At 66.3% G+C, this 108,084-nt stretch carries 117 protein-coding genes, 1 tRNA gene, 1 other RNA gene and 1 pseudogene (2 of these 120 cut by a window edge); 59 read left to right on the top strand and 61 right to left on the bottom strand.

From position 1 onward, the window contains the following. Positions 1-961 carry the 3' portion of a c-type cytochrome gene (locus tag NX773_RS12325; RefSeq protein ID WP_258856602.1) on the top strand. 317 nt of this gene lie to the left of the window's left edge, so only the last 961 of its 1,278 coding nucleotides appear in the window; its start codon lies off the left edge, out of view; it ends in the stop codon at positions 959-961. Here NX773_RS12325 and NX773_RS12320 read toward each other — a convergent pair whose 3' ends face one another. Both NX773_RS12320 and NX773_RS12315 read right to left on the bottom strand, forming a co-directional pair. Then, positions 962-2,083: a type IV pilus twitching motility protein PilT gene (locus NX773_RS12320; protein ID WP_258856601.1), complete on the bottom strand. Its 1,122-nt coding sequence runs from the start codon at positions 2,081-2,083 to the stop codon at positions 962-964. Between the two features lie 79 nt (positions 2,084-2,162). Next, entirely contained in the window at positions 2,163-2,627 is a 465-nt protein-coding gene (locus tag NX773_RS12315; RefSeq protein ID WP_258856739.1) for a DMT family transporter, read from the bottom strand. 139 nt (positions 2,628-2,766) lie between these two features. Here NX773_RS12315 and NX773_RS12310 point away from each other — a divergent pair, with 139 nt between their 5' ends. Next, the gene (locus NX773_RS12310; protein WP_258856600.1) at positions 2,767-3,441 is read left to right on the top strand and encodes a hypothetical protein; all 675 of its coding nucleotides are present in this window, start codon (positions 2,767-2,769) and stop codon (positions 3,439-3,441) included. Positions 3,442-3,568: 127 nt separating this feature from the next. Continuing rightward, a complete protein-coding gene (locus NX773_RS12305) occupies positions 3,569-4,324 on the top strand; it encodes a head GIN domain-containing protein (RefSeq protein ID WP_258856599.1) in 756 nt (251 codons plus the stop codon). Positions 4,325-4,376: 52 nt separating this feature from the next. Here NX773_RS12305 and NX773_RS12300 read toward each other — a convergent pair whose 3' ends face one another. Together NX773_RS12300 and NX773_RS12295 are read right to left on the bottom strand one after the other, a co-directional pair. Further along, positions 4,377-4,820, bottom strand: coding sequence for a copper chaperone PCu(A)C (locus NX773_RS12300; protein WP_258856598.1), 444 nt, complete (start codon positions 4,818-4,820; stop codon positions 4,377-4,379). 42 nt (positions 4,821-4,862) lie between these two features. Next, positions 4,863-5,405 carry a YaeQ family protein gene (locus NX773_RS12295; protein ID WP_258856597.1) on the bottom strand — a complete coding sequence of 181 codons (543 nt, stop codon included), beginning with the start codon at positions 5,403-5,405 and terminating at the stop codon, positions 4,863-4,865. A gap of 216 nt (positions 5,406-5,621) precedes the next feature. Between NX773_RS12295 and NX773_RS12290 the strand changes: the two genes are divergently transcribed. From NX773_RS12290 to NX773_RS12255, 8 genes are all read left to right on the top strand, one after another. After that, complete coding sequence (locus tag NX773_RS12290; RefSeq protein ID WP_258856596.1) at positions 5,622-6,047, top strand: phasin family protein; 426 nt, start codon at positions 5,622-5,624, stop codon at positions 6,045-6,047. A gap of 16 nt (positions 6,048-6,063) precedes the next feature. Then, a complete protein-coding gene (locus tag NX773_RS12285) occupies positions 6,064-6,615 on the top strand; it encodes a hemerythrin domain-containing protein (protein ID WP_258856595.1) in 552 nt (183 codons plus the stop codon). A gap of 99 nt (positions 6,616-6,714) precedes the next feature. After that, positions 6,715-7,071, top strand: coding sequence for a KGG domain-containing protein (locus tag NX773_RS12280; protein ID WP_258856594.1), 357 nt, complete (start codon positions 6,715-6,717; stop codon positions 7,069-7,071). Positions 7,072-7,197: 126 nt separating this feature from the next. Continuing rightward, positions 7,198-7,716, top strand: a complete 519-nt coding sequence (locus tag NX773_RS12275) for a YgjP-like metallopeptidase domain-containing protein (RefSeq protein ID WP_258856593.1) — start codon at positions 7,198-7,200, stop codon at positions 7,714-7,716. Between the two features lie 134 nt (positions 7,717-7,850). After that, on the top strand, positions 7,851-9,104 hold the full coding sequence (locus tag NX773_RS12270; RefSeq protein ID WP_258856592.1) for a hypothetical protein: 1,254 nt from the start codon (positions 7,851-7,853) through the stop codon (positions 9,102-9,104). 8 nt (positions 9,105-9,112) lie between these two features. Further along, a complete protein-coding gene (locus NX773_RS12265) occupies positions 9,113-9,541 on the top strand; it encodes a type 2 periplasmic-binding domain-containing protein (RefSeq protein ID WP_258856591.1) in 429 nt (142 codons plus the stop codon). A gap of 10 nt (positions 9,542-9,551) precedes the next feature. Continuing rightward, entirely contained in the window at positions 9,552-12,290 is a 2,739-nt protein-coding gene (locus tag NX773_RS12260) for a bifunctional diguanylate cyclase/phosphodiesterase (RefSeq protein ID WP_258856590.1), read from the top strand. Then, positions 12,287-13,387: a diguanylate cyclase gene (locus NX773_RS12255; RefSeq protein ID WP_258856589.1), complete on the top strand. Its 1,101-nt coding sequence runs from the start codon at positions 12,287-12,289 to the stop codon at positions 13,385-13,387. Before NX773_RS12260 ends, NX773_RS12255 begins: the two co-directional genes overlap by 4 nt. 44 nt (positions 13,388-13,431) lie before the next feature. Here the strand turns inward: NX773_RS12255 and NX773_RS12250 are convergent, their stop codons facing one another. From NX773_RS12250 to NX773_RS12220, 7 genes are all read right to left on the bottom strand, one after another. Next, positions 13,432-14,004: an LOG family protein gene (locus tag NX773_RS12250; protein ID WP_258856588.1), complete on the bottom strand. Its 573-nt coding sequence runs from the start codon at positions 14,002-14,004 to the stop codon at positions 13,432-13,434. Positions 14,005-14,018: 14 nt separating this feature from the next. After that, positions 14,019-14,711 (bottom strand): TetR/AcrR family transcriptional regulator, encoded by a 693-nt coding sequence (locus tag NX773_RS12245; RefSeq protein WP_258856587.1) that lies wholly within the window; start codon positions 14,709-14,711, stop codon positions 14,019-14,021. Between the two features lie 42 nt (positions 14,712-14,753). Then, a complete protein-coding gene (locus NX773_RS12240) occupies positions 14,754-15,518 on the bottom strand; it encodes a response regulator (RefSeq protein ID WP_258856586.1) in 765 nt (254 codons plus the stop codon). A 62-nt stretch (positions 15,519-15,580) separates the two neighbouring features. Then, the gene (locus NX773_RS12235; RefSeq protein ID WP_258856585.1) at positions 15,581-16,519 is read right to left on the bottom strand and encodes an esterase/lipase family protein; all 939 of its coding nucleotides are present in this window, start codon (positions 16,517-16,519) and stop codon (positions 15,581-15,583) included. A gap of 4 nt (positions 16,520-16,523) precedes the next feature. Then, positions 16,524-18,173: a GMC family oxidoreductase gene (locus tag NX773_RS12230; protein WP_258856584.1), complete on the bottom strand. Its 1,650-nt coding sequence runs from the start codon at positions 18,171-18,173 to the stop codon at positions 16,524-16,526. 7 nt (positions 18,174-18,180) lie between these two features. Next, complete coding sequence (locus NX773_RS12225; RefSeq protein ID WP_258856583.1) at positions 18,181-18,699, bottom strand: hypothetical protein; 519 nt, start codon at positions 18,697-18,699, stop codon at positions 18,181-18,183. A gap of 118 nt (positions 18,700-18,817) precedes the next feature. Then, positions 18,818-19,576 (bottom strand): RNA methyltransferase, encoded by a 759-nt coding sequence (locus NX773_RS12220; RefSeq protein WP_258856582.1) that lies wholly within the window; start codon positions 19,574-19,576, stop codon positions 18,818-18,820. Between the two features lie 174 nt (positions 19,577-19,750). Here NX773_RS12220 and NX773_RS12215 point away from each other — a divergent pair, with 174 nt between their 5' ends. Then, the gene (locus tag NX773_RS12215) at positions 19,751-20,530 is read left to right on the top strand and encodes an inositol monophosphatase family protein (RefSeq protein ID WP_258856738.1); all 780 of its coding nucleotides are present in this window, start codon (positions 19,751-19,753) and stop codon (positions 20,528-20,530) included. Positions 20,531-20,740: 210 nt separating this feature from the next. Next, entirely contained in the window at positions 20,741-22,192 is a 1,452-nt protein-coding gene (locus NX773_RS12210; RefSeq protein ID WP_258856581.1) for a DEAD/DEAH box helicase, read from the top strand. Positions 22,193-22,207: 15 nt separating this feature from the next. Here the strand turns inward: NX773_RS12210 and NX773_RS12205 are convergent, their stop codons facing one another. After that, positions 22,208-23,824: a methyl-accepting chemotaxis protein gene (locus tag NX773_RS12205; RefSeq protein ID WP_258856580.1), complete on the bottom strand. Its 1,617-nt coding sequence runs from the start codon at positions 23,822-23,824 to the stop codon at positions 22,208-22,210. 220 nt (positions 23,825-24,044) lie between these two features. Between NX773_RS12205 and NX773_RS12200 the strand changes: the two genes are divergently transcribed. The 7 genes from NX773_RS12200 (at position 24,045) to NX773_RS12170 (ending at position 29,135) form a co-directional block, all read left to right on the top strand. Further along, positions 24,045-24,473, top strand: coding sequence for a MarR family winged helix-turn-helix transcriptional regulator (locus tag NX773_RS12200; protein ID WP_258856579.1), 429 nt, complete (start codon positions 24,045-24,047; stop codon positions 24,471-24,473). A gap of 14 nt (positions 24,474-24,487) precedes the next feature. Further along, a complete protein-coding gene (locus NX773_RS12195) occupies positions 24,488-25,750 on the top strand; it encodes an MFS transporter (protein ID WP_258856578.1) in 1,263 nt (420 codons plus the stop codon). 73 nt (positions 25,751-25,823) lie between these two features. Next, positions 25,824-26,627 (top strand): 2-oxo-tetronate isomerase, encoded by an 804-nt coding sequence (otnI, locus tag NX773_RS12190; RefSeq protein WP_258856577.1) that lies wholly within the window; start codon positions 25,824-25,826, stop codon positions 26,625-26,627. A 54-nt stretch (positions 26,628-26,681) separates the two neighbouring features. After that, on the top strand, positions 26,682-27,047 hold the full coding sequence (locus NX773_RS12185) for a VOC family protein (protein WP_258856576.1): 366 nt from the start codon (positions 26,682-26,684) through the stop codon (positions 27,045-27,047). Between the two features lie 85 nt (positions 27,048-27,132). Next, the gene (locus NX773_RS12180; RefSeq protein WP_258822038.1) at positions 27,133-27,987 is read left to right on the top strand and encodes a hypothetical protein; all 855 of its coding nucleotides are present in this window, start codon (positions 27,133-27,135) and stop codon (positions 27,985-27,987) included. Between the two features lie 19 nt (positions 27,988-28,006). Beyond that, complete coding sequence (locus NX773_RS12175) at positions 28,007-28,537, top strand: hypothetical protein (protein WP_258856575.1); 531 nt, start codon at positions 28,007-28,009, stop codon at positions 28,535-28,537. A 238-nt stretch (positions 28,538-28,775) separates the two neighbouring features. Then, the gene (locus NX773_RS12170; RefSeq protein WP_258856574.1) at positions 28,776-29,135 is read left to right on the top strand and encodes a TraR/DksA family transcriptional regulator; all 360 of its coding nucleotides are present in this window, start codon (positions 28,776-28,778) and stop codon (positions 29,133-29,135) included. Here NX773_RS12170 and phbB read toward each other — a convergent pair. From phbB to NX773_RS12150, 4 genes are all read right to left on the bottom strand, one after another. Next, positions 29,132-29,875, bottom strand: coding sequence for an acetoacetyl-CoA reductase (gene phbB / locus NX773_RS12165; RefSeq protein ID WP_258856573.1), 744 nt, complete (start codon positions 29,873-29,875; stop codon positions 29,132-29,134). The two genes, NX773_RS12170 and phbB, sit on opposite strands and share 4 nt — an antisense overlap. A 124-nt stretch (positions 29,876-29,999) precedes the next feature. Next, positions 30,000-30,554 (bottom strand): hypothetical protein, encoded by a 555-nt coding sequence (locus tag NX773_RS12160; RefSeq protein WP_258856572.1) that lies wholly within the window; start codon positions 30,552-30,554, stop codon positions 30,000-30,002. Between the two features lie 80 nt (positions 30,555-30,634). Continuing rightward, positions 30,635-31,501, bottom strand: coding sequence for a M90 family metallopeptidase (locus NX773_RS12155; RefSeq protein WP_258856571.1), 867 nt, complete (start codon positions 31,499-31,501; stop codon positions 30,635-30,637). A gap of 210 nt (positions 31,502-31,711) precedes the next feature. Continuing rightward, positions 31,712-32,326 (bottom strand): winged helix-turn-helix domain-containing protein, encoded by a 615-nt coding sequence (locus tag NX773_RS12150; RefSeq protein WP_258822044.1) that lies wholly within the window; start codon positions 32,324-32,326, stop codon positions 31,712-31,714. Between the two features lie 256 nt (positions 32,327-32,582). Here NX773_RS12150 and NX773_RS12145 point away from each other — a divergent pair, with 256 nt between their 5' ends. The 3 genes from NX773_RS12145 (at position 32,583) to NX773_RS12135 (ending at position 36,139) form a co-directional block, all read left to right on the top strand. Then, positions 32,583-33,950: a MipA/OmpV family protein gene (locus tag NX773_RS12145; RefSeq protein WP_258856570.1), complete on the top strand. Its 1,368-nt coding sequence runs from the start codon at positions 32,583-32,585 to the stop codon at positions 33,948-33,950. 142 nt (positions 33,951-34,092) lie between these two features. Beyond that, on the top strand, positions 34,093-35,133 hold the full coding sequence (locus tag NX773_RS12140; protein ID WP_258856569.1) for an OmpA family protein: 1,041 nt from the start codon (positions 34,093-34,095) through the stop codon (positions 35,131-35,133). A gap of 91 nt (positions 35,134-35,224) precedes the next feature. Further along, positions 35,225-36,139, top strand: a complete 915-nt coding sequence (locus NX773_RS12135) for a YihY/virulence factor BrkB family protein (protein ID WP_258856568.1) — start codon at positions 35,225-35,227, stop codon at positions 36,137-36,139. Positions 36,140-36,268: 129 nt separating this feature from the next. Here the strand turns inward: NX773_RS12135 and NX773_RS12130 are convergent, their stop codons facing one another. From NX773_RS12130 to NX773_RS12120, 3 genes are all read right to left on the bottom strand, one after another. Further along, complete coding sequence (locus NX773_RS12130) at positions 36,269-37,504, bottom strand: AI-2E family transporter (protein WP_258856567.1); 1,236 nt, start codon at positions 37,502-37,504, stop codon at positions 36,269-36,271. Between the two features lie 46 nt (positions 37,505-37,550). Further along, positions 37,551-37,865, bottom strand: coding sequence for a BON domain-containing protein (locus NX773_RS12125; protein WP_258822049.1), 315 nt, complete (start codon positions 37,863-37,865; stop codon positions 37,551-37,553). A 126-nt stretch (positions 37,866-37,991) separates the two neighbouring features. Beyond that, positions 37,992-38,546, bottom strand: coding sequence for a hypothetical protein (locus NX773_RS12120; protein WP_258856566.1), 555 nt, complete (start codon positions 38,544-38,546; stop codon positions 37,992-37,994). 190 nt (positions 38,547-38,736) lie between these two features. On the opposite strand from NX773_RS12120, the gene NX773_RS12115 reads away from it, so the two are divergent. Genes NX773_RS12115 through NX773_RS12105 form a run of 3 tightly spaced genes read left to right on the top strand, consistent with a single transcriptional unit; the run spans position 38,737 to position 39,786 of the window. Continuing rightward, positions 38,737-39,204 carry an outer membrane lipoprotein gene (locus NX773_RS12115; RefSeq protein ID WP_258856565.1) on the top strand — a complete coding sequence of 156 codons (468 nt, stop codon included), beginning with the start codon at positions 38,737-38,739 and terminating at the stop codon, positions 39,202-39,204. Between the two features lie 30 nt (positions 39,205-39,234). Continuing rightward, positions 39,235-39,387, top strand: coding sequence for a DUF3309 family protein (locus NX773_RS12110; RefSeq protein WP_258822052.1), 153 nt, complete (start codon positions 39,235-39,237; stop codon positions 39,385-39,387). A 48-nt stretch (positions 39,388-39,435) separates the two neighbouring features. After that, positions 39,436-39,786, top strand: coding sequence for a hypothetical protein (locus tag NX773_RS12105; RefSeq protein WP_258856564.1), 351 nt, complete (start codon positions 39,436-39,438; stop codon positions 39,784-39,786). Positions 39,787-39,941: 155 nt separating this feature from the next. On the opposite strand, the gene NX773_RS12100 is transcribed toward NX773_RS12105, so the two are convergent. The 7 genes from NX773_RS12100 to NX773_RS12070 form a co-directional block, all read right to left on the bottom strand. After that, positions 39,942-41,090 (bottom strand): patatin-like phospholipase family protein, encoded by a 1,149-nt coding sequence (locus NX773_RS12100; protein ID WP_258856563.1) that lies wholly within the window; start codon positions 41,088-41,090, stop codon positions 39,942-39,944. Positions 41,091-41,194: 104 nt separating this feature from the next. Then, a complete protein-coding gene (locus NX773_RS12095) occupies positions 41,195-41,554 on the bottom strand; it encodes a hypothetical protein (RefSeq protein WP_258822055.1) in 360 nt (119 codons plus the stop codon). Between the two features lie 14 nt (positions 41,555-41,568). Next, on the bottom strand, positions 41,569-41,955 hold the full coding sequence (locus NX773_RS12090) for a phage holin family protein (RefSeq protein WP_258856562.1): 387 nt from the start codon (positions 41,953-41,955) through the stop codon (positions 41,569-41,571). Positions 41,956-41,973: 18 nt separating this feature from the next. Next, a complete protein-coding gene (locus tag NX773_RS12085) occupies positions 41,974-42,267 on the bottom strand; it encodes an ElaB/YgaM/YqjD family protein (RefSeq protein WP_258856737.1) in 294 nt (97 codons plus the stop codon). Positions 42,268-42,371: 104 nt separating this feature from the next. After that, positions 42,372-42,911 carry a ferritin-like domain-containing protein gene (locus NX773_RS12080; RefSeq protein ID WP_258856561.1) on the bottom strand — a complete coding sequence of 180 codons (540 nt, stop codon included), beginning with the start codon at positions 42,909-42,911 and terminating at the stop codon, positions 42,372-42,374. A 32-nt stretch (positions 42,912-42,943) separates the two neighbouring features. Further along, complete coding sequence (locus tag NX773_RS12075; RefSeq protein WP_258856560.1) at positions 42,944-43,873, bottom strand: OmpA family protein; 930 nt, start codon at positions 43,871-43,873, stop codon at positions 42,944-42,946. A 100-nt stretch (positions 43,874-43,973) separates the two neighbouring features. After that, positions 43,974-44,336, bottom strand: coding sequence for a DUF4398 domain-containing protein (locus tag NX773_RS12070; RefSeq protein WP_258856559.1), 363 nt, complete (start codon positions 44,334-44,336; stop codon positions 43,974-43,976). Between the two features lie 210 nt (positions 44,337-44,546). Between NX773_RS12070 and NX773_RS12065 the strand changes: the two genes are divergently transcribed. Together NX773_RS12065 and NX773_RS12060 are read left to right on the top strand one after the other, a co-directional pair. After that, positions 44,547-46,601, top strand: a complete 2,055-nt coding sequence (locus NX773_RS12065; RefSeq protein ID WP_258856558.1) for an AsmA family protein — start codon at positions 44,547-44,549, stop codon at positions 46,599-46,601. 161 nt (positions 46,602-46,762) lie between these two features. Next, positions 46,763-46,984, top strand: a complete 222-nt coding sequence (locus NX773_RS12060; protein ID WP_258856557.1) for a YMGG-like glycine zipper-containing protein — start codon at positions 46,763-46,765, stop codon at positions 46,982-46,984. A 135-nt stretch (positions 46,985-47,119) separates the two neighbouring features. On the opposite strand, the gene NX773_RS12055 is transcribed toward NX773_RS12060, so the two are convergent. After that, positions 47,120-47,854, bottom strand: coding sequence for a Crp/Fnr family transcriptional regulator (locus NX773_RS12055; RefSeq protein WP_258856556.1), 735 nt, complete (start codon positions 47,852-47,854; stop codon positions 47,120-47,122). Between the two features lie 210 nt (positions 47,855-48,064). On the opposite strand from NX773_RS12055, the gene NX773_RS12050 reads away from it, so the two are divergent. From NX773_RS12050 to NX773_RS12025, 6 genes are all read left to right on the top strand, one after another. After that, complete coding sequence (locus tag NX773_RS12050; protein ID WP_258856555.1) at positions 48,065-48,841, top strand: glycine zipper 2TM domain-containing protein; 777 nt, start codon at positions 48,065-48,067, stop codon at positions 48,839-48,841. A 164-nt stretch (positions 48,842-49,005) separates the two neighbouring features. Beyond that, positions 49,006-49,230 carry a hypothetical protein gene (locus NX773_RS12045; RefSeq protein WP_258856554.1) on the top strand — a complete coding sequence of 75 codons (225 nt, stop codon included), beginning with the start codon at positions 49,006-49,008 and terminating at the stop codon, positions 49,228-49,230. An 87-nt stretch (positions 49,231-49,317) separates the two neighbouring features. Then, complete coding sequence (locus NX773_RS12040) at positions 49,318-49,464, top strand: lmo0937 family membrane protein (protein WP_135187822.1); 147 nt, start codon at positions 49,318-49,320, stop codon at positions 49,462-49,464. Positions 49,465-49,559: 95 nt separating this feature from the next. Then, a complete protein-coding gene (locus NX773_RS12035) occupies positions 49,560-50,135 on the top strand; it encodes an NUDIX domain-containing protein (RefSeq protein WP_258856553.1) in 576 nt (191 codons plus the stop codon). 105 nt (positions 50,136-50,240) lie between these two features. Then, positions 50,241-50,702 (top strand): hypothetical protein, encoded by a 462-nt coding sequence (locus NX773_RS12030; protein WP_258856552.1) that lies wholly within the window; start codon positions 50,241-50,243, stop codon positions 50,700-50,702. A gap of 76 nt (positions 50,703-50,778) precedes the next feature. Next, on the top strand, positions 50,779-51,324 hold the full coding sequence (locus tag NX773_RS12025; RefSeq protein WP_258856551.1) for a DUF3617 domain-containing protein: 546 nt from the start codon (positions 50,779-50,781) through the stop codon (positions 51,322-51,324). Between the two features lie 115 nt (positions 51,325-51,439). On the opposite strand, the gene NX773_RS12020 is transcribed toward NX773_RS12025, so the two are convergent. After that, entirely contained in the window at positions 51,440-52,276 is an 837-nt protein-coding gene (locus tag NX773_RS12020; RefSeq protein WP_258856550.1) for a branched-chain amino acid aminotransferase, read from the bottom strand. A gap of 145 nt (positions 52,277-52,421) precedes the next feature. Here NX773_RS12020 and NX773_RS12015 point away from each other — a divergent pair, with 145 nt between their 5' ends. Next, the gene (locus tag NX773_RS12015; protein ID WP_258856549.1) at positions 52,422-54,512 is read left to right on the top strand and encodes a site-specific recombinase; all 2,091 of its coding nucleotides are present in this window, start codon (positions 52,422-52,424) and stop codon (positions 54,510-54,512) included. A 35-nt stretch (positions 54,513-54,547) separates the two neighbouring features. Further along, positions 54,548-55,897, top strand: a complete 1,350-nt coding sequence (cls, locus tag NX773_RS12010) for a cardiolipin synthase (RefSeq protein ID WP_258856548.1) — start codon at positions 54,548-54,550, stop codon at positions 55,895-55,897. Positions 55,898-55,943: 46 nt separating this feature from the next. On the opposite strand, the gene NX773_RS12005 is transcribed toward cls, so the two are convergent. Beyond that, positions 55,944-56,174, bottom strand: a complete 231-nt coding sequence (locus NX773_RS12005; RefSeq protein WP_258856547.1) for a hypothetical protein — start codon at positions 56,172-56,174, stop codon at positions 55,944-55,946. 391 nt (positions 56,175-56,565) lie between these two features. On the opposite strand from NX773_RS12005, the gene NX773_RS23615 reads away from it, so the two are divergent. Beyond that, the gene (locus NX773_RS23615; RefSeq protein ID WP_370662246.1) at positions 56,566-56,874 is read left to right on the top strand and encodes a PadR family transcriptional regulator; all 309 of its coding nucleotides are present in this window, start codon (positions 56,566-56,568) and stop codon (positions 56,872-56,874) included. Next, positions 56,874-57,230 carry a hypothetical protein gene (locus NX773_RS12000; RefSeq protein ID WP_258856546.1) on the top strand — a complete coding sequence of 119 codons (357 nt, stop codon included), beginning with the start codon at positions 56,874-56,876 and terminating at the stop codon, positions 57,228-57,230. Before NX773_RS23615 ends, NX773_RS12000 begins: the two co-directional genes overlap by 1 nt. 102 nt (positions 57,231-57,332) lie before the next feature. Here the strand turns inward: NX773_RS12000 and NX773_RS11995 are convergent, their stop codons facing one another. The 3 genes from NX773_RS11995 to NX773_RS11985 are packed head-to-tail and all read right to left on the bottom strand — an operon-like array spanning position 57,333 to position 59,683. Then, on the bottom strand, positions 57,333-58,169 hold the full coding sequence (locus NX773_RS11995) for a metallophosphoesterase family protein (RefSeq protein ID WP_258856545.1): 837 nt from the start codon (positions 58,167-58,169) through the stop codon (positions 57,333-57,335). Positions 58,170-58,178: 9 nt separating this feature from the next. Continuing rightward, positions 58,179-59,069, bottom strand: a complete 891-nt coding sequence (locus tag NX773_RS11990) for a diacylglycerol/lipid kinase family protein (protein WP_258856544.1) — start codon at positions 59,067-59,069, stop codon at positions 58,179-58,181. Continuing rightward, complete coding sequence (locus NX773_RS11985) at positions 59,066-59,683, bottom strand: phosphatase PAP2 family protein (RefSeq protein WP_258856543.1); 618 nt, start codon at positions 59,681-59,683, stop codon at positions 59,066-59,068. Before NX773_RS11985 ends, NX773_RS11990 begins: the two co-directional genes overlap by 4 nt. 237 nt (positions 59,684-59,920) lie before the next feature. Here NX773_RS11985 and NX773_RS11980 point away from each other — a divergent pair, with 237 nt between their 5' ends. From NX773_RS11980 to NX773_RS11970, 3 genes are all read left to right on the top strand, one after another. Next, positions 59,921-60,133 (top strand): hypothetical protein, encoded by a 213-nt coding sequence (locus NX773_RS11980; RefSeq protein WP_258822077.1) that lies wholly within the window; start codon positions 59,921-59,923, stop codon positions 60,131-60,133. Between the two features lie 87 nt (positions 60,134-60,220). Then, entirely contained in the window at positions 60,221-61,231 is a 1,011-nt protein-coding gene (locus NX773_RS11975; protein ID WP_258822078.1) for a sulfate ABC transporter substrate-binding protein, read from the top strand. Between the two features lie 118 nt (positions 61,232-61,349). Continuing rightward, positions 61,350-62,372, top strand: a complete 1,023-nt coding sequence (locus tag NX773_RS11970) for an SDR family oxidoreductase (protein ID WP_258856542.1) — start codon at positions 61,350-61,352, stop codon at positions 62,370-62,372. Here the strand turns inward: NX773_RS11970 and NX773_RS11965 are convergent. Both NX773_RS11965 and NX773_RS11960 read right to left on the bottom strand, forming a co-directional pair. Further along, positions 62,331-62,768: a hypothetical protein gene (locus NX773_RS11965; protein WP_258856541.1), complete on the bottom strand. Its 438-nt coding sequence runs from the start codon at positions 62,766-62,768 to the stop codon at positions 62,331-62,333. The genes NX773_RS11970 and NX773_RS11965 overlap by 42 nt on opposite strands. Before the next feature lie 146 nt (positions 62,769-62,914). Continuing rightward, a complete protein-coding gene (locus NX773_RS11960) occupies positions 62,915-63,847 on the bottom strand; it encodes a porin (RefSeq protein WP_258856540.1) in 933 nt (310 codons plus the stop codon). A gap of 245 nt (positions 63,848-64,092) precedes the next feature. Between NX773_RS11960 and NX773_RS11955 the strand changes: the two genes are divergently transcribed. After that, positions 64,093-64,269 (top strand): hypothetical protein, encoded by a 177-nt coding sequence (locus NX773_RS11955; RefSeq protein WP_258856539.1) that lies wholly within the window; start codon positions 64,093-64,095, stop codon positions 64,267-64,269. A gap of 65 nt (positions 64,270-64,334) precedes the next feature. On the opposite strand, the gene NX773_RS11950 is transcribed toward NX773_RS11955, so the two are convergent. Together NX773_RS11950 and NX773_RS11945 are read right to left on the bottom strand one after the other, a co-directional pair. After that, positions 64,335-65,030, bottom strand: coding sequence for a VIT1/CCC1 transporter family protein (locus tag NX773_RS11950; protein WP_258856538.1), 696 nt, complete (start codon positions 65,028-65,030; stop codon positions 64,335-64,337). A gap of 9 nt (positions 65,031-65,039) precedes the next feature. Next, positions 65,040-65,471 carry an EamA family transporter gene (locus tag NX773_RS11945; RefSeq protein WP_307728527.1) on the bottom strand — a complete coding sequence of 144 codons (432 nt, stop codon included), beginning with the start codon at positions 65,469-65,471 and terminating at the stop codon, positions 65,040-65,042. Between the two features lie 122 nt (positions 65,472-65,593). Here NX773_RS11945 and NX773_RS11940 point away from each other — a divergent pair, with 122 nt between their 5' ends. Next, positions 65,594-66,016, top strand: coding sequence for a CBS domain-containing protein (locus NX773_RS11940; protein WP_258856537.1), 423 nt, complete (start codon positions 65,594-65,596; stop codon positions 66,014-66,016). Between the two features lie 19 nt (positions 66,017-66,035). Here the strand turns inward: NX773_RS11940 and NX773_RS11935 are convergent, their stop codons facing one another. Then, positions 66,036-66,785 carry an SDR family NAD(P)-dependent oxidoreductase gene (locus NX773_RS11935; protein WP_258856536.1) on the bottom strand — a complete coding sequence of 250 codons (750 nt, stop codon included), beginning with the start codon at positions 66,783-66,785 and terminating at the stop codon, positions 66,036-66,038. 137 nt (positions 66,786-66,922) lie between these two features. After that, on the bottom strand, positions 66,923-67,849 hold the full coding sequence (locus tag NX773_RS11930; RefSeq protein WP_258856535.1) for a LysR family transcriptional regulator: 927 nt from the start codon (positions 67,847-67,849) through the stop codon (positions 66,923-66,925). A 162-nt stretch (positions 67,850-68,011) separates the two neighbouring features. Here NX773_RS11930 and NX773_RS11925 point away from each other — a divergent pair, with 162 nt between their 5' ends. Continuing rightward, entirely contained in the window at positions 68,012-69,124 is a 1,113-nt protein-coding gene (locus NX773_RS11925; protein WP_258856534.1) for an alkene reductase, read from the top strand. Between the two features lie 154 nt (positions 69,125-69,278). Here NX773_RS11925 and NX773_RS11920 read toward each other — a convergent pair whose 3' ends face one another. Both NX773_RS11920 and NX773_RS11915 read right to left on the bottom strand, forming a co-directional pair. Next, positions 69,279-69,665, bottom strand: a complete 387-nt coding sequence (locus NX773_RS11920) for a zinc ribbon domain-containing protein (protein ID WP_258856533.1) — start codon at positions 69,663-69,665, stop codon at positions 69,279-69,281. Between the two features lie 529 nt (positions 69,666-70,194). After that, a pseudogene (locus NX773_RS11915) lies at positions 70,195-70,302 on the bottom strand (tRNA (guanosine(46)-N7)-methyltransferase TrmB); the annotation flags it as partial. Positions 70,303-70,592: 290 nt separating this feature from the next. Here NX773_RS11915 and NX773_RS11910 point away from each other — a divergent pair. The 5 genes from NX773_RS11910 to NX773_RS11890 all read left to right on the top strand — a co-directional run bounded on the left by NX773_RS11910 (position 70,593) and on the right by NX773_RS11890 (position 73,805). Then, positions 70,593-71,087: an Hcp family type VI secretion system effector gene (locus tag NX773_RS11910; protein ID WP_258856532.1), complete on the top strand. Its 495-nt coding sequence runs from the start codon at positions 70,593-70,595 to the stop codon at positions 71,085-71,087. An 8-nt stretch (positions 71,088-71,095) separates the two neighbouring features. Next, positions 71,096-71,485 (top strand): CHAP domain-containing protein, encoded by a 390-nt coding sequence (locus tag NX773_RS11905; protein ID WP_258856531.1) that lies wholly within the window; start codon positions 71,096-71,098, stop codon positions 71,483-71,485. Then, positions 71,466-72,143, top strand: a complete 678-nt coding sequence (locus tag NX773_RS11900) for a hypothetical protein (RefSeq protein ID WP_258856530.1) — start codon at positions 71,466-71,468, stop codon at positions 72,141-72,143. Before NX773_RS11905 ends, NX773_RS11900 begins: the two co-directional genes overlap by 20 nt. Before the next feature lie 440 nt (positions 72,144-72,583). Continuing rightward, positions 72,584-73,279 (top strand): hypothetical protein, encoded by a 696-nt coding sequence (locus NX773_RS11895; protein WP_258856529.1) that lies wholly within the window; start codon positions 72,584-72,586, stop codon positions 73,277-73,279. Between the two features lie 76 nt (positions 73,280-73,355). Continuing rightward, a complete protein-coding gene (locus NX773_RS11890; protein WP_258856528.1) occupies positions 73,356-73,805 on the top strand; it encodes a hypothetical protein in 450 nt (149 codons plus the stop codon). Between the two features lie 266 nt (positions 73,806-74,071). Here the strand turns inward: NX773_RS11890 and NX773_RS11885 are convergent. The 5 genes from NX773_RS11885 to NX773_RS11865 all read right to left on the bottom strand — a co-directional run bounded on the left by NX773_RS11885 (position 74,072) and on the right by NX773_RS11865 (position 79,519). Beyond that, a tRNA-Ser gene (locus NX773_RS11885) sits at positions 74,072-74,161 on the bottom strand. Positions 74,162-74,233: 72 nt separating this feature from the next. Further along, positions 74,234-76,276, bottom strand: a complete 2,043-nt coding sequence (locus tag NX773_RS11880; RefSeq protein WP_258856527.1) for a putative bifunctional diguanylate cyclase/phosphodiesterase — start codon at positions 76,274-76,276, stop codon at positions 74,234-74,236. Further along, the gene (locus NX773_RS11875; protein WP_258856526.1) at positions 76,269-77,426 is read right to left on the bottom strand and encodes an HDOD domain-containing protein; all 1,158 of its coding nucleotides are present in this window, start codon (positions 77,424-77,426) and stop codon (positions 76,269-76,271) included. Before NX773_RS11875 ends, NX773_RS11880 begins: the two co-directional genes overlap by 8 nt. 107 nt (positions 77,427-77,533) lie before the next feature. Next, positions 77,534-78,157, bottom strand: coding sequence for a response regulator (locus NX773_RS11870; RefSeq protein WP_258856525.1), 624 nt, complete (start codon positions 78,155-78,157; stop codon positions 77,534-77,536). Positions 78,158-78,160: 3 nt separating this feature from the next. Next, positions 78,161-79,519, bottom strand: coding sequence for a cache domain-containing protein (locus tag NX773_RS11865; protein ID WP_258856524.1), 1,359 nt, complete (start codon positions 79,517-79,519; stop codon positions 78,161-78,163). 207 nt (positions 79,520-79,726) lie between these two features. On the opposite strand from NX773_RS11865, the gene NX773_RS11860 reads away from it, so the two are divergent. From NX773_RS11860 to NX773_RS11845, 4 genes are all read left to right on the top strand, one after another. After that, positions 79,727-81,796 carry a carbon starvation CstA family protein gene (locus tag NX773_RS11860; protein WP_258856523.1) on the top strand — a complete coding sequence of 690 codons (2,070 nt, stop codon included), beginning with the start codon at positions 79,727-79,729 and terminating at the stop codon, positions 81,794-81,796. Further along, complete coding sequence (locus NX773_RS11855) at positions 81,796-81,993, top strand: YbdD/YjiX family protein (RefSeq protein ID WP_258822106.1); 198 nt, start codon at positions 81,796-81,798, stop codon at positions 81,991-81,993. Before NX773_RS11860 ends, NX773_RS11855 begins: the two co-directional genes overlap by 1 nt. 299 nt (positions 81,994-82,292) lie before the next feature. Continuing rightward, complete coding sequence (locus NX773_RS11850; protein ID WP_258856521.1) at positions 82,293-85,115, top strand: hybrid sensor histidine kinase/response regulator; 2,823 nt, start codon at positions 82,293-82,295, stop codon at positions 85,113-85,115. Position 85,116: 1 nt separating this feature from the next. Then, entirely contained in the window at positions 85,117-87,210 is a 2,094-nt protein-coding gene (locus NX773_RS11845) for a putative bifunctional diguanylate cyclase/phosphodiesterase (RefSeq protein ID WP_258856520.1), read from the top strand. Between the two features lie 340 nt (positions 87,211-87,550). On the opposite strand, the gene NX773_RS11840 is transcribed toward NX773_RS11845, so the two are convergent. Continuing rightward, complete coding sequence (locus tag NX773_RS11840) at positions 87,551-89,938, bottom strand: penicillin acylase family protein (protein WP_258856519.1); 2,388 nt, start codon at positions 89,936-89,938, stop codon at positions 87,551-87,553. Positions 89,939-90,138: 200 nt separating this feature from the next. Here NX773_RS11840 and NX773_RS11835 point away from each other — a divergent pair, with 200 nt between their 5' ends. Further along, positions 90,139-90,408 carry a hypothetical protein gene (locus tag NX773_RS11835; RefSeq protein ID WP_258856518.1) on the top strand — a complete coding sequence of 90 codons (270 nt, stop codon included), beginning with the start codon at positions 90,139-90,141 and terminating at the stop codon, positions 90,406-90,408. Here the strand turns inward: NX773_RS11835 and NX773_RS11830 are convergent. The 11 genes from NX773_RS11830 to ubiD form a co-directional block, all read right to left on the bottom strand. Next, positions 90,347-91,117, bottom strand: a complete 771-nt coding sequence (locus NX773_RS11830) for a DUF2334 domain-containing protein (RefSeq protein ID WP_258856517.1) — start codon at positions 91,115-91,117, stop codon at positions 90,347-90,349. The genes NX773_RS11835 and NX773_RS11830 overlap by 62 nt on opposite strands. 16 nt (positions 91,118-91,133) lie before the next feature. Further along, entirely contained in the window at positions 91,134-92,276 is a 1,143-nt protein-coding gene (locus NX773_RS11825; protein ID WP_258856516.1) for a glycosyltransferase family 4 protein, read from the bottom strand. A gap of 107 nt (positions 92,277-92,383) precedes the next feature. Continuing rightward, positions 92,384-92,977 carry a recombination mediator RecR gene (recR, locus tag NX773_RS11820; protein ID WP_258856515.1) on the bottom strand — a complete coding sequence of 198 codons (594 nt, stop codon included), beginning with the start codon at positions 92,975-92,977 and terminating at the stop codon, positions 92,384-92,386. 4 nt (positions 92,978-92,981) lie between these two features. Further along, positions 92,982-93,272 carry a YciI family protein gene (locus tag NX773_RS11815; protein WP_258856514.1) on the bottom strand — a complete coding sequence of 97 codons (291 nt, stop codon included), beginning with the start codon at positions 93,270-93,272 and terminating at the stop codon, positions 92,982-92,984. 2 nt (positions 93,273-93,274) lie between these two features. Next, on the bottom strand, positions 93,275-93,601 hold the full coding sequence (locus NX773_RS11810) for a YbaB/EbfC family nucleoid-associated protein (RefSeq protein ID WP_258822114.1): 327 nt from the start codon (positions 93,599-93,601) through the stop codon (positions 93,275-93,277). Between the two features lie 56 nt (positions 93,602-93,657). Continuing rightward, positions 93,658-95,835, bottom strand: coding sequence for a DNA polymerase III subunit gamma/tau (locus NX773_RS11805; RefSeq protein WP_258856513.1), 2,178 nt, complete (start codon positions 95,833-95,835; stop codon positions 93,658-93,660). Positions 95,836-95,994: 159 nt separating this feature from the next. After that, on the bottom strand, positions 95,995-96,159 hold the full coding sequence (locus tag NX773_RS11800; RefSeq protein WP_258856512.1) for a hypothetical protein: 165 nt from the start codon (positions 96,157-96,159) through the stop codon (positions 95,995-95,997). Next, the gene (locus NX773_RS11795; protein ID WP_258856511.1) at positions 96,156-97,274 is read right to left on the bottom strand and encodes a YeeE/YedE family protein; all 1,119 of its coding nucleotides are present in this window, start codon (positions 97,272-97,274) and stop codon (positions 96,156-96,158) included. The genes NX773_RS11800 and NX773_RS11795 overlap by 4 nt, the downstream gene beginning before the upstream one ends. 8 nt (positions 97,275-97,282) lie before the next feature. Then, the gene (locus NX773_RS11790) at positions 97,283-98,251 is read right to left on the bottom strand and encodes a sulfurtransferase (RefSeq protein WP_258856510.1); all 969 of its coding nucleotides are present in this window, start codon (positions 98,249-98,251) and stop codon (positions 97,283-97,285) included. A gap of 117 nt (positions 98,252-98,368) precedes the next feature. Then, an RNA gene (gene ffs, locus NX773_RS11785) (signal recognition particle sRNA small type) lies at positions 98,369-98,467 on the bottom strand. 188 nt (positions 98,468-98,655) lie between these two features. Continuing rightward, positions 98,656-100,140 carry a 4-hydroxy-3-polyprenylbenzoate decarboxylase gene (ubiD, locus tag NX773_RS11780; protein ID WP_258856509.1) on the bottom strand — a complete coding sequence of 495 codons (1,485 nt, stop codon included), beginning with the start codon at positions 100,138-100,140 and terminating at the stop codon, positions 98,656-98,658. A gap of 473 nt (positions 100,141-100,613) precedes the next feature. On the opposite strand from ubiD, the gene NX773_RS11775 reads away from it, so the two are divergent. The 3 genes from NX773_RS11775 to NX773_RS11765 all read left to right on the top strand — a co-directional run bounded on the left by NX773_RS11775 (position 100,614) and on the right by NX773_RS11765 (position 102,527). Beyond that, positions 100,614-101,501 (top strand): transglycosylase SLT domain-containing protein, encoded by an 888-nt coding sequence (locus NX773_RS11775; protein ID WP_258856508.1) that lies wholly within the window; start codon positions 100,614-100,616, stop codon positions 101,499-101,501. Between the two features lie 117 nt (positions 101,502-101,618). Next, positions 101,619-102,122 carry a helix-turn-helix transcriptional regulator gene (locus NX773_RS11770; RefSeq protein ID WP_258856507.1) on the top strand — a complete coding sequence of 168 codons (504 nt, stop codon included), beginning with the start codon at positions 101,619-101,621 and terminating at the stop codon, positions 102,120-102,122. Beyond that, on the top strand, positions 102,123-102,527 hold the full coding sequence (locus NX773_RS11765; RefSeq protein WP_258856506.1) for a VOC family protein: 405 nt from the start codon (positions 102,123-102,125) through the stop codon (positions 102,525-102,527). It begins immediately after the preceding gene. A gap of 135 nt (positions 102,528-102,662) precedes the next feature. On the opposite strand, the gene NX773_RS11760 is transcribed toward NX773_RS11765, so the two are convergent. Beyond that, positions 102,663-103,865 (bottom strand): MFS transporter, encoded by a 1,203-nt coding sequence (locus tag NX773_RS11760; RefSeq protein ID WP_258856505.1) that lies wholly within the window; start codon positions 103,863-103,865, stop codon positions 102,663-102,665. Positions 103,866-103,963: 98 nt separating this feature from the next. Here NX773_RS11760 and NX773_RS11755 point away from each other — a divergent pair, with 98 nt between their 5' ends. Then, complete coding sequence (locus tag NX773_RS11755; RefSeq protein ID WP_258856504.1) at positions 103,964-104,854, top strand: LysR family transcriptional regulator; 891 nt, start codon at positions 103,964-103,966, stop codon at positions 104,852-104,854. A 57-nt stretch (positions 104,855-104,911) separates the two neighbouring features. Here the strand turns inward: NX773_RS11755 and nusB are convergent, their stop codons facing one another. From nusB to ribBA, 3 genes are read right to left on the bottom strand one after another with little or no spacing between them, the layout of a single operon-like run. Next, a complete protein-coding gene (gene nusB / locus NX773_RS11750) occupies positions 104,912-105,382 on the bottom strand; it encodes a transcription antitermination factor NusB (protein WP_258856503.1) in 471 nt (156 codons plus the stop codon). 17 nt (positions 105,383-105,399) lie between these two features. Continuing rightward, the gene (ribH, locus tag NX773_RS11745) at positions 105,400-105,879 is read right to left on the bottom strand and encodes a 6,7-dimethyl-8-ribityllumazine synthase (protein WP_258822125.1); all 480 of its coding nucleotides are present in this window, start codon (positions 105,877-105,879) and stop codon (positions 105,400-105,402) included. Between the two features lie 46 nt (positions 105,880-105,925). Continuing rightward, a complete protein-coding gene (ribBA, locus tag NX773_RS11740) occupies positions 105,926-107,041 on the bottom strand; it encodes a bifunctional 3,4-dihydroxy-2-butanone-4-phosphate synthase/GTP cyclohydrolase II (protein ID WP_258856502.1) in 1,116 nt (371 codons plus the stop codon). 341 nt (positions 107,042-107,382) lie between these two features. On the opposite strand from ribBA, the gene NX773_RS11735 reads away from it, so the two are divergent. Next, positions 107,383-108,084 carry the 5' portion of a two-component system response regulator gene (locus tag NX773_RS11735; RefSeq protein WP_258856501.1) on the top strand. 1,980 nt of this gene lie beyond the right edge of the window, so 702 of the gene's 2,682 nt are visible here — the first part of the coding sequence; the start codon lies at positions 107,383-107,385; the stop codon falls past the right edge of the window.

The raw sequence follows: 108,084 nt of genomic DNA, 5'->3' as shown, positions 1-108,084 counted from the left end.
CCTGCACAACGGCACCTCGAAGGACGGCCGCCTGCTTTACCCGGCCTTCCCATACGCGAACTATACGAAGATCACGCGCGCCGACAGCGATGCGCTGTACGCCTACCTGCGCAGCGTGGCGCCGGTACGCCAGGCCAGCCCGGCGCACGCGCTGCGCTTCCCCTACAACCAGCAATGGGCGCTGGCCGGCTGGCGCCTGCTGTATTTCAAACCCGGTGTGTACGAGCCGGACACCAGGCAGGACGCCAGCTGGAACCGCGGCGCCTACCTGGTGCAGGGCCTGGGCCACTGCAACGCCTGCCACAGCAGCCGCAACAGCCTGGGCGCGAGCGAACAGGGACTGTCCGGCGGACTGATCCCGCAACTGGGCTGGTACGCGCCCTCGCTCACGGCCGACAGTGAAGCCGGCCTTGGCAACTGGGAGGTAGAACACATCGTCCAGCTGCTGCGCACCGGCGTGTCGCCGCGCGCCACCGTGTTCGGGCCGATGGCCGAGGTGGTGGCGCGCAGCCTGCAGCACCTCTCCAGCGACGATGCGCGCGCGATGGCGCTCTACCTGAAATCGCTGCCCGCCTCGCCCGCCACGCCGGCGGCCGAAGCGCCGGCGGGAGCGGAGGCCGAACGCACCATCCAGGCCGGCAAGGTGCTGTACGAGCACCACTGCGCCGACTGCCACGGCGCCGACGGCCGCGGCAAGGCGCCGGCCTACCCGCCGCTGGCGGGCAACCGCGCGCTGACCATGCGCGAGCCGGTCAACGCGATCCGTGTGGTGCTCAACGGTGGTTTCGCGCCTGGCACCGCGGGCAACCCGCGCCCGTACGGCATGCCGCCCTTCGGCCCGGTGCTGGGTGATGCGGAAGTGGCGCAGGTGGTCACTTATCTGCGTGCGAGCTGGGGCAACCGGGCGAGCGCGGTGACGGCGCAGGACGTGAACCGCTACCGCACGGTGCCGCTGGACTGATCAGACCATCTCGGCAAAGCCGATGCGGTCGGTGGTGGCCGCGCGCGCGGCCTCGACGCTGACCTTGTGCCCGGACAGCAGCCGCTCCAGCGCCGAATTCATGGTGTGGCTTTGCGGGACGCGCCCGGCGTTCAGGTGCTCGCGGATCGCGCCCAGGTCGCCGCCTTCGAGCATGCGCGCCACCGCCGGCTCGAGCGTCAGGCACTCGGTCGCCAGGTGGTAGCGGTTGCCCTCCAGCGAGGGCAGCAGCGCCTGGCACAGCACCCCGCGCAGCGCGTGCGCCAGCGCCTGGGTCTGCGCTTCGTCGTTGCCGAGCAGGCGCATCATCTTTTGCAGGCCAAGCTCGGTGGAGCGCGCGTGCAGCGAGGCCAGCACCAGCGGCCCCGATTCGGCCAGCGCCAGCGCCTCCTGGGCGGTCTGCGCGTCGCGGATCTCGCCGATCACGATCACGTCAGGGCGCTCGCGCAGCGCGTCGAGCGCGCCCAGGTAGTAGCTGCCCACGTCGCCGTCCACGCCCACCTCGCGCTGGGTGACGATGCACTTGCGCTGCGGGATCAGGGTCTCCACCGGGTCTTCGATGGTGATGATGTGGCCCGAGCGGCACTTGTTGATCTCGTCGATCATCGAGGCGATCGTGGTGGACTTGCCCTGGCAGGTGTCGCCGATGATGAGCACCAGGCCATTGGTCAGGTGCGCGAACTCCTGCTCGTCCGGGTGCAGGCCCAGTTCGGCCAGCGCCAGCGGCTCCTTGGGAAAACGACGGATCACGCAACCCAGCCGCTTCTTGCCCTGGAAGCTGAAGCAGTTGGCGCGGATGCGCGCGGTGTGCAGGTCGATCGAGCGGTCGAACGCGCGCTCCTCGATGCGCTCGGCCCAGTTGGGCTCGATCACCTCGAAGAATTCCTCCAGCTCCTCGCGCGTGATCGGCGAATCGGTCACCGCCACCAGTCCCTTCGGCTGGCGCAGCATCAGCGGGCTGTTCTGGTGGATGATGATGTCAGAGAACACCAGCCGCGAGTTCAGCAAGTGCAGGATCTGCTCGACCAGGGTGCCGAACACCGGATGGTCTTCGTTCTCGATGTACGAGAGAGTGGGAATCTGCGAGGACTGGTGGTATTCCATTGGCGCTGCCGGCGTGGTCTGCAATGGGCCAATTATAAAACCAGCCACGCCGGAAGTTGCACTCTTGAAAGAAAAATGTTCAGCGTGACATGGCAGCAACGACGCGGTCGCCAAACAGCACGGTCGCCACGCCAGCCACCATCACCAGCGCGCCGAGCATGCGCACGCCGGACACGCGGCGCACGGCCATGTGGATGAGGCCGAACTGGTCGATCGCCATCGAGGTGAGCAGCTGGGCAGCGATGACCAGCACCACCAGGTTCAACAGGCCAATGCGCGGCGCCAGGTACACGCTGCCGAACACGAAACTGGCGCCCAGCAGGCCGCCGGCGTACTTCCACAGCGGCTGGCCGGCCATCAGCGCCAGGGTGCCGGGCGCGCCGCCGCGCAGCACCACCAGCAGCGCCAGCGCCACCGTGCCGACCGAGAACGACACCAGCGCGGCCAGCACCGAATCGGCGCCCAGGCCGAGCGCCAGCTGGCCGTTGACGGCCGCCTGCACCGAGATCGCCACGCCCACGCACAGGGCCATCAAAAACAACATCACGTTCACACGACACCTCTTCAGCAACAGCGGGACAAAGCGCGGATTGTACGATGCACCGGCACGGTGCGTGCAAACCTTTGCAAAATGCCCAGCTCGGTGGCAGCATATTTACATTGCAATCCTTTCGGAGGCGATCATGCGCCGCCTTGCCATTGCCTGCGCCCTGGCGCTGCCCTGCGCCGCCCATGCCGCGGATGACTTCATCGCGCGCTGCGAACGCGAGATGAAACCGGTGTTCGAGGTGCGTGCGCGGGAAGCGAAATTCGACCTGTCCACCTCGCTGTCCAGCCGCGTGCTCAACACCAAGGTCAGCTACGGCGCCGCGGCCCAGCTGACAATGGGGATGACCTCGGGCACGCACCGCACCGAGATCGGCATCGACGGCCCGTCCATGCTCGACGCGGCGCACCGGCGCGAATGCGTCGCCCCGCGCATCTACGTGGACCTGGCGTACGAGCCGCTGCGGGTGTTCGTGGCGCGCGAATTTCACCAGCAGTCGTGCGCCTACCGCACCGTCTATGAACACGAGATGCGCCACGTGCAGGTGTACCGCGACAACCTGCCGGTGCTCGAGCGGCACGTGCGCGCGGCGCTCGAGCAGCGCTACGCCGGCCGCCCGCTGTACGGCGCGCCCGGGACCGGCCTGGCCAAACTGGAGAGCGACGTGGACAACTGGCTGCGCCCCTTCATCAAGGCCGAGCTGGCGGCGGTCGAGCGCCAGCAAATTGCGCTCGATTCGCCCGAAGAGACGTTCCGGCTGTCGCACGCCTGCCTGGGGGAAGTGGAGGCCGCGATGGGCAGCAGCTTCTGAAGATCCGTTCGTCCCGGCCTCATGCAGCCTGGTGCTTGCCGGCTGCAGTTCGTCGCAAAATGCCGCCGCCCGGGCCTGAGCAAGGTTACGCTTGCAGCATCAATAACAACACCTGGAGAACCCGACCATGAACCACGCTTTCACCCGCCGCCAGCTCCTGCTTGCCGCCAGCACCCTCGCCCTCGCGGCGCCCGCCTTCGGCTTTGGCTTCGGCCATGAGACCGTGAAAGGCAGCGGTCACGTCGGCAAGCAGGCGCGCCAGGTGGCGCACTTCACCGGCCTGGCACTGTCCGTGCCGGGTGACGTCGAGCTGCACACCGGCACGGCTGAAGGCGTGAGCATCGAGGCCGACGACAACTTGCTGCCGCTGATCGAAACGGTGGTCGAAAACGGCACGCTGAAGATCCGCCCGGTCCACGACAACATGCAGCTGCGCCCGCACACGCTGCGCATCACCGTCAACGCGCGCGCGATCGACCAGCTCAAGCTGGGCGGCTCGGGTTCGATCAATGCGGACGACCTGCGCGCCCGCAAGCTGGAGATGTCGCTCGGCGGCTCGGGCTCGATCAAGGCGCGCTCGCTGCAGGCCGACGAGGTGGAGGTGCACGTGGCAGGCAGCGGCGACTTGTCCGCCGCCGGCGGCACGGCCGGCCGCCTGGAAGTCAAGCTGGCCGGGTCGGGCGACGTCGACCTGGGCAAGGTCAAGGCGGGCGACGTCAAGGTGCAGGGCGCCGGTTCGGGCACCACCACCGTGTGGGCGCTCAACACGCTGTCGGCGAAACTGGCCGGCTCCGGCGACGTGAACTATTACGGCGATCCGCGCGTCACCCGCACCGTGGTCGGTTCGTCGGACGTGCGCCGCGCCGGTCCGGCGCCGCGCTGAACAAGGTGCCCGGCAGGGTGGACAGCTTGCCTGCCCACCCTACGGTCAATCCTTACTTGGGCGGCTGGTAGGCGATCGGCTTGACCGCCACCGATACCTGCACTTCCTGGCGCTTGTTGGCGGCGCCTTCCACCACCAGCGTCAGCGGCACGCTGTCGCCTTCCTTGAGCTGCTGCTTCAGCCCGAACAGCATCACGTGATAGCCGCCGGGGCGCAGCTCCACCTCCTGCCCGGCCGGCAGCACCAGCGATTCCACCGCGTGCATGCGCATGGTCTGGCCCTGCATCTGCATTTCGTGAATCTCGGCGTTGGCGGCGGCCGGCGTGCGCACGGCCACCAGCTTTGCCGGCGCGCTGGAGCGCACGCGCATGAACGCGCCCGCGCTTTTCTGCTGCGGCACGGTGGCGCGGATCCAGGCGTCGCTCACCGATACCTGCGCCAGCGCGGCGCTTGAGTACAGCACGCTGGCGGCCAATGCAAGAAGTGTCTTTTTCATGCGCTTCCCCTCGAGAATGATCGGGTCGATTATAGCCGCGCTTTACGGGCCGCCGTGCCAGAACTCGCGCTCGATGAGCACGGTGTCGGCGCCGTCGGTGATCCACGCCTGGCCGTCCTGGACCGTCACCTGCAACTGCATGCCGCGCTTGGCCAGCGCTGCCAACGCCTGGCTGGCCTCGGCCGGCACGTTCACGATCGTGACGTTGTGCGCGCGGGCGAGCTTGCCCGCCAGGCCCTTGAACCAGACCTGGCTTGCCGCGCTGTAGCTGTACACAAACACCCGCTCGGCCCGCGCCGACGCTTTCATGATGCGCTTGTCGTCCGGCTGGCCGACCTCGATCCAGGTCTTGAGCGCCCCGGTCAGGTCCTTTTCCCACAGGTCGGGCTCGTCGGTATCGAACAGCCCCTTGGTGAAAGCCAGTGCCTCGCTCGCGTGCAGCGCAAAGGCCAGAACGCGGATCATCACCCGCTCGTCGGTTTCGGACGGGTGGCGCGCGATGGTGAGGGTGTGGTCCTGGTAGTAGTTGCGGTCCATGTCCGCGATCTGCAGGTCCGCCTTGTAGATGGTTGCTTTGAGGGCCATTGAAAACGATTCGTATGAGTGGCGCAGCCCGCTATTGTCGCACGCCACGTCCCCTGCCGCCATGCCTGCCCGCCCGTTGGCCTTGAGCCAAACCGGGTGGCCGTGCGATTGCGCGAACTTGGCGCGGCAAACAGCGTCTATTGGACTCGTTTTCAGCGCGAACACCCGCCAGCGGCGCTGCCCGACGACCGGTCCAAACACTAGACAGAGGAAAACATGCAGCCAGCATCTCTCACCAACAACCCGGCCTTGCGCTCCCAGCTCGAAACCCAGGTTAATTTCCTGACCGAGCTGTCGCATCGCACCTACGACTCGGTGCGCAAGGTCAGCGAACTGAACATGCGCTTCACCCAGCAGTTCGTCGAGGACACGATGAACTTCGGGCGCGAGCTGATGAACTGCTCCGACCCGTTCCAGGTCACCTCCACCGCCATCAACCAGCTGCAGCCGGCCACCGAGCACCTGCGCAGCTATCAGCGTCAGCTGATGGGTGTGCTGTCCGGTGCCCAGGCCGACTTCTCGCGCACGGCGGAAAGCCACATTCCCGAAGCCAGCCGTCAGGCCAGCGCCATGGCCGACGAAATGGTGCGCAACGCCGCCGCCAACGCGGCCGACGTGGGCGCGGCCCACAACCCCACCTGATGCGGCGGGGCCTGCCATGACCGCACACGGCAAACACAAGGCGGCCGGCACGCTGGCACTCGACCTGCTGCGCGGCGAGCACCAGCGCGTGCGCAACCTGTTCGGCGAGTTCGACAGCCTCAAGGGGCTGGACGACGAGGACGAACGCAAGGCCGAACTGGTGGACGAGATCTGCTACGAGCTCACCTTGCACACCATGATCGAGGAAGAAATCTTCTACCCGGTGCTGCGCTCGGCGATCGGCGACGACGACCTGATGGACGAGGCCGACGTCGAGCACGCCGGCGCGCGCGAGCTGATCAGCCAGCTCGAGGTGATGTACCCCGGCGACGACCATTTCGACGCCACGGTGGCGGTGCTGGGCGAAGAGGTCGGGCACCACATGGACAAGGAGGAAGGCGAGATGTTCGACGCCGCACGCCGCGCCGGCATCGACTTCGAGCGGCTTGGCGAGCAGCTCGCGGCGCGCCGCGCGGAGCTGGAAGAAGACCTGTCCTCGCCCGCCGGCACGATCGACGCGATGGAGCCGCACGAGGGCGCGCGCCGCGCGCGGCGCCCGCCCGACTAGGTGGAACTATTGAAAAACCGCTCTCTCTAAACCCACGAGCGCGTCACGCCGCGCTCGCGGCTTTCACCTGACACCGAATGGGCAATCAAGGAGATCGACATGGCGACAAGTAAGGAAGGCGGCAAGGCCGCGGGCAGCTCGGGCGGCAGCGCGCAGAAAGGCGGGGCCGGCAGCAGCCAGGGGCCAGCCAAGCGTGGTTTCGCGGCGATGGATCAGGCACAGCAGCGCGAAATCGCCAGCAAAGGCGGCCAGGCCGCCCACCAAAAAGGCACGGCGCACGAATTCGATTCCGAAGAAGCGCGGCGTGCGGGACAAAAAGGCGGCGAGGCAGTCAGCCGCAACCGCGCCCACATGGCCGATATCGGCCGCAAGGGTGGCGAAAGCCGGCAATCGGCACACCGGGCCGCGCAGGCGGCCGCCGCCAAGGGGTCGCGCCAGGGCGGCGAAAAAGAATAGGCCGCGTTTTTACGTGCACCAATCGCCAGACCCATTTCTTTCATTCCCTTAGCAACCGCATTTTCGACGGGCCGCGCCAGCGGGCGGCGGCCCTTTTTTGTCCGGGTGTGCTACAGTGCGCGCCCGATGTCTTCCCTTCCCTACCTCACCGCCTACCCGGAAACGCTGCGCGCACAGGCCGCGCAGCTGCTGGCCGAGGGCCGCCTGGCCGACGTGCTGCGGCGCCGCTATCCGCAGGCGCATGAGGTGCGCAGCGACAAGGCGTTGTACCAGTACGTGCAGGAGCTCAAGGAGCGGCACCTGCGCAACGCCGAACCACTGTCCAAGGTAGCGTTCGACAGCAAGATCCAGGTGATCCGGCATGCGCTCGGCCTGCATACCGCAATCTCGCGCGTGCAGGGCAGCAAGCTCAAGGCCAAGCACGAAATCCGCATCGCCACCGTGTTTCGCGAAGGCCCGCCCGAGTTCCTGCGCATGATCGCCGTGCACGAGTTGGCGCACCTGAAGGAAAAGCAGCACAACAAGGCGTTCTACCAGCTGTGCTGCGCGATGGAGCCCCACTACCACCAGTTCGAATTCGACCTGCGGCTGTACCTTACCCTGCGCGACCATGGCGGCCCGGCACTATGGGTTGCACAGCGTTAATATTTCGCAACAGAAATTAATCGAAATGTAATTATTTGTCGTAAATTTGTCGACAAGAACGTTACGCTTCGATACATTCGCGTCTTGCACCAAAAACAACGTATGCATACTGGTGCGCCCAACCCGACACGACGATGTTCCTCCAATCAGATTCGCGCCTCGGCATGCGTGCCGCGGCATTTGCATTTGGCATGGCGCTGTCCGCTGGCGCGCTGGCCGGGGATGCCGACGCCCCCGGCCTGGCGCTGTCCGGTTTCGGCACGCTGGGCTTTGTGCACTCGACCGAGCGCGAGGCCGATTACACCAACTCGTCGATGAAGGCCAGCGGCGCCGGCTTCACGCGCTCGTGGAGCCCCGAAGTGGACAGCCGCCTGGGCGCACAGGCCGACGTGCAGCTGGGTCCGCGCTGGTCAGGGGTGGTGCAGGTGGTGAGCGAGCAGCGGCTGGACCGCCGCTACCGGCCGCGCATCGAATGGGCCAATATCCAGTTCCAGGTGACGCCGGAACTGGCGCTGCGCGCCGGACGCATCGCACTGCCCGCGTTCCTGGCCGCCGACTACCGCAAGGTCGGCTACGCCTACACCTGGGTGCGCCCGCCGGTCGAGGTCTATGGCTCGCTGCCGCTGCCCAGCAGCGACGGGGTGGACCTGACCTGGCGCTACCCGCTCGGCGAAACCCGCAACACCACGCAAGCCTTCTTCGGCCGCACCGACATGGGCCTGACGCCCACCACCCACGTGAAGGTGCGCCGCCTGTCCGGCTTTTCGCAGACTGCCGAGCGCGGGCCGCTGACGGCGCGCCTGTCCGCCCTCACCGCCGACCTGACGCTGGACATCGGGCGCGACCTGTTCGACGCGTTCGGCGCCTTCGGCATCGCCGGCGACGCGCTGGCCGGACGCTACGAGGTCGATCACAAGCGCGCCACCATCACCAGTCTGGGCCTGGCCTGGGACCCGGGCCGCTGGTTCATCATGGGCGAGGCCGGCCACACGCACACCGAGTCCTTCCTCGGCACGACCACCAGCATGTACGCCACCGGCGGCCTGCGCCGCGGCGCCCTCACCCCGTATGCCAGCGTTGCGCGGGTGCGCGCCGACACCCCGACGTCGGACCCTGGCCTGCCGGTGGCCGGGCTGGCCGCGCCTCGCCTGTCCACCGCCGTCAATCTGAACGTCGGCCTGAACGCGCTGCTGCAGACCATCCCTTCGCAAACCAGCGTATCGCTGGGCGTGCGCTGGGACGCGTGCCGGGGCGTCGCGCTCAAGGCGCAGCTGGACCGTGTCACCCCGCGCGACGGCTCGCGCGGCACGCTGATCAATACCCAGCCCGGCTTCGTCCCGGGGCGCCCGTTGCAGGTAGCGAGCCTGGCGCTCGACTTCGTGTTCTAGGATCTGCCATGCGCCTGCACCTCCGACTGTTTGCCGGGATTGTCCTCTTGCTTGCCGCTGGCGCCAGTGCCGCCGGCGAGCTCGTGGTCGTGGTCTCGGCACACAACGCAAGCCCGGCATTGCGCCCGGACCAGGTGGCCGCGATCTTCCTCGGGCAGTCGGCGCGCTTTCCCGACGGCGCCGAGGCCCACGCCCTCGACCAGCCGGTGGGATCGGCGCTGCGCGAACAGTTCTACCAGCGCGTGTCCGGCAAGACCGAGGCGATGCTCAAAGCCTACTGGTCCAAGATGGTGTTCACCGGCCGCGGCCAGCCGCCGCGCGACGCGCCCGACAGCATCGCGGTACGCAAAGCGGTGGCGGACAATCCGGCGCTGATCGGCTACATCGACCGCGACGCGCTCGATGCGAGCGTGCGCCCGGTGCTGCTGCTGCACTGAACGGGCACGCATGAACGCACGCTTGCCCGCACCGCGAAGAAGCGCGATCGTGTCCGGCCCGCCGGCCGCGCCGCCGCGCGCACGCCTGGGGCGCAAGCTGTCGCTGGTGCTCGAGACCTATGTCGCACTGCCGCTGTTCGCGCTGGTGCTGGTGGCGGCGCTGTGGACCACGGCATTTCACTTCATAGACAAGGAACAGCGCGATGCGCGCCAGGCGGCGCGGGACGACACGCGCGAACTGGTCGATACCTACGAGGCGCAGATGGCGCGCAGCCTGGCCGGCATCGACCAGACGCTCAAGCTGCTTAAATACGCGGTCGAACAGGACGGCGCCAGCGGCGCGCTGGCCACGCTGCGCCGCCAGTCCCTGCTGCCGCCGTCGGTGCTGTTCACCGTGGCGGTGGCGAACCGCGACGGGCTGGTGGTGGCCAGCAATCCCCCTGCCCGGCCGCTGGACGTCTCGCGCGTGACCTACTTCCTGGTGCACCGCGCGGCCGACGGCGGCGTGCCGTACGTGAGCCAGACGCTCACGGACCGCACCAAGGCCGAGCCGCACCTTCACTTCACGCGCCGCATCAACGACGCCAGCGGCCGCTTTGCGGGCGTAGCCATCGTCGAAGTGGACCCGGGCTACTTCACCAGCGCCTACGAGCACGGGCGCGAAGGCGAGCGGGGCCTGTTGGGCCTGGTCGGCGCCGACGGCGTGGTGCGCGCGCTGCGCGTGGGCGAGCAGACCAGCTGGGGCCAGCGGATCGACCTGGCGCGCCTGCCCGACGGCCAGGTCAGCCTTGCCCCCACCATTCCCGATGGGCTGACGCGCTTTCTGGGCGTGCGGCGCCTGCACGGCTACGGCCTGATCGCGATCGTCGGGCTCGACGCCGACGAGCAGATGGCCGGCTTCGCGCGCCAGCGCAGCGCCTGGCTGGCCGGGGCCGGCATCGGCACGGCCGTGCTGCTCCTGGTGGTCACCCTGGTAAGCGCGTGGTCGTGGCAGGTCGCGCGCTCGCGCCGGCGCGAGCGGCGCGCCCAGGAGACCTACGCCGCCGCCTCGGAGGCGAGCGTGGATGCGTTCTTCGTGCTGCGCACCGTGTGGGCGGCGGACGGCACGGTGGCCGATTTCGCGATCGAGGCCACCAACAGCCGCGCCGAAGAGATGGCCGGGCTACCCAAGGAGGCGATGCGCGGCATGCTGCTGTGCGAGATGCTGCCGTCCTACCGGCGCAACGGCATCTTCGACGCGGCCGCCAAGGTCGCGCTCGAAGGCGGGGTGGACCAGGCCGAATGGCACGCGCAGGCGTACCCGATGCGCGGTCGCTGGCTGCACCGACAGGTGGTGCCGGTGGAAGGCGGCGTGGTGGCGATCGTGCGCGACATCACCGAGCGCAAGCAGGCCGAGGAACGCATCGTGCACATGGCGCACCACGACGACCTGACCGGCCTGCCCAACCGCACCCTGCTGCGCCTGCGGCTGGAACAGAACATCGCGCAGGCCGCGCACAAGGGCTGGTCGCTTGCGCTGGTGTTCGTGGACCTGGACGGCTTCAAGCTGATCAACGATGGCCTTGGCCACAACGCCGGCGATGAGCTGCTCAAGGTGGTGGGCAAGCGCATGCGCGCCTGCCTGCGCCGCGGCGACACGCTGGCGCGCTTCGGCGGCGACGAATTCGTGCTGCTGCTGCCCGGCGTGGGCGCAAAAGCGCAGTCGCTCGCGCCGCTGCTGGAAAAGCTGCGCCAGGCGGTGCACGCCCCGGTACAGGTGGCCGGCCAGTCGGTGCAGGTCAGCTGCAGCATGGGCGTGGTGATGTACCCGCGCGACGGCCTGGACGCCAACACCCTGTTGATGAACGCGGACGCCGCCATGTACCGCGCCAAGGACGGTGGCCGCAACAACTACCAGTTCTACGCCCGCGAGATGAACGCCAGCGGCGAGGAAAACCTGATCCTGCTGGACGGCCTGCGCCAGTCGCTCGAAGCGACCCTGGCCGGCGCGCCGGGCGGCGGCCTGTCCCTGTGCTACCAGCCCAAGGTGGACCTGAAGACCGGCCGCGTGTTCGGGGTCGAGGCGCTGCTGCGCTGGCACCACCCGGAACACGGGCCGGTCTCGCCGCAGCGCTTCATCGGCCTGGCCGAGGAAAGCGGCATGATCGTCGAGCTGGGCGAATGGGCGCTGCGCACCGCGTGCCGCCAGAACCAGGCATGGCGCGCGGCCGGCCTGCCCCCGATCACGGTGTCGGTCAACGTCTCGCCGCGCCAGTTCGAGGAACGCAAGCTGGTCGCGCGGGTGGCCGCCGCGCTGCGCGACAGCGGCCTGCCGCCCGACGCGCTCGAGCTGGAGGTCACGGAAAGCCTGATCATGCGCGACCTGGCGCAGTCGGTGGCCAAGATGCGCGACCTGGAGGCGATGGGGGTGTCGCTGTCGATCGACGACTTCGGCACCGGCTATTCGAGCCTGTCCGCGCTCAAGTCCTTCCCGATCAGCCGGCTCAAGATCGACAAGTCCTTCGTCAGCGAACTGGCCGCCAACCCGGACGACCAGGCGATCGCGATGGCAGTCATCTCGCTCGGCCACAAGCTGCACCTGCGCGTGATCGCCGAAGGCGTCGAGACCGAAGAACAGTGCGCCTTCCTGCGCGCGAACGACTGCGACGAGATGCAGGGCTACCTGTTCAGCCGGCCGGTGCCGCCGGCGCGCATCGCCGAACTGCTGGCCACGGCGCAGCAGTTCGTGCCAGCCGAGGTGGCGGCATGACGCGCAAGGCCGCACTGGCCACCCTGCTGCTGGGGCCGGACCCGAAACTGCGGCGCATGGTCGCGTACTGGGCCGCCACCGGCGTGCTGTACCTGGTCTGCACCGCGCTGATCCTGGCCGCCACCCATGTTGGGCTGGTCGACCGCGCCGGCGCCTGGGCGCTCACCACCTACAGCTTCACCGGCGTCCTGGTGTTCATGGCCCTGGTGCGTTTTTCCGCCGTACTGGGAATCGCGCCGCGCACGCTGGCGGTGCTGCAGGGGCTGTTCGCGATCAGCTGCAACATGTGGGTCTATACCATTGCCGGCCCGCTGCGCGAAGCGTCGCTCATCATGCTGTTGGTGGTGGTTGCGTTCTGCACCTTCGCCATGCGTCCGCGTCAGACCTTGCTGCTGTCGGCGGCCGGCATCGCCGCGATGGGCGCGACCATGTGGTGGCACGCCGCGCACGATCCAGCGCATTACCCGCCGCTGGTCGAGGGCCTGACCTTCGGCTTTGCCAGCGCGGGCCTGTTCGCGATCACGCTCCTGACCGGCGAAATGAACAAGCTGCGCGCGCGCCTGAAGCGCCAGAAGGAAGACCTGCTGGCGGCGGTGGCGACCATCCGCACCCTGGCCACCATCGACGAGCTGACCTCGCTGGCGAACCGGCGCCACATGAACGAGGTGCTGGCGGCCGAGGAACGGCGCCAGGCGCACGGCCACGCCGCCTGCATCGCGTTGCTCGACATCGACTTCTTCAAGACCATCAACGACCGCTTCGGGCACGCGCACGGCGACGCGGTGCTGCGCGCGTTTGCGCAGGCAGCCCAGGGCGCGCTGCGCGGGTCGGACATGCTGGCGCGCTGGGGCGGCGAGGAGTTCCTGCTGATGCTGCCCAACGCCGACCTGCCCGAAGCGCAGCAGGTGCTGGCGCGCATCGCGGCAAAGGTGGCGGCGCTCGAGGTGCCGGGGCTGGAGCTGGACGGTGCGCTCAGCTTCTCGGCCGGCGTCACCGCGCGCGCCGGCGGCGAGCCGTTTGCCGACACCATCAACCGCGCCGACAAGGCGCTTTATCGCGCCAAGGCCGAGGGCCGCAACCGGGTGATGGCTGTGTAGGCATTCATGCCCACGCGGCGCGTATCGGCGCGCGGGAGCCCGCCCTACGGCGACTTGAACAGCGGCGTGGACGGCACCGCCGCCGCGCGCAGCCGGCCGACCAGGCTGTGCGAATCGGCGTCCACCATCATCACGTCCAGATGCTGCTGGCGCACGAAGCCTTCGTCGTGCTGGTGGCGCACGAACTGCACCAGCCCGTCCCAGAAGCCTTCGGTGTTGAGCAGGCCGATCGGCTTGGAATGGATGCCCAGCTGCCACCAGGTCACCATCTCGAACAGCTCTTCCAGCGTGCCCATCCCGCCCGGCATGGCGATGAAGCCGTCCGCCAGTTCGGACATCATCGCTTTACGCTCGTGCATGTCCTTGACCACGAACTGGCGCGTCAGGCCCGTGTGGCCGACCTCGCGTTCGAGCAGCGCGCGCGGGATCACGCCGGTGACCTCGCCGCCCAGGCGCAGCACTTCGTCGGCGATCGCGCCCATCAGGCCGACCTTGCCGCCGCCGTACACCAGGCCGATGTTGTGCTCCACCAGCGCGCGCGCCAACTCGCGGGCGGCATCGGCATACACGGGCTTGGCGCCGAGCGAGGCGCCGCAATAGACTGCGATCGATTTCATTGCTTGTTCTTGCATCAGGGTTGATGGGGGCGCGGCTCCTGCGGCGCCAGTTTGCGCAGGTGCTCGTCGGACATCTTGCGAAAGCGCTCGCGCCGCTCGCCGCGCAGGTAGGGACCGGCCATCGAGATGACCTGGTAGCAGCCACGCGCGAGCGCATCGGCCACCGACTGCTGCTCGCCGTATTTGCGCGGATTGCGCACGTATTCGTAGGACAGCCAGTAGGTCGCCACCACCACCATGTTGGTCGCCATTGCGCCGATCTCGACATCGGTGGCCTCGAGCGAGCCGTCGCTGCGCAGGTCCTCGCACAGCTGGCGCGCGAGCTTGTGCTTGTGGTCGAGGATGGCCTTGAACTGCAATTCGAGCGTGCGGTTGCGCGACAACAGGTCGTTCAGGTCGCGGTAGAAGAAGCGGTAGCGCCAGATCAGCTCGAACATCTGGTGCAGGTAGGCCCACACGTCCTCCGGGTTCGAGCGCCGCACCGCCGGCACCGACAACAGGCGCACGATCTCGGCCTCGAACTGGGCGAAGATCGAATTGACGATGTCGTCCTTGTTGCGGAAGTGGTAGTACAGGTTGCCCGGCGAGATGCCCATCTCCTCCGCGATGACGGTGGTGGTGATGTTCGGTTCGCCAAAGTCGTTAAACAGCCGCAGCGACAGCTCGAGGATGCGTTCGCGCGTTCGGCGGGGGGCTTTCTGTAGCATGGACGGGGCGATTGGACGGTTCATCACCAAGGATATCATTGTTCAGGGGCCGGGCGGCAGCTGGCGCCGGCGCCCGCAGCGCGCGCGCTGCATCCGGAACGCCTCACGGATTCCTTCGCGCAGCGCCGCGCCGGTCCACGGCTTGGCGTGGAAGGCATCCACGATGCCGGCTCCCACCGCCTGGCCGATGTCCACCGATTCGCGCTGGGCCGACAGGATCAGGCGCACCGTGTGCGGGTAGCGCGCATGCGCCTGCGCCAGGAACTCGGTGCCGCTCATGCCCGGCATCCACTGGTCGCACACGATCACGTGCACCGCTTCGCGCTCCAGCAGCGCCAGCGCGTCCATGCCCGAGTGCGCGGTCAGGATCCGGTAGCCGTCCTGGCCCAGGAACTCGGCCAGGACCTCGACCATGAACACGTCGTCGTCCACCACCAGCAGCGTGGGCGGCTCGCTCGACTGCGGCGGCAGGAAGGCCTCGACTTCGGCGACGAGGCTGGCCGGCTCGATCGGCAAGCCGATGTAGCCGTCGAAGCCGGCGACGACCAGGCGTTCGCTGTCGCCTTCCTGCGCGAGCGAACATAAGGCCAGCACCGGCACGCCGTACGGCGCCGCGCCGGAACGCAGGCCCGCCAGCATGCGGCTCGGGTCCGCGCCCTGCGGCAGCAGGCACAGCGCCAGGTCGGGTTGCCCGAGCAGTCCGGCGCTGCCGGGAACAAGGGGAACATGGCCATGCGCGGAAAGCAGGCCGGCGATCTCGGAAGCGGTGCCGGGATCGGCGGCGATAATCAAAATGCGTGCGGCCAAAACAACTCCAGGAGCGATGCGTGTCTGTTACTTGTCCACTTTACCATGCGGGCGCGGCGCGGTCACGCCCGGGCGGGCACGGCGCCGATCTCGCGCATCACTTCGGCCAGCACGCGCGCATTGCTACCCAGCGCAACGTGGCCCATGCCGCCGAATTCGATGTTGCGCGCGCCCGGCAGCCGGCTCGAGGTTTGTGGCGCGACGATGTTGTCGTGGTAGCTGTAGATCGAGGTGATGAGCGCGCGCGTGGCCGCGCTTTCGCTGGCCGCGAGCGCGCGCAGCCATGCGCTTTCGGGCGCCTCCGCGTCGGCCGTGCGCCGCATCTGCGCCGCATTCGCGCCCAGGCCGAAGCGCGCCAGGCTGGTGCCGTGGTGCGGCGTGCCCAGCGTGATCACACGCGCGACCCGGGCCGTGCCATGGCGGCGCAGCCAGGCGCGGGCCACCAGCCCGCCCATGCTGTGCGCAACCACCACCAGCTTGTCGCTGCCGGTCGCGGCCAGCAGCGCCTGCGCCGCTTTCTCGACCGCCGGCACGTAGCCGTCGATGTCGCCGATCATCGGCTCCAGGTCCACCGTCGCGTGGCTGATGCGGGCGGCATCGAGCAGCGGCGTGAGCCTGGCCCAGTAGCCGCTGTTGGCCACATAGCCGTGCAGCAGCAGCACCGGGGCGTTGCACGATTCGGGATAAATGCGGGTGGCGGCACTGCCGCGCGCCATGAACCAGGACGAGGCCAGCATGCTGGCGCCAAACTCCTCCGCGAACAGGCGCAGCCGCGCGCGCGGCCCGAGCGCAAAGCAGGCGGGAGCCGGGCTGGCGTAGCGCGCCGCCATCGCAAAGTTGTTGGCGCTGATCGCCAGCCGCACCACGACCACGCAGGCCAGGCCGGCCAGCGCCGCCAGCCACGGCGCCGCCCCCAGCCAGCGATGCAGCGCGAACGCGATCGCCATCAGGGCCGCCGCCTGCACCACCAGCAGCAGCTGCAGCAAGGCCCGCGTGCTCATCGCCTCATGCGGTGACGCGCGGCGCCGGCTTGCCGGTCAGCGAGCGCGCCAGGCCGCTTGCAAGGCGCGCGGTGATGCCGTAGATCGACAGCTGCGGATTGGCCCCGATCGAGGTCGGGAACAGCGAGCCGTCGTGCACCGAGACGTTGGCCAGGTAGCGGTAGCGTCCGTCGGGCGCGGTCACGCCCAGCCGGTCGTCCCCGGCCATGCCGCAGCCGCCCATCACGTGGGCCGACGCCACCTTGGCCACTTGCGGGCGGTAGGCCAGATTGGCGATCGCCAGCTTCGCCTCGCTCCAGCTGCGATAGGGCTGCGCCATTTCGTGCGCCGGCTGCACCACCGCCGCCCCGGCCGCGAACTGGATTTCGGCCATGGTGAGCAGCGCGCGGCGCGTGCCATCCCACAGGAAGTCGCTGATCGGGTAATCCAGCACCGGCGCGCCGCCCTGCAGCACCACCTCGCCCCCGCGCGACGCATCGTGAAAGCCGTCGCGCAGCAGCGCCAGCATGCCCTGCATGTGCGGGAACTGCTGCATCATCGCCGCGTGCTGGCGGCCAAAGCCGGTCATCGTCGTCCCCAACAGCAGCGGGTGCATCGGCGGCACCTCGAGCTTGTAGCCGATCGGCCCGTCGATGGCCTGCGTATGCAGGAAGTGGTCGGAGTACACGGTTTGCGGCGCGCCGGCATAGCCATCCACGCGCTCGTCGAACATGCCGGCGGAGATGAGCGTGGGATGCAGGAAGGTGCGCTTTCCGAGCAGGCCGTGCGGGTCGGGCGCGCTGGAGCGCATCAACAGCGCCGGCGAGTTGATGGCGCCGCCCGCGACCACGAAGTGCTTTGCACGCAGCCGCAGCAGCCGGCCGTTGGGAGCCAGGCCGCTGGCATCGAGCGCCACGCACAGCAGCTCGTCGGCACGATCGCCCTTGAGCTCCAGCCGCTCGGCGCGGGCGCGCGTGACCAGCGTGGCGCCATGGTCCAGGGCCGAGGGAATGGTCGTCACCAGCATCGACTGCTTGGCGTTGGTGGGGCAGCCCATGCCGCAGTAGCCCAGGTTCCAGCAGCCGCGCACGTTGCGGCGGATCAGGCCAGTGGGGATGCCCAGCTTTGCCGCGCCGCGGCGCAGCGCGTCGTTGTTCTGGTTGGGCGCGGCCTGCCAGTCCGACACGTTCAGGCGCGCTTCCATCATTTCGAACCACGGCGCCATCGCATCGACACTGTAGTCCGCCAGGCCAAAGTGGCGCTGCCAGTACGCCAGCGTGGTGGGCGGCGTGCGAAAGCTCGAGGTCCAGTTCACCGTGGTCGAACCGCCCACCGTACGTCCCTGCAGGATGTTGATGGCCTTGTCGGCGGTCTTGCGCGCGGCCGATTCCTGGTACAGCGCGGGATAGGCCTCGGACTCGCGCATCTTGAAGTCTCGCGACGACTTGAGCGCGCCCTCCTCCACGATCACCACTTTCAGGCCCGCCAGCGCCAGGATCTCGGCCGTCACGCCGCCGCCGGCGCCGCTGCCGACCACCACCACGTCGGCGTCGATGACCTGGTCGCCCAGCAGCGCAGCGCCGTCGATGATTTTCCAGCCGCGCGCGATGCCGGCCTGGATCGGGTCGGGGATGGTGGTTTTGGTGGGCGTTACCGGAATGCTGTTGATCGTCATGTCGTCCTCACGCAAGTTCCTTGATCGGGCCCGGGTAGCCGATCGCCGCCCAGCTCGACGGGTCGGCGTACCAGCCGCCCAGCACCAGGTCGTGCAGCGCCTGGTAGGCAGAGCGCAACAGGCCGAGGCGATGCAAGCGCCAGTCCTGCAGGAAGCCCGCCACCTGCGGCACGGTTGCCTGTTCCCAGCCGCCGGCAATGCCGGTCAACAGGCGCCGCGCGGGCGCCAGCGCCAAGAGGCCGAACAGGTCCTGCACTTCCTTTTGGGTGGCCAGCGGCAGGCCGAGGATGGCCTGGTGCACGCGCTCTGTGGTGGCGGCAAGCGCGGCTTCACGCGCGGCGCCGCCCGGCAAGGCGCCGTCCAGGATGGCCGGGATGATGGCATGCAGCGCGGCGCGCGCCTGGCCGTCGAGCGCAAAACGCTGCGGCGCGGACGGATGCGTGGCGCGATAGATGCCGCCGCCTGCCGCAAGGGCAAGCGCGCCCAGCGCGCCGGCTTTCAGGAAAGTCCTGCGTGGTGTCTCCATGGTCGGCTCCCCGATCTCTGTTTTTCACCGCCGAAAGCGGCAATTTTGCAAGAGTTATACGGGAAAGCTGGCATTTGTGCAAACGCTGGCGCTGCGGCGGCGCCACCGCAACCAGCGCTTAAGACTTTTGCTGCTTCAGGATTTGCCGCGCAATGCCACGCAGGATATTGACCTCTTCGGTTTCCAGCCCGGTGCGCGCAAACAGGCGCTTGATGCGCGGCATCAGCTTCTTGGGATTGCCGGCGTCAAGGAAGCCGATCGCCACCAGCGCTTCCTCCAGGTGCGCGTACATGCCCTCCACCTGCGCGACACTGGCCGCCTCGCCGCGAAAGCCGACCGGCAGCTGCGCGCCCGGCTCGCCGCAGGCGGCCTGGCGGCACTCGTAGGCCAGCACCTGGGCCGCCTGAGACAGGTTCAGCGACGAGTAGTCGGGATTGGCCGGAATGTTGATCAGCACATTGCACTGTTCGACCACTTGATTTGGCAGCCCGAAGCGCTCATTGCCGAGGATGAGCGCCGGCGCCAGCGCGGCTTGCGCGGCCACGTGAGCGGCGAATGCGCGCGGCGTCCACACCGGCGGCGAAAACTCGCGCAGGCGCGCCGACACGGCCGCGGCGAAATTGCAGCCCTCCAGCGCCGCGCCCACGCTGTCCACGATGCGCGCGCCCTGCAGCACGTCGAGCGCGCCACTGGCAAAGGCCACCGCTTCGGGGTCGTGCAAGGGGTCGGCGCAGCGCGGCGTGACCAGCACCAGGTCGGAAAAACCCATCGTTTTCATGGCGCGCGCCACCGAGCCGACGTTGCCGGCGCGGCTGGTCTCGACCAGCACGAAGCGCAGCCGGTTGAACAAGGAGGTGTCCGTTTTTTGCTGGTTCATTTAAAATAGCGCCTTTCGCGTCGCGAAAAGGACATGCGCGAGTACACAAGTGCGCGATTGTAACCAGTCCTGTGGCGCTTTGCTCTTTATAATTCGATCTTCAAGCTGACCGTTCGCGGCGCCATTGGCGCGGTGGGCGTTCGCGTTATTTTCTACGGAAAGCCCATGCATCCAATGCTCAACACGGCCATCAAGGCCGCACGCCGCGCCGCCACCGTCATCAATCGCGCGTCCTTCGACCTCGATCGCATCACGGTCAGCGAAAAAGAACACAACAACTTCGTCACCGACATCGACCAGGCGGCCGAGCAGGCCATCGTCGAGACCCTGCTCAAGGCCTACCCCGACCACGCCATCCTGGGCGAAGAGTCCGGCCCGTCGAAAAACCTGAACGACGAGAGCGAATACGCCTGGATCATCGACCCGATCGACGGCACCACCAACTTCATCCACGGCTACCCCAACTACTGCATCTCGATCGCCCTGCAGCAGAAAGGCGTGATCACCCAGGCCGTCATCTACGACCCGGTGCGCAACGACCTGTTCACCGCCACCAAGGGCGCCGGCGCCTACCTGAACGACAAGCGCATCCGCGTGCGCAACCCGGACCGCCTGGCCAAGGCGCTGATCGCCGCCAACCACGGCCCGGAGCCGCGCGCGCTGGCCGAGTTCCTGCGCATGTATGAAACGGTGCACCCGCGCTGCCACGGCGTCCGCGCTTCCGGTTCGGCCGCGCTGGAACTGGCCAACGTGGCCGCCGGCCGCAGCGACGGTTACTTCGAGAAGGGCCTGAAGGTGTGGGACATCGCCGCCGGCGCCCTGCTCGTCACCGAGGCGGGTGGCATCGTGGGCGAGTTCAACGGTGAATCGGAATACCTGCACAAAGGCGACATCATCGCCGCCGGCCCGAAGGTTTTCGCACAGATGGTCACGCTGTTGGCGCCTTTCGCGTAAAATACTCAGTTCGCAGATGTTACGATTTCTGAGTGGGAACATAAATTGCCACAAGGAAACGTTTTAACATTATAATCCCCGCTGGCCGCCCGTGCGGCCACTGCCGGACGGCGCGCAGCCAGTACCTGCCGTCCGGTCACTTTTGACAATCCGACTTTGCCTGCACTGGCGCCGCTTGCGGCGACGGGCCGATTCAACTTTCGAGTCACTATGTCATTTTCTACTCTCGGCTTGTCCGACGCTATCCTGCGCGCGGTCGCCGAACAAGGCTACACGACGCCGACCCCGATCCAGGCCCAGGCGATCCCTGCGGTATTGAACGGCGGCGATTTGCTGGCCGGCGCCCAGACCGGCACCGGCAAGACCGCCGGCTTCACCCTGCCCGTGCTGCAACGCCTGTCCACCGACGTGGCCGGCGCGGCGCTGCGCAACAAGACCTCGAAGCGCCCGATCCGCGCACTGGTGCTGACCCCCACGCGCGAGCTGGCGGCCCAGGTCGAGGAAAGTGTGCGCCTGTACGGCAAGTACACCAACCTCAATTCGGCCGTCATCTTTGGCGGCGTGGGCATCAACCCGCAGATCAAGCTGCTGGCCAATGGCGTCGATATCCTGGTGGCCACACCCGGCCGCCTGCTCGACCACATGGGCCAGGGCACGGTGGATGTGTCCAAGATCGAGATCCTGATCCTGGACGAAGCGGACCGCATGCTCGACATGGGCTTCATCCACGACATCCGCAAGGTGCTGGCGGCGCTGCCGCCCAAGCGCCAGAACCTGCTGTTCTCGGCCACCTTCTCGGACGAGATCAAGGCGCTGGCCGACCGCCTGCTGAACAACCCGGCCATGATCGAGGTCGCGCGCCGCAACTCGACCGTGGAAGTGATCTCGCAAAAGATCCACCCGGTGGACCGCGACAAGAAACACCCGATGCTGGCGCACCTGATCAAGACCCACGACTGGCACCAGGTGCTGGTGTTCACCCGCACCAAGCACGGCGCCAATAAGCTGGTCGAGCAACTGGGCAAGGACGGCATCGGCGCGATGGCGATCCACGGCAACAAGAGCCAGTCGGCGCGCACCAAGGCGCTGGCCGAGTTCAAGGACGGGTCGCTGCAGGTGCTGGTGGCCACCGACATCGCCGCGCGCGGCATCGACATCGACCAGCTGCCGCATGTGGTCAACTACGACCTGCCGAACGTGCCGGAAGACTATGTGCACCGCATCGGCCGAACCGGCCGCGCCGGCGCCACCGGACAGGCCGTGTCGCTGGTGTGCGTGGACGAGCATCAGATGCTCAAGGACATCGAAAAGCTGATCAAGCAGACGCTGCCGCGCGACGTCATCCCCGGCTTCGAGCCGGACCCGAACGCCAAGGCGCAGCCGATCCAGCTGCGCAGCGGCGACCGCGGCCACCAGAACCGCGGCGGCCGTCCGGGTGGCGCTCGCAACGGCGGCGGCCAGCGCCAGCCGGGGCAGCAGCCGCGTGCTGCGGCGCCGCATGCCCCTGCCGGCAACGGCGGGCAAGCGCGTTCCGCTGGCGGCGGCAATGGCCAGCGCACCGGCAACGGCCAGCGCCCGAACGGCGGCAACGGCCAGCGCTCGGGCAACGGCAACCGCGGCCCGCGCCCGGCGGCGGCCCGTCGCGGCGGCCGCGAGGGCTGACCGCAAGGCGCCGGATCAGGTCCCGGTCCGGCGCCCCTGTTCCACCTGCGAGCGCACGGCCGGGCGATTGCCGCCCTGCTGCTGCGCCGCCGCCTCGGGTTTTGCACGCGAGCGGTATCCCACCCTGAAGCCGCCCCAGTGGCGGCCATCCACGTAGATCGGCACCGACAGGTCGTGCATGACTTCGCCGGTGTCGCGCTTGTAGGTCTGCAGCAGGAACGGCTTCTGGTGTGCGCCGCAACGCGCGCCGGTACGGTCGTCGAAGATGCGCTTGGTGCGATTGTTGACGATGTCCACGTCGTAGTCGCCCGTCAGCGGCTGGCTGAACTTTTTGTTGTGCGTCGGGAAGTAGCCCTTGTCGTCCACCGCGCCGGCATAACTCACTTCCGGCAGCCTGGCGAGCAGCCCTTCCTGGATCGGCGGCAGCACCTTGTCGGTAAAGCGGTCGAACCGGGTGTGGTACTTCTGCGGGTCGGTGCCGGCGATCGGCTGGTAGCGGCGGTCGAACAGGTCGTCGATGCCGATGGCGCCGGTCTTCACGGCCTTGCTGAACAGCTGCCCGATACTCTCTGCCGCCTCCTGCGCGGCGACACGGATGTGGTCGTGCTCGGTGGCGACGCCGCCCTCCGACAAGGCCTCGACGATGGTCTCGGCCTTGGTGGCCAGCGACATGGCGCTGGCGGCCACCCGCGGCAGGTCCTTGTCGGTGCCCAGCATGTGCTCCTCGATACCGATCAGCGACTGCAGGATGGCGCCGGTGGTGGCGGCCTGGGCACGCGCAGCCTGGGCGATGCGGCCGATTTCCTTCTCCGACTCGCTGGCCGAACGCTCGATCTCCCCCAGCAGCCGGTGCACGGTATCGACGTTGCCGCTGGCCTGGTTCACCGCCGTGGTCAAGGTCGCCATGCCGCGTGTCGCGCTCTCGGCCTGTTCGATCATCGAGGTGGTCATCGCGCCGATCTGGCCGGTCGCCTCGCGCGTGCGCATGGCCAGCTGGCGGACCTCGCCGGCCACGACCGCAAAGCCGCGCCCGTGCTCGCCGGCGCGCGCCGCTTCGATCGCGGCGTTCAGCGCCAGCAGGTTGGTGCGCAACGAGATCTCGGTGATGGTATGGGTAAAGCCGGCAATGCTGCGCGAATGTTCCTGCAGCAGCGCCATCGCGCGCGCGGCCTGGTCGGCCTGCTCGCGCGCGTGACGGATGCGTTCCAGGCCGGCGTCGATCTCGCTGCGCCCGGCCACGCTTTCGGCACGCACCTGGGTGGCCACCTTGGCGGCACGCTCGGCGTCGGCGGCGATGCGCGAGGTGGTCTCGGCATTGTCCTGGGCGTGCTGGCGCACGATGCCCGAGGTGCTCACGTCTTCCTCGATCTTCTTTTGTACCGATTCCACGAAGTAGGAGGTCTCGGCGGCGCCGATCATGATGTCGTCGATGGCATGGCCGACGCGGCCGATGGCCTCGTCGGTCTCACCGCGCGGCCGCACGGACAGCCAGACCGCCGCGCCCGCGGCGAGCGCCCCAAGCAGCGCCGACCAGGCCGGCCCGGCATCGATGACAAACGCAAGTGACGTACTGGCGAGGATGGCGGCACCCGGCAACAGCCAGGCCCGCTGGTTATGCAGCAATTCTTTCAATTCGGTCTCCTCCGGCCGGCAGCTCTGTGTGTGTGGCCCGCAAGGGCGGGCCGGCTGCACTATTCTGGATCGTTCCACATTGTGGTTGCAAAGCATTACGGTGGCCTTACAACGGTGGTTGTCCCAACGCAACACTTTCGGCGTGATTTGCAAAATGCGAAGTCCTGAGATATAGTTGAGTACTCAAGGATATGTAAACGAGCACTCAAGGAGTTTTGCCATGACCGATACCGCCACCGATTTCTGCCTGCGCCTGGCGCGCGCCGCCACGGCCATGACGCGCCGTTTCGACTCTGGCCTGGGCAACCACCACGGGATCAGCTTTGCCGACTACCAGCTGCTGCGCCAGCTGGCACGTGCGCCGGAGGGCCGCTTGCGCCGGGTTGACCTGGCCGAGCGCCTGGGCCTGACCGCGTCCGGCGTGACCCGTTCGCTGCTGCCGCTGGAGAAAATCGGCCTCGTGGGCCGCCAGAGCGACCCGCGCGACGCCCGCGTCGGCTACGCGATCATCACCCCGGCTGGCGCCGAACTGGTCGGCAATGCCGACTCGCTGGTCGAGACCATTGCCAACGAACTGGTCGGCGACCCGCCGTTCGCCCACCTCGATGCGATGGCGTTGCTGCTCGGGCAGATCGCCGGCATCCATTGAATGGACTGTCTCAAATGAACAACAAAAACGATTTGCTGAACGACCCCAGCTTCCGCTGGATGCTGGGCGGCGGCGCGATCTCGATCCTGGGCGACCAGTTCACGATGATCGCCCTGCCCTGGCTGGTGCTGCAGATGACCGGCGACGCCCTCATGCTGGGCGTGATCGTGGCCCTGATGGCCGTGCCGCGCGCAGTGCTGATCCTGTTCGGCGGCGCAGTCGTGGACCGCTACTCGCCCAAGCAGGTGCTGATGCTGACCAAGTACGCCAACACCGTGCTGCTCGGCCTGCTGGCGGCGCTGGTGCTGTCGGGCCAGGCCACGCTGGCGCTGGTGGCGCCGATCGCGCTGTCGATCGGGGTTGCCTCGGCTTTCAGCATTCCGGCCAGCACCTCGATCCTGCCGCGCATCGTCGCGCCGCAAGACCTGCAGCGCGCTAACAGCATGATGATGGGAATGCGCCAGGTATCGCTGCTGGCCGGTCCCCTGCTGGCCGCGCTGCTGTTCCTGCTGGCCGGCGACGGCAGCGGCGGCACGCACGACGCCAGGGGCCTGGGGTATGCGTTCGCGTTCGACTGCTTCAGCTTTGCCGTCTCCACCTGGACACTGGGCAAGGTCGTGCTGCGCCCGGGCGTGGCCGCCGCGCCGCAACCGATCCTGCGGGCCGTCAAGGAGGGCCTGGCGATGGTCTGGAACGACACCACCCTGCGCGCCTGCTTTGCCTACTGGGCGCTGTGCTCGTGCGTGGTGACGGGGCTGATGCAGGTGGCGCTGCCGGTGCTGGCCAACACCCGCCTGCACGGCGCAGCCTCGCTCGGCGTGCTGCTGGGCGCCCATGGGGCCGGCACGCTGGCGGGCATGGTGCTCACCGGGATCAAGGGCGACCTGCGGGTGCGCAACCTGGGCACCACCCTGCTGCTGGTGGACGCGGTGGTTGCGGCGCTGGTGCTGCCCTTGGCCCAGCTGGCGGCGACCTGGCAGATCGCGCTCATCAACATCGCGGTCGGGCTGCTGGCGGGCTTCATGCAGGTCGCGATGATCACCTGGATCCAGCGCCGCGTGCCGCCGATGATGATCGGGCGCACCATGAGCATGTTCATGTTCGTCGTCATGGGCCTGGCGCCGCTGGCCTCGGCCGCCACCGGCTGGGTGATGCAGTACGTGGGCCTGGCCGGCGTGTTCACCGGCTCGGGCCTGCTGCTGGCCGCCGCCGCGGCGCTGGCCTACGCCTTCACGCCGATGCGCACAATGGCCGACGCCGCCGCGCGCCAGGCCTGATCGCCCGGCGCTTTCGGAGCGGCGCAGGGCCGGATGGTTTACGATAACGGGTTCCCCATCACCGACTGTCCGTATGCCCAAGCTTGCCGCCAACCTGAGCACCCTGTTCAACGAGCTCAGCTTCCTGGACCGCTTTGGTGCGGCCCGCGTGGCCGGTTTCGATGCTGTCGAATTCCTGTTCCCCTATGCCTTCGAGCCGGAGCAGATCGCTCGCCGGCTCGAACGCCACCAGCTGCAGCTGGTGCTGCACAACCTGCCGCCGGGTAACTGGGCCGAGGGCGACCGCGGCATGGCCTGCGACCCGCGCCGCATCGGCGAGTTCCAGGACAGTGTCGCGCTGGCCATCGAGTATGCGCTGGAGCTGGGCGTAAAGCAGTTGCACTGCATGGCGGGCAAGGTCCCGCCCCGAGTGCCGCGCAAGCGCGCCCGCACCACCTATGTAAATAACCTGCGCTTTGCGGCCAGGGCGCTGGGCGAACACGGCCTGTCCCTGCTGATCGAGCCGATCAACGACCGCGACATGCCGGGCTATTTCCTCACGGGCAGTGCCCAGGCCGCCGGCATCATCGCGGAAGTGGACATGCCGAACGTGTTCATGCAGTACGACATCTACCACATGCAGCGCATGGAGGGCGAGCTGGCCGACACCATCCGCAAGTACCTGCCGCTGATCCGCCACTTCCAGCTGGCCGACGTGCCCGGCCGCCACGAGCCCGGCACGGGCGAGATCAACTACGCCTTCCTGTTCCGCCTGCTCGACGAACTGGGTTACGACGGCTGGATCGGCTGCGAATACGCGCCGCGCGCCGGCACGGTCGAAGGCCTGGGCTGGCGCAGCGAACTGGGCGTCGCCCCGCCGGTCCAACCCGCCAGCTAGACAAGCGCGGGCGGCCGGCGCACACTGGCCGTCCATCACAACAAGGAGAAGGCGATGATCCAGGGATTGCGCACGGTGATCTACCCGGTGACGGCACTGGCGGACGGCGCGGCATGGTATGCGCAGGTGCTCGGCAAGGCGCCCTATTTCGACCAGCCGTTCTACGTCGGCTTCGAGGTCGGCGGCTTCGAGCTGGGGCTGGTCCCGGACGGCGACCCGGGCAGCGCCGGCGCCACCGCCTACTGGGGCACGGCCGATGCCAAGGCCGAGGTCGCGCGCCTGGTCGCGCTGGGTGCCACCGTCGAGTCCGACGTGACCGACGTCGGCGAAGGCATCAAGGTCGCGACTGTGCGCGATCCCTACGGCAACCTGTTCGGCATCATCGAAAACCCGCATTTCGATCGCAACAAGGTCGGCTGATCTTGACTTACTGCAAGATGCCGCAAGGATAGTTTGCAAGAATGGGGCTTTCCGGTCCGCCCTTTTGCGCGGCCAGAAAGGACCCATGAAACCCTTCCGTTTCGCCAGCCTTGTCCTGCTCTGCGCCAGCCTGCTGCTCGGAGGCTGCGCCAGCACCGGCAGCGTCAGTTTGGCGGAAGTGCGCGAGTTCGCGGACGCCTCGGCCAAGCTGGGCGGCTACGCCGAACTGTCGCGGCGCTTCCGCGACACCTACGAGCGCGAGCAGCCCTACCTGTCCCCGGCCGCCGACCGCCTCGCGCGCGACAACGACGCCAAGCGCCAGGCCGTGTACGACGACTTCGTCAGCATCCAGAAGGCGGTGGTACTGTACATGCAGACCCTGAGCGTGCTGGCCGGCGACGGGCGCTTTGACCTGTCGGGCAATCTCGACGACCTGGGCAACGGCCTGAAGGCCAATGCCGAATCGGGCCTGGAGCGCCGCCACATCGCCGCCTACACGGGCCTGACGCGCCTGCTCACGCGGGTGATCGCGTCCGGCTACCAGAACCGCAGCGTGGAGACGATGGTGCGCGACGGCGACGCCGACGTGCAGACCCTGCTCGAGGCGATGATCTCGCTCACGCGGCTGTACTACAAGACCAACGAAAATGAAAAGAAAACCGTGCTCGGCATTTTCGACGTCGAGTTGCCAATGTCCAACCGTAACACCGACCGCATGCTGGTGACGCTGGCCAAGGTGCATTACATCAGCAAGGCGGCCGAGTACAAACTGGTGGACCGGCGCTACGACCTGGCCTTGCAGGGCCTGACCAAGGTCGCGCTCGGGCACCAGAAAATGCGCGAGAACCTGCACAACCTGCAGCGCGAGGAAGTGCGCGCCATGATCGCGAACTACGGCCGCGACCTGCGCATGATACGCGACAACCTGATCAGCGGCTGACGCCCGAGGAGTCCTTCGCATGAAACCGGAAAACCCCAACCCGCAGGCCGCTACGCCGGCAGCGCCGGGCGGCCTGTCCACCCCGGCCGAGATCGAACAGCTGGCCGACCAGCTGACCGCGGCCGCCAACGCGCTGCACGAGCGCATCATGAAGGACCTGCAGGCCTATCACGGCGGCCCGGTGCCGCTGCAGGCGCAGGAAGCGGCGCGCAAGCTGATCGACGACGAGCAGGAGTTGCGCCAGCGCGCCAACAGCCTGTATGCCGACGCCACCACCCTGATCGTGCGCGCGCTGGGCAAGCCGCAGGCGCACCTGATGGCGCTGGCGGCTGACGCCACCGCCAGGATCAAGACCCTGGTCAAGATCAGCGACACGATGGGCGTCGTGGGCCGGCTGCTGGAAATTTCCGGCGCCGCCCTGACCGGCAACCCGGTGCTCATCATGCGTTCGTTCGAGGACATGCACCACATGCTCGACCTGCTTGCGCTGCACAACCCAGCGGCCGCCACGCCCGCACCCAGCGCCCCGCCAGCACCGGCCAAACCCTGAGCCGCGGCCACGGCCGTCATGGCCGGCGCGCACTGGCCCGGCACGAGTCGTGCGCCAGTATGCTTCGCCCCACCAACGCGCTACACTGGACCCGAACACCAGCACCATCAAAACAGGCAGAAACGGGGAGTCCAGCGATGACCATCGAGCACCGGCAGCCCGGCGCGCGGGCCGCGGCCGGGATGCGGCGCGCCGCGCGCCTTTGCCCAGATCCCATCTTGCGTTGACGAGGCCAGCCATGAACGGTCTGGACCAGGGGCAGCTTGCGCTCCTGAAATCGATTTTGCAGCAGCGCCTCGATGCGCTGACCGGGGCCGTGCAGCCGCAGGCCGCGGGCGAGCACGACCTGCCGGTCTCCGAGGTGGAAACCTCGCCGGCCGACAAGGCGACGGTACGCCTGCTCAACGACCTGGCCTTGGGCGCGGCCGGTCACAACGCGGCCCTGATGCAGGTGCTGCGCCGCACGCTGGAAAAATTCGATGACCAGACCTATGGCCTGTGCGAGGAATGCGGCAACGACATCGGGTTCTCGCGCCTGCAGGCGCGCCCGGAAGCGCGCCTGTGCATCACCTGCCAGACCCGCGCCGAAAAGCGCTAGCCCATGTGTTGCCCGCCGTTGATCGCGATGTTGGCCCCGGTGACGAACGCGGCCGCGTCCGAGGCCAGGTAAGCGACCAGTGCCGCCACCTCGTCCGGTTCGCCCAGCCGGCCGATCGGAATTTGCGGCAGGATTTTCTGCTGCATGATCTCGGGCGGCACCGCCTCGGTCATTTTGGTGCGCAGGTAGCCCGGCGACACGGTATTGACCGTGATGCCGTGGCGCGCCATTTCCAGCGCCAGCGCCTTGGTAAACCCGTGCATGCCGGCCTTGGCGGCGGCATAGTTGGCCTGCCCGAACGCGCCCGCCTGGCCGTTGACCGACGAGATGTTGATGATGCGCCCGGCGCGCTGCGCCATCATCGGCTCGATGGCCTGGCGGGTGACGTTGAACACGCTGTCCAGGTCGGCGCGCAGCACGGCCTGCCAGTCCTCGTGCGTCATCTTGCGCAGGCTGCGGTCGCGCGTGATGCCGGCATTGTTGACCAGCACGTCGAGCCGGCCCATTTCGGCCAGCAGCTTTTGCATCATCCATTCGCACTCGGCAAAGTCGGTCACGTCGACCTTGTAGGCATTGAAGCGGAAGCCCTCGTCACGCTGCGCCGCCAGCCAGGCTTCCGGCGTTTGGTTGCTGGGCGAATAGGTCGCCGCCACCTGGAACCCTTCCGCATGCAGGCGCCGGCACAGCGCCGTCCCCAGTCCCCCCATCCCGCCAGTCACCAACGCTACTTTGTTATTCATGACGTCCCCATCCAGTTGATGTCCGCCGCGCGCCCTGCGCGGCGTGAACCACCAAGTCTAGGAGCACGAATTTTTGGAAAGATGAGGAAAGTCAAAGGCCGGGCGCACGGCCGCGCCGGGACCGTCAGGCGATGACCTGGGGAACGCTGGCCGGGTCGAAATCGGCCCAGTCGCCGCCCACAATGTTGCCGCTCGCGCGCTCGATGTGGTGCGCGCCCAGGCGACGCAGCAGGTCCACCGCGCGCGCCTCCAGCGCCGGGTCGTCAAACGCGACCGCCACGCACATGCCGGCCGGGCGCACGTCGGGCACCGGGCCCGTGCCGCGCTCGCTTTCGCCGCGTTCCTTCATGCGCGAGAAACTGAACAGCGAACCGACATGCGCGCCCAGCAGGCCGCCGACCACCGGGCCGAGCGGACCGGTGACCGGGGCGGTGACGGCGCCGGCCGCGACGCCGACCGCGGCACCCACGCCCGCGCCCTCGGCCAGGCCCTCCGGCGTTTCCCTGGCGCCGGGCGAGACCATGTGGTCGCCGCCGATCGAGGTCATGTCGTGCTGGCCGGGCTGGTTGATGTAAAAGCCGCTGACGCGGTCGGCGTCGAAACCGGCCTCAATCAGCGCCTGGCGCGCCTGCTCGACCTCGTCCTGAAGCTGGAAGTGCCCTGCGATGATGGTGGACATGCGTTTCCTCCTGCGTTGAACGGTTGGCCGCAAGCATGCGCGATAGCCGCGCCCGCTGTCTGTACGACTGCGCACGCAGCCTAGTGCCACTGTCCATAGACCACGCCGGGCGCGTGCGGTTCCTCGGCCAGCGGGCTGGGAAACCAGGCGCGCGGGTCCACGCGGAAATAGGCGACAAACTCGTCAAACAGGTCGGGATGGCGCGCGGCGAGCCGGTACGGCTGCTCGAAAAAGCTTTCGGTGGCGACCGCGAAGAATTCGGCCGGGCTGTTCGCGCCGTAGTGGTCGAGCACGCTGTGCTGGCCGTACCAGGCGTCGGCGCGCAGACTCTCGAAGTTGCGGCCCAGCACTTCGGACCAGCGCCGGTAGCGTTCGCGCGCGCCCAGCCACGGTGCGCCGTTGTTGCTGCCCGACTCGCTGTCGAGCTGGTGGGCGAACTCGTGCAGCACCACGTTCTGCCCGTGCGGCACCTCGTTGTCCCAGCGCCGCACGTGGTCCCACGACAGGATCACGCGGCCATCGCCCCACGACTCGCCCAGCAGGTCCTGGCGCTCCTCGTGCACGACGCCGGCCGCATCCACCTGGCGGCGCGGCACCAGGAAGGCGCCGGGATAGACCAGGATCGTGTGCAGCGCGCGGAACACCTTGGTCGGGCGGCCCATCAGCAGCAGGCAGGCCTGCGCCGCGATCGTCACGCGCATCTCATCCGTGACCTCGAGCCCGGCGCAACCGACGAACTTTTTCTGCAGCAAAAATTGCTGGACCAGCCGCACCAGTTCGCCGCGCTGCTCCTGGCCCATGCCGTGGTACTGGCCGACGTTGCGCTCGATGATCGCCAGCCACTGTGGCGCGAACGGCTGCGCCAGCGCGCGCCGCAGCCGCCAGCGCGGCACCAGCCACGCCAGAGCGGCCAGCGCCGCCAAGGCGGCAAGCACTAGCGCTTCCATCGACACCCTCTTGTCATCGTCCGTCTCCCACTGGCTTGGCGCGGCGCGCCATGTCGCCAGCAAGTGGGTATTGTTGACCGGATTTCAATAGCTGGGCTTGCCCAAACAAAAACCGCCGGGCCGGGAGCCTGCGCGGCGGCATTCGGACAGCGGCGGCCGGCGCCAAGGCCGGCCTGGAGGATGGAGGGCCTCTCTCGCGCCCGCGGCGGATCAGGCCCGCTCTTTGGCGACCTGGGCCGGGGCCGGGCCGAACAGCGCGGCCACCAGCGGATCGCGCGAGACCGGGCTGCGGTTGACGCGGATCGCGTAGTGGGTGTCGTCGGCCAGGATGTGGAAGTGGCGGCCGGCGCCGGCCATGCTCTGCTCGCGCAGGCCCGGGCGCTCCTTGCGCGGCGCCACGCCCTCGCGCTTGGGCTGGGCGATTGCGGCCAGGAAGGCCTTGACGCGATCCTGATCGGGACAGATCTGGTACACGGCCTTGCCCAGGTAGGTGGCGGTGCCTTCGATGTAACGGGCCAGTTCGATCACGCCAGCTTCGCGCAGGTCGCGGATATACTTGCGCGCGCCGGACGGCGAGAACTTGAGGAACCAGGCGATTTCGTCCGCCAGCATCTCATGCGTCTGCAGCTCCTGGATCAGCTTCTGCATGTTCTCGATCCGCCGCTGGGTGGCCGAGGTCGAGCGCACACGCTCGATCGGCGCCAGCGAAATCGGCGCACGCTCGGTCGGCTGGGGCGGGACGCGCTCGATCAGCGCAGAGCTGCTGGAGTTGTGCACTGCGCCCATGTCGCCTTGCACCGCGTTATGATGAGTCGTTGCATGCATGTTGGTTAGCTCCAATTTCAAGAGAGACTGTGTAGTCCGGGTCGCTGTGTGCCGTTTGACACCCTGACAACACCACGGGTTCCGCTTAACTGGGCTCAAGATTGCCTGCGTCAGCACGACTGGTCTGTGCACCATCTAACATTGCTGGAAATTCCTGAAAGAATTTCTTGCAAGGGTGCGGCGCCCGCGCAAGCTTGGCCAAAATGCATCAGTTCGCCTGACGGGCTAAAATGTCCGTTTTTTGGCTGTGTTGCCCATGCGCCTGCGTCTTGCTCCCCTTCCCCTGCTGCTGCTGCCCGTGTTCGCCAGCGCCGGCCCGGCCGCCACCGACGTGCTGGTCGACTTCCTGGCCATCCCCGGCAGCGCCGGGCTGGGGGGCATCCATCGCATGGACCGCCCGCCCTACCAGGACGCCAAGGTGACCCAGGACCTGGTGCCGCTCTACATGTACGAGGGCGACAAGGTGTACCTGCACGCGACCCGGGTGGGCGTCAAGCTGGGCGAGCGGCGCGACCACAACTGGGAACTGTTCCTCGATTACCGCTACGAAGGCTTCCCGACCGAGAACCAGGCCGCCCTTGCCGGCATGGCGCGGCGCACGGCGGCGCTGCAAAGCGGCGTGGCCTACCGAGGCCGCACCCAGTTCGGCAACGTGGACCTCGAACTGCTGCACGACGCCAACAACACCAGCCACGGCAACGAATGGCGCTTCGGCTACAGCATCGACATCCATTCGGGGCGCTGGCACTTCCGCCCGAGCTGGACGGTCGCGCGGCGCAGCGCCAACCTGAACAACTATTACTACGGCGTGCGGCCGGAAGAAGCCGCACCCGGCCGGCCGGCCTACATGCCCGGCGCCGGCACCGACTGGACCGCGGCACTGTACGGCTACTACGAGCTGACCGAGCGCTGGCGCCTGCTGGGCGGGGTCGGCGTGACCTACCTGGACGAGTCGGTGCGGAGAAGCCCGATCGTGGACGACCGCCCGCAAGTGGGAGCCCTGGTCGGCGCGGCCTACGATTTCGGCAGCCACGCCAAATACGGCGAGCCGGGACGGCCGCTGTACGTGCGGGTGCTGGGCGGGCGCGCGACCGAATGCAACTTCCTGCCGGCGGTGGCGCTGCGCTGCGGCTCCACCCGCACCGGCGACGACACCCGCATCTGGGGCGTGGACATCGGCCGCCCGCTGGTGCAGCAGGTGAACGGCTGGCCGCTCGATTTCGCCGCCTATGTGGGCGTGGTCGCGCACGACGAGCGCGGGTTGCGCGCCAACGGCCTGCAGCTCGATGCGCAGATCAAGGCGCGCTACTACGGCCTGCCGTGGAGCGAGCGGGTGAAAACCCGCATCAGCTTCGGCGCGGGCTTCTCGCTGGCCCAGCGCGTGCCGCTGACCGAGGTGCGCGACCAGGCGCGCCGCGGCCGCGCCACCAACCGCCTGCTCAACTATCTCGACCCGTCGATCGATTTTTCGGTCGGCGACGCGATCGGCAACCGGCGCCTGAAGGACACCTTCCTCGGCGTGGGCGTGTCGCACCGCTCCGGCATCTTCGGCTCGTCCCAGCTGCTGGGCAACATCAACGGCGGCTCCAACTATTTGTACGGGTACATCGAAACCAAGCTGTGATGGTGTTGTAAAAAGCGCACTCTGCCGGCCCCTGTGTTCGATAACGCACGGACCCAACGGAACTCAGCCGCTTAATCTTTATCCAACATCACTGTCGAGAGCATGCGATGTCAATTACCCTTTCAACCAATGGGAGTCACCCGTGAATAACATTAAAAAGATTGCTCTGGCCGCCGCGCTGGTTTGCTCGGCCGGCTCCGCGCTGGCACAGGAAATCAACCCCTCGTGGTACGTCTCGGGCGCGGCGGTCTGGATGGACACCGACAAGTCGTTTGGCGTGGACAAGAACGGCTGGGGCGGCGCGGTCCGCGTCGGCAAGCCCGTCCACCAGTACTTCGACATCCAGATCGGCGCCAGCCACGCGCGCGCCAACACCGACCACAACGGCGACTTCTGGCAAACCCTGTACGGCGTGGACGCGCTGCTGATGCTGTCGCGCCAGACGATCCGCCCCTACCTGCTGTTTGGTATCGGCGGCGAGCATGACCATGTCAGTCGCCCGTTCCCGGTCGGCCTGCGCAAGGACACCTCGTGGTACTACCAGGGCGGCGTGGGTCTGCAGGCCACCATCAACGACCGCTGGTCGTTCCAGGCCGACGCGCGCTGGGTGCGCGGCAACCCGGACGGCGGCAAGTTCAACGGCATCGACAAGAGCCTGACCAAGTACGTGACGTTCGGCTTCAACTACGCGCTGCAACCGCCGCCGGCCCCGCCCGCGCCGCCGGCCCCGGTGGCCGAGCAGCCGGCCCCGACCCCGGCCCCGACCGAAGCGCCGCCGCCGCCGCCCCCGCCGCCGGCCCGCTTCGAGAAGGTGACGCTGTCGGCCACCGAACTGTTCGCGTTTGACAGCGCCAAGCTCTCGATGCCGCAGCCCAAGCTCGACGAGATCGCCAACACGCTCGCGCAGAACCCGAGCCTGACCGACATCACGATCACCGGCTACACCGACCGCATCGGTTCGTCCAAGTACAACCACAAGCTGTCACTGCGCCGTGCCAATGCCGTGCGCGACTATCTCATCAGCAAGGGCATCGACGGCAGCCGCCTCAAGGCAGTCGGCCGCGGTGAGGAAAATCCGGTGGCCGAGTGCCACCAGAAGAAGCGCAAGGAGCTGATCGCGTGCCTGGCACCGAATCGCCGCGTGGAGGTCGAACAAATCACGATCGAAAAACGCGTCGAGTAACCGCCGGCATGCGCGGGCGCCCGTGGCGTCCGCCAACCCTGGCCCACCGAACGCGCCGCCCTGGCGCGTTCGTCATTCTGGAGGATCGGGAATGCAGATGAAGAAGTGGCTGTCGGAGTCGGGCGAGCTCTACCACGTGATGAAAAGCGCGGTGTCGGAATGGGTGGCCCACCGCGCGGCCAGCAAGGGCGCGGCGCTGGCTTTCTACACCTTGTTTTCGCTGGCGCCGGTGCTGGTGATGGTGATCGCCATCGCTGGCCTGTTCTATGGCGCCGAGGCGGCGCAGGGCCAGCTGCTGGACGAGCTGCGCGGCCTGATGGGCAAGCAAAGCGCCGAAACGATCCAGGCCGTGCTGGCCGCGGCCAGCAACAAAAAAGGCGGCACGGTTGCCACCATCGTCGCCGCCGTGCTGCTGGTGATCGGCGCGACCAGCGCGTTCGCCGAACTCAAGGACAGCCTGGACGAGATCTGGGACGTGCCCGCGCCGCAGGACGCGAGCTTCTGGGACACGATCCGCACGCGCCTGCTGTCATTCGGGCTGATCCTGGTGCTGGCCTTCCTGCTGATGGTGTCGCTGGTGGTGAACGCGGCGCTCAATGTGCTCGAAAATTACTTCAGCGGCATGTGGCAGACCGCCACCACCCTGCTGGCCTGGGCCGCGGCCGCCATCAGCTTCCTCGTGATCGCCACCCTGTTCGGGGTGATCTACAAGCTGCTGCCGCGAATCAAGCTGTCCTGGCACGACGTGACCATCGGCGCGCTGGGCACGGCGGCCCTGTTCACGCTGGGCAAAGTCCTGATTGGGCTTTACATCGGCAACAGCGGCGTGACCAGCAGCTTTGGCGCGGCCGGCTCGCTGATCGCCCTGCTGCTGTGGGTGTACTACTCGGCGCAGATCTTCTTCCTCGGCGCCGAATTCACCCGCCAGTACGCCTTGCAGCTGGGCAGCCTGCGCAACCGCCCGAAGGAGGAAACGGGAGCGGACAAGACCAGCGCACGCGCGTAAGGGTGACGAATATGTCGCCGCCGCGTCCGTAGGGTGGGCAGCTCGGCTGCCCACGCGTTCATCCGACGCCAGCGCTGCTTGAACGCGTGGGCAGGGCTCGGCTGAGCAGTGCCCGGCCGAGCCGCGCCCTCACTCCCCCAGCAGCTCGGCCACCACCTCCATCCCCTCGACGCGCTCGGCCACCACCTTGAGCACCACCACCACCGGCACCCCGAGCAGTAGCCCCCACATGCCCCACAGCCAGCCCCAGAACAGCAGGCTGACGAACACGGCGGCCGCGTTCATCTTGGCGATCTTGCCCGTCATCCAGGTCGTGACGACCATGCCGACCAGGGTTGCGATGCCCAGCGAGGCGCCGGCCACCAGCAGCACCATGCGCAGCGATTCGAACTGCAGGAACGCAACCAGGCCGGTGGCAGAGGTGATCAGGAGCGGCCCGAAGTACGGCATGATGTGCACCAGGCCGGCAAACACGGCCCATGCGCCGGCGTTCTCGAGCCCGATCGCGCGCAGCGCCGCCCACATCAGCAAGGCCAGCAAGATGTTGGTCACCAGCAGCATGAACATGTAGTTCTGGATCGAGCTGTTGATGTCCTCGAGGATGTGCACGGTCACCTTCTTGCGCGTGAGCGAAGGCCCGGTCAGCTTGACCAGCTTGCGCTTGAAGGTGTCGCCCGCCAGCAGCAGGAAAAACACGAGGAACACCACCATGGTCGCCTCCGACACGAAGGCGGCCAGGCTCATCGACCCGGCCAGGATCCAGTCCATGACCCGGAAACTGGGCGAGCCGGCGTTCGGCGGCAAGGGTTGCCGGCGCAGCGCCCGCTTGGCGTCCGCCCCCACGTTCGATGCGGCCTGCTCGATTTCCGTCGCCGCGGCCTGTACCTGCTGGATCGTGCTCGGCTGTCCGCCCGAGTTATCGGTGATCATCCGGGTGACCTTGTGCGTGAGCGCGGGCAACTCGTCGATGATGTTGAAGAACTCGCCCTGCACGCGCTGCATGGTCAGGGCCATGCCGACCAGGATCGCGACCGTGACCAGGGTGGCGCCGATCGCACGCTTGACGTGCCAACGCTCCAGCCAGGCGACGATCGGGCTGAGCGTGTAGGCGATGAAAATGCCGAGCAACAAAGGCACGAAAAATTTCTGCGCCCACTGCAAGGCAAACACAAAGGCGACGGTCGCGATGATGCCGAGCGAAACGCCGCGCGCGTTCACGTGCACTGGCAGCCGCAAGCTGCCAGGCAACAATTCTTCCCCGTCGGGGACATTGGCTTGCACCGTCCCCTGGTCGAGGTCGGTGGCGGGAGTGGCCGGGGCGGCGCTGGCCTCGGGCTGGGCCGGGCTGGATTGGGCGAGCTGCATAAAAAACAAAAACCTGCTGGAAAACCGGGCCGCCCCGGCGGGACGCTTATTTCACCCGGATATCATTTTTGACAGATGTTACACCTTTGACGCTGCGCGCCACCTCGGCGGCGCGCTGGGCATCGGCCGGCTGCGCGACGAAGCCGGACAGCTGCACGTCGCCCTTGAACGTCTCGACGTTGATCTCGGTGGACTTCAGGGTCGGTTCGTTGAAGATCGCAGCCTTGACCTTGGTGGTGATGGCGGCGTCGTCGATGTACTCGCCGGTGCTCTCGCGGGTCGGGCTCGACGAGCAGCCGACCACGGTCAGGGCGAGCGAAGCGGTGAAGACCGCGGTAGCGAGGCGTTGGATCGTTTTCATTGATTGCTCCTTGTAGATTGACGTCAAAAACACAAACAAAACTGTCGCAGCTGTGCTGGACAGCGCTCGATCGTTCCGCGCCGGACACGGAACGAGACCGAACCGGTTGCAGGACCAGCGCCCGGCTCACCGCGGCGCGGTGTAGGCGGCCTTGGCCTGCGCCACGCACTGTTCCTTGGCCGCGCCGGCAAACGCGTCGCACTTTTCCAGCGCAACGTGGTACGCGGCCTTCTGCTTGTCTTCGCGCGCTTCGCTGCGCGCCTCGATGGTTTTCTTGTCGGCCCTGGCATCGGCCTCGGCCGCGATGCGCGTCGCCTTGGCCTGTTCCATGCACACGTCCTTGTCGTTGCCTGTGAGCCCTGCGCAGCGCGTCTTGTCACGGTCATAGTTGGCCGCCGCAATGCGCATGCGTGCCCGCGTGTAGGCCTTGAGCGTGTTCTCGTAGGCCGCGCGCGCCTCCTCCTCGGCCTGCACCTGGGCCGCCTTGGCTTCGGCCACGCACAGGTCGTGCGGATTGCCGGCGATGCTGCCGCATTGCGCCACGGCGTTCTTGTAATTGGTCGCGGCGGCCTGGCGCGCCTGTTCGTAAGCGTTCCTGGCGTCCGGCACGGCGCCGGCGCGGGCATGCCCGGCCCACAGGAGCGCGGCGCCGAGGAGCAACAGCATATGGGGCATCTTCATTGTCTTCTCCGTTGTGTCAGGACTGACAACGTTGTACCGCGCCTGCCGTTGCTGTTCTGTTCGGTGCCGAACACAGCTGGTCCGATGTCGCTGGTCACTGGCGCCCAGGCAGCGGAGGTGCGTCAACGCACAGATCGCTTGACGCGGTGTAGCTATTCTGTCCACACATTCATTTGCCCAGGAGACCAACATGAAAGGATCTCGCATCTTCGGCGCCACCGTGATCGCGGCAAGCGCCATCCTGACTGGCTGCGCCAGCAACAACACGCAGCCGTACAACAGCGGCTACAGCAGCGGCTACGGCTACAACAGCAACGCCTCGATGGGCTACGGCACGATCGAATCGATCCAGGTGGTGCAGGCATCGGGCAACACCAGCGGCGCCGGCGCCATCGTCGGCGGGCTGGTTGGCGCGCTGGCCGGCAACCAGGTTGGGAGCGGCGGCGGCCGCACGGCAGCCACCGTGGCCGGTGGCGTGGCTGGCGCCGCAATCGGCAACCGCGTCGAGTCCAACCGCAACGCCAACGGCGGCCAGGTGTACCAGATCAACGTGCGTATGGACAACGGCGAGTACCGCACCGTCACCCAGGACAGCGTCTATGACCTGAACGTCGGCAACCGCGTGCGCATCGTCGATGGCCGTGTGTACCGGTATTGAGTCCCTGCCTACTTGCTGTAAAGAACGGCGATGGGGACTATACTGTTGGTAATCCTGATACTCGCCCTGGTCGGCGCATTGCCGACCTGGAGCCACAGCCGGACTTGGGGCTACGGCCCCAGCGGCGTGGCTGGACTGCTGGTCGTGGTCCTGCTGGTGTTGCTGCTGACTGGGCGGTTATAGGACCAGGGGGGCGCATGTGCGCCCGCCTCACCTTTGATGGAGGTTCAAATGCGACCCATGGATGTGGCGCGCGCGGTGGCGCTCGCCGGTGCGCTTGGCGCTTTCGCGCTGGCGCAGGCACAGCAGATGGATGACAGCACGGTAGCACCCGCTGTTGCACAGAAGCAGAAGCAGGAAATCGCAAAAGGCGATCCGTCGCGCTGGTACACCCCGGCCGACGAGGTGCGCAACAAGGAAAAGGAAATCGGCGCAGCCTACGCCGAGGCCAAGGTGGCCTGCCGCGAGGCGCCCAAGGAGCAGCGCGCCGCCTGCCTGAAGGACGCGCGCACCACCTACGAGCAGGATATGGCCGACGCGCGCAAGCTGGCCGCGCCGTCCGCGCCTGGCAAGACCAAATAAGCCAGGCCTGATTGGCACACACGCAGTCGCAGGGTGGGCAGCTTGGCTGCCCACGCGTTCAAGGGGCGCTTGCTCGACGCCAAGGCCAGCGTCGGTACGACTTGCAATTGAACGCGTGGGTTGGGGGTGCCACGCCGGACAAGCCGCCCCCTACCCTAATCGGCCTGGCGCGCGCTGGCGTCGTGTCCTGGCGTCTCGTGCACCACCACCGCGGTATCGGCCGGCACCCCGCTCAGCCAGCCGGCGTGGCGCAGTGCACGTTGGGTATCCGCATAGCCCTGGTCCCAGCGCCACTCGATCGATCCCTTGGAAAAATTGATGTCCTTGGACGCCATGTGCCAGTCGTGCCCGGCGTAGCGTAGCCGTACGATATGCAGCACGCTGCCGCAGCCGAGCGCCAGCATGGCGCGCTCGTCCTCGCACGTGCGCAGTTCCGGCGGCAGCCGGTCGTATAGCTCGCGCAGCCGGCTTTGCAGCGCGTGCACGCGCGCGTAGTCGGCCAGGTGGCGCTCGGTGCGCGAGGCATAGGTCACGTCCTTCTGGCGGGTGCGCACTTCCTCGTAGGTCATCGGCGCCGCGCCCGCCGGGCTCCACAGGTCCACCATGAAGCACAGCGTGTCGCCCAGCGGCAACTCGTCGAGCACGGCCTCGAGCGGCGTGTTCGAATACAGGCCGCCGTCCCAGTACAGCTCGCCGTCGATGCGCACCGGCGGAAAACCCGGCGGCAGGCTGCCCGAGGCGCGCACGTGCTCGGGCCCGATGCGTTGGCGGCGGCTGTCGAAATGGACCAGCTGACCGCTGGTCACGTTGACCGCGCTGATGGTCAGCCGTGGCGCCGGCTCGGTATTCATGAAATCGAAATCGACCAGCTCGCGCAGCGTCGCCTCGAGCGGTTCGGTGTCGTAGAACGAGGCGTTCTCCGGCGCCACCGGCATGCCGAACGCGAACGCGCTGGCGCCGCGCGGCACGAAGAACCCCTCCACGCCGCGTACCACGGTTTCCATGGTATTGAGGCGAATGTGCGCGCGCCGCTGGTTGTCGCCGACCGCCTCCATGTCCACGCAATCGCTGTGGGCCACCCGCTCCCAGAAGCGCGTCAGTTGCGACAGGCAGCGGCTGCGCGCGTTGCCGGAAATGAGCGCGGCGTTGATGGCGCCGATCGAGGTGCCGGCAATCCAGTCGGGTACCAGCGCGTGTTCGTGCAGCGCCTGGTAGACGCCGGCCTGGTAGGCGCCCAGCGCCCCGCCGCCCTGCAGCACGAGCACCACGCGCAAGCCCTGCGGATTGAGCGAGTTTCTGGCCATTGCATCCCAAAAAAGACGGCGCCCAATCCGTGATTGCGACGCCGCTCAAGCCCCACCATATCTGTTGCGGCCGGACCGCTGTCCGGCCTGGCGCACGGGCCGGCTCAGTAGGCCAGCTCCTGCGCCCGTTTGCGCTGCAGGTACCAGGCGGCCACGCCCAGCAGGGTGGCGATGCCCAGCGCCGGCTTGCCGAGCCGCTTTTTGCGGATGAAGCCCAGCACCGTCAGCGCGTACGGCGCCAGCACCGACACGTTGGTGCCGGTCGGCTTGAGCAGCGCGTCGGCCCGCGTGCGCAGCGCCCAGGTCGCGTGGTCGACCACCGAGTGGAACATGACCTCGGGCCGCGCCCCGTGCTTGATCTGGGCCTTGGCATGCGCGATGCCGGCGCGGTAGTACTCGCCGTCGCGCAGCAGTTCGGCCTTGCGGACGTCCGGGCTCAGCTTGTCGTGCGAATGTGTGTGCATGTTCTCCCCTTGGTTCACAGCAGCATGTCACGGTCGTTGCGCAGCTCCTGCATGGTGGCCGGGAACGCCAGCTTGCCTTGCTTGAGCATGGCCATGCCCCAGAACACCAGCGCGGCCGTGAAGACCAGGAACACGACGAACATCAGCAGCAGGATCTTCCAGCCCAGCGCGTCCCACGCCAGCGCGACGATGGTCGCGGTGCCGTAGGCCAGCGCGAACCAGGTGAACATGACCGCCAGCGCAAAAATGGCCAGCAGCTCGATCACGTGGTTGCGCACCTCGCCCAGCTCGACCGCCGCCAGTTCGACACGCGACACCACCAGGCCGAACAGGTTGCGCAGCAGGTTCGATACGCCGCCCATCAGGCCAGGGGAGTGTACGACGGTTTCAGTGTCTTCCATGATCGGGTCCCCGGCGTCTCATTGTTGTTGGCGGCTGATGAGCATGCCCACGAGCAAACCCACACCTGCCGCGGCGACCACCGTGCGCCATGGGTTGTCCTTGACATAGACATCGGCCGTGTGCGCCAGTTCCTTGCCTTTTTCGATGGCTTGATCCTGGTAGCTGCCGGCCTTGCCCAGCGCCCGGTCGAGCATGTCCATGCCGCGTCCGCGCAATTCCTCGGCCTTTTCGCCGGTCAAGGCCGCCGCCGCCGACAGCAGCGCCTGGGCATCGCGCACCAGCGCTTTCATGTCGGTGCCGGCATCCTGCATGCCGGCGTTGAAGGATCGGGTGCTGCCGTTGCTGCGGATGGTGTCTAGCATGGTGAACTCCTGTTGTCTGGTGGGGGGGGTATCGATCGTGTTGCATTGCCGGCTTACATGGCCAGCAGGTCGCGCATGTCGTCGGCGTGCTCCTCTTCGACCGCCATGATTTCGACCAGCATGTCGCGCGTGGTCGGGTCCTTGTCGCCGATGACCTGGATCATCTGGCGGTACGACTCGATCGCCACACGCTCGGCGATCAGGTCGGCGCGCACCATGGCCTGGGCGTCGGCCGAGTCGTCGTACTCGGCGTGGCTGCGCGCCGACAGCGTGGCCGGATTGAAGTTGGGCGAGCCGTTGAGCTGCACGATGCGTTCGGCGATGCGGTCGGCGTGGTCCTGCTCCTGCTGCGCATGCTCGAGGAACTCGGCGCGCATCTGGGCGCTGTTGGGCCCCTGCACGGTGTAGTAGTGGCGCTTGTAGCGCAGGATGCACAACAGTTCGGTCGCCAGCGCGTCGTTGAGCATCGCAATGACCGCCTCGCGGTCGGCCTGGTAGCCCTCGGTGACGGCGCCGTCGTCGAGGTTGGCGGCGGCGCGGCGGATCGCCGCCACGTCGAAGCCATGTGCCAGGTTGCTTTTCGTTTCTTCCATGATGTTTCCTTTTGAAGATTGAGATAAGCGGGTCAGCGCATCGCCGCGCGCGGCGGGATGGACGCGCCCTCGTTCGACAGCACGATCTCGACGCGGCGGTTGCGCTGGCGGTTGGCGGCCGAGTCGTTCGGCGCCACCGGGAATGCCTCGCCATACGCGCGCATCGCGATGCGCTCGCGCGCCACGCCCATGCCGGCAAGGGCCGAGGCCACCGTGCTCGCGCGCCGTTCGGACAGCTCCTGGTTGTGGCTGGCCGTGCCGGTGCTGTCCGTGAAGCCTTCGACCAATACCGTGCGGTCAGGGTTCTGCGCCATCACGTCGGCCAGCTTGCGCAAGGTTGAAACCCCTTCCGGTTTCAGGCTGGCGCGGTCCAGGTCGAACAGCACGTCGCCGATCGTCACCACATAGCCGCGCTCGGTCTTGACGGCATGCAGCTCGACCAGCAGCGCCTCCAGCCGCGCGGCACGCTCGGCCAGCGCGGCGCTCTGGGCCTGCGCCTCGGCGGCCTGGTGGCGCGCACTCTCGGCCTGCTGCTGCGCGTTGGCGGCCTGAGCCTGGGCGTCGGCGGCCTGGCGCCGCGCGCGCTCGGCCTCGGCGGTGCGTGCCTGCAACTGCACCTCGGTGCGCTCCTGGCGCGCCTGCGCGATGCCGGCCTCGGCCGCCTTGGTCTTGGCCACTTCCTGGGCGGTCGCGATCTTCTGCTTGGCCAGGTAGGCCAGCCGGTCGATCTTGTCCAGGCTCTCGCGCTGGGCGGCGGCGGCGTTGGCCTTGTCGAGCGCGTCGGTGGCTTCCTTGAACTGCAGCGGCGCGTACTGCGCCACCTGCGGGTTGTTGCTTGCGGCCACAAAGTCGGCCCTGGCCTGGTCCAGCGTGGCGGTGGTGGTGGGCACGGTGCTGCAGGCCGCCAGCATCACGACGCTGGCGAACACGATCGATTTCAAAATGCGTGCATGCTTGTTCATGTTGTTCTCCCGGGCGCGCCGCACGGCGCGGATGTCGTTGTCGTTGCGCGCATCAGGCCACGCCCGGCGCCAGCGGCGCGGACCGGCCCGTGCGCGCTGGTCATTGCTGGTTGGCGCGGTCCACTTCCTGGCGCAGCGCGCGCAGGTCGGCGTCCAGCGCGCTGGCGGCGGCCGTAGCCTTGGCCGAGGTGGCCTTGCTCTGGGCCAGCTTGGCGTCGGCCTCGGCCTGCACCGCCAGCTCGCGCGCCAGCTTGTAGTCCTTGGCCTGCAGCGCCTGGTTAGCCTTGAGCATCTTCTCGCGCGCCATCGTGATCTCGTCCGGCGCCAGCTCGGCCGCGCCGGCCTGCACCGCGTTCTCGACCGCGTTCTTCGACACCGCCACGTCCGCCGCCGCCGGCGCCTTCTGCAGGCTGGAGCAGGCTGCAAGCAGCGCCAGCACGGCCGCGCCGGCGAGCAGTTTCATGGATTCTTTTGCGACCATCGTCATCTCCTGGAATGAGGGATTGTTATTGGTAACGTTATAAGCCGATTGGCGGACGAGATCGGTTCGCTGGCGCACATTGCCCCGCCCGCTTGTGCGACGCCCCGCGCACGGTGCGCTGGCGCACATCATGACTCATGCCTTTCCGATAATCTCGCTGTCACGACAGTTCCCACCTAAAAGGATCGTGTCATGACCGACACCAGCGAGAAGCCAGCGACCACGCGCCGCATGTCGCGCGGCACAAAAATCGTGCTGGGCGTGCTTGGGGTACTGGTCGCCATCCCCGTCATCGCCATCATCTTCATTCTCACCTTCGATTGGAACCAGGCCAAGCCCTGGATCAACGCCAAGGTGAGCGACGCGATCGAGCGCCCGTTCGCCATCCGCGGCAATCTTGCCGTGCATTGGGAGCAGCCGGCGCGCGCGATGGCGCCGGGCGAGCGCACCTGGCGCGACTGGATTCCCTGGCCGCACCTGTACGCCGATGACGTTCATGTCGGCAACCCTGCCGGCATGCCCGAGCGCGACATGGCCAAGGTGCGCCAGTTCTCGTTCTCGCTCAATCCCTTCGCCCTGCTCGGCCACACGATTTCGATTCCCGTGCTGCGCTTCGATTCGCCAAGCGTGGACCTGCTGCGCGTCGATCCCACGCACAACAACTGGACCTTCAAGCACGAACAGCAACCATCGAAGTGGAGGCTCGACCTGCAGCGCATCGTGCTGTCCAGGGGCGTGGTGCACGTGCTCGATGCGGTCACCAAAACCGATGTGACGGCCGACATCGAAACGCTGGCGGACAACCCGACTTACGGCATCGGCTGGACCCTGCGCGGCAGCTACAACGGCGCGCCGGTGGGCGGCGGCGGCAAGGCTGGCGCCGTGCTCACGCTGCGCGAAGAGGATGTGCGCTACCCGGTCCAGGCCGACATGCACTCGGGCGCCATGCGCATCGCGGTCGAGGGCACGATCACGCGTCCGATACAGTTGTCCGGGCTCGACCTGCGCCTGAAGCTGGCCGGGCCGAGCATGGCGCGGCTGTACAACTTCACCCACCTGCTGTTGCCCGAAACGCCGGCGTTCAGCACCGAGGGTCACCTGATCGGCAAGATCGGCGGCGACGACGCGCGCTGGACCTACGAAAACTTCAAGGGCAAGGTCGGCTCGAGCGATATTGCCGGCCGGCTTGAATTCCGGCCCGACAAGCCGCGCGGCAAGCTGTCCGGCAACGTGGTCTCGCACCAGTTGCTGTTCACCGACCTGGGCCCGCTGATCGGCGCCGACTCCAACGCCAGCAAGAAGGCGCGCGGCGTCGACGTGGTGCAGCCGGAGGGCAAGGTGCTGCCGGTCGAGAAATTCAGGACCGAACGCTGGAAGACGCTCGATGCCGACGTGCGCTTTGCGGCCGACCGCATCGTACGCAAGAAAGAGCTGCCGATCACCAAGCTGTCCACCCACCTGGTCATGAAGGACGGCGTGCTCACGCTCGACCCGCTCGACTTTGGGCTGGCCGGCGGCACGCTGCGCAACCATATCAAGCTCGATGGCAGCAGCGGCAAGACCATCAAGGCCACCGCCCAGGTCGAGGCGCGCCACATCCAGATCAAGCAGCTGTTCCCTGCCATCCAGAAGGTGCAACAGGCGACCATCGGCCAGATCAATGGCGACGCCAAGCTCACCGCCGTGGGCGAGTCGGTGGCCGGCATGCTGGCCGACTCCAACGGCGAAATCAACGCGCTGGTGCAGGAAGGCACGGTGAGCAAGCTGCTGGTGGAGGAGATGGGCCTGAACGTGGGCAGCATCATCATTGACAAGCTGTTCGGCGACAAGCAGGTGCAGCTCAACTGCGTGGCCACCGAGCTGGACGTAGTCAACGGCGTGGCCAAGACCCAGCTGTTCGTGGCCGACACGGACGACGCCCGCATCGTGGTCGGCGGCGCGGTCAACCTGGCCACCGAGCAGATGAACCTGCGGCTGGACCAGCAGACCAAGGGCCTGCACCTGCTGTCGCTGCGCGCGCCGATCTATCTGCGCGGCACCTTCCACCAGCCGGACGTGTCGGTGGACAAGAAGGTGCTCGCCCTGCGCGCCGGCGGCGCCCTGGCGCTGGGCGCGATTGCCGCCCCGGCCGCGCTGGTGCCGCTAATCAACACGGGCGGTGGCAAGGACAGCAATTGCGGCAAGCTGCTGGCGCAGGCGAGCGCCAAGCCGACCGCGCCGCCGCCGGGCAAGACCAAGACGCATTGAGCCAGATCGCGCAGGGTGAGCCAGCGAACAGACGGGAGCGCAAGCGGGCTCTACTCTGTAGCTGAGGTGGCGCGGGGCGCCATCGGGAGAACGCAATGATGGGCGTTACCTGGTTCCGGCCGGTATGCCTGAGTGATTACCCACCGAAAAGGAGATCAATCATGAAAACCATCAAGCAAGTGGTAGTGTGTGCATCGCTGGCAACCGCGGCCCTGGGCCTGACCGGCTGCGCCGGCATGTCGCAGCAGGACCGTAACACCGCCATTGGCGCGGGCGCTGGCGCCGTGGTCGGCGGCGCGCTTACCGGCGGCAGCGCGGCCGGCACCGTCGGCGGCGCTGCCGTGGGCGGCGTGATCGGCAACCAGGTCAAATCGACCCACTAAGCCGAAAACCACGTTGGACGAGAACGCCCCGCCAGTCGGGGCGTTTCCGCAGGGAGGGCAGGTCCCCTGCCCACGCGTTCATCGAATGCGGGCATTGCCTGGACGAGTGAGCAGGAACCCTGCCCACCCTACCGATTACACCAGCAACACCGGCTCCAGCGCCACCTCGCCCGCTTCCTTGACGATCTCGTAGCAGGTGCATGCCGCAGCCGCCAGCCCGTCCGGATCGAGGATCTCGATATTGCCCCGGCTGTAGATGATGAGCCCCTGCTGCTGCAGCGCGCTCGCCGCCTTGGTCACGCCGACCCGGCGCACGCCCAGCGCGTGGGCCAGGAACTCGTGGGTGAGATGGAATTTGTCCGACTGCAGACGGTCGCGCGTGACCAGCAGCGAGCGCGCCAGCCGCGCTTCGAGAACGTGGAAACGGCTGCACACGGCAATCTGGATCGCCTGCACCAACAGGGTGTCGGTGTAGCGCGCCAGCACCCGCTGCAGCGCCGGGCTGCCGGCGAACGCCTCGCGCAGGGCGTCGCTCTCCATCCGGCTGGCGCTGCCCGCGCGCTGCACCAGCGCGCGCACCTGGGTGGTCTCGTGTCCCAGCGCCACCGTCGCGCCGAGCATGCCCTCGCGCCCCACCAGTCCCACTTCCAGCGTCATCCGCCCCTCGGCCACGGCCTGCAGGGAAATCAGGCAATCGTGGGGGAAATAGACGTGGCGGATCGGGTCGCCCGGCTCGGACAGCACCTCGCCGGCCTCGACCCGAACCGGATCGAGCAGGGACAGCACGTGCGCCAGCTCCTCGGGCGGCAATGCGGACAGCAGCAGGTTGGCGTTGTGCTCTGCGATCCGGCGCGGTGCCGCAGACTTCATCGGACCTTTACGGTTGGATTGCATCTGTTCGGGCCTTTGGCTGACCGGCGACAAGCGCCGCGGATACATTTGCAAACAATTTCAGCCAGCGTAAAGGGGGTGGTGCCTGAAGTATGTACGGTGACGCACGGACGCTGAGCTTGTGCCTGTTGACAATGGGACTCTCGAACAGGCGATCCCAAGCCCGCAACCAACAGGAAAGGACACATCATGGAGACGCACCCGATCCCGTCCGCGCGCAACGCCGGCCACCATCCGCTGATGATCCTGGCAGCCGTCGCCGTTGTGCTGTTCTGCCTGGTCGGCACCGCCGCCGTGCTCGGCTGGCTTCCCTCCTCGATCGGCAGCAACAGCGCCAGCCGGCAGCTGAGCGACGCCGACCGCATGGCACTGTCCGCCGGCATGCAGCAGACGCCGCCCACCGCCGCACCGCTACCACCGCAGCCGCTGCAAGCGGCGCCGGCGCCCCAGCTGTCCCAGCAGTACGCGCCGCAGCCGGCCTACCCGGCCCCGCAATATGCGCCGCAGCCGGCCACCACGGTGCCGCCGCCGATGCCGGCCGCCGCGCCGCCGGTACCGGTGCCGGACACCGCCCCTGCCCGCGCCCACGGCAAGCCGGCGCGCGTGGCAGCGGTGGAGGCTGAACGTGGCTGGTGCGCCAGCTGCGGCAATATCGAATCGATCCGCACCATCACCACCCGCGCCCGCGGCTCGGGCCTGGGCGCGGCCGGCGGCGCCATCCTCGGCGGCCTGCTGGGCAACCAGGTGGGCAGCGGCAATGGCCGCCAGCTGGCCACGGTGGCCGGCGCGGTCGGCGGCGCGGTGGTCGGCAACCAGGTCGAGGGCAACATGCACGCCAGCCAAACCTATGAAATCCGGGTGCGCCTGGACGACGGCACGCTGCGCACCTTCCACCAGAGCAGCCCGCCCGCTTGGCACACCGGCGAGCGCGTGCGCATCGTCAAGGGTCGCCTGCGGCCCGCCTGAGCGCACCAGCCTGGCCTCGCCGGGACCGGCCTTGTGGCCCGTCCCGGCTTTTCTTTTTCGCAATGTGCGTCACCGCACGGAAGCGCCGGTGCCCCCGGCCCAGAATTGTTGCACTGGAACAGCATACGGTGCAGCGACATCAACCAACCGCAAGGGGACGAGGCATGAACACCATGACGTGGGTCGGCATCATCGTTTGGGGAATGATCATCACCGGTTTTGGTCTCGCCTCGGCGGGCACGCCCAACGGCATCGAGCCGGATATGCAGGCACACGATGTGGTGTTCCTGGTCAGCGGCGGCCTGCTGACCGTGCTGATCGGCGTGGCGGGCGTCATGGGCCTGATGGGCTGGATTCCGGGCCTGCGCAAGAGCGAATCTGCCGCCTAACGTACGGCAGCGAACGGAGTGTGAACGCGGCGGTCTGCATACTTGAAGCCAAGCCGCGTTAGCGGCCCCATCCAAGGAGGACCAATCATGCTCTATACCATCGCAGTCATACTCATCATCCTGTGGCTGCTCGGCCTGGTGACGTCGTACACGGTCGGCGGTTTCATCCACATCCTGCTGGTAGTGGCCATCATCATGATCCTGGTGCGCCTGATCAGCGGACGCGGCATATAGCAGAAGTCGAGCCGCGTTTGAAGACCGGTCCGTTTCGCGGTTGCGCCTGGAAGGTGTGACGGCGAAACGGATCGCTTTTTCATTCGACGCACCCCATGGATGCCGACCCGGTCCGCATCGCCGGCCACGAGCTGCTGGCTGACGACTATTACCCGTTGAAGAAGGTCACGTACGACCAGCGCCGTCGCGACGGCAGCTGGCAGCGCGAGACGCGCGAAGTGTACGACAGTGCCAGCGGCGCCGCCGCGCTGCTGTACGACCTGGCGCGCCGCACCGTGGTGCTCACGCGCCAGTTCCGCATCGGCGCGCGCCTGGCCGGCCACGACGGCTACCTGATCGAAGTGCCAGCCGGCGTCCTTGACGGCAAAAGCCCGGACGAGCGCGTACGCGCCGAGCTGCTGGAGGAGACCGGCTACCGCATCGAGCGCGTCGACAAGGTAATGGAACTGTTTGCCAGCCCCGGCTCGCTGACCGAACGCGTGCACTGCTTTGTCGCCCCCTACGACCCGGCCATGCGCGAGCACGCCGGCGGCGGCAGGCGCGACGAAGGCGAGGACATCGAAGTGATCGAGCTCTCGTTCGAGGACGCGCTGGCGCGGGTGGCAAGTGGCGAGATCGTGGATGCCAAGACTGTCGTGCTTTTGCAATACCTGCAGCTGCACCTGGCTTGACGTGCGCCGTGCCGCGCGCGCCACGCTAACCGGGATCAAGACCTGGTCCTTTTCGCTGCGCAATAGTGTTCCTTCATCCGGGCAATAATTCTGAGGAGCACACTTATGCATGGCTCATTCGATACGAGGGCGCTGGGGCCGGCCGCCAGCGCCAACGCCCTGTGGAACCCGACGGTTGCCGCGCTCTGGAGCATCGTCTTCACGCCCGCCTTCGGCGCCTGGCTCCTGATGCGCAACTGGGAAGCGCTGGGCGACGCCCGACAGGCGCTGGGGGCGCGCAAATGGTTCGCGTTCAGCATCGGCCTGCTTGCGGTGCGCCTGCTGTCCTCTGCCGTCAACGCGCGCGTCAACGGCCAGTCGAACCTGATGCACTGGGCCGGCTGGATGCTCCTGCTGGCCTGGTGGATTGGCGCCGCAGCCCCGCAAGCGCGCCTGTTGCACAGCCGATTTGGCGCCGACTACCCGCGCCATGGCTGGGACTATGCCTTGCTGCTGGCCGTGTTCGCCGGCACCGCCTACTGGATCCTGTCGGCCGGTTTCACCTGGCTGCTGGTGGCGCTGACCTGATTACCCCACCGGTGGTGCTGGATATTCCGGACGTAACCAGTGACAATATGGCACCTCGACTCAGGGAGACCGAACAATGAAATCGCATCGCTGCGCGCTTGCTGCGCTCGTGATCGGCGCGGCAGCCGCCCTGCCCGCTTCCGCCCAGAGCATCAAGCCGGGCCTGTGGGAAATGACCAGCAACATGGGCGGCCAGGCCGGCAACGCCATGGCCGAGCTGCAAAAACAGATGGCCGACATGGACCCGCAAGAGCGCAAGACAATGCAGCAGATGATGGCCAGGCAAGGCGTGCAGATGAGCGCCGGCGCGGGCGGCGGCATGGTCACCAAGATGTGCATTTCGCCGGAGATGGCCAAGCGCGGCGACGGCCTGATGCAGCAAAAAGGCGACTGCAGCTACAAGAACACGCCGATGGGCGCGGGCAAGTTCAAGTACACCTTCAGCTGCGCCAACCCGAAGACCACCGGCGAAGGCGAAGTGAGCTTTACCGGCGACACCGCATACAAGGCGAAGATGAAGGTCGTCTCCGGCCGCGAGACGATGACGATGGATGCCAGCGGCAAATGGCTGGGCGCCGATTGCGGTGCGATCAAGCCGCTGGCGGTGTCCAGGGCCAAATAACGTCGTTCCGGCGCAGGCCGGAACCCATACTGAGCGCCCGAAGCCGCAGCGGACAACCCGCCGATATCGTCACCGGAGCCTCAGCATGGGTCCCGCCGTTCGCCGGGACGACGCGCTAGCAGTTTTCAACAAACGCCAGGTACAGCTCGCGCGCTTGGCGCGCCACCGGCCCCGCCTCCAGCGTGCGGCCTTCGTAGCGGGTGCACGGCGTCACCTTGCCGTAATTGCCGGTACTGAAAATCTCGCGCGCCGTGTCCAGCTCTTCCGGCTTGACCGTGCGCTCTTCCACCTGTACCCCCGCCTCGCCCAGCAGCGCGATCACGCGTGCGCGGGTGATGCCGGCCAGGAAAGTGCCGTTGTCCACCGGCGTCACCACCTTGCCGTCCTGCGTCACCAGGAACAGATTGGACGACGCGAACTCGGCCACGTTGCCGGCCGCATCGAGCATGATCGCCTGGTCGAACCCGCGCGCCTTCGCTTCACGCATTGCACGAGTCGAGTTGGCATACAGCGCCGACGCCTTGGCATCGGTTGGCGCCATGCTCGGCTCCGGACGGCGCAGCGTGGACAGGCAGGCCGAGAACCCGGTGAACGCCGGCAGCGGCGCATCGAACAGGGTCAGGGCAAAGCCGGTCTTCTCCGGTTCCGGAATCAGGAAGCCTGCGGCGGCAAACACCAGCGGACGGATGTACAGCTCGGCGTTGGCGGGGAACCTGGCCACGCCATCGCGCACCAGCGCCTCCATCTCGTCCACCGTCAACGGGCAGCGCAGGCCCAGCTTGTCGGCCGAGCGCACCACGCGCTCCAGGTGCGGCCGCAAATCCGGCAGCCGCCCGCCCATCGCGCGCGCGCCATCGAACACCGACGAGCCCAGCCACACGCTGTGGTCCATCGCGCCGTACAGGGGGACGTTCCCCTCGTTCCATTGTCCGTTGAAGTAAGTCAGGTACATGCATTCCCCCAGTGTTCGACAAGCGTTAAAGTGTACCGCAGATACGCGACGGTTTCCGGGCGCCTATTGCTGAGTCTGTACGCTGGCGTACAAAGTTCCGGCGGCGCCCCGCGTACACTGTGCTTTTCGGCTTGGACCGGGTGCAATGCTCTCCATCCTCGAACGTATCGACCCGCACAGCGACCGCATCGACCTGCTGGTCGAGCTGGCCGACTGTCTGCGTCCGCCGCGCCCGAGCCTGCACGAGCAGGCGCGCCAGCGCGTGCGCACGCTCACCCAGCTACTGAAGGGAAATCCCGACCAGGCGGCGCGGCTGCGCGCCTACCTCACCACCCTGCTGGAGCGGCGCCGTCACACCAGCCTGTACAGCGAGGTCGGGGTGCTGTCGAATGACGGCTTCTTTACCGAGCTCAAGCGCCGCATCGCCTATCGCTTCCTGCCGCCGGCACTGGACGATCGCTACCTGTCCGACTCGCTCGAGGAAGTGCTGCGCTACGACACCGACTACCGCTGGATCCGCGCCGTGCCCAACGCCGACTGGCTGGCCCTGTTCGACGTGATCGCCGAGGCCGCCCCGCCTGAAGGCGGCGAGCCGGGCCGCGCGCGCTACGTGACCATCATGGGCCTGCTGGACGCGATCCGCACCCTGTCCTGCCGCGTCTGCGCGCTGGGGCTGGAGCCGCGCCTGGTGCATGCCTACCGCGAAATCGAGGATTTGCACTCGCCCTTCCTGATGCAAAACATCGAGGTCAACCAGTACCTCGACGAATACGGCCGCTACCTCGACGAGACCGGCGAGCAACCCGAGAACGCGCGCCCGGTGCTGGTCATGCTGGACCAGTGCGAGGAAGTGGTGTCCAGGGTGCGCAAGAGCGCGCTGTCGGGCGGGACCAGCATCGCGCTGACCTACCTGCTCGTCGCGCTCACCCAGAGCATCGACCGGCTCAGGAAGCTCCTGTTCCTCGTGGACGTGAGCGGCCAGCTGCCCAGCGCGCCGACGGTGGACATCGAGGCGGTCGCCAACGACGCCACCCCGCCATGGGCGCCGCCGGCCAGCCCGCGCCGCGCGGCCGCGATCGCGCTCGCACATGAGCTGATCGAGGCGCACACCACCAAGTACCACGTTACCGGGCTGGTGGCCGACAACATCGACCTGCTGGCGCGCAACGTGACGGAAAACGCCAGCCGCACCGGCGAACACTACATCGCCGAGCGCCGCGCCGACCTGCGCGGCATGTTCCGTTCCTCCGCCGGGGCGGGCTTCGTGGTCGGCTTCATGACGATGTTCAAGATCCTGCTGTCCTACCTGAAGGCGGCGCCGCTGGTCGAGGCGGTGCTGTATTCGCTCAATTACTCGCTCGGCTTCATGCTGGTGCACGTGCTGCACTGGACCATTGCTACCAAGCAGCCGGCCATGACCGCCCAGCGCATCGCGGCCGAGCTGCACAGCACGGATGGGCGCCGCATCGACGTCGATTGCCTGGCCGAGCTCATCAACAAGGTGTTCCGCACCCAGCTGGTGGCAGTGCTCGGCAACATCGTGACCTGCTTCCCCACCGCCTTCGTGCTGGCGCTCGGCTACCCCTACCTGACCGGCCACGAACTGGTGACGTCCGAGAAGGCGCAGCACCTGATTGCGGAAATCGACCCGATCCATTCGCCGGCCCTGCTCTATGCGGCCACGGCGGGCGTGTGGCTGTTCGTCTCGGGCCTGATCTCGGGCTACTACGACAACAAGGCGCTGTACACCCGCATGGGCCAGCGCGTGCGCCAGCTGCACCTGCTGCGCCGGCTGCTCGGGCCGCAGCGCCTGGCGCGCCTGGCCGGCTACCTGGAAGACAACCTCGGCGGCCTGATGGGCAACTTCTACTTCGGTGTGCTGATGGGCTTTACCGCCACCATCGGCTACCTGGTCGGCTTGCCGCTGGACGTACGCCACGTCACCTTTTCGTCCGCAAACTTCGCCATTGCGTTGGTCGGACTCGACTTCGACGTGGACCCGCAGACCGCCGCCCTCACCGTTGCAGGCGCCCTGCTGATCGGGGTGGTGAACCTGGTGGTGAGCTTTGGCCTGGCGCTGTGGGTGGCGCTGCGCGCCCGCAAGATCCGGTTCCGCCATGGGCTGCGCCTGCTGCGCGCGTTGGGCCGGCGCCTGCGTACCGCGCCGATCGTCTTCCTGATCGGCCCCAGCGACGCCGACCTGGCGCAAGCGGACCACACGAAAGGAAGAAAATGATCCCGGAACGCTGGGTCAGGTGGCTGGCAACGCTGATGCTTGGCCTCGTTGTCATATCCTGCAAGACATTGCCCGATGCCAGCGCCCTGCCCGAACAGGCTCGCAAGGCGTCCCCGACCATCGCCACGCCCGATGGCAACATGCCCCCGCAGCAGGCCGCGCAACTGCTTCAGCAGCGCTGGGCCAACGCCGGCACCGACCTCAAGATGCTGGCGGTGCTGGAGGAACAGGCCACCGGCGTGCCGCTCATCGCCGGCAACCGGGTCACCTTGCTGTTCGACGGCCCGGCCACGATGCGCGAGATGATGGCCGCGGTGCGCGCCGCGACCAATTCGATCAACCTCGAAACCTACATCTTCGACCAGGACCCGATCGGCCTGCAGTTCGCCGACCTGCTGATCGACAAGCGCCGCCAGGGCGTGGTGGTGAACGTGATGTACGACGCGGTCGGCACGCTGGGCACCCCGCAGGCCTTCTTCGACCGCATGAAGGCGGCCGGGATCACCATGCTGGCCTTCAACCCGGTCAACCCGACGCAGCGTCCCGGCAAGTGGGAGCTCAATAACCGCGACCACCGCAAGGTGCTGGTGGTGGACGGCAAGGTTGCCTTCACGGGCGGCATCAACATCAGCAGCACCTATGCCAACAGCTCGTTCTTCCGCTCGCGCCAGAAACCGAGCCAGGCCGGCCACCAGAAAGTGGGCTGGCGCGACACCCACATCAAGATCGAAGGCCCGGCAGTGGCCACGCTGCAATGGGCCTTCATCAACAACTGGGTGCGCCAGGCCGGCGGCGAGCTGCCGCGCGCCAACTACTTCCCGCTCCTGCAGGCGGCGGGCGACAAGATCGTGCGCGTGCTGGCGACCGAACCGGACCACGATTCGTCGATCTACAAGTCGCTGCTGTTGGCGCTTGGCGAAGCGAAGAAATCGATCCACATCACCCAGGCCTACTTTGTGCCGGACCAGCAGGTGATCGACGCGCTGTGCGCGGCCGCGCGGCGCGGCGTGGACGTGAAACTGGTGCTGCCGGGCGTGTCCGACCACAGCCTGGTGTTCCATGCCGGGCAGGCGTTTTACGATGAGCTGCTGGAGAGCGGCGTGAAGATCTATCAGCTGCAGGTGGCCGTGCTGCATGCCAAGACGGCGGTGATCGACAGCGCCTGGTCCACCATCGGCTCGGCCAACATCGACCGGCGCAGCTTCATCCACAACTATGAGCTGAACGTGGTGGTGATGGACCCGGCGTTCGGGCGCGACATGGAGAGCGCTTTCAACGAGGACCTGCGCGACTCGAAGGAGGTGACGCTCGCGCAGTGGCGCAAGCGGCCGCTCAAGGACCGGTTCATGGAAATGATCGGACGGATGGCGGAGTACTGGATCTAGAACCCTGACCACACCGCCCAGGATATCGATCGACGAATCTTTGCCATCAAGTCAAGCTCAGGTCACTAGCGAACGTCCTGATCAGGAAGAAGGTGACGAGTCCCATGGCAAGGAGCGATAGCACGAAGACTGCGGCCACCATGCCGCTGGCGCGTAACACTGCGCGCTTCTCCGACGCCTTCTTCCCTTGATCGTAATGCCACTTGATGGCGAAGAACATGCCCGTGCCTAACACGAGAATCTTGAACGTCAGGAGGGCTACAGGAATCCAATCCATGATTTTGAGTCTTTCCGGGCTAGTACTTGACACTATCGATCTTGGGAGCACCGTCCGAAGTCCGCGATATGTCTATGGCTTGGTGCAGACGTGTTGCTGCACACTCTGAGTCATTCTACTTAAAAGAAATTTCCATACATTTAGACAAAATGTCCCAGTTGCAAACGATGCAAGATTAAAATCCGCCAATCCGGTTGCCGTGACTGGCCGTGTGCGGCGGCGGCTCCAAATCGCCGCGGTCTTTTCTGTTAAATGAATCCAGAGACAGTCGGAGCACGCGAAGGCCTGCTCCGGGTGGGCTACGACCCCAGCCAAACGACCTTTACCGGCCAGGAGCGGCCACTACATTACGACGCTTGCCATATTATCTCTATATATGTAGACTTATGACATGGCACGTATCAGACCCCCGTCTCCTCAAACCCGGAAGCTTCTCGCTACCCTGCTAGCCCAACGTACTCGGTGGCAGCACGGATATGACCTGTCTGAGCAGACCAGTCTCAGTTCGGGAACGCTCTATCCCATCCTTATGCGGTTGAGCGATAGAGGTATGCTTGAGTCGAAGTGGGAGCCATCCGAGCATGAGGGGCGACCGCCCAGGAAGCTGTATCGTCTCACCGCTGAAGGGGCCACGTACGCGACCGAGCATGCGGGACATGAATGCATCAGCCCTGGACTCCTGTCGTCAGGTCACGCGTGATGTCTAAAAAGTTTAATGGGCTAATCAGCTCTATCATCGTCGTTCGGCTGGTGATTTGGATAATGCCGCCGCATCGTACGGGCTGGGCACACGAAATACTCAACGAGCTCGCTTACATTGAAACGCGTCGGGCGGCGGCTCGATGGATTATCGGAAGTACGCTGCTCGCCATCAGAGAACGAGTCACCTACCAACTGGAGCATGCATTTATGAACATCAGGATCATCAGAACCTCGCTCATCCTTGTTGCTATCGCAGTCAGTGTTGTCGCGGGCACGTATGCCATTCAAAAACCATATCAGCAGGAACGAATTAAGTTCACTCTCCATCGATTACTGGATGCCAAGCAAGCATAAGTGAGCAAGGACGGCTAGGTCGGCTTCGGGTCGGTTGCGGTCACTCGGCAAGGACCGCTACCGCACAGTAGCGGGCCAACCGGCCAGGCACCGTCCCGACCGCTAAATGCCCGCCGCGTACAGCCCGTCATTGTGCTCCGTCCACACATTGCCGCTGCGGAGGAACTTCTCCGTGCTCATCAGCTCGAACTTGCCGCCGACCACGTCCCACCCGTAGCGATCCACCTCCACCCGCTCGTGCTCCACCCGTAGCACGTTGAACGAATTGACCTCGCCCCGCCCGCGCGTCGAGGTGGCGGTACCGGCTTGTACAACCAGCGCGGCGTAGTCGCCCATCTGGTAGCGCTCGGCCGTGCTGCCGGCATGGCTTGCGTGCAGGTGCCCCGCCATCAGCACATCCACGCCGGACTGCGCGAACGCCTGCATCGCCATGCCCGCGCGCCCGACGATGTCCTTCTCGTCGCCATGCTCGGGCAGGTCGAACGGATGGTGCGTCACCACGATGCGCGTCACCCTGGGGTCCAGCCCGGCCAGCTGCGCGCGGATCTGCGCCACCTGTTCCTCGTTTACGCGGCCGTCCTTGAAGGTGAGCGAGCGCGCCGTGTTCACGCCCAGCACCGCGATCTCGTCGTCGATGTACACCGGCGCCAAATCTTCTGTGATGTAGCGCTTGTAGCGCTTGAGTGGCTCGACGAAACGGCGGAACACATTGTAGAGCGAGATATCGTGGTTGCCGGGCACGATGATCTGCGGCCCGGGCAGCGTGTCGAGCCAGGCGCGCGCCTGCTCGAATTGCTCGCTCTTGGCGCGCTGTGTCAGGTCGCCGGACACCACCACCACGTCCGGCGCGATGCGGTGCACGAAGTCGCGCAGCGGGTCGAGCAGCGCCGCATCGACGCGGCCAAAATGCAGGTCAGACAGATGAACCAGGGTGCGCATGGTGTCTCCTCATTCGGGCACGATGACGGTCAGCGCGCCGGGCCGCACCCGGTAGCGCAAGGGGCTGTCCATGATGGTCACTTCGCCGTCGGTCGCCACGCGGATACGCGGCCGCAGCGTGGTCACCTCCATCTCGGCGGCGAGCAGCACGTCGAAGTCGCGTTCCTGCGCAAGCCTGCCCATCAGCGCGCGCAGCGCGAAGCGCAGCAACCCAAGCCGGCCGGGGCGCTGCGCCACGTACAGGCTCAGCACGCCCTGATCCAGGCGTGCGCGCGCGCCGATGGAAAAGCCCTGCATCGTGTACTGGTTATTGCCGATAAAGACAAAGGGCGTGCGGCGCGCGAGGCGCTGGCCTTCGACGACCAGCCGCACGGACAGGAAAGGATAGCGCCGCAGTGCGGCCAGGCTCGCCCACGCCGCAGCCAGCCATTTGCCGCGGCCCAGGCGCCGTTGCTGCTTCTCGCGGTCATGCACGATGTCCGGGTACAGGCCGAGACTGGAATTGTTCAGGAAGATGCGCCCGTTGACTTCGCCCACGTCCACCTGCCTGGGCCGGCCGGTGGCCAGCGCGCGCACCGCCTGGTCCAGCGCGAGCGGCATGCCAAGATCCTTGGCGAAATGGTTGAGCGTTCCCAGCGGCAGCACGCCGAATGGCCGGCCAGTGCCGACCAGCACCGAGGCCACCGCGTTGATCGTCCCGTCGCCTCCACCACCGACGACGAGCTCGGCATCGCTTCGGGCTGCCTTGCGCGCGGCATCGATGATGGCGGCGCCGCCGTCTGCCAGCGTGACTCCCGCCTCGATGCCGGCCGCGCCAAACTGCTCGCGCAGGGTGCGCGCCGTGTCCTGGTCATGGCCGCTGCCGGCGCTGCCATTGACGATGACGGCGGCCTTCCTCATGCGCTCTCCCGGCCCGCCCGGTGCCGCCGCAAGCTCGAGCCGCCGCTCACGCAGATCGCCAGCCACGCGCAGCCCTCCGCCACAGCGGCGAGCACATCGGACAGGTAATGCACGCCCAGGTACATGCGCGACAGCGCGACCAGCGCCACCGCCAGCGTTGCCGCGGCGACGATCAGCGGGACATGCCAGCGCTGGTGGGTGCGGGTGATGAGATAGCAGGCTAGCATGCCGTACAACACGGTGGCGCTGGCCGTGTGCCCGCTGGGAAAGCTGTAGGTCGAGAGCGTGAGCAGCGGATCGTCGAAGTGCGGCCGTGCGCGCTGGAAGATGTGCTTGAGCCCAACGTTCAGCAGCATGCCTCCGGTTACCGCCAGCAGCGCGGTCAGCATCCAGTCGTAGGCCCGCTTGCGGTACAGCCAGCCGGTGAACACGGCAAGCATCGCAATGATCCCCCACGCGCTGTGCATCCAGGTGATCGCGAGCATGAACCGCGTGAAGCCGACAGTCGCATTGACATGGAACCAGTGTGCGAGCGTACGGTCCAGCACGGTAACCGTGCCGCCCTCCATGACGGCGTCCGCAATGTCGGAAAACACCCAAGCTGCCGCGAGCATCAGCAACAGCCCTACTGTCAGGTGCAGGCCGAGGGCGCCATCCGGTGACAGCCGGGCCTGGAGGAATCGCTGGAGTGGGAAGGTTCGTGCGCGCATGCGGTGGACGTTGGGGCTGTTGGCGAAAAAACCACAACATTTTATCCGAACTGTCTTTTTGTACAGTACCTGTGGATTTATACAGTAGTTGTGTTATTCTTTCCTCACCTGATCAACACTACTTGAAAAAAGGAAACCGACATGACCACCCTCAACAGCTCTTTCGGCATGCAATACGCACCGACCCCGTTCCTGCTGCGCCTGGGCCGGCGCGAGCTTCTGGTCACGCGCGACTTCCGCAAGCGCTTCTACCCGGTCAACCCGCTCATCGAGTGCGACACCGGCGTGGAACCTGGCCATGTCGAGATCCTGCTGTTCGGCCGCTGGCTGCTCATCTTGTCCAAGGCGCAGTAAAAAGCGCATATCCATATCGGAATTCATTCGTGTTCTTCCGAACGGGGCGGCAGTACTCTGCAGTCATCCCGTTACCGAAAGAGCACCATGTTTATCCGAAAAGCACTTCATTCGCTGGCCGCGCTTGCGCTGCTGGCAGGTTCACCGGCCTTCGCGGCCGACATCACGCTGCTGAACGTGTCGTACGACCCGACGCGCGAGCTGTACCAGGAATTCAACGCGGCCTTCGCCCGCCAGTGGAAGGCCAAAACCGGCGACAACGTCACGGTGCGGCAGTCGCATGGCGGCTCGGGCAAGCAAGCGCGCGCGGTGATCGACGGCCTGCAGGCCGACGTCGTCACGCTTGCGCTCGCCTACGACATCGATGCTATCAGCGAACGCGGCCTTATCGCGCACGGCTGGCAGCAGCGGTTTGACGGCCACAGCGCGCCTTACACGTCGACGATCGTGTTCCTCGTCCGCAAAGGCAACCCCAAGCATATTCGCGATTGGGGTGACCTGGTCAAACCGGGCGTGCAAGTGATTACGCCGAACCCCAAAACTTCCGGCGGCGCGCGCTGGAACCACCTGGCCGCCTGGGGTTACGCGCTGCGCCAGCCCGGCGCAACCGAAGCGAGCGCAAAGGAATACCTGGCAAAGCTCTACCGCAACGTGCCGGTGCTCGACTCCGGCGCGCGCGGCGCCACCACCACCTTTGTCGAACGCGGCATCGGCGACGTGTTGCTTGCTTGGGAAAACGAAGCCCTGCTCGCGCAAAAGGAACTGGGCCAGGACAAGTTCGAAATCGTGGCGCCGTCCGTCAGCATCCTGGCCGAGCCGCCGGTGGCGCTGGTGGACAAGGTGGTCGACAAGCGCGGCACGCGCAAGGCGGCCGAGGCCTACCTCGCCTACCTGTACAGCGACGAGGGCCAGCAGATCATTGCCAAGCACTACTACCGCCCCGCCGTTGAACGCTTTGCCCGCAAGTATGCCGGCCAGTTTCCGGTCGTGAAGCTCTTTACCGTGGACGAGGTCGCCGGTGGCTGGGCCAGTGCGCAGAAGCTGCACTTTGCCGACGGCGGCCTGTTCGACCAGATCTACCAGCCGGGAAAAAAGTGACTTGAAATCGTGGCACTGGCCACGATCATGACTGTTCATGAAGCAGCACAGGCCGGCCCGGCCGCGAACCAACCGCGGCCGGGCCGGTCCTTCCCAGATACCCATCGAGGAGGAAGCCATGGCAGTCAATCTTCGCAAGATCAACGAACAGGTGATGGTGATCACCGGCGCCACCAGCGGCATTGGCCTGACGACCGCGCGCATGGCGGCAAGCCAGGGGGCGCGGCTGGTGCTGGCCGCACGCAGCGCCGACGCGCTCGACCAGTTGGCCAGCGAACTGCGCCGGCAAGGCTCGCAAGTGGCCACCGTTGCAGCCGACGTCGGCAAGCAGGACGATGTGGAGCGCATCGGCCAGGCCGCGATGGAGCGTTTCGGCCGCATTGACACCTGGGTCAATAACGCCGGCGTTTCCATCTACGGCAGGATCGAGGAAGTACCGATCGAAGACCAGCAGCGCGTGATGCAGACCAATTTCTGGGGCGTCGTGTACGGCTCGCTGGAAGCGGTCAAGCGCATGAAGACGCGCGGCGGCGGCGCCCTCATCAACCTGGGCAGCGAAGTGTCGACCCGGGCCGTGCCGTTGCAGGGCGTGTACTCGGCCTCCAAGCACGCGGTCAAGGGCTATACCGACGCGCTGCGCATGGAGCTGGAGAAGGAAGGCGCGCCGATCTCGGTGACGCTGATCCGGCCGTCGGCCATCGACACCATGTTCACCGTGCACGCCAAAAATTACATGGACAAGGAACCGACCCTGCCCCCGCCGGTGTACGCACCCGAGCTGGTGGCCGAGTCGATCCTGCACGCGGCCCGGCATCCCGTGCGCGACGTGTTCGTCGGCGGGCACGCCAAGTTCGCGTCGGTCGGCGATTTCACGATGCCGCGCGCGCTCGACCGCTTCATGCAAGCCTTCGTCTTCCGCCAGCAGCAGACGGATGCGCCTGCGGCGCCGGGGCGGCGCGACGCCCTCTACGCGCCCGATCCGGCCACCGAGCTGCGCGAGCGCCAGGGCATGCCGCGCAGCGTGCACGAGCACTCGCCTTACACCGCGCTCGCACGCCACTCCGGCCCGCTGAAGACCGCCCTGCTCGGCGCCGGCGCGCTATTTGCGTGGAGTGTGCTGTCCCGGCGGGCGGCTCGATAGGAATTCGGTGTCCTCGTCACTGAGCGGCGTGTCGGGGATCACCTCCACGTGGTCGGTCGAAATGTCGGAGCCGGCCTCGGCAACGGTGTCGCGGCCGGCACTGGCGCGCTCGCCCGTGCCGCCGTAGTCGCTGTCGGACGAAAAATTGGCGTCGCCAATATCCGGGCCCGCGGTTTCGCCCGCATGGCTGCTCTCCATGTCCGAGGTAGTGCCCTCGTCCAGGTTGATCACCTGGTCGTCATCCAGATTGTCGGCAAAGCCGTGGCCGCCGACAACGTCGCTGCCGGTATCGGAAATGTCGCTCGGGCCGAGCGAATCGATTCCCTTGCCGCGGCCAAGGCTGCGGTCCGGGCGTTCCGGAAAGTTGTCCGGGTCAAGCGTGCTGCTGCCAGTCATGATGTCTCTCCCTGTGAAGCAAGCCGTGGCGACGACGGAGACACGCGCACGCAGGTGCGCGCAATGCGCCGCGCCGGGGCGTTGCGGATGGTGGATGCCATCGCCACAGGCTACCGAATTTTCAATTGACGCGGCGCAGCGTAGCCTCAGAAGGCGTGCCGCATGCCAAAGCTCAGGGCCGAGCTGGTGCGGCCGGGCGCATCGTAGCTGGTGCGCGGCTGGCCAGCGGCGCTGAGGTTCTGTGTGTGCGACCAGGCCGCGTAGAAATCGGTATGACGGTCGACCGCATACGACGCCCCCAGCGCGAACTGGTTGGCGTCGCGGTTGGCCGGGTCGCGGTCGTTCTTGTGGACGAAGGAAGCGAGCAGCGTGGTGGCACGCCCGACCGGCACTGCCACGCCGAACAGCACGTCGCGGCTGTCGGTGGACGGCGTGGTGGCCATCGACGCGCCATAGGGATTGTCGGGGTTGAACAGCGGCGTGCTCCCCCAGCCGTTGTTGGCGCTGAAGCCGGCGTAGGCCGTGCCCCAGCCAAAGCGCATGTTGGCCGCAATCAGCGAGTTCTTCGCTTCCATGTTGTTGCCGGCCAGGTCGTACAGCCGCACCTTGGCCACGTGCCGGTTCTGGTGCGCCGCGCGCAGCGTGAGCGGGCCAAGCTGATAAGCCAGCGACATGCCCCAGGCCCGGTTGCCGGGGTCGCGGTAACTCGTGTCGCTGGAGTACGATGCGCCGGCGGAAAACCCCTTGACGGGCGGGCTGTGGAACTGCATGGTGCCGTCGGCGCGCCGGTTGCCGTTGGCGATGACGCTGGCGGCGTGGCCGGCCGCGTCTCCGCCAGACGGCTCGCCCACGTCGGCCAGCGCGAGGTAGTCGAGGCTGTACTCGCGCCCGGACGGCGGCAGCATCGAACCACCCATGTACGGCGCCCCCGGCAGCACGCCCGGCAGCGGCACGGCCGGAGGACGTGCTGCAGCGCCAGCCGGGTCACGCGTGTAAAACGCAACCCCGTCCTGGGTCTGCGCGCACGCAAACGCCGCGTATCCTCCAAGAGCAGCGAACACTAGAATTGACGGTTTCATGGCGTGGCCTCTTTACGCCTCTACCTTATCCTCTTTGCCAGCGGATTCATCTGTCCAAAATCCCACAAACCATCCCTCAAATGTTCTCGTTTTTTTGTCGGCATTCTCTGACGACACAAACGCAACAAAAACGTGTCCCGGAAAGCACGCTCCTCCCTTGCAATCTGCACGAAAAACAATGCCTCGAATAAATCAAGGACAAGAAAAGATGAGACACCGCGCCCGTTCGCTGCGCGTATTGAGGTTTGCCATCTGCACCGCCCTGTTCCCGCTACCACACCGCCGTCAACCCGGAATTCGGCTCGCTGGACGACTTCAAGGCGCTGGTGAAACAGGCGCACGGCATGGGCATGCACGGCGTTCAAGGTGCTGGCCGTGCTGACGGTCACGCTGCCGACTACCAGATCGACACCAGGAAATAAGCGCTGCCCGCGCTACGTGCGTGACTCGGCACGTAACGCGGCCTGTACCAGCGCTGGGCGCCGACTCAAGCGGGCGCGCCGAACATGATGCCGACCAGCGCCGCCGCCGCCATCGACAAGGCGCTCCAGAACGTCACCCTCGCCACACCCGGGCCGACGGGCGCCCCGCCTGCCCGCGCGGCGACCCCGCCAAGCACCGCCAGGAACACCAGTGAGGCCACAACCATCACCGGTATCAGCTGCTCGTGCGGGGTGAGCAGCACCACCAGCAGCGGCATGAACGCGCCGGCCGCGAAGCTGAGCGCGGACGCGAACGCGGCCTCCAGCGGCCGCGCCGCCAGCGTCTTGGAAATCCCCAGCTCGTCGCGCGCATGCGCATCGAGCGCGTCGTGCCCCATCAGTTCGGTGGCGACCTGCTTGGCCAGCGCCGGGGCCAGCCCGCGCTGCACGTAGATGTCCGCCAGCTCGCGGTGCTCCGCCTCCGGTTTCTGGCGCAGCTCCATGCGCTCGGTATCCAGCGCGGCTTTCTCCGTATCGGCCTGCGACTGCACCGACACGTACTCGCCGGTCGCCATCGACATGGCGCCCGCCACCAGCCCGGCCAGCGTGGCCGTGACGATGCTGCCGTGGCTGGCATGGGCGGCAGCCACCCCGAGCACCAGGCTCGAGGTGGAGACGATGCCGTCATTGGCACCCAGCACGGCGGCGCGCAGCCAGCCGATGGACCCGAGACGATGCCGTTCGCGGTGTGGTGCTGGCATGAAAACCTCCTAGAACAAGATGATGACGACCGAGCCGGCCACGATCAGCGCACCGCCCAGCGCGACCTGCCAGGTCAGCTGCTCGCCCGCGAACACGATACCCAGCACGATCGCGATGGCGACGCTGAGCTTGTCCACCGGCGCCACCTTGCTCACTGGCCCGAGCTGCAAGGCACGGTAGTAGCACAGCCACGACAGCCCGGTCGCAATGCCGGACAGGACCAGGAACAGCCAGCTGTACGCCGAAATGCTTTCCGGCTTCTGCCACTCCGAGCGCATCGACAAAATGCCGGCAGTGACGACCATGATGACGATGGTGCGGATGAACGTGGCCATGTTCGAATTGATGCCGGCCACGCCAAGTTTGCCGAACAGCGCCGTGAGCGCGGCAAAGAACGCCGAGCCCAGCGCGACCAGGACCCAGCTGGGAAGCACTTTCATGAGTTCACCCTGCTTGATTGCGGAACAAGGCTATTGTCGCACCGAAAGCAGGAGGCTTCGCAATTTCACCGAAACTTTGGCGTCCGCGCCGATTCAAAAGGAGTGGCCCAAAGGAGACGACGATGCGACCGATTTCGGAAGTCATGACCCGCGACGTTGCCGTGATCCCGCCGGACGCGAGCCTGCAACGGGCCGCCGAGCTGTTGCGCGACCTGGATCTTGTTGCGCTGCCCGTGTGCCATGGCAGCCGGCTGATGGGCATGATCACGGACCGCGATATCGTCGTGCGCGCGGTAGCCCAAGGGCTGGCGCCGACCACCGCGCGCGTGGCCGACGTGATGAGCACTGACGTGCCGTGGGTGTTCGAGGACGAGCCGCAAGGCGAGGTCTTGCAACTGATGGGGGAACGCCAGGCCCACCGCCTTCCGGTCGTGAGCCGCGAGATGGAGCTGGTGGGCATGGTGTCGATCAGCGACCTGGGCAACGCCGGCGCGCAAACCGCGCCTGCGCCGCATGATCCCGGACGGCAGGCGCCGCCGCCCTAGCCTGCCTGCCCTGACCGTCTTAGCCGACGGTGTACCCTCCGTCGACAACAATCTCCTGGCCATAAATGTTCTTTGCCTCATCCGAAGCCAGGAACACGGAAGTTGCAGCAATATCGCCAGGCTCGCCGAACTTCCCTTGCATCAGCCGCGCATTGATCTGCGCCGCCACAGTGCCGAGCACATCTGCCGGCAAGCCGACCGTGCCCCACAACGGCGTCGCGATCGGGCCCGGCGCAATCGCGTTCACGCGGATGCCACGCGGCGCCAATTCCGCCGCCAGCGTCTGCGACAAGGACTTGAGCGCCGCTTTGCTGGCGCTGTAAATGGCAAGGCCAGGAAAACCGACCTGCGTCAGGAAGGTAGTGATGAACTGGATCGATCCACCCTTGCGAATATGCGGCACGAACAGGCGCGCTGTTTCGGCGGCGCCGAACAGGTTGACCGAGAACTGTTCGGAGAATGCCTCGGCGGTGCTATCGTCGAATCCCACGACGCGGGCAATACCGGCGTTCGGGACCAGGATATCGATGGCGTCGGTGTGCTTCAGGACCGATTCGACCAGTTGACGCAAGTCGGCCTGCCGGGTCACGTCGCCGGTGATCGCAACGACCTGGCCGGGGTATGCCGCTTCCAGGGATTTCAGCGCCTCGGCATTGCGCGCAAACGCGAACACCTTCGCGCCTTCGGCCACGAATCGTTCAACAATCGCGCGCCCGATACCGCTGCTTGCGCCCGTTACTACAGCGGTTTTCCCGTCCAGCCGTTTCATATGCTTCTCCAAAAAAGGAAGTGTGTGAGGTTGCAGAAGTCAACGAAAACGACTCTACCATTAAACATGCATTCAATCTACATGTTTAAAGTCGAGCTGTCTGAAAATGAACAGAGATCAAGGAACCAGGCGCGAAACTAGTCCTTGGTGATGGACTTTGACGCGGTCTCGGTCAGCATCTCGCCAATGTCGGGGTCCTGGCGAAACGCATCTGCAAAGAAGGACACGAAGTGGTTCACCTTGAGCGAGGGCCGCCGCGCGGGCTGGAAGACCACGTTCAGGGGCAGCGACGGCGGCCGGTACTGGGTCAGGATGGGCTTGATGCGGCCGTGGCGAATATCGTCGCCATAGATCCACTGCGTCGAATAGCTGATGCCCAGGCCCTCGCGCACGGCCTGACGAATCGCCTCCGAACTATTCGAGCGGAAGTTGCCGCCGATGCGTACCACAATGTCGGCATTGCCCTCATCCTTGTAAATCCATTCGTTGATGTTGGCCAGCCCGGTATAGACGAGGCACTGGTGATGCGCCAGCTCGGACGGATGGCGCGGCTCGCCGTAGCGGGCAAGATAGGCCGGTGAGGCGAGCGTGGCGCGATGGGCCGTGCCGATGCGCCGCGCGATCAAGCGGCTGTCCTTGAGCTCCCCCACCCTGAACGCGACATCGATGCCGGCGCCCACCAGATCGACGAAGCTGTCGTCCAGCTGCAGCTCGACCTTGATCTTCGGGTAACGTTCGTAGAATGCAGCCAGCCGCGGCACGATATGCAGCCGGCCGAACGCGGCAGGCGCGGCCACCCGCAGCAATCCCGATATCTCGTGTTCGGCGCGGTGCACTTCCAGCCGCGCCTCCTCCAACGTATCCAGCACCTGCCGGCAGCGCTCGTAATAGAGCCGCCCGGCTTCGGTTAGCGAGTGGCTGCGGGTGGAGCGCACCAACAGCTTGGTGCCCAGGTGCTTTTCCAGCGCCTGCAATTGCTTGCTGACCGCGGGCTGCGTCGTCATCATCTCGCGCGCAACCGCCGAGAAGCTGCCGGTCTCCACGATCCGGGCAAAGGTTTCCATCCACCGCAGCCTGTCCATTATTGGCCCATTTATTCCTGCAAAGAATAAATTATATCCCCGGGCCTGCCTCTTTTATTCTGGGTGGAATGTCCATAATTCCAATCTTGCGCCCGGGCCACGGTCCTGGGCCGCTGCCCGATTACAGAACAAGGAAGAGAAACAATGACGAATGCCGCAAACCCAGCAGACGCAGCACTGAGCAAACTGTTCCAGCCCACCCGCATTGGCGACATCGAGATTGCCAACCGCGTGGTGATGGCGCCGCTGACCCGCAGCCGTGCCGACGAAGCCGCCGGCGACGTTCCCGGCAGCGAAATGAACATCGAATACTACCGCCAGCGCAGCAACGCCGGCCTGATCATCAGCGAGGGCACCCAAGTGTCCCCGGTCGGCAAGGGCTACATGGCCACGCCGGGCATCTATTCGGACGCACAGGTGGAAGGCTGGAAGCCGATCACCCGCGCCGTGCACGAAGCGGGATCGAAGATCCTTGCGCAGATCTGGCACGTCGGTCGCGTGTCGCACCCGGACCTGACCGGTGGCGTGCAGCCCGTGGCGCCGTCGGCGGTGAAGCCGAACGTGACCGCGTACACCCACAACGGCAAGGTGGACGCGCCCGAACCGCGCGCGCTGTCGCTGGAGGACATCAAGCAGGTGGTGGCGGAATATCGCCGCGGCGCCGCCAATGCGATCCGCGCCGGCTTCGATGGCGTGGAGATCCACGGCGCCAACGGCTACCTGATCGACCAGTTCCTGCGTGACGGCACGAACAAGCGAACCGACGAGTACGGCGGCTCGGTCCAAAATCGTGCGCGCTTTGCGCTGGAAGTGGTGGACGCGTGCATCGCCGAAATTGGCGCCGGCCGCGTCGGCATTCGCCTGTCGCCGGTAACGCCATCGAACGACATTTCGGACAGCAATCCGCAAGCCGTTTTCGGTTACTTGGTTGAAGAGCTCAACAAGCGCGGCATCGCCTTCATCCATTTCGTCGAAGGCGCCACCGGCGGCGCGCGCGACGTGCCGGGCTTCGATTTCGCCTGGGCGCGCAAGACGTTCAAGGGCGCCTATATCGCCAACAACGGCTATGACCGGGCGATGGCAATCCAGGCAGTGGAATCGGGCCATGCAGATGCGGTTGCTTTCGGGCGCCTGTTTATCGCCAATCCGGACCTGGTGCTGCGTTTGAAGAAAAATGCGCCGCTCAATGTGCCGAACCCGAAGACGTTCTACACGCCGGGGCCGGTGGGCTATACGGACTACCCCGCACTCGGCTAAGCCGCCAGCGCTAGTTGATGCAAGTGCTCAAGGAGTCGTGCCTGGGCACTTGCGTCCTTCTGTCGCTCGATCATTTGCTGTAGAGCTTGCCCGGCCATTATCCGGAGACAGAACCGCTTAGCGCGATAGCTGAATCGTCCTCTGAGCAAAAGCGTTATCTAGGGACACCGGCTGCGCCGCATTCGTCGCTTTCGGTCTGCTTCCAAACCTTGTAGTTGGCGTCGTCTTTGGCCTGCAGATATGCGGCGGCGACGAAACCAGCCTGAACACACTTATCCATTGCAGAGCCAGATGTCTTTGCGATCTCGTATTGTTTGACGGCGTCGTTAGCAACTTGCATCTCAATTTTCGCCATGTCTCGGGCTGCTTGCCGCTCTAGTCCACCGCCAAAGTAGAACCAGATAGCAGCGACGGCCACGATGCCTCCAACTACCGCAGATGCCTTGTTTGCACTGTTTTTTGGGATCACCCCGCAATGCGGGCAGGTTTTTGCTTCACTGCTAATTTGAGCGCCGCATTCGTGGCAAGCTTGTAGGGGCATTATTCTTTCTCTTCGAAGCTAAGGGAAGTTCAAATGCCATGAATGGCATCAAAATTTCCGCTAGGAAACTGGTGCGCGCTGGCCGATACGTTGCTGGGGTCAGATCCGGCAACACGACAGACGTGAACCAAACTTTTTGCGCCCCTTCCTGCCGAATCCGCCCCTGGCTACCGCTCTATCGATGCAGGCTGCGCTAGTCTCTGCATTGTATCTCTGCCTGCACAGCAGTTCGATTTTGGCCTTTGCCCGATGTGCGCCCGTCTCTTGCTACCACCGCAGGTTGCGCAGATCTGTGATTATATTTCTGGATGCGCAGTAGTTCGATTTTGGCACATTGCCGGATCTGCCCCCGGCCCCGCTTCGAGGGCGCGCTCCAGCAACAGCGAGAAGCGCAACCGTTGTCCCAGGCGGAACTGCATCACCTTCAGATAGGAATCGACCAGGCCGAATTCTGTTTCCAGCTTGCCGCCAGCGTGATCGCCGTGCGGGACTGCTCGCGGCAGCCGCGCAGGAACAGCGCCCAGGTGGGCTACTTCTTCACAAACATCAGGTCCCAGACGCCGTGACCCAGCTTGAAGCCGCGGTTCTCGAATTTGGTCAGCGGGCGGTATGCGGGCTTCTTGGCGTAGCCGTCGGCCTCACGTGCTGGGGGCCTCGTCGCGATCCGCGTACCGCTTGAAATGCGCTGAAAGAGGCAGGGACACGCTTTTCCTCTACCACGGTTGACCTCGGCTAGGTTGGCGCGCTCCGTCTTCGGTTGATGTCCGTCGTCTGCGCAATTGACCGCTGCCAACTCGGCTCGTAGCACAACGGGCAACAATGGTCCGTTCATTTCTATTCCGATGGCACTGCCCAGCCGCTGCGTGGTCCGCAACCGTCAGGCCGGCCCGCCCCGAAGTAGTCCAACCAAACAGGAGAAGAATCATCATGGCCGTGGACGCATATCTGCAAATCGAGGGAATCAAAGGCGAGTCGATGGACGACAAGCACAAGGACTGGATCGAATGCCTGGACGTGGACTTCGGCGTGGAGCAACCGAGCAGTCCCGTCGTTTCGACCAGCGGCGGCCATACGTCGGCGCGGGCCGAATTCGATGAGGTCGTGGTGGCTAAGCTCACCGACCTATCCACCCCGCTCTTGCTCCAACACTGCGCGATGGGCAAGACCATCCCGAAGGCAAAATTCGAGTTCTTCCGCGCCGACGGCAACGGCGAGCGGGTCAAGTATTTCGACATGGTGCTGGAACATGTACTGATCGGCTCAGTGAAGCCTGGCTTAAAACCGACGGGCGGAATGCAAGAGCACTTGCAATTAAAATTCGCCAAGGTGACATGGAAGTACACCCAGCAGAAAATCAGTGGCGGCGTTGGTGGCAGCACCATGGGCGGCTGGGACCTTTCGGCAAACAAGGTCATCGCTTAGGTGCGGCCATGCCAGCCGTCGATGTAGACAAATTCACGGAGCATTTGCGCAAACACGCGGACAACAAAGGCTTCGGCAAAGGACGGTGTGCTTCCTTCGTGAGACTAGCACTCGCGACAGGGGGCTACAGGCCAGCAACATGGCCCGTTCACGCCAAGGATTGGGGACCTTCAATGTTGCGTGCCGGGTTTCACACGGTGAAGGTCGACGATCTGGCAACATTCAAGCCAATGAAAGGTGACGTGGCGGTGATACAGGCAACAACGCATCACAAGAGCGGTCACATCCAAGGCTTTGACGGGAAAAACTGGATATCCGATTTTGTGCAGAAAAACGGATTCTGGCCCGGTAACGAGTATCGCCAGGAGACCCCGGACTATGTCATCTACCGTCCTTAGACGCGCGCTCGCTTGCGCATCGCTTGCCCTGGTCAGTACCGCTGTTCTGTCCAAGGAATCTAAGCCCGCACTTTCGTGCGAAACTGCAAAGGTTGAACGGGCCGTGCTCCGACAAGCGCCCAAGGGCGCACGTCGTGTGGAAACGCATGTGTTGGAGGTCACGACGAACAAGGGACGAAAGCGATTTGTCGATAAACCGCCATATGATGACGGCGACATGGGCGGCTTACACTGGCGCTACTGCGGGTACAACGCTCAAGCCAAGGCTCATCTAATCGAAAAGACGGATGAAAGCTCATATTCCGGGGATCTCTTGTTCGATGAGACCGGGCGCTTAGTGCATGCTGGGCACACTGTCCTGTTCTCGCCCGACGAAAAGGAGTTCTTGGCGATCGAACAAGAAGACGGCGTGGATGGTGAGAATTGGGCCGTCTACAAGGCCGACGGGAAGGTCGTGTGGAAAGGCTACGCCGGAACAATTGCCAAGGTAGACGGGATCGACAGTGTTGTATCCACATTCGATCATCCTCAGTGGAACAAGCAAGGCGAACTGACGGCGCGGTTTGTTTGCGCGTCTTCCAAAGCCCACGGGTTAGTCACGTTAGCGCGGTCGCAGTCCGGCGATCTAAGTTGGCGCGGTCATGGGAAATGTTCGTGACGTTATGTGAACGCTTTGGCCGGTAAGGCGCACCTTCACCGACCGTTGTGTTGCCTGATTTACTCGCTCGCGGCTTTCAGAAGCGCCGCCTAGCTTGGCGATAGTACCAGTGCGTTGCAGGGGTCAGGTCCGGCAACACGACAGGCGCGAACCATTTCTTTGCGCCCCTTCCTAGCGGATCTGCCCCCGGCTACCGCTCTATCGCTGCAGGCTGCGCTGGTCTCTGCATTGCTTCTCTGCCGCGCAGCAGTTCGATTTTGGCACTTTGCCGGATCTGCCCCCCGGCTGCCTGCCTGCTCCGAAGTTCAATTTTGTCACCTTGCCGGATCTGACCCCGTCTCTCTTGCCGGATCTGACCCCGTCTCTCCACTTTGCTGGATCTGCCCCCGGCACTGCTACAAAGGGTAACATAGAGCTCTCGTCTTCGCTTGCATTCTCATATGGCTGACACTATTCGACTACCAGACGTGTTAAGTGCTCTAAATAACGATATCGATAGAGAACGTTTAAATCTAGCGTTTCAATCACTTTCTAAAAGGCTCAGCTACTCGGAAATCTACTACTACGAGTTTTTAGAAAAATCACAGGCCGAATATTTGCGATTGGCGACCATTGACCAAAGTGGGAATTTTCGTGCGCAGTTTGAAGCTTCTGCCGTAGCATTTATATCGAACGCGCATGCGATGATTGACGCTTTCCCATATGTTATTTTTCTTGCGCTACGCCCTCTTAAACATGAGAAGCTTGCAAACGGCATCTTGAAAGAAGTCAAACTCGGCGCGACCAATTGTGGATGGGATACCTCATTTTATAACTCTTTGGTTTATACATACCCAAGTTTTAAAAGGCTGGCTCAGCTTTTTAGATATTTAATGAACGACAAGGACTTTGTAAGCTTGCATAAAATCTCAAACAACAGCAAGCACAAATTTCTTAGTCGCATATTGAACGACGGAAAAGTTTTGAAATTAGAACTTCTCGACTTAGATACCAACAAAACGCGCAAAATCGATATCAAAAAGTTTTTCATTAGATTGCACAATAATGTTTTACCTAAGGTTTTCGATATATATCAAGAATTAGCTAGGGTATCCAGTCCTGGAAACCAATCTAGGAAAACAAGGACTTATCCATAGTTTTCGAATCCGGCCAATGTAAGGAACATAGGCAAGAAAACTGTGGGCAAGTCCTCTAGATAAAGAAAGCACGCCGGTGAAGAAAAAATATAAGGTAAAATTATTAGGGAAACTTGAACGCGATATACTTAAATATCGGTCATACGAAACAATGGTGTTTTTGTTTTATGCAGAAGATTTACGAAGGTTTATCATTCAAAGCTTAGAAGCAACTAATATCATACACGGCATATCTAATGAAGGCTTGAAAATCAAACATCATCTTAAGCGACTAGTAAACGATGGCGTTTTAACGAAAGATGAAAAACACGAATTACATAGGCTTCTATGCTATCGAAACGACACGGCGCACGAGATACACAATATTGTAAGCGACCTTGGTGAAGCAAAGAGTTTTCTTATTCCAGATAAAGATGGGAATATTAAATCAAAATATGACGCTGGTGCACTATTTCGACTGAAAGTTCTAACGACCAAAATTTCACCGAGAGTTTCAAAGCCGTTATGCTATGCGCGCATCATTTGACAAGTTTAAGTTTGAACCAGCGGAAAGAGCACTTAAACACGAGATGAAAGTTATTTTCAAAAGACTCGTTAAGCTTGAATTGAAGAAGACCTACGACGACGATAAATGAACTTTTTACCATCGGAGTTGCTGGGATCAGGTCCGGCAACACGACAGGGAGGAAACTTTTGTAGAGCCCGTTCCTAGCGGATTCGCACCCGGAGCGCGGCGATCATCGGAAATGGCTGGAGAAAGCCAGCTGGCATGAGGGCCTATTGGAAATGGACTGGCGGAAGCGGTGAGATTCGAACTCACGAACGGGTTCCCCCGTCGGCAGTTTTCAAGACTGCTGCCTTCAACCACTCGGCCACGCTTCCTTGGGGAACCGGCATTATACATAAACCATCGCCCACCCGGCAGCGTCGGCTGAGCGAAGCGAGCGAAAATCCCTAGGCCGTCAGCAACCAGTTCTCGCGCAGGCTCTGCTCGAACTCATAGGCCGGCAGCGGCTTGGCGTACAGGTAGCCCTGCACCTCGTCGCAGCCGGACTCGCGCAGGAACTCCAGCTGCTCCAGCGTCTCCACACCTTCCGCGATCACCCGGTGGCGCAGCTGGCGGCCGATGCTGATGATGGTGCCGGCGATGGCGCAGTCGCTCGCGTCGGCCGGTATGCCGGTCGTGAACGAGCGGTCGATCTTGAGCGTGTTGATCGGGAAGCGCTTCAGGTACGACAGGCTCGAATAGCCCGTGCCGAAGTCGTCCAGCGACAGCGCCACGCCCAGCTGGTTGATGCGGTCCATGATGCCGATCACGCGCTCGATGTCGTGCATCAGCGTGCTCTCGGTGATCTCCAGCTCCAGCCACGACGGGTCGAGCCGGTAGCGCTTGAGCGTGTCGGCCACCCTGCCCGGCAGCGATGGCGTGAACTCGCGCGCCGACACGTTCACCGCCAGCCGCAGCGGCGGCAGGCCGGCGCGGTTCCACACCGCCGCCTGCGCGCACGCCTGTTCCAGCACCCACTCGCCAACCTGCACGATCAGGCCCGTCGCTTCGGCCAGCGGAATGAATTCGGCCGGCGGCACCACGCCGCGTTCCGGATGCACCCAGCGCACCAGCGCCTCCGCGCCCACCACCTGGCCGCTGCCGATCTCGAACTTGGGCTGGTAGTACAGCGTCAGCTCGCCGTGGCCCAGCGCGTGGCGCAGGCCCGATTCGATGCGCATGCGCTCTTGCATCCCCTGATTCATGTCGTTGCAGTAGAACGCCACGTTGCGGTCCGGGCTCTCGTTGTCCTGCTTGGCCCGCTCCATGGCGATGTCGGCCATGCGCAGCAGCGTCTCGGCGTCCTCGCCATCGGTCGGGTACACGCTGATGCCCACGCTCGCCCCAACCTGCAGTTTCTGCCCTTCGATGACGAACGGCTCGGCCAGCGCGGCCTGCAGCTTCTGCGCGACCGTCGTGGCCTCGAAGTGCTGGCGGATGTCGAACAGGCCCACCGCGAATTCGTCGCCGGACAGGTGCGCCACCACGTCTTCCTCGCGCAGCGCGTCGCGGAAGCGCCGTGCCACCTGGCGCAGCAGCTCGTCGCCGACCCCGCGACCCAGCGTGCCGTTGATCAGCTTGAATCGGTTCAGGTCAATCAACAGAATGCAGCCGGTGCCCACGTTGCGCTGGGCGACCATCAGCGCCTGGTCCACCAGCCGCGCGAACAGGGTGCGGTTGGGCAGCCCGGTCAGCTCGTCGTAGTAGGCCAGGTGGTTCAGGCGTTCTTCGGCCAGCTTGCGCTCGGTGATGTCCGAGAGGTAGGCGATCAGGCCGATCGGCTTGTCCTCCAGGTCGCACAGCGGCGACAGCGACAGGCTGGCCCAGAACACTTCGCCCGATTTTTTCTTGCGCCGCACTTCCATGAACCGGCCGCCATGTTCGGCGAAGGTGTCGGGCTCGGTGCCCTCCTCGTCCGCGTACAGGAACAGGATGTGGGTGCCGATCGCTTCCAGCGCGGTGTAGCCGAACATGCGCTCGGCGCCCTTGTTCCAGCTGGTGATGTAGCCCAGCAGGTCGGTGGTCAGCACCGATTCCTGGAGCTGGTCGAGGATCTGCGACTGGTGCGCAAGCTGGCCCTCCACCTGCGCGTAGGCGCGCGTCGCGCGCTGCGCCATCGACTGCACCTGCAGCAGCGTGGCGGTGAGCTTGGCCAGGCCCGCCAGATCCCGGCGGTCCGTTTCGGTGAACGCGCCGCCGCCGATCTCGTAGTAGCCGAAGTTGGCGGCGTCGGCCTGCACCGGCTGGCGCAGCACGCCCTCGGCAGGCCCCAGCAGCTGCGGCGCGTCTTCGCCCCGTTGCACGAACACGGCGTGGCGGCGCCCCAGCAGCACACGCGCGACGCGCGAGAGCTCCTCGGTCAGCGCGTCGCCACGCAGGCGCAGCACGGCGTCGCAAACGGCCGCGTTGGCGCCGGCGAAGTCGATGCGGTCGTTCGCTCCGTCAGACATGGCGCATCACCTGTATCGCCCAGTGCCAGGCATGCAGCTGGCTGCGCCACCAGGTGTCGACGCCGATCCCTGCTTGCGCGAGCTGGGCCTGGTCCGGCTTGCCCTCGACAAGGCGCAGGCGCTCGCCCAGCGGGCCTTCGCGCCGCAGCAGGCCGTCCAGCACGTGCTGCGGCAGGCGCAGGCTGCCGACGATGTCGCCCATCGGCGTATCGAACAATCGGTCCAGCAGCGAGAACGCGCCGCACATGAAGGCCAGGTCCTGTTCGTCGCGCTCGCCACCGCCAAGGCGGCACAGTTCCTCGAGCTGGGCGCCACGCAGCGCGGCCAACGGCAGCAGCAGGTTGGGCGGGCCGTCGGCGCGCTGGCGCGCGTACAGCAGCAGTTGCAGCCAGCGCTGCAGCTGGCGCCGGCCCAGCACGGTGATGGCCTGCGCGAAGCTGGTGATCTCGGTGCTGATCTTGAAGGCCGCGGAGTTGACCAGTTTGAGCAGGTGGAACGACAGCGCCGGGTCCTGCTTGAGCATGTGCTCGATCTCGCGCGTGTCCGCATCGCGCGACAGCAGCGCGAGCAAGGCGAGCAGGCGGCGGCGCGAGGTGCCGTCGTGGCCGTCCTCGGGCTGGCGCGCAAGCAGCGGATAGTCGCCACTGAACCAGTCAAAGCCCGCGCTCTCGCACTCGGCAAAACGCTCGACACTGTGCACGTTGTAGGCCAGGTGCGGGCCAAACAGCGCGGCGACCGGCGCGGGCACGCCATCGGTGCTGTCGTGCGCCACGCCACGCGGCCGCGTTGGCATTTTTCCGCCGGCGGCAACGCCGTCCACCAGCAAGCGGTAGCCGGCATCGGCAAGGCTGGCGGCGCGTGCGGCTTCATCGGCGTTGGCCAGCACGCGCGCCGGCAGCGTGAACATGACGCGGTCCGGCGGCAGGAATTCGCAAAGTGAAAAAGTCAGCACCGCTGTCGAATCGAGCGGAACGATGCAGTCGAGCGGCGCGATGGCCGCCAGCAGGTCCGGGGCGCCGAACAGGGCCAGCAGCGACTCGTCATTGGACGCAGGCTGCGGCCGCACGATCAATGCAACCCACTCGTTCTGCGCGTTGGCAACGAAATCAAGCTCTACCAACGGGAACCGGGCGGCATTCAATGCAACCATCGGGAAGTTCTTAGTGGATCGTTAAGTGATATTAGTTGACGGGCAACTTTAGCGCAACAGAATATTGTGCGTATGCATGCATTGTACCGGACGATCCTGACTGTTCCCTAACTGTCCGGCCCGAATTGCGCATGCTGCACCGCGAATTTGATCAGCTCGGCCTGGCCTTCGATGCCGAGCTTGCGCTTGATGTTCAGGCGGTGGGTCTCGACCGTGCGCACCGACAGCGCCAGGTCGCGCGCGATCTGCTTGTTCGACTGTCCGGTGGCGATGTGCTGCAGCACCTGCTGCTCGCGCAGCGTGAGCTGGTTGTCCTGCTGCGCCGGCCGCGCCAGCTGGCGCGCCAGCACCGGGCTGTAGTAAATGCCGCCCGCCATCACGGACTCGATGGCGAGCACGATGTCCTTGCCGGGCGCATCCTTGAGCACGTAGCCGCGCGCGCCGGCCTGCATGGCCTGGGTCACGTATTCGAGCTTGTCGTGCATCGACAGGATCAGCACCGCAATGCCCGGATAGCGACGGGTCAGCTGCGCGGTGGCCTCGATCCCGCTGCCGCCGCGCATGTTCACGTCCATCAGCACCAGGTCCGCGCCGCCGGCGCGCTCCAGCGCTTCGGCCGCGCTGCCGGCCTCGGCCACCACGGCGAAATGCGGCACCGCTTCGAGCCGCGCACGCAGGCCGTCGCGCACGAGCGGATGGTCGTCCACCAGCAGGATCCGGATGGGTGTCATGTCCTACTCCGTCAGTTCGACGCTGGCGCGCACGCGCGTGCCCTGCATCGATGATTCAATGTCCAGCTCACCGCCGATGGCATCCATCCGCTCCATCATGTTGCGCAGCCCAATGCCGCGCTGCGGATGCACCGCCACGCCCTCGGGGTCGAAGCCGCTGCCGTCGTCGCGTACCGACAGCGTCAGGCGCCGGCCGTCGCGCCGCAGCGACATCTCCACGTGGCTCGCGCCGGCATGGCGCTCGATGTTGGTCAGTGCCTCCTGCGCGATGCGGAACAGCACCGTGCCAACCACGCCCGGCAGTTCTTCGGTCGCGCCGCTGGTGGTGAACGCCACCGGCGTGCCGCTGTGCTCGGAGAACTCCTGCGCCAGGTGCTCCAGCGCCGCAGCGAGCCCCAGGTCGTCCAGCAGCGCCGGGCGCAGGTCGTGCGAGATGCGGCGCACTTCCCCCAGCACGTTGTTCAGTTCCTCGGCGGTGCGCTCGAAGCGCTCGCGCGCGGCCTGCTCGGCCGCGCCGGTGCCGGTCAGGCGCACGATGCCTGCCTCGATCTGCAGCTTGATCGACACCAGCCACTGGCTGATCCCGTCGTGCAGGTCGCGCGACAGGCGCGCGCGCTCGTGCTCCTGCGATTCCACCACGCGCTGCGCCAGCGCCTTGAGTTTGGCGTCGGCCACGCGCAACTCGCTGATGTTGAGCGCCAGCCCGCAAATGGCCACCACCGCCGCCGACAGGATTGCCAGTCCCGCAATCCACCACATGGTGGCGGCGATATTGGCCGACTGCTGGGCATCCACCTTGGCCAGCGCGGCATCCACGTCGTCCAGGTAGATGCCGGTGCCCATCATCCAGCCCCAGGCCGGGATCGGGATCACGTAGCCGAGCTTGGGCGCCTGCTGCCCGCTGGAGGGCTTGGCCCAGTTGTAGCGTTCCAGGCCGCCGCCCGCCCTGGCGCGCGCGATCAGGCGCTGGATGGTCGGGGTGCCTTGCGCGTCGCGCAGCTCCCACAGGTTGCGCCCCACCAGCTCGGGCTGGCGCGGGTGCATCAGGCTGTTGCCGCGCATGTCGTACACGAAGAAATAGCCGTCGTCGCCAAAGCTGAGCTTGGACAGGATGCGCATCGCCTCGGCCTGCGTGGCGGCGTCGGTCTTGCCGGAATCGACCAGGTGGGCGATCGAGTGCTCGGCCAGCTCGACGTAGTGCTGCAGCTCGGCCTGCTTGCTGGCCAGGTAGGCTTGCTGGATGGTCGCGCGCTGCTGCTGGGCCAGCGTGATGGCCTGCTGGCGCACGAACAGCGCGATCGCGCACAGCGCCACGATCAGCGGCGCAATGGCGAGGAAGATGACTTTCTGCCTGAGCTTCATGGCAGCGGGTGTAAGGACAATTGCATCGGGCAATTTTACGTCCGTTCCGGACCGGCCGCCTACGTAGTCCTACGCAGACTCCTGCGTAATCATGCGCTTGATGACGAAAAATCGATGCAAGATACTCACCATCAGACTGCCCGTAATTGTAGGCGCCATGCCTCGGTCTAAGGCAGAAAAAGCTATAAACCCTTGGAGGAGTCCCTCATGAAACGCCTGACAAGCCAGCTCGGATGGGCTGCGCTTTCGCTCGTGGGTGCATTGTCACTCGCTTACGTCGCGCTCAAGCGCGGTGAATCGATCAACGCCGTGTGGGTGGTTGCGGCCGCCGTCTGCGTGTACCTGATCGCCTATCGCTTCTACAGCCTGTACATTGCCAAAAAAGTCGCGGGCCTGGACCCGACGCGCCAAACCCCCGCCTACAAGTTCAACGACGGCCTGGACTATGTGCCGACCAACCGCTACGTGTTGTTTGGCCACCACTTCGCCGCCATCGCCGGCGCCGGCCCGCTGGTCGGCCCGGTGCTGGCCGCCCAGATGGGCTACCTGCCGGGCATGATGTGGATCCTGGCCGGCGTGGTGTTTGCCGGCGCGGTGCAGGACTTCATGGTGCTGTTCCTGTCGATGCGCCGCGACGGCCGCTCGCTGGGTGACCTGATCAAGTCGGAAATGGGCGAGGTGCCGGGCGTGATCGCGCTCATCGGCACCTTCATGATCATGGTGATCATCCTGGCCGTGCTCGCGCTGATCGTGGTCAAGGCGCTCACCGGTTCGCCGTGGGGCACCTTCACCGTGATGGCGACGATCCCGATCGCGCTGTTCATGGGCATCTACTCGCGCTTCATCCGCGTGGGCCGCATCGGCGAAGTGTCGCTGATCGGCTTCGTGCTGCTGATGGGCTCGATCCTGGGCGGCCAGTACGTGCACGAGTCGGCCACCCTGGCGCCGATGTTCACCTTCACCGGCACCCAGATCACCTGGATGCTGATCGGCTACGGCTTCGTCGCCTCGGTGATTCCGGTGTGGCTGCTGCTGGCTCCGCGCGACTACCTGTCCACCTTCCTCAAGGTCGGCACCATCGTCGGACTTGCGATCGGCATCGTGCTGGTCGCGCCGATGATGCACATGCCGGCCCTGACCAAGTTCATCGACGGCAGCGGCCCGGTGTGGGCGGGCAACCTGTTCCCGTTCCTGTTCATCACCATCGCCTGCGGCGCGGTGTCGGGCTTCCACGCACTGATCTCGTCGGGCACCACGCCGAAGATGATCGAGAATGAAGAGCACGCCCGCTTCATCGGCTACGGCGGCATGCTGATGGAGTCGTTTGTCGCGATCATGGCACTGGTGGCCGCCTCGACCATCGACCCGGGCATCTACTTTGCCATGAACAGCCCGGCCGCCGCGATCGGCACCACGGTGCAAAGCGCTGCCGCGGCCGTGTCCGGCTGGGGCTTCGTGGTCACGCCCGAGACCCTGGCCCAGGTGGCCAAGGACGTCGGCGAAAACAGCATCATTTCGCGCGCCGGCGGCGCCCCGACCCTGGCGGTCGGCATGGCCAACATCCTGGCCAACGTGGTCGGCGGCAAGGCAATGATGGCGTTCTGGTACCACTTCGCGATCCTGTTCGAGGCCCTGTTCATCCTGACCGCCGTGGACGCGGGCACCCGCGCCGGCCGCTTCATGCTGCAGGACCTGATGGGCGCCTTCATCCCGGCCATGAAACGCACCGACTCGCTGCCGGCCAACCTGATCGCCACCGCACTGTGCGTGGCGGCCTGGGGTTACTTCCTGTACCAGGGTGTGGTCGATCCGCTGGGCGGCATCAACACCCTGTGGCCGCTGTTCGGCATCGCCAACCAGATGCTGGCGGGCATTGCGCTGGTGCTGGCGACCGCTGTGCTGTTCAAGATGAAGCGCGGCGCCTACGCCTGGGTCACGATCCTGCCGACCATCTGGCTGCTGATCTGCACCCTGACCGCCGGCTGGCAGAAGATTTTCGACGCCAACGTCAAGGTCGGCTTCATGGCGCACGCCGCCAAGTTCCAGGCTGCGATCGACGAAGGCAAGGTGCTGGCACCGGCCAAGTCGTTGGCCCAGATGCAGCGTGTCGTGTTCAACGACTACGTGGACGCGGCGCTGTGCGGCCTGTTCATGTTCGTGGTGGTGGCGGTGCTGGTGTACGGCGTGCGCACCATCTTGCAGGCGCGCGCCGCCGGCAAGCCGACCGCCAAGGAAACGCCGTTCGTGACGGCGCCCGCAACCGCACAGGTGCAGTGATGCTAGGCAAGATCGCGCAGGCAGGCCGCTACCTTGGGCAAAGCATGCGCCTGATGGTTGGCCTGCCGGAATACGACACCTACCTCGCCCACATGGAGAAAACCCATCCGGGCGAGCCAGTGATGAGCTACGAGGAGTTCTTCCGCGAGCGCCAGGAGGCCCGCTACGGGTCCGGCAAGCGGCCCAGCTGCTGCTGATCTTGCTTTGTAGGGTGGGCGGGTCTTCCGCCCACGCGTTCGAGTGGTGCCTGCACTGCCTGGACGCGTGGGCAGGAAGACCTGCCCACCCTACTTCTTTCGGGCTACCCGAAAGAGATATTCCCTCCCGCCACCGCACTGCCGGTGCGCCCATGCTCCCCAGTTTTGCGAAATCGCAAAACCATTCCCAAAAGTAAATCGTATATTTTTTCCTGCGGGAATTTGCATTCGCGCAAGGAGGCCGTGTCACCGCTGTCGCGGCCAGCCACAGGTGCAGGGATCGCGGGGGCGCCCAGGCCATGCTGAACTTTGAACGATCGAGTATCAACCACAAACTGACGCTCATCTCGCTGCTGTCCACCGGGACCGCGCTGCTGTTCGTGTTCGTCGCCTTCGCCGTCACCTCGATGCTGAACCACCGCGAGGATGAGGGCATGCAGCTCTCTTCATTCGCCGGCGTGGTGGGCACCAACAGCGTGGACGCCCTGCTCTTCAACGACCGCAACCTGGCCCAGAACACGCTGGCCGCGCTGAAGGCCAAGGAAGAAATCGCCGGCGCGGTACTGTACGACGCCAAGGGCAAGCTGTTCGCGCGCTACTGGGCGCCCGGCCACCAGGGCGACGCCGCGATCGATGCGTCGCTGCCGGGCATCGACGGCGCCGCGCTGGACGATGCCAACGATGGCGCCAGCCATTTCTGGTCGCCGCGCATGCGCCTGTACCGCCCGGTGATGAACAAGGACGTGCAGGTCGGCGTGGTGATGATCGAGGCCGACCTGACCACGATGTGGCTCGACATCGTCAAGAGCCTGGGCGTGTTCGCCGCCGCCATGGGCGGCTCGCTGGCGGTGTCGCTGGTGCTGGCCACCCGCTTCAAGCGCAGCATCGCCGACCCGGTGGCCAAGCTGATCGCGGCCGCGCAAAAAGTCTCGGCCAGCCAGAACTACACGCTGCGCATCGCGCACCAGCGCAGCGACGAGCTGGGCACGCTGATCGACAGCTTCAACGACATGCTGGCCCAGATCGAAAGCCGCGGCGCGGCGCTGGCCCACCACCGCGAGGAGCTCGAGCGCCAGGTCAGCGTGCGCACCGAGCAGCTGGAAAAGGCCAAGAACGCCGCCGAGGCGGCAAGCCGCGCCAAGAGCGCGTTCCTGGCCACCATGAGCCACGAGATCCGCACCCCGATGAACGGCGTGCTCGGCATGACCGAAATGCTGCTGTCGACCGAGCTCTCGGAAAGCCAGCGCAACTACACCAAGCTGGTCAAGCGCTCGGGCGAGCACCTGCTGGTGATCATCAACGACATCCTGGATTTTTCCAAGATCGAGGCCGGCAAGCTCACGATCGAGTACATCAACTTCAACCTGTGGGACCTGCTCGAGGACATCCACACCGTGTACACCCCGCAGTCGCAGGCCAAGAACCTGGCGCTGGACTTCGACATCGCCAACGACATCCCTGTTGCGATCTGCGGCGACCCGAACCGGCTGCGCCAGGTGATGGCCAACCTGCTGGGCAATGCGATCAAGTTCACCGAGCACGGCCGCATCCTCGCGCGCGTGCGCGTGGCCAGCGAAGACAACCAGGCCGTCACGCTGCGCTTCGAGGTGCACGACACCGGCATCGGCATCTCGCGCGATGCCAGGAGCCGCATCTTCGAAGCGTTCTCGCAGGCCGACGACTCGACCACCCGCAAGTACGGCGGCACCGGGCTGGGGCTGGCGATCTCAAAACAACTGGTTGAGTTGATGGGGGGCGCGATCGGCGTCGAGAATGCCCGAACTCAAGGTTCGGTGTTCTGGTTCACGGTACCTTTCGATAAGCGCCGCGTCGACCCCGACGCGCCTGGCGACCACCAGCACACTATCGAAGGAATCCGCGTCTTGATCGTCGACGAACAGCACAGCAGCCGCGTGGGGCTGCAGGATCACCTGGCCGCCTGGCAGGTCGCCAGCGACGGCGCGGCCTCGGCCGACGAAGCGCTGTCGCGCCTGGCCGCAGCCGCCGCCGATGGCAGGCCCTACGACGCGGCCATCATCGACATGGAGCTCACGCACGGCAGCGGCCTGATGCTCGCCGCCACCATCAAGGCCAACCCGGCCACGCGCGCCACGCGCCTGCTCGTCATCAGTCCCGAGCGGCTGGCGGCCGACCCGGTGCAGCGGCGCGAGGCCGGCGTGGCCTACCAGCTCATCAAGCCGGCGCGCGCGGCCGACCTGTTTGCGTGCCTGGCCACGCGGCCACGCGGCGCCCCCGCCCCGGCGCCGCAGTTCGTGCCCCCGCCCGACCTGCCGCGTCCCATTGCGCGCACCCGCGTGCGGCGCGTGCTGCTGGCCGAGGACAATCCGGTCAACGTCGAAGTGGCGATGGCGATGCTCGAAAGCCTGGGCCTGTCGGCCGAATACGCGCGCAACGGCGAGGAAGCGCTGGCCATGGTGCGCCGCGGCGACTACGACGCCGTGCTGATGGACTGCCAGATGCCGGTGATGGACGGCTTTGCCGCCACCAGCGCGATCCGGCGCGACGAGCGCGAGTCCGGGCGCGGCCATGTGCTGCCGGTCATCGCGATCACCGCCAACGCGCTGCAGGGCGACCGCGAGGCGTGCCTGGCGGCCGGCATGGACGACTACCTGTCCAAGCCGTTCACCCAGCAGCAGCTGGCCGCCGTGATCGGGCGCTGGATCGCGCTGCCGCTGGTGGCCACCCGCCACCACGACGACGAGCCGCCCACCCTGCCGCCGGAGTCGGTCGAGGTGATCCACCGCGACGTGATCAACCGCGCCGCGCTCGACAACATCCGCGCGCTGTCCAAGGACGGCGGCGACGCGCTGGTGCAAAAGGTGATCGCCGCCTACGTGGACGACGCGCCGCAGCACCTGCGCACGCTGCGCCGCGCAATCGACGTGCACGACCCGGCCAGCGTGCGCAAGGTCGCGCACAGCCTCAAATCGGCCAGCGCCAACGTCGGCGCGCAAAAGCTGGCGCAGCTGTGCAAGGACCTGGAATACCTGGGCCGCGCCGACACCACCGAGGGCGCCGACGGCATCCTGACGGACATGGAGCAGGAGTTCCAGGTCGTGCGCAGCTCGCTCGCGGCCCTCATGGTAGAGAAGGAGACCTAGCATGGCTTGTCCCACCAAACGCGGCGTCGTGCTGGTTGCGGACGACGATCCGGTGATGCGCCTGTTGATGCTGCAGATGCTCGGCCAGGTTGGGCTGGACGGCGTCGAGGCCGAGGACGGCGCCCGGGCTGTGGCCCTCATGCGCGAGCTGCGGCCCGACCTGATCTTAATGGACGTGGACATGCCCAACATGGACGGCTTCGCCGCCTGCAAGGCGATCCGCGACGATGCCGCCGGCGCCACGGTCCCGATCATCATGGTCACCGGCGGCGACGACATCGAGGCCGTCACCAACGCCTACGAAGCCGGCGCCACCGATTTCGTGTCCAAGCCGATCAACTGGCCGATCCTTGGCCACCGCGTGCTGTACGTGCTGCGCGCCAGCGACGCCATCGCGCGCCTGCGCATCGCCGACGCCCAGAACCGCGCGGTGCTGGCTGCCATTCCCGACACCTTCTTCCGCTTGAACCGCGACGGGGTGTACCTCGACTACGAGCGCGGCCACGACGCCGGCGCCGGCCTGTCCGACAGCGACTGCGTGGGCCGCCACATCACCGAGGTGCTGCCCAGGGAAATCGCGGAGCGCCTGCTGGAGCAGATGGAGAACGTGCTGGCGACCCAGCAGATCCGCTCGGTCGAGTACGAGCTGCTGCGCGGCGGCAGCGCCCAGCATTTCGAGGCGCGCCTGGTGGCAACAGGCCCCACCGAGGTGCTGGGCCTGGTGCGCGACATCAGCGAGCGCAAGCGCACCGAGGAGCAGATCCGGCGCCTGGCCTACTGCGACAGCCTGACCGGCATCCCCAACCGCCAGGCTTTCCTCGAAACGCTGGAGCGCGAGCTGCACCGCTCCAAGATGGGCAACAAGAAGTTCGCGGTGTTGTTCATGGACCTGGACGCGTTCAAGCGCATCAACGACACGCTCGGCCACAATGTGGGCGACCACCTGCTGCAGCTGGTCTCGGAGCGGCTGCGCGAGACCACGCGCCCGAGCGACATGGTGTCGCGCGGGGACCAGGCCACCAACCTGGCGCGGCTGGGCGGCGACGAGTTCACGATCCTGATTCCGGACCTGGAGCGGGTCGAGCACGCGCTGAACGTGGCACACCGGGTCAAGGAGGCGATGCGCCGCCCCTTCCTCATCGAGGGCAACGAGATCTTCGTCACCGCCAGCATCGGCATCTCGCTGTTCCCGGAGGATGGCGACGACTGCAACTCGCTGCTCAAATACGCCGACACAGCGATGTACCACGCGAAGAACTGCGGCAAGAACAACGCCAAGCTGTACAGCTCTTCGCTGACCATGCAGATCATGAGCCACGTGAAGCTGGAAGTGGGCCTGCGCAAGGCGCTGGGCAACGACGAGCTTTACCTGTTGTACCAGCCACAGTTCGACGTGCACTCGACCGAGATCGTGGGCGTGGAGGCGCTGGTGCGCTGGCGTCATCCGGAGCGCGGCGTGATCTCGCCGACCGAGTTCATCCCGCTGGCCGAGGAGACAGGCCTGATCGTGCCGATCGGTGAATGGGTGCTGCGCACCGCGTGTTCACAAGCGCGCAACTGGCAACGCCAGACGCGGCGCAGCGTGCGCATGGCGGTCAACCTGTCGGCCAAGCAGTTCAAGGACGAGAACCTGTCGCAGATCGTGCTGTCGGCACTGCACGAGACCGGGCTGGACCCGCGCTTCCTCGAACTCGAGCTCACCGAGGGCACGCTGATGGACGACGCCAAGGCCACGCTCGCCACGCTCGAGCAGCTGCGGCGCATCGGCGTGTATTTGTCGATCGACGACTTCGGCACCGGCTACTCGTCGATGAACTACCTCAAGCGCTTCGACGTGCGGGCGCTCAAGATCGACCGCAGCTTCATCTGCGGCCTGCCGCAGGACTCCGAGAACGCGGCCATCACGCGCGCGATCATCGCGATGGCGCACGGGCTCAAGATGGTGGTAGTGGCCGAAGGCGTGGAGACTGGCGAGCAGCTCGTGCTGCTGCAGCAGTACGGCTGCGACCTGGTGCAGGGCTACCACCTGGGTCATCCGGTGCCGGGCGATTCGATCGCGCAGAAGCTGGTGGGCGTGGTGCAGGCGGCTGGCTGACGCTTCGCCGCCATCATGACGGCCTTGCGAACGGCCACGCGTGTTCCCGCCACGAACCTAAAAACCGTCATTCCCGCGCAGGCGGGTATCCATGCAAAGCATTGGGGCTCGCGGCGTGCGCCGCCGCCAGGCACCCGGTCCATGGGTCCCCGCCTTCGCGGGGACGACGTGCGGAGGGTAATGAACGGCCACGCGTGTCCTACCGCCGCAAACCCCAAAACCGTCATTCCGGCGAAGGCCGGAATCCATGCTGAGCCAGCTAGGATGCGGCTCGGTTTTCGACGACGCACCGCGTCCATGGGTCCCCGCCTTCGCGGGGACGACGTGCGGGCGGTCGTGGCTAGGGCTTGAGCGTCAGCGTGTACTTCGCCGGTCCCGGCAGCAGCGGCTGCGGCTTGGCCTTCACCCAGTCCTCGTGTCCGGCCAAAAAGAACGGCGACAACGGGTGCCCGCTCTGCCCGCCCGGCATGTTGAAGATCCCCTGCTCCTCGTGCCCCGGCGAGACGGTCATGCGTTCCGACTGCCCGAAGGTGGGCGCGGCCACGCGCGGCATGTTCGAGTCGCCGGGCAGCTGGTCCGGCGGCGCGGCCAGCCAGGGCTTGAGGAACGGCGCGGCCATGCTGATCGGGTGCGCGATCGCCACCGTATTGCGCGCGCCCCAGCTCGCAGCGGACAAGCTCTTGCCATCGGCAGTCAGCTGCGCGATCACGCGGTCGATCCCCGCCAGCTCGAACGCGTGCCAGTCGCTGTAGCCCGGCGGCAGCCACGACGCCGGCCGCTCGTTGAGCAGCCGGTCGAGCACCACCGGCCAGCGCGTGGTCGCCATCGTCACGCTTGCTTTCGGGTCGAGCTGCTTCATCTGCCGGTCCGCCTGGCCGAACAGCAGCTCGGCCATCGCCCACATCGTGCTGCGCGCGAGCCGGTAGCCGACCGAGCTGACGCTAGCGTGGCCATCCCAGCCGGTATCGAGCAGGCGCCGGAATTCGCCCCGCTGCGGATGGCCCTGCAGCGCCTGCGCATCGAGCGCCCGCAGTGCCCGCTCGCGCCATGGCGCCACAAACAGGGCGCGGTCGTCCAAGGCCGCGCCAAACGCGGCCGTCACGTCAACCTTGGGCCCGAGCGCCAGCAGGTCGTCGCGCAGCTGGCGGTTGCGCGCGCCAAGGTCAAAGCCGCCGTCGCCGATCTTGTTCGCGCCCTCTCCCATCAGCTGGCGGCTGTTGGCGGTGCTGAGCTGGCCGTCGGCGGGATTGATCACGCGCGGGTAGTCGGCCGGCGCCAGCAGCCCCTGCCACGTGGTCCCGCCGTCGAGCGGAAAGGTCGCCACCGTCGCGGCAGTCTCGCGCCGCGGCAGCATGCCGGCGATGGTCCAGCCGATGTTGCCGCGGTCGTCGCCGGCGACGAAATTCTGCGCCGGGATGCCGTCCGTGTTCGCGATCGCGAGCGCTTCGTCCAGCGACGCCGCCGCTTCCAGCTTGCGGTGATGCAGGTTGATCGCCGCCGGGTCGTGCGCGATCCAGTGCAGCGCATACGCCTTGCCGTCGGCTTTGACGATCGGCCCCAGCGATGTCTCGCGCACCTCCATCTCTACCGCGGGCTGACCCTTGACCAGGATGCGCTCGACGTGGCGCGCCGGCGTCTCCCAGCCCGCCGGTACGCGCACCTGGCCCGGATGCGCGTTGTCGATGCCAAGCGAAACGAAGTCCAGATAGTCGCCATAGCTGTTGGTGAAGGCCCAGGCCACGTGGCCGTTGCTGGCCACGATCATGATCGGCGGCGCGCCCGGCAGCGTCACGCCGACGACGCGGCGCTGCGCGCCTTGCTCGTCCGGATAGCGCAGCGCCAGGCGATACCAGATGTTCGGCAGCTGCAGGCCCAGGTGCATGTCGTCCGATACGATCGCCGCGCCATTCGCGCTGCGGCTGCCTGCGATCGCGTAGTTGTTGCTGCCCACCGCATCGAGGCCCTCGTTCAGCGCCAGCATGCGCGCCTGGCCGCCATCGCCCCACCAGGCGGGCGCCTTGGACGGGATCGGTGCGCCGGGCGGTGCGACCTGGGCCGCGTCATGCGGCGCGTCCCACTGGGTCGATTCCGGCAGCAGGAAGGCAAGCTGCGCGGCGTCGGTGTGCTCGCGCAGCCAGCCGCGCGCCAGCTCGTGCGGCTGCTGGCTGCCTTGCAGGTCGAGGAACATGGCCCACACCACCAGCACCGAATCGGCCGCCGTCCACGGGCGCGGCGCGGTGCCCGTGAGCGCGTATTCGAACGGCCGCGTGGAGAGCGCCGACAGTCCGTCGTTCACGCCGGCCACGTAGCGGTCGATGAAGGCGCGGTCATCCGGCCCCAGCCTGTCCAGCACCTGGGCGGCGCGGGCGCGGAAGCGGTGCAGCCGGCTGGCGCGGTCGCGCGGCAGCGCCTTGGGGCCGAACAGCTCGGCCAGTTCGCCCGCCGCCGAGCGGCGCAGCAGGTCCATCTGGAAGAAGCGCTCCTGCGCATGCACGAACCCGGTCGCGTAGGCCAGGTCGAGGCGGTCGGCGCCGGCGATCTCCGGCACGCCGCGCTCGTCGCGCGCCACCGTGACCGGCGCGTGCAGCCCCGCGGCCACGCGTTCGCCGTCCAGCTGCGCCAGGCTGCCGCGCAGGTAGAGCCAGGCAGCCAGTGCCGCCAGCAGCGCCAGCAGCAGCAGGCCGGCAAGCGAACGCAAGGTCCATGCGGTCCAGCGTGTTCGGCGCATCGTGTCTCCTCCCCTGTTGTTGTCCGCCGATCTTGCCAGAAAAACCATGCCGGAGGAAGCTGGTTATGGTGTAGGACCTTGGGGCAGTCAAGCACGCTGGTCATGTTCCTGATTGAGCGAAATCAAACTTATCGCACGCTCGTTCAGTAGTCTGGGAAGAGACATCGACAAGCACGGGCCATCCGTGAAAGGAGGCGACGATGCGCACCCTGCCCTTGGCGCTGGCGGCCCTGCTGCTGGCAGCCTGCACCACCCCGCAGGAGCGGGCCGCCCAGATGCAGGCACAGGCGGACGAGATGGTGGTGATCTACGGCCCGGCCTGCCAGCGGCTCGGCTACACGGTCAACACCGACCAATGGCGCGCCTGCATCCTGAACCTGAGCGCGAAGGAAGACCTGCGCAACTACCTCAGCTACCCGTACTACTCCGGCCTGGGATACTGGCACCACGGCTACTGGGGGCCGTACTGAGCGCGCGTGCGCAGCCGGCCTTGGTGACGGCGGCGCGGGTGGCCAGCAGGCGCTCCACCAGCTGCTGTGCGTGGCGCAGCAGGCGCGGATGGCGCGCGTCCGGCGGATGCAGCGACAGGCGAACCAGCGGTGCACGCGCCAGCAGCGCCGCGCCGGCGTCGGCTGCAAGCGGCGACAGGAATCGCCCCGCGCGATTGCGCGCTGCGTACACCAGCGACGGGGACAGCACCGACCTGCCCTGCCGCAGCAGGTGCAGGCGGCTGAAGGTGGTGGTGTACTCGAACGGTGCTTCGCGCAGCGCGCGCCAGGCGTGGGGCCCGAGCAGCCAGGCCGGCGGCACGAAGCCGTACACCGGCCAGCCGCGCGCGGCAAACCAGTCGAGTCCCAGGCGGATGCGGCGCCGTGCCTCGTCATACGACAGCGCGGAAAACTCGCCTTCGCGGGTGGTGTAGACGCCGCGCAAAAAGCGGCTGCGCGCGCTGCCGGTCACCGGCACGCTGTCCAGGTGGGTGTAGCCGTGCAACGCAAGCTCGTGGCCCTGCGCCAGGTAGCCGGCCAGACCGGCCTGCATGGACTCGGACACCTCGTCGCGCTCGTGGTAGCGCGGCACCACCAGCCAGGTCATGGGAATATCGGCCACCTCACGGATCGCGCGGGCCAGCCGCTCGCAGCCGGCCCAGGTGGCCGGCGCGACGTCGTGGATCGACACGCACAGCAATCGTGGCTCAGTCGGTGACACAGATGCGCTCCACCTCCAGTGCCGCCCGCTCTGCGCTGGCCACCAGGCTGCCGTAGCGCTGCATCAGCTGCGGCATCACCCGGTCCCAGTCGTAATGGTCCTGCGCCTTGCGGCGCGCGTTGATGCCCAGCTGCGCCAGGTCGCGCAGGTAGATGGCCTCGATGGCCGCGGCCAGGCTGTCCACGCTGTTGGGCTCGGCCAGGATGCCGGTTTCGGCGTCCACCAGCTCGGCCACGCCGCCGCCCGAGGTGCCGACCACCGGCAGGCCGCAGGCCATGGCCTCGAGCACGATCAGGCCGAAGGTTTCGCAGTCGCCCGGATGCACGAGCACGTCGCAGCTGGCCAACAGGCGCGCCAGTTGCCGCTGGTCGCGCTTGAACGGCACGTAGGTGATTTGTGGATAGCGCGGCAGCTCGGTGCCGCCGCCGATCAGCACCAGGTGGTAGGGGCGCCCGAGTTTGCGCACCGCGTCGATCAGCACGTGCAGCTTTTTTTCGGGCGTGAAGCGGCCGGCGTACACCAGCAGGCGGGCGTTGGGGGCCAGGTGAAGGTGCTCGCGCAGGGTGTCCACCCGCCGGTCGGGCCGGAACACGCCGCTGTCGATGCCCAGCGGCTGGTGCAGCGCGTCGGGCACGCCCATGTCGGCCAGCTGCTCGACCATGAGCCTGCTGGGCGCCAGCACCAGGTCGAACCGGCGGTACAGGTGCGCGAGATACCGCCGCACCGCGGCCGCCGACACGCGGCCCAGCCGGTGCTGCACCAGGCGCGGCAGGTCGGAATGGTAGAACGCCACGGCCGGCACGCCGTGCTGCTGCTGCATGCGCAGCGCGGCCCAGGCGCAGTGGCCGGCGTCGCCGGCCTCCACCAGGTCGGCGCGGGCCGTTTGCAGCTGGCGCGCCGGGCCCGCCACCGACAGCGGCATGCGGTAGCCGTGGATGCCGGGCACCGACACCGCCGGAATGCGCACCAGCGCCGGCGCGCGGCCACGGCCGCGGCTTTGCACGTTGGGGCTGAGGATCGTGTGCCGCACGCGGCTGTGCCGTGCCAGCCAGCGCGCCTTGGCGTTCAGGTAGGTACTGACGCCGCCGCCTTCCGGCGCGTAGAACATGGTGATGTCGACGAGATGCATGCTGGGGTCCGCTCAGAGTTTGCCCACGATAGCAGTCGACCGCGGGCCTGGCTTGCGCACACTCAAACAGGCTCCCGCGTCTCACCGGCGGGTTGCCGTTCTGTTTATTATGCGCTGCGACGGTCCAGCATGGCGCGCGCTATGGTGCCCGCGTCCACGTATTCAAGCTCGCCCCCGACGGGGACGCCGCGCGCGAGGCGACTCACCGCCAGGCCGCGCGCCTTCAGCATTTCACTGATGTAATGGGCAGTGGCTTCGCCCTCGTTGGTGAAGTTGGTGGCAAGCACCACTTCCCTGACCTCGCCGTCGGTGGACCGGCCCACCAGCTTGTCCAGGTGCAGGTCCTTGGGGCCGATGCCGTCCAGCGGCGACAGCCGCCCCATCAGCACGAAGTACAGGCCCTTGTAGGTCAGGGTCTGTTCGATCATCACCTGGTCGGCCGGCGTTTCGACCACGCACAGCAGCGAACGGTCGCGCGCCTCGTCCTGGCACAGGTCGCACACCTCGGCTTCGGTGAAGGTGTTGCACTGCGCGCAGTGATGCACCTGGTCCACCGCCTGGTACAACGCGCGCGACAGCATGGCCGCGCCCTCGCGGTCATGCTGCAGCAGGTGGAAGGCCATGCGCTGCGCCGACTTCGGGCCCACGCCGGGCAGGCGCTTGAGCGCCTCGGTCAGGAAGTCGAGCGATTTGGAAGACATGGCCTTACTTGACGCGATAAGCCGCCAGCACCTCGGCCGTCATGGTCGGCGCGAATTCGGTAATGTCGTAGCGCGCCACGCCGGCCTTGTGGAACGGATCCTGGCGGATCAGTTCCTCGACCTCGGCGCGGCTGTCGCCTTGCGCAATGATCACGCCGCCCTCGCGCGGCACCTTGCGCCCGGACATCAGGAAATTACCCTTGGAGTATTGCTCTTCCAGGAAATCGCGGTGCGCCGCCAGGTGGCCGTCGATCTGCTCGAGCGGCACGATATAGGTGAGGGAGATGACAAACATCGTCAGAACGGCATCTTGAAGCCCGGCGGCAGCGGCAGGCCGGCGGTGAGGCTGCCCATCTTTTCGGCGGCGGTGGCTTCGGCCTTGCGCACGGCGTCGTTGAACGCGGCGGCCACCAGGTCTTCCAGCATGTCCTTGTCGTCGGCCAGCAGCGACGGGTCGATCTGCACGCGCTTGACGTCGTTCTTGCAGGTCATGGTGACCTTGACCAGGCCGGCGCCGGACTGGCCCTCGACCTCGATGAGCGCCAGCTGCTCCTGCGCCTTCTTCATGTTGTCCTGCATGGCCTGGGCCTGCTTCATCAGCCCAGCGAGCTGGTTTTTCATCATGGCTGTGTTCTCCAAAAGTCTGGTATAGACAAAAATTGACCGGATAAATTCAGTGTTCAGGCGGCCTTGGGGCGCACCGAACCGGGCACCACGAAGGCGTTGAACTGGCGCGCCATCGCCTGCACGAACGGGTCGGCATCGACTGCCGCCTCGGCCTCGCGCTGGCGGCGTTCGCGCTCCGCCTTCGCTTGCGCGCTGGCGGTGTACCACACCGGCGCGATCTGGGTGTCCACGTTCACGCGCACCTGCGGAAAGCGCTCCTGCAGCGCGGCGCACAGCTTCTCGCTGTTGCCGCTGGCGCGCAGCGTATCGACCGGCACGCGCAGGCGGAAGGTCGCGGATGCGCTATCGGCCACGCACTCGACCAGTTCGGTCTGCAGCGCCAGCTGCTGCGCCACCCCGCGCAGCGGCAGGCTTGCGGCCAGCGCAGGCCAGTTGCCGTCCCACGCGATCGCCGGGACCGGCGTGACCACGTGGGCGTACGGCGGCGCGGCCGGCGCGCGGCCTGGCGCGGGCGGCGGCGCCACCGGCGCGGCTTCCGAGGCCACCGCGCGGTCGTCCGAAAATTCGGTCACCCACGACGGCGGTTCTTCGGTGAGGGTGTCGCCGTCGTCGTATTCCATCGCCTGCGCCTGGCCGCGCATGACGGCGGCCGGCTGTCCCTGGTCCCACGGCGGCGACCCGGCCGGCTGGCCGGCGGCGCGCATCAGCGGATTTTGTGGATGCTGCGGCGCCGGCGGCTGTGGCGCACGCATGTGCGGCGGCGACGGTTGCGGCGCCGGCGCCGCCGGTGCAGCTTGCGCGACGGCGGGCGGCGGTGCGGCGTTGTCCGCTGCAGGCGGCGGCGCGGAGGGGCGCTTGCCGCCCGTGATATTGCGCGAGGCCGCGCGCGCCGCTTCAAGGGCCGCGTTGATGGCGGCGCGCGCCGGGCTCATGGGCTGTGCGGCACTCGGTGCTGCATGCGGCTGGCTTGCAGGCGGCGCCGCAGGCGCTGGCGCTGCCTGGACCGGCGTGGCAGGCGGGCGGGTCGGCACGGTGGCGTGGCTGGCCACCGCCGCAGCCGCGGCGCGCGCGGGCGGCTGCGGACGCGCCGGCGCCGACTGCGCCGGTGTGGCCGCCGCATCGGCTCCGCCCTGCCCCGGACGGAACGCCAGCATGCGCAGCAGCGTCATCGTAAAGCCGGCATATTCGTCGGGCGCCAGGCCAATCTCGTTACGGCCGTGCACCGCGATCTGGTAATACAGCTGCACTTCCTGCGGGTCGAACTGGCCGGCCAGGCGCTGGATGTCGGCCAGTTCCGGCAGGTCTTCCGGCACCGCGGACGGCACGGTCTGCGCCAGCGCAACGCGATGCAGCAGCGTGGCCAGGTCCTGCAGCGCGCCGTTGTACGACAGGCTGCGGCTGGCCATTTCGTCGGCCACCGCCATCAGGTCGGCGCCGTCCTGCCTGGCCAGCGCGTCGAGCAGGCGCACCAGGTAGGACTGGTCCAGCGCGCCCAGCATGCCCTGCACCGCGTCGAGCGTGACCTGCCCGGCGGCGTAGGCGATCGCCTGGTCGGTCAGCGACAGCGCATCGCGCATGGAACCGTGCGCGCCTTGCGCCAGCAGGCGCAGCGCCGGCGCCTCGAAGCTGACGCCTTCCTGCCCGAGGATGTTCTCGAGGTGGCCGACGATGTGCCCCGGCGGCATCTGCTTCAGGTTGAACTGCAGGCAGCGCGACAGCACCGTGACCGGGATCTTTTGCGGGTCGGTGGTCGCGAGGATGAACTTCACGTGCTCGGGCGGCTCTTCCAGCGTCTTGAGCATTGCGTTGAACGCGTGGTTGGTCAGCATGTGCACCTCGTCGATCATATAGACCTTGAAGCGCGCGTTGCTGGGCGCGTACACCGCCTGTTCGAGCAGCTGGGCCATCTCGTCCACGCCGCGGTTGGACGCCGCGTCCATCTCGATGTAGTCCACGAAGCGGCCGGCGTCGATCGCACGGCAGGCCTCGCACTGGCCGCAGGGTTCGGCCGTGATGCCGCCCTGGCCGTCCGGGCCGGTGCAGTTGAGCGACTTGGCCAGGATGCGCGAGAGCGTCGTCTTGCCCACGCCGCGCGTACCCGTAAACAGGTAGGCATGGTGCAAACGCCCGGTCGCGAGGGCGTGCGTGAGCGCGCGCACCACGTGCTCCTGACCGACCAGCGTGTCGAAGTTCCGGGGACGGTATTTGCGGGCGAGGACTTGATAGGACATGGCGCGATTTTACAGCAGTTGTGCGTTGCCGCCCACAATCGGCCGGGGCCGGCGTTTCCGGTAGCGTGGGCGAATCTTCCGCCCACGCGTTCGGCCAGCGTTGGCGCAGTGGCACGGGCGCTTGATTGGATGCAGGGAGCGGCGACGCTCCCCGCCCGGTCAGCGCCCCGAGCAGTGCCCGCCGCTGGCCGCCTGCCCGCTGCCCAGCGCGATCAGCGGCGGCTCGGCCTGCGTGGTCTGGCTGTGCGAGAAATCCAGCGCAACCAGCAGCCCGAACGCCAGCCAGAACAGGATGGTGATGATGCCAAATGTCCGCTTGCTCATGCCGGCGCTCCCATCACCTGCTTGCGAATGCGCACGCCCACCAGCGACCCGGCGAAGGCCAGCGCAAACCACACCCAGCCATGCAGGCTGGCGGAGGTAATCCCGTCCAGGAAGGCGCCGACATTGCAGCCGAACGCCATGCGCGAGCTGTAGCCCATCACCAGGCCGGCCGCCATCGCCACGACGATCCGCCTGGCGCTTGGCACCCGCACATCCTGCGGTCCGTTCCAGCGCGATGCGGCCAGCGCGCCGTAGATCAGGCCGACGTTGGTGACCGAGGTGACGTCGGCCAGGATCGGCGCGGCCAGCCGGTCCGCGTGCGGCGCCACGCCCCAGAAGGCGTCGCCGGCCGCGCTCCAGCCCACTGCCTGGGCTGCCTTCGCGCCCCACAAACCGAGGCCGTAGACCACGCCCCACGGCTGCCCTGCCACCACGAGATGCAAGGCGTACAGGATCGCCAGCAGCAAGGCGCCCAGCCACCAGCGCCTGGCCCAGCGCGTTTCAGCGGCCAGCAGCTTGTGCGCGGCGCGGTGCTTGCGCCCGCCCGCCCACGCGCCCCACGCCACCGCCGCGCAACCGGCCACGGTGATCGCCAGCGCGGCCGGCCAGCCGAACTGCAGCATGTCCACCGGCGACAGGCCGCCCAGCGCCAGCCACGCCGGCTGGTGCAATGCGCCCACAAAGCTGCCGATGACGAAGGTGGGCAGCACCGCAAACGACACCGGCGCGCCGCTGCCGGCCTTGTAGAGCGTGCCGGAGCCGCAGCCGTCGGCCACCTGCATGGCGGCGCCAAACAGGAACGCGCCCAGCACCAGGCTGAACGAAATCGGCGCAACCGCACCCACCAGTTCGCCCGGGTGCGCTGCCAGGAGCGGCAGCGTGAGGGCGGCCGCCAGCGAGATCACCAGCATCTGCGCCCACAGTCCTTGCGGGTCGCGCTTTTCAATATAGTTGCGCCAGCCGGTCGTAAAGCCAAAGCGGGCGCCCTGCAGCACCGCGCCAAAGCCGATCCCGATCAGGGCCAGCAGGCCTTGCCGCAGTCCGGCCGCCAGCGTGACGGCCACGGCCAGCGCCAGAGCGCCGCCGACCCAGCCGGCGCGTTTCAGGTAACGCATGCCCGCCCTTACTTCTTGAGCGAACGCTTGGCGTCCTGCATCAGCGCGGTCATGCGCGACGGTTCGTTTTGCATCGGCAGTTTGGTCTTGCTCCACTCCACCACCGATTGCGGGTACAGCTTCACGCGCTTGTTGCCTGCGATCTCGGACAGCACGAACCAGTCGGTGGCGGCCCAGTGACCGGTATTGCAGAACGAGACGGCGTCCTTGTCCGCAAGGCCCGCCTGGCGCACGGCCTGCTGCAGCTCGTCGGCGCTCCTGAGCGTCTTGTCGTCGGCATTGAAGAAGGCCGCGTTATCCAGCGAGCGGGCGCCCGGCAAGGTGCCGTAACGGGCCGCAGCGTCAACCCGCTGCTCGCCCTTGAAGAAGGCGGCCGGGCGGGCGTCGACCAGCACCGGCGCCTTGCCTGCCTGGACCTCGGCGGCCAGCTCCTGCGTTTCGGCGATCATCGCCTTGTTGTAGTGATAGGTGAACGCGGTCGGGGCGATCTTGGGCGCCGCGGTGTCGAGCGCACCGCCGGCGGCCTTCCAGCCGAGCGTGCCGCCGTCGAGAATCGACAGGCGGGTCAGCCCGCCCACTTTCAGGGTCCAGTAGACGCGGGCGGCGGCGCCAAAGTCGGTGTGGTCATTGCCGGCATGGGCCACGATCACGCGCGTGTCGGCAGTGATGCCGGCCTGGCGCAGCAGTTCGGTCAGCCTGGTCTCGGCCGGCAGCGCACCGGCGTTGTCCGCGGGGCCGCGGTAGGCGGCATACGGCGTGTTGACGGCGCCGGGGATGTGGCCGGCGGCATAGTCCTTCGGTGCGCGAATGTCGAGCACCCGCACGTCGGCTTGCTCGATCAGCGGTTTGAGCTCGGCGGGCTTGACGACCGGGTTGTCGGCGGCCGGCGCGGCCGGCGCCGCGAACGCTGCGATGGGAACGGAAATGGCAATCGTGGCCGCCAGCACCGCCGGCAGCAGGCGTGATTTATTTAGCATCGGAAACGTCGAAGTGGTAGGCGCCCGGTCAAGGGCAAATGTGAACTACGAGACGAAACGATGATACTGCAATTTGCAACCGCTCGCTGAGGACGGTCGAAAACGGAAGGAAGGGGAAGAGGCGAGCCTGATCTGCGGCACTTGCGGTGAACGGCTTTGGCTGCTTCGTTCCCGACCTGACCAGGTAAACCATGCCGCAATGCGCAGGGGCCCGCCAAGTGCAATTATAACCGAGTGGTGGGGGTTAGGGAAATCTGGCTTCGATCAAGGGCCGGCGACCTCGACGTTGACGATGTGGCCGGCTCGGCATGGGTCCCGGCTTTCGCCGGGACGACGATATTTCATGCGCCGTCGTCCCGGCGAAAGCCGGGACCCATGCTGAATGTGCGCAGTCGAGCAGTATCTTAAATACCCAGCTGCTGCCAGATCTCGTCCACCCGCTGCCTGACCTCGGGCGCCATCACGATCGGCGTGCCCCACTCGCGGCTGGTTTCGCCTGGCCACTTGTTGGTGGCGTCGATGCCCATCTTCGAACCCAGCCCGCTCACCGGCGAGGCAAAGTCGAGGTAATCGATCGGCGTGTTGTCCACCATGACCGTGTCGCGGGTCGGATCGACGCGGGTGGTGATGGCCCAGATCACCTCCTTCCAGTCGCGCACGTTCACGTCCTCGTCCACCACCACAATGAACTTGGTATACATGAACTGGCGCAGGAAGCTCCAGACCCCGAACATCACGCGCTTGGCGTGGCCGGCGTACTGCTTCTTCATCTGCACCACCGCCATGCGGTAGCTGCAGCCTTCCGGCGGCAAATAGAAGTCGGTGATCTCGGGGAACTGCTTTTGCAGCAGCGGGATGAACACCTCGTTCAGCGCCACGCCCAGCACCGCCGGCTCGTCGGGCGGCTTGCCTGTATAAGTAGAGTGATAGATCGGGTCGCGCCGCATCGTGATGCGGTCGATCGTGAAGACCGGGAACCAGTCCTGCTCGTTGTAATAGCCGGTGTGGTCGCCGTACGGTCCCTCGAGCGCGTGCTCGAAGCCGCTCGGGTGGCCGGCGTCCGGGTAGATGTGCCCTTCCAGCACGATCTCGGCGGACGCGGGCACGCGCAGCTCACTGCCGATGGCCTTGGCCAGCACCGTGCGCTGCCCGCGCAGCAGGCCGGCGAACTGGTACTCCGACAGCGTGTCCGGCACCGGCGTCACCGCGCCCAGGATCGTGGCCGGGTCGGCGCCCAGCGCGACCGCCACCGGATACGGTTTGCCCGGATTGGCGATGCAGTGCTCGCGAAAATCGAGCGCGCCGCCGCGGTGCGCGAGCCAGCGCATGATCACCTTGTTCGGCCCCAGCACCTGCTGGCGGTAGATGCCCAGGTTCTGGCGCTTCTTGTTCGGGCCCTTGGTGATGACCAGGCCCCAGGTAATCAGCGGCGCCACGTCGCCCGGCCAGCAATGCTGGATCGGCAGGCGGCCAAGGTCCACGTCCTGCCCTTCCCACACGATCTCCTGGCAGGCGGGCGCGCGCACCTCCTTGGGCGACATGTCCCACACCGCCTTCACCAGTGAGCCCATGTCCATCACGTCCTTGAAGCCGCGTGGCGGCTCCGGCTCCTTCAGGCGCGCCAGCACGTGGCCGATCTTGCGCAGCTCGCCCACATCATCCGCACCCATGCCCAGCGCCACCCGGCGCGGCGTGCCGAACAGGTTGGCCAGCACCGGCATCGAGTAGCCCGTCGGCTGCTCGAACAGCAGGGCCGGCCCGGCCGCGCGCAGCGTGCGATCGCAGACCTCGGTCATCTCCAGCTTGGGCGATACCGGCACCTGGACCCGCTTTAATTCTCCATCTCGTTGCAGTTGGGAAATAAAATCCCGCAAATCGGCGTACTTCATCAAATTTTCGTTCTTTTTTGGTATGTATGGGGTTGATCAATTAACTACGCCAAGTGATTGATTTCTCAGCAGTTTGCTGCGTTGCGGCAAAGAAAGTAAGACTTAAAAGTAATAAAGCGCTTGCGTGCTAGGGTTGACGCGATATATGCGAGCTCATACAATCCACCCAACTTGATGAGGCAGGCTGCGGGACATCCGCGATTTTAGCCCGTCTCAGGCATTCACGGGGTGGGGGCCCCACATGACATTTTAAGGAGTGTTTTTCCCGAGGCGTCTGCCTCACTCCCCCCACTATGTTGTTTGGCACACTGGAGCGCACCCGCCGGGCAGGCACCAGCTGATAGCTACGCAATAACGGCGTTTTCGACCGCAGCAGCGGCGAACAACGATTTTCTGATGCACGGCAAAGTGACCAACGTAGCGCGTCAGCGCGCCACGCCAGGAAGCTTTTTGCCGCGACAAAGGGGAATACGATGATCAATCGTTTCATCGGACAGGGCGCAAGGCTCTTCCAAAACGCGGCCAGCCAGCCGATCACCGTTGGTTCGGTGCTCAAGGCCGCACGCGGTCTGCTGACCACCGCACAACATACGCTGACCGTGTTCGGTCTTTCCGCAGTGGCCGTATTGGCCGTGCTGTACACCCGTCCGGACCTCGCCAAGCGCGTGTCCGAGCTGCTCTACCCGCAACCGGCCGCCGCCGTCCAGGCCCCGGTGCACCCGCTGGCCGCCATGGTCGATCCGCACCACAACGAGGCGGTCGAGGCGCCGGCTGCCGACGACAAGCCGGCAGTACGCAACAAACAGCAGGAATTCGTCACCAGCTGGCTGTCGCGCCGCTACCGCGTGGCGGGCGACGCGGCCAACATGCTGGTCGCGACCACCTACCAGACCGCGCACGAGATCAAGATCGATCCGCTGCTGGTGCTGGCGGTGATGGCCATCGAATCGGGCCTGAACCCGTTCGCCGAGAGCCCGATGGGCGCCAAGGGCCTGATGCAGGTGATGGCCAAGGTCCACAACGACAAGTTCGAGGAAGTGGGCGGCGCGCAGGCCGCGCTCAACCCGGTGGCCAACATCCGTGTCGGCGCGCAGATCCTGAAGGACTACGTGAACCGCACCGGGTCGGTGGAAGCGGCGCTCAAGACCTACGTGGGCGCGGGCGCGGCCGACAGCGATTCCGGCTACGGCAACAAGGTGCTGGCCGAATACAAGCGCCTCAAGCAGGTCGCCACCGGCAAGAACGTGCCGATCAGCTTCCCGGCGCAGCCGACCGCGGTGGCCGAGAAGTCGGCGCCGCGCAAGCAGCAAGCCGCGCCGGTCGAGCAGCCGGCGGCGCAGGAGACGCTGGCCGGGCTGTAATCACGGGCAGACAAGCGCTCCACTCGCAAGGCAGCGAAGGGCTGAGTTCGGTCAGGACTCAGCCCTTTTTCAATTGAACCTGCCCTGCCGCTCCCCGATTCGTGCCATATTGGCAGCATGCGCTCATCCATCGATAACAAGAAATCCGGGGACAGGGACTTGAAGCTGTTGCGCCGCCTGCTGCGCGCCAGGGACCGCATGGACGCCGCGCCGCACGAGGACTGGCCGGTGTCGCGGCTGGCGCGCGTCAGCGGCGCGTCCGAAGCCTACTTCGCCCGCGCGTTTCGCGACGCGTTCGGCCTGCCGCCCCACCGCTACCTGCTGGCACGGCGGGTCGAACGCGCGAAAGCGCTGCTGCGCGACACTGACCTGCCGATCATCGACATCGCCTTGCAGACCGGCTGGAACAGCCTTGGCACGTTTGGCCGGACCTTCCGCGACGTGACCGGCGAAAGTCCCAGCGCGCTCCGGCGGCAAATGCGGCAAGCGCCGGGCGATCTCGACCAGGTTCCCCATTGCTTCGTCAGCGCCGCCCACCGGCCCCATCTCACAATGGCAGTTTCGGAGAAGCGGCGGCGGACCAAAGCCGATACGCTGGAGCTTTCAAATGGAGGAACATAAATGAAAAATGGTATTCAGGTTGCCGGCATCTATGTCCATGACCAGGACGAGGCGCTCCAGTTCTATGTCGAACGGCTCGGATTTCGCGTGCACACCGATGCCCGCAACGGCGATTATCGCTGGCTGACGGTCCAGCACCCCGACCAGCCCGGCTTGCAGCTGGGCCTGTTCCGGCCCCAGGCACCGATGGTCGATGACAAGACCGCGCAAGCCCTGAACGAGGCGGTCGCCAAAGGCGCCATGCCGCCGCTGGTGCTGGTGGTCGAAGATTGCCGGGCCGCGTATGAAGTGATGCACAAGCGCGGCGTCGAATTCACGCAGGAGCCGGTCGAGCGCTACGGATCGGTCGATGCGAGCTTTCGCGATCCCTCGGGCAATGGCTGGAAGCTCGTCCAGGCGCGTTGAGGCTGGTTGCACCAGGTTCTCATCTTCCAAAACGGAGGCACCCTGGCCGCTGTGTCACTCGTTATCGGCCAAACAAGCAGCGATAGGAAAGACCGCCGCGGCGAACCGGGGCGGTCTTTCTATTGATGGACGGCTTCAGTCAGGCCGGCGCTGACCGCGCCTCAACCCCACGAGGCCGACCGCGATGCCGAGCACAGCGAGACTGACCGCCGCTCCCACGATCCCGATCCACCCCGCGCGCGGATAAATGTATGCCGCCAGCCATGAGCCACCGGCCCCTCCGAGGAAATAGCAGGTCATGTATCCCGCATTGAGGCGATTGCGAGCTTGCGGTCGCAGCGCGTAGATCGCGTTCTGGTTGCTGACGTGGACCAGTTGCACGGCCAGATCGAGCAACAACACCCCGGCCAACAGTGCAGCCAGCGACGCCTGGGCAAATCCGAGGGGCAGCCAGCAGATCAACAGGCCCAGCAGGCCCAGCCAGGTCGCCGTGGTGCCCCGCCCCTGATCGGCCAAGCGGCCCGCTCCCGTGGCTGCCAGCGCCCCTGCGGCGCCGGCCAATCCGAACAAACCAATGACTGCATCCGAGTAGCCATAGGGTGGCGCGGCCAGCAGGAAGGCCAGCGGCGTCCAGAACAGGCTGAACAGCGCAAACGAGATCATGCCGAGCACGGCACGCACGCGCAGTACGGCTTCGTCGGCGAACAGTTGGATCACCGAGCGCAGCAATTCCCCGTACCCCACACCGGCGTCGGCCTGATAGCGGGGCAATGAACGCCTCAGCGCCAGGGCGCAGACCGCCATCGAAACGGCCGCAACCACATACACTGCTCGCCAGTGCATCAGGGAAGAAAGCGTACCCGCCACGGTTCGGGCGAGCAGGATACCGAGCAGCAGGCCGCTCATCACCGTACCGACTGCGCGCCCACGTTGTTCCGGCACGGCCAGCGTTGCTGCGAAAGGCACCAACACCTGCGCGACGACCGAACAGAATCCGGTGATGGCCGTGCCCACCAGCAGCAGCGGCAAGGTAGGTGCCGCTGCGCTGAGCGCCAGGCCGAGGCCCGCCAGCAGCATCAGGGCCACGATCAGGCTTCTGCGTTCGCGCAAATCCGCAACAGGCACCAGCAGAAATAGCCCCGCGCCATAGCTCAGTTGCGCTGTCGTCACGATACCGGCTGCCGCTGTTTGGGAAGTCCTGAACTCCGCCGCGATAGTAGGCAGCAACGGCTGGGCGTAGTAGTTACCTGCGACGGCTATTCCCGTGGCCGCGGCCATCAGCCACAGCAGGGGCGTGGAAAGAGATTGAACATGTCTGAGATGTGAAGTGGTGTTCATGGAGTGGAAATCCAGGGTTGTTTGACGCACAGTTTCTCTTCATCAGATAAATGAGTCCAATGTATTGTTATCATTCCAAGAATCTTCTTTTGAGATAGATGATGAACCTCAGACAGATCGAATTTGTGCTGGCGGTCGCAGAAGAGTCCAGTTTCACGCGCGCTGCTCGCCGGTGCCACACGGTGCAATCGGCCTTGAGCCATCAAGTGGCGCGGCTCGAAGATGAACTTGGCGCCCCGCTGTTCGAGCGCACTTCGCGCCGCGTACGCCTGACGCTGGCGGGAGAAGCCTTCGTACGGCAAGCGCATGCCGCGCTGGAGGCAGCGCGCCGCATACCGGAAGAAGTCGCGGCAGTCACCGGACAGGTCAGAGGTCAGATTACGATCGGCGCGATCAGCGCGCTCGGCAACATCGACATCGTGGCGCTGATCGCGCAGTTCCATGCGCGCTACCCCCAGGTTGACGTCCGACTGAGCCAGAGCGGCAGCGAAGAGTTGCTGGAGCGGCTGCGCCAAGGCCGCCTGGATGTCGCGCTCGTCGGCTTGTGGCAGGGAGAAAAGGTCGAGGGAGTAGAACACCTTCGGATCGCGCAGGAGAAACTGGTCGCGCTTCTGCCAAGGGAACATTCGTTAGCGTCTCGCAAGCGGCTCACGCTCGAACGGTTGGCAACGCTGCCGCTGGTGGACTATCCAAAGGACAGCAGTGCCCGCCGCCAGACAGACAAGGCATTTGCCGCTGCTGGCGTCGCGCACCAGATCCGTTTCGAGGTCAACCATCTGAATCTGATCGAGCAGTTCGTCGCGCGTGGCTTGGCCGCCAGTCTGGTGCCAGAATCCGTCGTGAGAAATCTGCCCGGCGTCGTGCCGGTGGCTTTGCAGGACGCTCCAGCGCGTGTCCTCTACGTGGCCTGGCCGAAATTTCCATCGCCCGCAGCGAGTGCATTCCTCGCGCTGTTGCGCGAACAACTGGACGCCATCGCCAGCAGATAGAATTAAAAAAGCCGCCGCGGCGAACCGGGGCGGCTTTTCAATGAGAAGCGAGGTCGATCAGCGGCGACCGTCCGCCGCCACCTCGTCCGGGCGCAGCTTGCCGGCCAGGCGGTCCAGCACGCCGTTGACGTACTTGTGCCCTTCCGACCCGCCGAACGACTTGGTCAGCTCGACCGCCTCGTTGATCACGACCCGGTACGGGATCTCGATCTTGTTCTTCAGCTCCCAGGCGCCCAGCAGCAGCACCGCGTGCTCGATCGGCGACAGCTCGCCCAGCGGCCGGTCCAGGGTCGGCGCCAGCACTTCGCGCAGCTCCACCGACTGGGCGATCGCGCCGTTCAGCAGTTCGGTGAAGTACTCGCCGTCGGCCTTGTCGAAGCCGTGCGCGCCGCGGATGTTGTTGACCACGGTCGACGCCGGCTCGTTGTTCAGCAGCCATTGGTACAGCCCCTGCAGCGCGAACTCGCGCGCGCGGTGGCGCGGCGTGCGGTTCTTGTTGGGGTTGGCGTGAATGTTTTTCTCAGTCATCTTTCTGAACCTCTGAATCAGTCTTCCTCGACCTGCAGCTCTTCGAGCGCGATCAACAGGTTGGCCATCTCGACGGCCACCTTGGCGGCGTCGGTGCCCTTCTCCGCCATGCGCGCCTCGGCCTGCTCGTCGTTCTCGGTGGTCAGCACGGCGTTGGCGATCGGCATGCCGTAGTCCAGGCCGATGCGGGTGATGCCCGCGCCCGACTCGTTGGACACCAGCTCGAAGTGGTAGGTCTCGCCGCGGATCACCGCGCCCAGCGCGATCAGCGCGTCGAACTGCTGGGTCTGGGCCATCTGCTGCAGCGCCAGCGGGATTTCGAGCGCGCCCGGCACGGTCACGTGCAGGATGTCTTCGTCCGCCACGCCCAAGCGCTTCAGTTCGGCCAGGCACGAGGACAGCAGGCCATGCCCGACGTCGGCATTGAAACGCGCCTGCACGATACCGATGCGCAGGCCCGCGCCGTCAAAATTGCTTTCATAAGTTCCTACCGTCATGGCTGCCCTCTTCTTTTTAAAATATAAATAGTATGCGTTAATCGTTTCACGCCGCGTTCGGCAGCGGCAGGTAGCCGGTCACCTCGAGGTCGAAGCCGGTCATCGACGGCATCTTGCGCGGGTTGGCCAGGAGCTTCATCTTGCGCACGCCCAGGTCGCGCAGGATCTGGGCGCCGATGCCGTAGGTGCGCAGGTCCATCGTCGCCGCGCGGCCAACCGGGCGCACGCCCTTCGAGTCGAGCGTGGTGAACTGGGCGAACAGCTGCTCGGCCGTTTCGCCGCAGTTGAGCAGCACCAGCACGCCGCTCTCGGCCTGCTGCACCGCCTGCATCGCCGCCGACAGGTTCCACGAGTGGGTGGTCGCGTGCGTTTCCAGCACGTCCAGAATCGACACCGGCTGGTGCACCCGCACCAGCGACTCGCGCTCGCCCGACACCTCGCCGTGCACCAGCGCCAGGTGCGCCGCGCCGCTCGGGGTGTCGCGGTAGGCCACCAGGCGGAAGTCGCCGCAGGCGGTGGACAGCGTGCGCTCGGCCAGACGCTCGACCAGACACTCGTGCTGGCTGCGGTAGTGGATCAGGTCGGCGATGGTGCCGATCTTCAGGTTGTGCTCCTTGGCGAACTCGATCAGGTCCGGCAGGCGCGCCATGGTGCCGTCTTCCTTGATGATCTCGCAGATCACCGACGCCGGGGTCAGGCCCGCCATCTCGGTCAGGTCGCAGCCGGCCTCGGTGTGCCCGGCGCGCATCAGCACGCCGCCCTTCTGGGCCTTGAGCGGGAAGATGTGGCCCGGCTGGACCACGTCGTCGGGGCGGGCGTTCTTGGCCACTGCCGCCTGCACGGTGCGCGCGCGGTCGGCCGCCGAGATGCCGGTGGTGACGCCCTCGGCCGCCTCGATCGAGACCGTGAAATTGGTGCCGAACGAGGTGCCGTTCTTGGCCGTCATCATCGGCAGGGCGAGCTGTTCGCAGCGCTCTTCGGTCAGGGTCAGGCACACCAGGCCGCGCGCGTGGCGGATCATGAAATTGATCGCCTCGGGCGTGACGAAGTCGGCCGCCAGCACCAGATCGCCCTCGTTTTCGCGGTCTTCTTCATCTACGAGAATGACCATGCGGCCTGCGCGCAATTCGGCAACGATTTCCTGGGTGGTGGAGATAGACATACTGGATTCCTGATCAAAGCCCAACTGGCGAAATACGCTATTTTAAAGGATTTGCCGCCTCCCGGCCCGGCCATTGGGCGGTCGCAGCCGGCACATTGCCGCGCCGGTCCCGGCCATCCCTGTCACGTTGTCATTCCACAACATCAATTCGCCCATTCAACAGTCAACTGTCAATCATTTCGATGTAACATTCGACAATGCAAGAAGCCCAGGCTGCCTGCAAGCTATGATTGAACTGGACACGCGCCCGCCAGGCTGCCGGCGGCGCAAGAAGGAGGCAATATGCGCTCACCACGTATCGCCATCGTGGGGCCGGCAGCGCCCGACGAAAGGAAAGGCTGATGGCCACCGTCCTCGTGGTCGACGACCGCCCCGGCAATCGCGAGTACCTTGTGGCCCTGCTGGGCTTTGCCGGCCACCGCACCTTGCAGGCGGCGGACGGCGCCCAGGCGCTGGCCTGCGCGCGAGCGCAGCGTCCCGACCTTGTCATCACCGACATCCTGATGCCCGGCATGGACGGCCACGCCTTCGTGCAGCGCCTGCGCGCCGACCCGCTGGTCGCCGGCACCCGGGTCATCTTCTACTCCGCCGTGTACACCGAAGAGGAGACGGCGCAGATCGCCAGCAGCTGCGGGGTGACGACCGTGCTGTCCAAGCCGGCCGAGCCGCAGGCGATCTTCGACGCGATCGACGCCGAGCTGGGGCTGGGCGACGCCGCGAGCGAGCTATCGGTGGCCGCGCCGCCGGCCCGGCGCGACCCGGCGCAGCCGCCGCACCCGCTCGAGCAGCGCCTGGCCGCGCTGGAGGCCTTGTGCCTGCGCATGGCACGCGAACGGCGGCCGGAAACGCTGGCAGAGACCTTCGTCGATGCGCTGGCCACGCTGCTGGACGCCGACGAGCTGGCCCTGTGCCTGCTGGACGCGGACGGCACCCAGGTGCGCCACTTGCATGCGCACGGCATTGCGGCCGAACTGCTGCTGGACGTTGCGGCCGATCCCGGCCGCTTGCCCGGCGCACTGGCACAGGCCGATACCCCGCTGCGT

It is taken from the genome of Massilia solisilvae, from assembly GCF_024753215.1.
Lineage (GTDB): Bacteria > Pseudomonadota > Gammaproteobacteria > Burkholderiales > Burkholderiaceae_D > Telluria > Telluria solisilvae.
The sequence above is the reverse complement of the archived record's forward strand: the minus strand, read 5'-3'. Positions and strand labels throughout refer to the sequence as shown.

What these genes read in the sequence shown, in the direction of transcription:
- NX773_RS12320 (WP_258856601.1), bottom strand. Translation starts at nt 2,083, where the DNA reads ATGGAATACCACCAGTCCTCGCAGATTCCCACTCTCTCGTACATCGAG.
- NX773_RS12315 (WP_258856739.1), bottom strand. Translation starts at nt 2,627, where the DNA reads ATGTTGTTTTTGATGGCCCTGTGCGTGGGCGTGGCGATCTCGGTGCAG.
- NX773_RS12310 (WP_258856600.1), top strand. Translation starts at nt 2,767, where the DNA reads ATGCGCCGCCTTGCCATTGCCTGCGCCCTGGCGCTGCCCTGCGCCGCC.
- NX773_RS12305 (WP_258856599.1), top strand. Translation starts at nt 3,569, where the DNA reads ATGAACCACGCTTTCACCCGCCGCCAGCTCCTGCTTGCCGCCAGCACC.
- NX773_RS12300 (WP_258856598.1), bottom strand. Translation starts at nt 4,820, where the DNA reads ATGAAAAAGACACTTCTTGCATTGGCCGCCAGCGTGCTGTACTCAAGC.
- NX773_RS12295 (WP_258856597.1), bottom strand. Translation starts at nt 5,405, where the DNA reads ATGGCCCTCAAAGCAACCATCTACAAGGCGGACCTGCAGATCGCGGAC.
- NX773_RS12290 (WP_258856596.1), top strand. Translation starts at nt 5,622, where the DNA reads ATGCAGCCAGCATCTCTCACCAACAACCCGGCCTTGCGCTCCCAGCTC.
- NX773_RS12285 (WP_258856595.1), top strand. Translation starts at nt 6,064, where the DNA reads ATGACCGCACACGGCAAACACAAGGCGGCCGGCACGCTGGCACTCGAC.
- NX773_RS12280 (WP_258856594.1), top strand. Translation starts at nt 6,715, where the DNA reads ATGGCGACAAGTAAGGAAGGCGGCAAGGCCGCGGGCAGCTCGGGCGGC.
- NX773_RS12275 (WP_258856593.1), top strand. Translation starts at nt 7,198, where the DNA reads ATGTCTTCCCTTCCCTACCTCACCGCCTACCCGGAAACGCTGCGCGCA.
- NX773_RS12270 (WP_258856592.1), top strand. Translation starts at nt 7,851, where the DNA reads ATGTTCCTCCAATCAGATTCGCGCCTCGGCATGCGTGCCGCGGCATTT.
- NX773_RS12265 (WP_258856591.1), top strand. Translation starts at nt 9,113, where the DNA reads ATGCGCCTGCACCTCCGACTGTTTGCCGGGATTGTCCTCTTGCTTGCC.
- NX773_RS12260 (WP_258856590.1), top strand. Translation starts at nt 9,552, where the DNA reads ATGAACGCACGCTTGCCCGCACCGCGAAGAAGCGCGATCGTGTCCGGC.
- NX773_RS12255 (WP_258856589.1), top strand. Translation starts at nt 12,287, where the DNA reads ATGACGCGCAAGGCCGCACTGGCCACCCTGCTGCTGGGGCCGGACCCG.
- NX773_RS12250 (WP_258856588.1), bottom strand. Translation starts at nt 14,004, where the DNA reads ATGAAATCGATCGCAGTCTATTGCGGCGCCTCGCTCGGCGCCAAGCCC.
- NX773_RS12245 (WP_258856587.1), bottom strand. Translation starts at nt 14,711, where the DNA reads ATGCTACAGAAAGCCCCCCGCCGAACGCGCGAACGCATCCTCGAGCTG.
- NX773_RS12235 (WP_258856585.1), bottom strand. Translation starts at nt 16,519, where the DNA reads ATGAGCACGCGGGCCTTGCTGCAGCTGCTGCTGGTGGTGCAGGCGGCG.
- NX773_RS12230 (WP_258856584.1), bottom strand. Translation starts at nt 18,173, where the DNA reads ATGACGATCAACAGCATTCCGGTAACGCCCACCAAAACCACCATCCCC.
- NX773_RS12225 (WP_258856583.1), bottom strand. Translation starts at nt 18,699, where the DNA reads ATGGAGACACCACGCAGGACTTTCCTGAAAGCCGGCGCGCTGGGCGCG.
- NX773_RS12220 (WP_258856582.1), bottom strand. Translation starts at nt 19,576, where the DNA reads ATGAACCAGCAAAAAACGGACACCTCCTTGTTCAACCGGCTGCGCTTC.
- NX773_RS12215 (WP_258856738.1), top strand. Translation starts at nt 19,751, where the DNA reads ATGCTCAACACGGCCATCAAGGCCGCACGCCGCGCCGCCACCGTCATC.
- NX773_RS12210 (WP_258856581.1), top strand. Translation starts at nt 20,741, where the DNA reads ATGTCATTTTCTACTCTCGGCTTGTCCGACGCTATCCTGCGCGCGGTC.
- NX773_RS12200 (WP_258856579.1), top strand. Translation starts at nt 24,045, where the DNA reads ATGACCGATACCGCCACCGATTTCTGCCTGCGCCTGGCGCGCGCCGCC.
- NX773_RS12195 (WP_258856578.1), top strand. Translation starts at nt 24,488, where the DNA reads ATGAACAACAAAAACGATTTGCTGAACGACCCCAGCTTCCGCTGGATG.
- otnI (WP_258856577.1), top strand. Translation starts at nt 25,824, where the DNA reads ATGCCCAAGCTTGCCGCCAACCTGAGCACCCTGTTCAACGAGCTCAGC.
- NX773_RS12185 (WP_258856576.1), top strand. Translation starts at nt 26,682, where the DNA reads ATGATCCAGGGATTGCGCACGGTGATCTACCCGGTGACGGCACTGGCG.
- NX773_RS12180 (WP_258822038.1), top strand. Translation starts at nt 27,133, where the DNA reads ATGAAACCCTTCCGTTTCGCCAGCCTTGTCCTGCTCTGCGCCAGCCTG.
- NX773_RS12175 (WP_258856575.1), top strand. Translation starts at nt 28,007, where the DNA reads ATGAAACCGGAAAACCCCAACCCGCAGGCCGCTACGCCGGCAGCGCCG.
- NX773_RS12170 (WP_258856574.1), top strand. Translation starts at nt 28,776, where the DNA reads ATGAACGGTCTGGACCAGGGGCAGCTTGCGCTCCTGAAATCGATTTTG.
- phbB (WP_258856573.1), bottom strand. Translation starts at nt 29,875, where the DNA reads ATGAATAACAAAGTAGCGTTGGTGACTGGCGGGATGGGGGGACTGGGG.
- NX773_RS12160 (WP_258856572.1), bottom strand. Translation starts at nt 30,554, where the DNA reads ATGTCCACCATCATCGCAGGGCACTTCCAGCTTCAGGACGAGGTCGAG.
- NX773_RS12155 (WP_258856571.1), bottom strand. Translation starts at nt 31,501, where the DNA reads ATGGAAGCGCTAGTGCTTGCCGCCTTGGCGGCGCTGGCCGCTCTGGCG.
- NX773_RS12150 (WP_258822044.1), bottom strand. Translation starts at nt 32,326, where the DNA reads ATGCATGCAACGACTCATCATAACGCGGTGCAAGGCGACATGGGCGCA.
- NX773_RS12145 (WP_258856570.1), top strand. Translation starts at nt 32,583, where the DNA reads ATGCGCCTGCGTCTTGCTCCCCTTCCCCTGCTGCTGCTGCCCGTGTTC.
- NX773_RS12135 (WP_258856568.1), top strand. Translation starts at nt 35,225, where the DNA reads ATGCAGATGAAGAAGTGGCTGTCGGAGTCGGGCGAGCTCTACCACGTG.
- NX773_RS12130 (WP_258856567.1), bottom strand. Translation starts at nt 37,504, where the DNA reads ATGCAGCTCGCCCAATCCAGCCCGGCCCAGCCCGAGGCCAGCGCCGCC.
- NX773_RS12125 (WP_258822049.1), bottom strand. Translation starts at nt 37,865, where the DNA reads ATGAAAACGATCCAACGCCTCGCTACCGCGGTCTTCACCGCTTCGCTC.
- NX773_RS12120 (WP_258856566.1), bottom strand. Translation starts at nt 38,546, where the DNA reads ATGAAGATGCCCCATATGCTGTTGCTCCTCGGCGCCGCGCTCCTGTGG.
- NX773_RS12115 (WP_258856565.1), top strand. Translation starts at nt 38,737, where the DNA reads ATGAAAGGATCTCGCATCTTCGGCGCCACCGTGATCGCGGCAAGCGCC.
- NX773_RS12110 (WP_258822052.1), top strand. Translation starts at nt 39,235, where the DNA reads ATGGGGACTATACTGTTGGTAATCCTGATACTCGCCCTGGTCGGCGCA.
- NX773_RS12105 (WP_258856564.1), top strand. Translation starts at nt 39,436, where the DNA reads ATGCGACCCATGGATGTGGCGCGCGCGGTGGCGCTCGCCGGTGCGCTT.
- NX773_RS12100 (WP_258856563.1), bottom strand. Translation starts at nt 41,090, where the DNA reads ATGGCCAGAAACTCGCTCAATCCGCAGGGCTTGCGCGTGGTGCTCGTG.
- NX773_RS12095 (WP_258822055.1), bottom strand. Translation starts at nt 41,554, where the DNA reads ATGCACACACATTCGCACGACAAGCTGAGCCCGGACGTCCGCAAGGCC.
- NX773_RS12090 (WP_258856562.1), bottom strand. Translation starts at nt 41,955, where the DNA reads ATGGAAGACACTGAAACCGTCGTACACTCCCCTGGCCTGATGGGCGGC.
- NX773_RS12085 (WP_258856737.1), bottom strand. Translation starts at nt 42,267, where the DNA reads ATGCAGGATGCCGGCACCGACATGAAAGCGCTGGTGCGCGATGCCCAG.
- NX773_RS12080 (WP_258856561.1), bottom strand. Translation starts at nt 42,911, where the DNA reads ATGGAAGAAACGAAAAGCAACCTGGCACATGGCTTCGACGTGGCGGCG.
- NX773_RS12075 (WP_258856560.1), bottom strand. Translation starts at nt 43,873, where the DNA reads ATGAACAAGCATGCACGCATTTTGAAATCGATCGTGTTCGCCAGCGTC.
- NX773_RS12070 (WP_258856559.1), bottom strand. Translation starts at nt 44,336, where the DNA reads ATGAAACTGCTCGCCGGCGCGGCCGTGCTGGCGCTGCTTGCAGCCTGC.
- NX773_RS12065 (WP_258856558.1), top strand. Translation starts at nt 44,547, where the DNA reads ATGACCGACACCAGCGAGAAGCCAGCGACCACGCGCCGCATGTCGCGC.
- NX773_RS12060 (WP_258856557.1), top strand. Translation starts at nt 46,763, where the DNA reads ATGAAAACCATCAAGCAAGTGGTAGTGTGTGCATCGCTGGCAACCGCG.
- NX773_RS12055 (WP_258856556.1), bottom strand. Translation starts at nt 47,854, where the DNA reads ATGAAGTCTGCGGCACCGCGCCGGATCGCAGAGCACAACGCCAACCTG.
- NX773_RS12050 (WP_258856555.1), top strand. Translation starts at nt 48,065, where the DNA reads ATGGAGACGCACCCGATCCCGTCCGCGCGCAACGCCGGCCACCATCCG.
- NX773_RS12045 (WP_258856554.1), top strand. Translation starts at nt 49,006, where the DNA reads ATGAACACCATGACGTGGGTCGGCATCATCGTTTGGGGAATGATCATC.
- NX773_RS12040 (WP_135187822.1), top strand. Translation starts at nt 49,318, where the DNA reads ATGCTCTATACCATCGCAGTCATACTCATCATCCTGTGGCTGCTCGGC.
- NX773_RS12035 (WP_258856553.1), top strand. Translation starts at nt 49,560, where the DNA reads ATGGATGCCGACCCGGTCCGCATCGCCGGCCACGAGCTGCTGGCTGAC.
- NX773_RS12030 (WP_258856552.1), top strand. Translation starts at nt 50,241, where the DNA reads ATGCATGGCTCATTCGATACGAGGGCGCTGGGGCCGGCCGCCAGCGCC.
- NX773_RS12025 (WP_258856551.1), top strand. Translation starts at nt 50,779, where the DNA reads ATGAAATCGCATCGCTGCGCGCTTGCTGCGCTCGTGATCGGCGCGGCA.
- NX773_RS12020 (WP_258856550.1), bottom strand. Translation starts at nt 52,276, where the DNA reads ATGTACCTGACTTACTTCAACGGACAATGGAACGAGGGGAACGTCCCC.
- NX773_RS12015 (WP_258856549.1), top strand. Translation starts at nt 52,422, where the DNA reads ATGCTCTCCATCCTCGAACGTATCGACCCGCACAGCGACCGCATCGAC.
- cls (WP_258856548.1), top strand. Translation starts at nt 54,548, where the DNA reads ATGCTTGGCCTCGTTGTCATATCCTGCAAGACATTGCCCGATGCCAGC.
- NX773_RS12005 (WP_258856547.1), bottom strand. Translation starts at nt 56,174, where the DNA reads ATGGATTGGATTCCTGTAGCCCTCCTGACGTTCAAGATTCTCGTGTTA.
- NX773_RS23615 (WP_370662246.1), top strand. Translation starts at nt 56,566, where the DNA reads ATGGCACGTATCAGACCCCCGTCTCCTCAAACCCGGAAGCTTCTCGCT.
- NX773_RS12000 (WP_258856546.1), top strand. Translation starts at nt 56,874, where the DNA reads ATGTCTAAAAAGTTTAATGGGCTAATCAGCTCTATCATCGTCGTTCGG.
- NX773_RS11995 (WP_258856545.1), bottom strand. Translation starts at nt 58,169, where the DNA reads ATGCGCACCCTGGTTCATCTGTCTGACCTGCATTTTGGCCGCGTCGAT.
- NX773_RS11990 (WP_258856544.1), bottom strand. Translation starts at nt 59,069, where the DNA reads ATGAGGAAGGCCGCCGTCATCGTCAATGGCAGCGCCGGCAGCGGCCAT.
- NX773_RS11985 (WP_258856543.1), bottom strand. Translation starts at nt 59,683, where the DNA reads ATGCTCGCGGCAGCTTGGGTGTTTTCCGACATTGCGGACGCCGTCATG.
- NX773_RS11980 (WP_258822077.1), top strand. Translation starts at nt 59,921, where the DNA reads ATGACCACCCTCAACAGCTCTTTCGGCATGCAATACGCACCGACCCCG.
- NX773_RS11975 (WP_258822078.1), top strand. Translation starts at nt 60,221, where the DNA reads ATGTTTATCCGAAAAGCACTTCATTCGCTGGCCGCGCTTGCGCTGCTG.
- NX773_RS11970 (WP_258856542.1), top strand. Translation starts at nt 61,350, where the DNA reads ATGGCAGTCAATCTTCGCAAGATCAACGAACAGGTGATGGTGATCACC.
- NX773_RS11965 (WP_258856541.1), bottom strand. Translation starts at nt 62,768, where the DNA reads ATGACTGGCAGCAGCACGCTTGACCCGGACAACTTTCCGGAACGCCCG.
- NX773_RS11960 (WP_258856540.1), bottom strand. Translation starts at nt 63,847, where the DNA reads ATGAAACCGTCAATTCTAGTGTTCGCTGCTCTTGGAGGATACGCGGCG.
- NX773_RS11950 (WP_258856538.1), bottom strand. Translation starts at nt 65,030, where the DNA reads ATGCCAGCACCACACCGCGAACGGCATCGTCTCGGGTCCATCGGCTGG.
- NX773_RS11945 (WP_307728527.1), bottom strand. Translation starts at nt 65,471, where the DNA reads ATGAAAGTGCTTCCCAGCTGGGTCCTGGTCGCGCTGGGCTCGGCGTTC.
- NX773_RS11940 (WP_258856537.1), top strand. Translation starts at nt 65,594, where the DNA reads ATGCGACCGATTTCGGAAGTCATGACCCGCGACGTTGCCGTGATCCCG.
- NX773_RS11935 (WP_258856536.1), bottom strand. Translation starts at nt 66,785, where the DNA reads ATGAAACGGCTGGACGGGAAAACCGCTGTAGTAACGGGCGCAAGCAGC.
- NX773_RS11930 (WP_258856535.1), bottom strand. Translation starts at nt 67,849, where the DNA reads ATGGAAACCTTTGCCCGGATCGTGGAGACCGGCAGCTTCTCGGCGGTT.
- NX773_RS11925 (WP_258856534.1), top strand. Translation starts at nt 68,012, where the DNA reads ATGACGAATGCCGCAAACCCAGCAGACGCAGCACTGAGCAAACTGTTC.
- NX773_RS11920 (WP_258856533.1), bottom strand. Translation starts at nt 69,665, where the DNA reads ATGCCCCTACAAGCTTGCCACGAATGCGGCGCTCAAATTAGCAGTGAA.
- NX773_RS11910 (WP_258856532.1), top strand. Translation starts at nt 70,593, where the DNA reads ATGGCCGTGGACGCATATCTGCAAATCGAGGGAATCAAAGGCGAGTCG.
- NX773_RS11905 (WP_258856531.1), top strand. Translation starts at nt 71,096, where the DNA reads ATGCCAGCCGTCGATGTAGACAAATTCACGGAGCATTTGCGCAAACAC.
- NX773_RS11900 (WP_258856530.1), top strand. Translation starts at nt 71,466, where the DNA reads ATGTCATCTACCGTCCTTAGACGCGCGCTCGCTTGCGCATCGCTTGCC.
- NX773_RS11895 (WP_258856529.1), top strand. Translation starts at nt 72,584, where the DNA reads ATGGCTGACACTATTCGACTACCAGACGTGTTAAGTGCTCTAAATAAC.
- NX773_RS11880 (WP_258856527.1), bottom strand. Translation starts at nt 76,276, where the DNA reads ATGTCTGACGGAGCGAACGACCGCATCGACTTCGCCGGCGCCAACGCG.
- NX773_RS11875 (WP_258856526.1), bottom strand. Translation starts at nt 77,426, where the DNA reads ATGGTTGCATTGAATGCCGCCCGGTTCCCGTTGGTAGAGCTTGATTTC.
- NX773_RS11870 (WP_258856525.1), bottom strand. Translation starts at nt 78,157, where the DNA reads ATGACACCCATCCGGATCCTGCTGGTGGACGACCATCCGCTCGTGCGC.
- NX773_RS11865 (WP_258856524.1), bottom strand. Translation starts at nt 79,519, where the DNA reads ATGAAGCTCAGGCAGAAAGTCATCTTCCTCGCCATTGCGCCGCTGATC.
- NX773_RS11860 (WP_258856523.1), top strand. Translation starts at nt 79,727, where the DNA reads ATGAAACGCCTGACAAGCCAGCTCGGATGGGCTGCGCTTTCGCTCGTG.
- NX773_RS11855 (WP_258822106.1), top strand. Translation starts at nt 81,796, where the DNA reads ATGCTAGGCAAGATCGCGCAGGCAGGCCGCTACCTTGGGCAAAGCATG.
- NX773_RS11850 (WP_258856521.1), top strand. Translation starts at nt 82,293, where the DNA reads ATGCTGAACTTTGAACGATCGAGTATCAACCACAAACTGACGCTCATC.
- NX773_RS11845 (WP_258856520.1), top strand. Translation starts at nt 85,117, where the DNA reads ATGGCTTGTCCCACCAAACGCGGCGTCGTGCTGGTTGCGGACGACGAT.
- NX773_RS11840 (WP_258856519.1), bottom strand. Translation starts at nt 89,938, where the DNA reads ATGCGCCGAACACGCTGGACCGCATGGACCTTGCGTTCGCTTGCCGGC.
- NX773_RS11835 (WP_258856518.1), top strand. Translation starts at nt 90,139, where the DNA reads ATGCGCACCCTGCCCTTGGCGCTGGCGGCCCTGCTGCTGGCAGCCTGC.
- NX773_RS11825 (WP_258856516.1), bottom strand. Translation starts at nt 92,276, where the DNA reads ATGCATCTCGTCGACATCACCATGTTCTACGCGCCGGAAGGCGGCGGC.
- recR (WP_258856515.1), bottom strand. Translation starts at nt 92,977, where the DNA reads ATGTCTTCCAAATCGCTCGACTTCCTGACCGAGGCGCTCAAGCGCCTG.
- NX773_RS11815 (WP_258856514.1), bottom strand. Translation starts at nt 93,272, where the DNA reads ATGTTTGTCATCTCCCTCACCTATATCGTGCCGCTCGAGCAGATCGAC.
- NX773_RS11810 (WP_258822114.1), bottom strand. Translation starts at nt 93,601, where the DNA reads ATGATGAAAAACCAGCTCGCTGGGCTGATGAAGCAGGCCCAGGCCATG.
- NX773_RS11805 (WP_258856513.1), bottom strand. Translation starts at nt 95,835, where the DNA reads ATGTCCTATCAAGTCCTCGCCCGCAAATACCGTCCCCGGAACTTCGAC.
- NX773_RS11800 (WP_258856512.1), bottom strand. Translation starts at nt 96,159, where the DNA reads ATGAGCAAGCGGACATTTGGCATCATCACCATCCTGTTCTGGCTGGCG.
- NX773_RS11795 (WP_258856511.1), bottom strand. Translation starts at nt 97,274, where the DNA reads ATGCGTTACCTGAAACGCGCCGGCTGGGTCGGCGGCGCTCTGGCGCTG.
- NX773_RS11790 (WP_258856510.1), bottom strand. Translation starts at nt 98,251, where the DNA reads ATGCTAAATAAATCACGCCTGCTGCCGGCGGTGCTGGCGGCCACGATT.
- ubiD (WP_258856509.1), bottom strand. Translation starts at nt 100,140, where the DNA reads ATGAAGTACGCCGATTTGCGGGATTTTATTTCCCAACTGCAACGAGAT.
- NX773_RS11775 (WP_258856508.1), top strand. Translation starts at nt 100,614, where the DNA reads ATGATCAATCGTTTCATCGGACAGGGCGCAAGGCTCTTCCAAAACGCG.
- NX773_RS11770 (WP_258856507.1), top strand. Translation starts at nt 101,619, where the DNA reads ATGCGCTCATCCATCGATAACAAGAAATCCGGGGACAGGGACTTGAAG.
- NX773_RS11765 (WP_258856506.1), top strand. Translation starts at nt 102,123, where the DNA reads ATGAAAAATGGTATTCAGGTTGCCGGCATCTATGTCCATGACCAGGAC.
- NX773_RS11760 (WP_258856505.1), bottom strand. Translation starts at nt 103,865, where the DNA reads ATGAACACCACTTCACATCTCAGACATGTTCAATCTCTTTCCACGCCC.
- NX773_RS11755 (WP_258856504.1), top strand. Translation starts at nt 103,964, where the DNA reads ATGATGAACCTCAGACAGATCGAATTTGTGCTGGCGGTCGCAGAAGAG.
- nusB (WP_258856503.1), bottom strand. Translation starts at nt 105,382, where the DNA reads ATGACTGAGAAAAACATTCACGCCAACCCCAACAAGAACCGCACGCCG.
- ribH (WP_258822125.1), bottom strand. Translation starts at nt 105,879, where the DNA reads ATGACGGTAGGAACTTATGAAAGCAATTTTGACGGCGCGGGCCTGCGC.
- ribBA (WP_258856502.1), bottom strand. Translation starts at nt 107,041, where the DNA reads ATGTCTATCTCCACCACCCAGGAAATCGTTGCCGAATTGCGCGCAGGC.